The organism is Pseudogemmobacter hezensis, assembly GCF_013155295.1.
GTDB lineage: Bacteria > Pseudomonadota > Alphaproteobacteria > Rhodobacterales > Rhodobacteraceae > Pseudogemmobacter > Pseudogemmobacter hezensis.
The window spans coordinates 113809-225124 of record NZ_JABJXT010000006.1 but is presented as its reverse complement, the minus strand read 5'-3'; the positions used below and the strand labels follow the sequence as shown (position 1 = coordinate 225124).

General features: G+C 62.5%; 113 protein-coding genes, 3 tRNA genes and 3 pseudogenes (2 of these 119 running past the window's edge). 56 read left to right on the top strand and 63 right to left on the bottom strand.

Going from position 1 to position 111316, the window contains the following annotated elements; translation table 11 throughout:
- The 14 genes from HOY34_RS09150 to fabD form a co-directional block, all read right to left on the bottom strand.
- Positions 1–10 carry the start of a head-tail adaptor protein gene (locus tag HOY34_RS09150; protein ID WP_172362027.1) on the bottom strand. Its footprint begins 329 nt before the window's first position, so 10 of the gene's 339 nt are visible here — the first part of the coding sequence; the start codon lies at positions 8–10; the stop codon falls past the left edge of the window.
- Positions 7–618: a head-tail connector protein gene (locus HOY34_RS09145; protein WP_172362026.1), complete on the bottom strand. Its 612-nt coding sequence runs from the start codon at positions 616–618 to the stop codon at positions 7–9. The genes HOY34_RS09150 and HOY34_RS09145 overlap by 4 nt, the downstream gene beginning before the upstream one ends.
- A gap of 73 nt (positions 619–691) precedes the next feature.
- On the bottom strand, positions 692–1885 hold the full coding sequence (locus HOY34_RS09140; protein ID WP_172362024.1) for a phage major capsid protein: 1194 nt from the start codon (positions 1883–1885) through the stop codon (positions 692–694).
- Positions 1886–1924: 39 nt separating this feature from the next.
- Positions 1925–2485: an HK97 family phage prohead protease gene (locus tag HOY34_RS09135; protein ID WP_172362022.1), complete on the bottom strand. Its 561-nt coding sequence runs from the start codon at positions 2483–2485 to the stop codon at positions 1925–1927.
- 133 nt (positions 2486–2618) lie between these two features.
- Positions 2619–2864 (bottom strand): GTA head formation protein, RCAP_rcc01685 family, encoded by a 246-nt coding sequence (locus HOY34_RS09130; protein WP_172362020.1) that lies wholly within the window; start codon positions 2862–2864, stop codon positions 2619–2621.
- Positions 2861–4099 (bottom strand): phage portal protein, encoded by a 1239-nt coding sequence (locus tag HOY34_RS09125; protein ID WP_172362018.1) that lies wholly within the window; start codon positions 4097–4099, stop codon positions 2861–2863. The genes HOY34_RS09130 and HOY34_RS09125 overlap by 4 nt, the downstream gene beginning before the upstream one ends.
- 102 nt (positions 4100–4201) lie before the next feature.
- A complete protein-coding gene (locus HOY34_RS09120; protein ID WP_172362066.1) occupies positions 4202–5554 on the bottom strand; it encodes a DNA-packaging protein in 1353 nt (450 codons plus the stop codon).
- Positions 5505–5837, bottom strand: a complete 333-nt coding sequence (locus HOY34_RS09115; RefSeq protein WP_172362016.1) for a hypothetical protein — start codon at positions 5835–5837, stop codon at positions 5505–5507. The genes HOY34_RS09120 and HOY34_RS09115 overlap by 50 nt, the downstream gene beginning before the upstream one ends.
- A 415-nt stretch (positions 5838–6252) precedes the next feature.
- Positions 6253–7434 carry an endolytic transglycosylase MltG gene (gene mltG / locus HOY34_RS09110; protein WP_172362014.1) on the bottom strand — a complete coding sequence of 394 codons (1182 nt, stop codon included), beginning with the start codon at positions 7432–7434 and terminating at the stop codon, positions 6253–6255.
- Between the two features lie 3 nt (positions 7435–7437).
- Complete coding sequence (gene fabF / locus HOY34_RS09105; protein WP_172362013.1) at positions 7438–8697, bottom strand: beta-ketoacyl-ACP synthase II; 1260 nt, start codon at positions 8695–8697, stop codon at positions 7438–7440.
- A gap of 154 nt (positions 8698–8851) precedes the next feature.
- Complete coding sequence (locus HOY34_RS09100; RefSeq protein WP_172362012.1) at positions 8852–9631, bottom strand: hypothetical protein; 780 nt, start codon at positions 9629–9631, stop codon at positions 8852–8854.
- Between the two features lie 275 nt (positions 9632–9906).
- The gene (locus tag HOY34_RS09095; RefSeq protein ID WP_172362010.1) at positions 9907–10140 is read right to left on the bottom strand and encodes an acyl carrier protein; all 234 of its coding nucleotides are present in this window, start codon (positions 10138–10140) and stop codon (positions 9907–9909) included.
- 217 nt (positions 10141–10357) lie between these two features.
- A complete protein-coding gene (gene fabG / locus HOY34_RS09090) occupies positions 10358–11095 on the bottom strand; it encodes a 3-oxoacyl-[acyl-carrier-protein] reductase (RefSeq protein ID WP_172362008.1) in 738 nt (245 codons plus the stop codon).
- Between the two features lie 237 nt (positions 11096–11332).
- Positions 11333–12265 carry an ACP S-malonyltransferase gene (fabD, locus tag HOY34_RS09085; protein ID WP_172362006.1) on the bottom strand — a complete coding sequence of 311 codons (933 nt, stop codon included), beginning with the start codon at positions 12263–12265 and terminating at the stop codon, positions 11333–11335.
- Between the two features lie 241 nt (positions 12266–12506).
- On the opposite strand from fabD, the gene HOY34_RS09080 reads away from it, so the two are divergent.
- On the top strand, positions 12507–13757 hold the full coding sequence (locus HOY34_RS09080; RefSeq protein ID WP_172362004.1) for a cytochrome b/b6 domain-containing protein: 1251 nt from the start codon (positions 12507–12509) through the stop codon (positions 13755–13757).
- Between the two features lie 401 nt (positions 13758–14158).
- Here the strand turns inward: HOY34_RS09080 and HOY34_RS09075 are convergent, their stop codons facing one another.
- Complete coding sequence (locus HOY34_RS09075) at positions 14159–14740, bottom strand: YceI family protein (RefSeq protein ID WP_172362002.1); 582 nt, start codon at positions 14738–14740, stop codon at positions 14159–14161.
- A 361-nt stretch (positions 14741–15101) separates the two neighbouring features.
- Between HOY34_RS09075 and rpsF the strand changes: the two genes are divergently transcribed.
- The 4 genes from rpsF to HOY34_RS09055 all read left to right on the top strand — a co-directional run bounded on the left by rpsF (position 15102) and on the right by HOY34_RS09055 (position 17224).
- Complete coding sequence (rpsF, locus tag HOY34_RS09070) at positions 15102–15512, top strand: 30S ribosomal protein S6 (RefSeq protein WP_172362000.1); 411 nt, start codon at positions 15102–15104, stop codon at positions 15510–15512.
- Positions 15513–15540: 28 nt separating this feature from the next.
- A complete protein-coding gene (gene rpsR / locus HOY34_RS09065; protein WP_011747229.1) occupies positions 15541–15768 on the top strand; it encodes a 30S ribosomal protein S18 in 228 nt (75 codons plus the stop codon).
- Positions 15769–15781: 13 nt separating this feature from the next.
- Entirely contained in the window at positions 15782–16354 is a 573-nt protein-coding gene (gene rplI / locus HOY34_RS09060) for a 50S ribosomal protein L9 (RefSeq protein ID WP_172361998.1), read from the top strand.
- 183 nt (positions 16355–16537) lie between these two features.
- Complete coding sequence (locus HOY34_RS09055) at positions 16538–17224, top strand: ZinT family metal-binding protein (protein WP_172361996.1); 687 nt, start codon at positions 16538–16540, stop codon at positions 17222–17224.
- A gap of 114 nt (positions 17225–17338) precedes the next feature.
- On the opposite strand, the gene glnA is transcribed toward HOY34_RS09055, so the two are convergent.
- Both glnA and HOY34_RS09045 read right to left on the bottom strand, forming a co-directional pair.
- Positions 17339–18748 carry a type I glutamate--ammonia ligase gene (gene glnA, locus HOY34_RS09050; protein ID WP_172361995.1) on the bottom strand — a complete coding sequence of 470 codons (1410 nt, stop codon included), beginning with the start codon at positions 18746–18748 and terminating at the stop codon, positions 17339–17341.
- 117 nt (positions 18749–18865) lie between these two features.
- On the bottom strand, positions 18866–19204 hold the full coding sequence (locus HOY34_RS09045) for a P-II family nitrogen regulator (RefSeq protein ID WP_172361993.1): 339 nt from the start codon (positions 19202–19204) through the stop codon (positions 18866–18868).
- 177 nt (positions 19205–19381) lie between these two features.
- Between HOY34_RS09045 and HOY34_RS09040 the strand changes: the two genes are divergently transcribed.
- The gene (locus tag HOY34_RS09040) at positions 19382–21097 is read left to right on the top strand and encodes an NAD(P)H-hydrate dehydratase (RefSeq protein ID WP_172361992.1); all 1716 of its coding nucleotides are present in this window, start codon (positions 19382–19384) and stop codon (positions 21095–21097) included.
- A gap of 109 nt (positions 21098–21206) precedes the next feature.
- Here HOY34_RS09040 and HOY34_RS09035 read toward each other — a convergent pair whose 3' ends face one another.
- Positions 21207–21692 (bottom strand): Hint domain-containing protein, encoded by a 486-nt coding sequence (locus HOY34_RS09035; protein WP_172361990.1) that lies wholly within the window; start codon positions 21690–21692, stop codon positions 21207–21209.
- Positions 21693–21976: 284 nt separating this feature from the next.
- On the opposite strand from HOY34_RS09035, the gene HOY34_RS09030 reads away from it, so the two are divergent.
- The 3 genes from HOY34_RS09030 (at position 21977) to HOY34_RS09020 (ending at position 24357) form a co-directional block, all read left to right on the top strand.
- Positions 21977–22061: transfer RNA gene (locus tag HOY34_RS09030), tRNA-Leu, on the top strand.
- 25 nt (positions 22062–22086) lie between these two features.
- Complete coding sequence (tig, locus tag HOY34_RS09025) at positions 22087–23421, top strand: trigger factor (RefSeq protein WP_172361989.1); 1335 nt, start codon at positions 22087–22089, stop codon at positions 23419–23421.
- Between the two features lie 129 nt (positions 23422–23550).
- A complete protein-coding gene (locus HOY34_RS09020) occupies positions 23551–24357 on the top strand; it encodes a heme-dependent oxidative N-demethylase family protein (protein ID WP_172361987.1) in 807 nt (268 codons plus the stop codon).
- A gap of 121 nt (positions 24358–24478) precedes the next feature.
- On the opposite strand, the gene HOY34_RS09015 is transcribed toward HOY34_RS09020, so the two are convergent.
- The 3 genes from HOY34_RS09015 to HOY34_RS09005 all read right to left on the bottom strand — a co-directional run bounded on the left by HOY34_RS09015 (position 24479) and on the right by HOY34_RS09005 (position 26913).
- Positions 24479–25258 (bottom strand): hypothetical protein, encoded by a 780-nt coding sequence (locus tag HOY34_RS09015; protein WP_172361985.1) that lies wholly within the window; start codon positions 25256–25258, stop codon positions 24479–24481.
- A 365-nt stretch (positions 25259–25623) separates the two neighbouring features.
- Positions 25624–26385 (bottom strand): hypothetical protein, encoded by a 762-nt coding sequence (locus HOY34_RS09010; protein WP_172361983.1) that lies wholly within the window; start codon positions 26383–26385, stop codon positions 25624–25626.
- Positions 26386–26547: 162 nt separating this feature from the next.
- Positions 26548–26913: a hypothetical protein gene (locus HOY34_RS09005; protein ID WP_172361981.1), complete on the bottom strand. Its 366-nt coding sequence runs from the start codon at positions 26911–26913 to the stop codon at positions 26548–26550.
- A gap of 73 nt (positions 26914–26986) precedes the next feature.
- Between HOY34_RS09005 and purB the strand changes: the two genes are divergently transcribed.
- From purB to HOY34_RS08985, 4 genes are all read left to right on the top strand, one after another.
- The gene (gene purB, locus HOY34_RS09000) at positions 26987–28291 is read left to right on the top strand and encodes an adenylosuccinate lyase (protein ID WP_172361979.1); all 1305 of its coding nucleotides are present in this window, start codon (positions 26987–26989) and stop codon (positions 28289–28291) included.
- A 107-nt stretch (positions 28292–28398) separates the two neighbouring features.
- On the top strand, positions 28399–28590 hold the full coding sequence (locus HOY34_RS08995) for a hypothetical protein (RefSeq protein ID WP_172361978.1): 192 nt from the start codon (positions 28399–28401) through the stop codon (positions 28588–28590).
- A gap of 138 nt (positions 28591–28728) precedes the next feature.
- Positions 28729–29829 (top strand): flagellar motor switch protein FliG, encoded by a 1101-nt coding sequence (locus HOY34_RS08990; RefSeq protein ID WP_172361976.1) that lies wholly within the window; start codon positions 28729–28731, stop codon positions 29827–29829.
- Positions 29830–30314: 485 nt separating this feature from the next.
- The gene (locus HOY34_RS08985) at positions 30315–31232 is read left to right on the top strand and encodes a DMT family transporter (RefSeq protein WP_301538893.1); all 918 of its coding nucleotides are present in this window, start codon (positions 30315–30317) and stop codon (positions 31230–31232) included.
- A 39-nt stretch (positions 31233–31271) separates the two neighbouring features.
- On the opposite strand, the gene HOY34_RS08980 is transcribed toward HOY34_RS08985, so the two are convergent.
- On the bottom strand, positions 31272–32102 hold the full coding sequence (locus HOY34_RS08980) for a DUF1223 domain-containing protein (protein ID WP_253944336.1): 831 nt from the start codon (positions 32100–32102) through the stop codon (positions 31272–31274).
- 337 nt (positions 32103–32439) lie between these two features.
- On the opposite strand from HOY34_RS08980, the gene acnA reads away from it, so the two are divergent.
- A complete protein-coding gene (gene acnA, locus HOY34_RS08975) occupies positions 32440–35193 on the top strand; it encodes an aconitate hydratase AcnA (RefSeq protein ID WP_172361973.1) in 2754 nt (917 codons plus the stop codon).
- 531 nt (positions 35194–35724) lie between these two features.
- On the opposite strand, the gene HOY34_RS08970 is transcribed toward acnA, so the two are convergent.
- The 10 genes from HOY34_RS08970 to yajC form a co-directional block, all read right to left on the bottom strand.
- Positions 35725–36222: a hypothetical protein gene (locus tag HOY34_RS08970; protein ID WP_172361971.1), complete on the bottom strand. Its 498-nt coding sequence runs from the start codon at positions 36220–36222 to the stop codon at positions 35725–35727.
- Entirely contained in the window at positions 36219–36761 is a 543-nt protein-coding gene (locus HOY34_RS08965) for a DsbE family thiol:disulfide interchange protein (RefSeq protein WP_172361969.1), read from the bottom strand. The genes HOY34_RS08970 and HOY34_RS08965 overlap by 4 nt, the downstream gene beginning before the upstream one ends.
- On the bottom strand, positions 36758–36940 hold the full coding sequence (gene ccmD, locus HOY34_RS08960; RefSeq protein WP_172361967.1) for a heme exporter protein CcmD: 183 nt from the start codon (positions 36938–36940) through the stop codon (positions 36758–36760). The genes HOY34_RS08965 and ccmD overlap by 4 nt, the downstream gene beginning before the upstream one ends.
- The gene (locus tag HOY34_RS08955; RefSeq protein ID WP_172361965.1) at positions 36937–37668 is read right to left on the bottom strand and encodes a heme ABC transporter permease; all 732 of its coding nucleotides are present in this window, start codon (positions 37666–37668) and stop codon (positions 36937–36939) included. Before HOY34_RS08955 ends, ccmD begins: the two co-directional genes overlap by 4 nt.
- 62 nt (positions 37669–37730) lie before the next feature.
- The gene (ccmB, locus tag HOY34_RS08950) at positions 37731–38387 is read right to left on the bottom strand and encodes a heme exporter protein CcmB (RefSeq protein WP_172361963.1); all 657 of its coding nucleotides are present in this window, start codon (positions 38385–38387) and stop codon (positions 37731–37733) included.
- On the bottom strand, positions 38384–39040 hold the full coding sequence (ccmA, locus tag HOY34_RS08945; protein WP_172361961.1) for a heme ABC exporter ATP-binding protein CcmA: 657 nt from the start codon (positions 39038–39040) through the stop codon (positions 38384–38386). Before ccmA ends, ccmB begins: the two co-directional genes overlap by 4 nt.
- 82 nt (positions 39041–39122) lie before the next feature.
- Complete coding sequence (locus HOY34_RS08940) at positions 39123–39479, bottom strand: Mth938-like domain-containing protein (RefSeq protein ID WP_172361959.1); 357 nt, start codon at positions 39477–39479, stop codon at positions 39123–39125.
- Positions 39480–39488: 9 nt separating this feature from the next.
- The gene (secF, locus tag HOY34_RS08935; RefSeq protein ID WP_172361958.1) at positions 39489–40463 is read right to left on the bottom strand and encodes a protein translocase subunit SecF; all 975 of its coding nucleotides are present in this window, start codon (positions 40461–40463) and stop codon (positions 39489–39491) included.
- 15 nt (positions 40464–40478) lie between these two features.
- Positions 40479–42146 carry a protein translocase subunit SecD gene (gene secD, locus HOY34_RS08930; protein ID WP_172361956.1) on the bottom strand — a complete coding sequence of 556 codons (1668 nt, stop codon included), beginning with the start codon at positions 42144–42146 and terminating at the stop codon, positions 40479–40481.
- Between the two features lie 88 nt (positions 42147–42234).
- Positions 42235–42567: a preprotein translocase subunit YajC gene (yajC, locus tag HOY34_RS08925; RefSeq protein WP_172361954.1), complete on the bottom strand. Its 333-nt coding sequence runs from the start codon at positions 42565–42567 to the stop codon at positions 42235–42237.
- Between the two features lie 289 nt (positions 42568–42856).
- Between yajC and serS the strand changes: the two genes are divergently transcribed.
- Positions 42857–44149, top strand: a complete 1293-nt coding sequence (serS, locus tag HOY34_RS08920; protein WP_172361952.1) for a serine--tRNA ligase — start codon at positions 42857–42859, stop codon at positions 44147–44149.
- Positions 44150–44262: 113 nt separating this feature from the next.
- On the opposite strand, the gene HOY34_RS08915 is transcribed toward serS, so the two are convergent.
- The 11 genes from HOY34_RS08915 to HOY34_RS08865 all read right to left on the bottom strand — a co-directional run bounded on the left by HOY34_RS08915 (position 44263) and on the right by HOY34_RS08865 (position 57534).
- The gene (locus HOY34_RS08915; RefSeq protein WP_172361950.1) at positions 44263–46758 is read right to left on the bottom strand and encodes a glycosyltransferase family 2 protein; all 2496 of its coding nucleotides are present in this window, start codon (positions 46756–46758) and stop codon (positions 44263–44265) included.
- Between the two features lie 183 nt (positions 46759–46941).
- Positions 46942–48420, bottom strand: a complete 1479-nt coding sequence (der, locus tag HOY34_RS08910; RefSeq protein ID WP_172361948.1) for a ribosome biogenesis GTPase Der — start codon at positions 48418–48420, stop codon at positions 46942–46944.
- Positions 48421–48463: 43 nt separating this feature from the next.
- Positions 48464–49798: an outer membrane protein assembly factor BamB family protein gene (locus HOY34_RS08905; RefSeq protein ID WP_366926937.1), complete on the bottom strand. Its 1335-nt coding sequence runs from the start codon at positions 49796–49798 to the stop codon at positions 48464–48466.
- A 111-nt stretch (positions 49799–49909) separates the two neighbouring features.
- Positions 49910–50611, bottom strand: a complete 702-nt coding sequence (locus tag HOY34_RS08900) for a hypothetical protein (protein WP_172361944.1) — start codon at positions 50609–50611, stop codon at positions 49910–49912.
- 215 nt (positions 50612–50826) lie between these two features.
- On the bottom strand, positions 50827–51552 hold the full coding sequence (locus HOY34_RS08895; RefSeq protein WP_253944334.1) for a DUF481 domain-containing protein: 726 nt from the start codon (positions 51550–51552) through the stop codon (positions 50827–50829).
- Positions 51553–51912: 360 nt separating this feature from the next.
- Entirely contained in the window at positions 51913–52812 is a 900-nt protein-coding gene (locus HOY34_RS08890; protein WP_172361941.1) for a LysR family transcriptional regulator, read from the bottom strand.
- Positions 52813–53041: 229 nt separating this feature from the next.
- On the bottom strand, positions 53042–53353 hold the full coding sequence (locus HOY34_RS08885; protein WP_172361939.1) for a hypothetical protein: 312 nt from the start codon (positions 53351–53353) through the stop codon (positions 53042–53044).
- 192 nt (positions 53354–53545) lie between these two features.
- Complete coding sequence (locus tag HOY34_RS08880) at positions 53546–54268, bottom strand: proteasome-type protease (RefSeq protein ID WP_172361938.1); 723 nt, start codon at positions 54266–54268, stop codon at positions 53546–53548.
- Between the two features lie 33 nt (positions 54269–54301).
- Entirely contained in the window at positions 54302–55162 is an 861-nt protein-coding gene (locus tag HOY34_RS08875) for a transglutaminase family protein (RefSeq protein WP_172361937.1), read from the bottom strand.
- Positions 55162–56112 (bottom strand): alpha-E domain-containing protein, encoded by a 951-nt coding sequence (locus HOY34_RS08870; RefSeq protein ID WP_172361935.1) that lies wholly within the window; start codon positions 56110–56112, stop codon positions 55162–55164. Before HOY34_RS08870 ends, HOY34_RS08875 begins: the two co-directional genes overlap by 1 nt.
- A gap of 6 nt (positions 56113–56118) precedes the next feature.
- Positions 56119–57534, bottom strand: a complete 1416-nt coding sequence (locus HOY34_RS08865) for a circularly permuted type 2 ATP-grasp protein (protein WP_172361933.1) — start codon at positions 57532–57534, stop codon at positions 56119–56121.
- A 453-nt stretch (positions 57535–57987) separates the two neighbouring features.
- Between HOY34_RS08865 and HOY34_RS08860 the strand changes: the two genes are divergently transcribed.
- Together HOY34_RS08860 and HOY34_RS08855 are read left to right on the top strand one after the other, a co-directional pair.
- Positions 57988–59826, top strand: coding sequence for a M3 family oligoendopeptidase (locus HOY34_RS08860; protein WP_172361931.1), 1839 nt, complete (start codon positions 57988–57990; stop codon positions 59824–59826).
- Between the two features lie 121 nt (positions 59827–59947).
- Complete coding sequence (locus HOY34_RS08855; RefSeq protein WP_172361929.1) at positions 59948–60382, top strand: hypothetical protein; 435 nt, start codon at positions 59948–59950, stop codon at positions 60380–60382.
- Between the two features lie 47 nt (positions 60383–60429).
- Here HOY34_RS08855 and pssA read toward each other — a convergent pair whose 3' ends face one another.
- Positions 60430–61263 carry a CDP-diacylglycerol--serine O-phosphatidyltransferase gene (pssA, locus tag HOY34_RS08850; RefSeq protein ID WP_172361928.1) on the bottom strand — a complete coding sequence of 278 codons (834 nt, stop codon included), beginning with the start codon at positions 61261–61263 and terminating at the stop codon, positions 60430–60432.
- On the bottom strand, positions 61264–61956 hold the full coding sequence (locus HOY34_RS08845) for a phosphatidylserine decarboxylase (protein ID WP_436645180.1): 693 nt from the start codon (positions 61954–61956) through the stop codon (positions 61264–61266).
- A gap of 42 nt (positions 61957–61998) precedes the next feature.
- Between HOY34_RS08845 and HOY34_RS22590 the strand changes: the two are divergent.
- Positions 61999–62064: pseudogene (locus tag HOY34_RS22590) on the top strand (hypothetical protein); the annotation flags it as partial.
- 85 nt (positions 62065–62149) lie between these two features.
- On the opposite strand, the gene HOY34_RS08835 reads toward HOY34_RS22590, so the two are convergent.
- Positions 62150–62926, bottom strand: coding sequence for a DUF2189 domain-containing protein (locus HOY34_RS08835; protein ID WP_253944342.1), 777 nt, complete (start codon positions 62924–62926; stop codon positions 62150–62152).
- 520 nt (positions 62927–63446) lie between these two features.
- On the opposite strand from HOY34_RS08835, the gene HOY34_RS08830 reads away from it, so the two are divergent.
- Positions 63447–63983: a hypothetical protein gene (locus tag HOY34_RS08830; protein ID WP_172361921.1), complete on the top strand. Its 537-nt coding sequence runs from the start codon at positions 63447–63449 to the stop codon at positions 63981–63983.
- A 184-nt stretch (positions 63984–64167) separates the two neighbouring features.
- Here HOY34_RS08830 and HOY34_RS22410 read toward each other — a convergent pair whose 3' ends face one another.
- Complete coding sequence (locus HOY34_RS22410; protein WP_366926940.1) at positions 64168–64398, bottom strand: DUF4166 domain-containing protein; 231 nt, start codon at positions 64396–64398, stop codon at positions 64168–64170.
- A complete protein-coding gene (locus tag HOY34_RS22060) occupies positions 64295–64522 on the bottom strand; it encodes a hypothetical protein (protein WP_253944332.1) in 228 nt (75 codons plus the stop codon). The genes HOY34_RS22410 and HOY34_RS22060 overlap by 104 nt, the downstream gene beginning before the upstream one ends.
- 275 nt (positions 64523–64797) lie before the next feature.
- On the opposite strand from HOY34_RS22060, the gene HOY34_RS08820 reads away from it, so the two are divergent.
- Positions 64798–64881: transfer RNA gene (locus HOY34_RS08820), tRNA-Leu, on the top strand.
- A gap of 126 nt (positions 64882–65007) precedes the next feature.
- On the opposite strand, the gene HOY34_RS08815 is transcribed toward HOY34_RS08820, so the two are convergent.
- Together HOY34_RS08815 and putA are read right to left on the bottom strand one after the other, a co-directional pair.
- Positions 65008–65742, bottom strand: coding sequence for a rhomboid family intramembrane serine protease (locus tag HOY34_RS08815; RefSeq protein ID WP_172361918.1), 735 nt, complete (start codon positions 65740–65742; stop codon positions 65008–65010).
- Between the two features lie 46 nt (positions 65743–65788).
- On the bottom strand, positions 65789–69232 hold the full coding sequence (gene putA / locus HOY34_RS08810) for a bifunctional proline dehydrogenase/L-glutamate gamma-semialdehyde dehydrogenase PutA (protein ID WP_172361917.1): 3444 nt from the start codon (positions 69230–69232) through the stop codon (positions 65789–65791).
- Between the two features lie 103 nt (positions 69233–69335).
- Here putA and HOY34_RS08805 point away from each other — a divergent pair, with 103 nt between their 5' ends.
- Positions 69336–69797, top strand: a complete 462-nt coding sequence (locus HOY34_RS08805; RefSeq protein WP_172361915.1) for an Lrp/AsnC family transcriptional regulator — start codon at positions 69336–69338, stop codon at positions 69795–69797.
- Between the two features lie 41 nt (positions 69798–69838).
- Here HOY34_RS08805 and HOY34_RS08800 read toward each other — a convergent pair whose 3' ends face one another.
- The 3 genes from HOY34_RS08800 to HOY34_RS22405 form a co-directional block, all read right to left on the bottom strand.
- On the bottom strand, positions 69839–71521 hold the full coding sequence (locus tag HOY34_RS08800) for a divergent polysaccharide deacetylase family protein (protein ID WP_172361914.1): 1683 nt from the start codon (positions 71519–71521) through the stop codon (positions 69839–69841).
- Between the two features lie 767 nt (positions 71522–72288).
- A complete protein-coding gene (locus HOY34_RS08795; RefSeq protein WP_253944331.1) occupies positions 72289–73041 on the bottom strand; it encodes a YoaK family protein in 753 nt (250 codons plus the stop codon).
- 314 nt (positions 73042–73355) lie between these two features.
- Entirely contained in the window at positions 73356–73568 is a 213-nt protein-coding gene (locus HOY34_RS22405; RefSeq protein WP_366926939.1) for an SPFH domain-containing protein, read from the bottom strand.
- Between HOY34_RS22405 and HOY34_RS22400 the strand changes: the two genes are divergently transcribed.
- The 5 genes from HOY34_RS22400 (at position 73509) to HOY34_RS08770 (ending at position 76087) form a co-directional block, all read left to right on the top strand.
- Complete coding sequence (locus HOY34_RS22400) at positions 73509–73724, top strand: hypothetical protein (protein ID WP_366926941.1); 216 nt, start codon at positions 73509–73511, stop codon at positions 73722–73724. The two genes, HOY34_RS22405 and HOY34_RS22400, sit on opposite strands and share 60 nt — an antisense overlap.
- Before the next feature lie 482 nt (positions 73725–74206).
- On the top strand, positions 74207–74578 hold the full coding sequence (locus tag HOY34_RS08785; protein ID WP_172361912.1) for a hypothetical protein: 372 nt from the start codon (positions 74207–74209) through the stop codon (positions 74576–74578).
- Between the two features lie 245 nt (positions 74579–74823).
- On the top strand, positions 74824–75102 hold the full coding sequence (locus tag HOY34_RS08780) for a hypothetical protein (RefSeq protein WP_172361910.1): 279 nt from the start codon (positions 74824–74826) through the stop codon (positions 75100–75102).
- The gene (locus HOY34_RS08775) at positions 75102–75299 is read left to right on the top strand and encodes a MerR family transcriptional regulator (RefSeq protein WP_216654692.1); all 198 of its coding nucleotides are present in this window, start codon (positions 75102–75104) and stop codon (positions 75297–75299) included. The genes HOY34_RS08780 and HOY34_RS08775 overlap by 1 nt, the downstream gene beginning before the upstream one ends.
- A gap of 497 nt (positions 75300–75796) precedes the next feature.
- On the top strand, positions 75797–76087 hold the full coding sequence (locus HOY34_RS08770) for a GNAT family N-acetyltransferase (protein ID WP_172361906.1): 291 nt from the start codon (positions 75797–75799) through the stop codon (positions 76085–76087).
- A 154-nt stretch (positions 76088–76241) separates the two neighbouring features.
- Here HOY34_RS08770 and HOY34_RS08765 read toward each other — a convergent pair whose 3' ends face one another.
- Positions 76242–77123, bottom strand: coding sequence for a lytic transglycosylase domain-containing protein (locus tag HOY34_RS08765; protein ID WP_172362061.1), 882 nt, complete (start codon positions 77121–77123; stop codon positions 76242–76244).
- Positions 77124–77491: 368 nt separating this feature from the next.
- Between HOY34_RS08765 and HOY34_RS08760 the strand changes: the two genes are divergently transcribed.
- The 13 genes from HOY34_RS08760 (at position 77492) to HOY34_RS08700 (ending at position 89913) form a co-directional block, all read left to right on the top strand.
- Positions 77492–77689 carry a Flp family type IVb pilin gene (locus HOY34_RS08760; RefSeq protein WP_172361904.1) on the top strand — a complete coding sequence of 66 codons (198 nt, stop codon included), beginning with the start codon at positions 77492–77494 and terminating at the stop codon, positions 77687–77689.
- 340 nt (positions 77690–78029) lie between these two features.
- The gene (locus HOY34_RS08755) at positions 78030–78242 is read left to right on the top strand and encodes a pilus assembly protein (RefSeq protein ID WP_172361666.1); all 213 of its coding nucleotides are present in this window, start codon (positions 78030–78032) and stop codon (positions 78240–78242) included.
- A 93-nt stretch (positions 78243–78335) separates the two neighbouring features.
- Positions 78336–79175, top strand: coding sequence for a Flp pilus assembly protein CpaB (gene cpaB, locus HOY34_RS08750; protein ID WP_172361902.1), 840 nt, complete (start codon positions 78336–78338; stop codon positions 79173–79175).
- Between the two features lie 225 nt (positions 79176–79400).
- Positions 79401–80777, top strand: coding sequence for a type II and III secretion system protein family protein (locus HOY34_RS08745; protein WP_172361900.1), 1377 nt, complete (start codon positions 79401–79403; stop codon positions 80775–80777).
- A 4-nt stretch (positions 80778–80781) separates the two neighbouring features.
- Entirely contained in the window at positions 80782–81438 is a 657-nt protein-coding gene (locus HOY34_RS08740; protein WP_253944330.1) for an OmpA family protein, read from the top strand.
- A 247-nt stretch (positions 81439–81685) separates the two neighbouring features.
- The gene (locus HOY34_RS08735; RefSeq protein ID WP_172361898.1) at positions 81686–82990 is read left to right on the top strand and encodes a CpaE/TadZ family protein; all 1305 of its coding nucleotides are present in this window, start codon (positions 81686–81688) and stop codon (positions 82988–82990) included.
- 24 nt (positions 82991–83014) lie between these two features.
- Positions 83015–84466: a TadA family conjugal transfer-associated ATPase gene (locus HOY34_RS08730; protein ID WP_172361896.1), complete on the top strand. Its 1452-nt coding sequence runs from the start codon at positions 83015–83017 to the stop codon at positions 84464–84466.
- Between the two features lie 9 nt (positions 84467–84475).
- Positions 84476–85444, top strand: coding sequence for a type II secretion system F family protein (locus HOY34_RS08725; protein ID WP_172361895.1), 969 nt, complete (start codon positions 84476–84478; stop codon positions 85442–85444).
- Between the two features lie 9 nt (positions 85445–85453).
- A complete protein-coding gene (locus HOY34_RS08720; RefSeq protein WP_172361893.1) occupies positions 85454–86434 on the top strand; it encodes a type II secretion system F family protein in 981 nt (326 codons plus the stop codon).
- A gap of 43 nt (positions 86435–86477) precedes the next feature.
- Positions 86478–86999, top strand: coding sequence for a tetratricopeptide repeat protein (locus HOY34_RS08715; RefSeq protein WP_172362058.1), 522 nt, complete (start codon positions 86478–86480; stop codon positions 86997–86999).
- Positions 87000–87089: 90 nt separating this feature from the next.
- Entirely contained in the window at positions 87090–87947 is an 858-nt protein-coding gene (locus HOY34_RS08710) for a tetratricopeptide repeat protein (RefSeq protein ID WP_172361892.1), read from the top strand.
- Position 87948: 1 nt separating this feature from the next.
- A complete protein-coding gene (locus HOY34_RS08705) occupies positions 87949–88449 on the top strand; it encodes a prepilin peptidase (RefSeq protein ID WP_253944328.1) in 501 nt (166 codons plus the stop codon).
- A 138-nt stretch (positions 88450–88587) separates the two neighbouring features.
- A complete protein-coding gene (locus HOY34_RS08700) occupies positions 88588–89913 on the top strand; it encodes a DUF8689 domain-containing protein (RefSeq protein WP_172361890.1) in 1326 nt (441 codons plus the stop codon).
- Positions 89914–90058: 145 nt separating this feature from the next.
- Here the strand turns inward: HOY34_RS08700 and HOY34_RS08695 are convergent, their stop codons facing one another.
- Genes HOY34_RS08695 through mgtE form a run of 3 tightly spaced genes read right to left on the bottom strand, consistent with a single transcriptional unit; the run spans position 90059 to position 92612 of the window.
- Complete coding sequence (locus tag HOY34_RS08695; protein WP_172361888.1) at positions 90059–90703, bottom strand: hypothetical protein; 645 nt, start codon at positions 90701–90703, stop codon at positions 90059–90061.
- Complete coding sequence (locus HOY34_RS08690) at positions 90700–91245, bottom strand: 5-formyltetrahydrofolate cyclo-ligase (RefSeq protein ID WP_172361886.1); 546 nt, start codon at positions 91243–91245, stop codon at positions 90700–90702. The genes HOY34_RS08695 and HOY34_RS08690 overlap by 4 nt, the downstream gene beginning before the upstream one ends.
- The gene (mgtE, locus tag HOY34_RS08685; protein ID WP_172361884.1) at positions 91242–92612 is read right to left on the bottom strand and encodes a magnesium transporter; all 1371 of its coding nucleotides are present in this window, start codon (positions 92610–92612) and stop codon (positions 91242–91244) included. The genes HOY34_RS08690 and mgtE overlap by 4 nt, the downstream gene beginning before the upstream one ends.
- Before the next feature lie 540 nt (positions 92613–93152).
- Here mgtE and HOY34_RS08680 point away from each other — a divergent pair.
- The 6 genes and pseudogenes from HOY34_RS08680 to HOY34_RS08660 all read left to right on the top strand — a co-directional run bounded on the left by HOY34_RS08680 (position 93153) and on the right by HOY34_RS08660 (position 95052).
- Positions 93153–93228 (top strand) — tRNA-Val (locus HOY34_RS08680).
- 93 nt (positions 93229–93321) lie between these two features.
- Positions 93322–93501 (top strand): annotated as a pseudogene (locus HOY34_RS22395) (DUF6538 domain-containing protein); the annotation flags it as partial.
- 127 nt (positions 93502–93628) lie between these two features.
- Positions 93629–93943, top strand: a complete 315-nt coding sequence (locus HOY34_RS08675) for a hypothetical protein (protein WP_172361883.1) — start codon at positions 93629–93631, stop codon at positions 93941–93943.
- A complete protein-coding gene (locus tag HOY34_RS08670; RefSeq protein ID WP_172361881.1) occupies positions 93940–94311 on the top strand; it encodes a hypothetical protein in 372 nt (123 codons plus the stop codon). The genes HOY34_RS08675 and HOY34_RS08670 overlap by 4 nt, the downstream gene beginning before the upstream one ends.
- A complete protein-coding gene (locus HOY34_RS08665) occupies positions 94280–94708 on the top strand; it encodes a hypothetical protein (RefSeq protein WP_172361879.1) in 429 nt (142 codons plus the stop codon). The genes HOY34_RS08670 and HOY34_RS08665 overlap by 32 nt, the downstream gene beginning before the upstream one ends.
- Positions 94708–95052, top strand: coding sequence for an HNH endonuclease signature motif containing protein (locus HOY34_RS08660; protein WP_172361877.1), 345 nt, complete (start codon positions 94708–94710; stop codon positions 95050–95052). The genes HOY34_RS08665 and HOY34_RS08660 overlap by 1 nt, the downstream gene beginning before the upstream one ends.
- A gap of 231 nt (positions 95053–95283) precedes the next feature.
- On the opposite strand, the gene HOY34_RS08655 is transcribed toward HOY34_RS08660, so the two are convergent.
- The 4 genes and pseudogenes from HOY34_RS08655 to HOY34_RS08645 all read right to left on the bottom strand — a co-directional run bounded on the left by HOY34_RS08655 (position 95284) and on the right by HOY34_RS08645 (position 99019).
- Positions 95284–95460: a hypothetical protein gene (locus tag HOY34_RS08655; RefSeq protein WP_172361876.1), complete on the bottom strand. Its 177-nt coding sequence runs from the start codon at positions 95458–95460 to the stop codon at positions 95284–95286.
- Positions 95461–95532: 72 nt separating this feature from the next.
- Positions 95533–95628, bottom strand: a pseudogene (locus HOY34_RS22055) (IS5/IS1182 family transposase); the annotation flags it as partial.
- A gap of 275 nt (positions 95629–95903) precedes the next feature.
- Entirely contained in the window at positions 95904–97835 is a 1932-nt protein-coding gene (locus HOY34_RS08650; protein ID WP_172361874.1) for an OmpA family protein, read from the bottom strand.
- A gap of 260 nt (positions 97836–98095) precedes the next feature.
- On the bottom strand, positions 98096–99019 hold the full coding sequence (locus HOY34_RS08645) for a LysR substrate-binding domain-containing protein (RefSeq protein ID WP_436645152.1): 924 nt from the start codon (positions 99017–99019) through the stop codon (positions 98096–98098).
- Positions 99020–99112: 93 nt separating this feature from the next.
- Here HOY34_RS08645 and HOY34_RS08640 point away from each other — a divergent pair, with 93 nt between their 5' ends.
- Positions 99113–100333 carry an acyl-CoA dehydrogenase gene (locus HOY34_RS08640; RefSeq protein WP_172361870.1) on the top strand — a complete coding sequence of 407 codons (1221 nt, stop codon included), beginning with the start codon at positions 99113–99115 and terminating at the stop codon, positions 100331–100333.
- A 667-nt stretch (positions 100334–101000) separates the two neighbouring features.
- Positions 101001–102041 (top strand): hypothetical protein, encoded by a 1041-nt coding sequence (locus tag HOY34_RS08635; protein WP_172361868.1) that lies wholly within the window; start codon positions 101001–101003, stop codon positions 102039–102041.
- A gap of 204 nt (positions 102042–102245) precedes the next feature.
- On the opposite strand, the gene HOY34_RS08630 is transcribed toward HOY34_RS08635, so the two are convergent.
- Positions 102246–102647, bottom strand: coding sequence for a lysozyme inhibitor LprI family protein (locus HOY34_RS08630; protein WP_172361866.1), 402 nt, complete (start codon positions 102645–102647; stop codon positions 102246–102248).
- 196 nt (positions 102648–102843) lie between these two features.
- Between HOY34_RS08630 and pyrC the strand changes: the two genes are divergently transcribed.
- From pyrC to HOY34_RS08585, 9 genes are all read left to right on the top strand, one after another.
- Complete coding sequence (gene pyrC / locus HOY34_RS08625; RefSeq protein WP_172361864.1) at positions 102844–103887, top strand: dihydroorotase; 1044 nt, start codon at positions 102844–102846, stop codon at positions 103885–103887.
- 34 nt (positions 103888–103921) lie between these two features.
- On the top strand, positions 103922–104599 hold the full coding sequence (locus HOY34_RS08620) for an orotate phosphoribosyltransferase (protein ID WP_172361862.1): 678 nt from the start codon (positions 103922–103924) through the stop codon (positions 104597–104599).
- 272 nt (positions 104600–104871) lie between these two features.
- Entirely contained in the window at positions 104872–106377 is a 1506-nt protein-coding gene (locus HOY34_RS08615) for a replicative DNA helicase (RefSeq protein ID WP_172361860.1), read from the top strand.
- 174 nt (positions 106378–106551) lie between these two features.
- The gene (alr, locus tag HOY34_RS08610) at positions 106552–107601 is read left to right on the top strand and encodes an alanine racemase (protein ID WP_172361859.1); all 1050 of its coding nucleotides are present in this window, start codon (positions 106552–106554) and stop codon (positions 107599–107601) included.
- Positions 107598–108386 (top strand): MlaE family ABC transporter permease, encoded by a 789-nt coding sequence (locus HOY34_RS08605; protein WP_366926936.1) that lies wholly within the window; start codon positions 107598–107600, stop codon positions 108384–108386. The genes alr and HOY34_RS08605 overlap by 4 nt, the downstream gene beginning before the upstream one ends.
- Positions 108383–109129: an ABC transporter ATP-binding protein gene (locus HOY34_RS08600; RefSeq protein ID WP_172361857.1), complete on the top strand. Its 747-nt coding sequence runs from the start codon at positions 108383–108385 to the stop codon at positions 109127–109129. Before HOY34_RS08605 ends, HOY34_RS08600 begins: the two co-directional genes overlap by 4 nt.
- 15 nt (positions 109130–109144) lie before the next feature.
- Complete coding sequence (locus tag HOY34_RS08595; RefSeq protein WP_172361855.1) at positions 109145–109519, top strand: hypothetical protein; 375 nt, start codon at positions 109145–109147, stop codon at positions 109517–109519.
- A 72-nt stretch (positions 109520–109591) separates the two neighbouring features.
- The gene (locus HOY34_RS08590) at positions 109592–110080 is read left to right on the top strand and encodes a paraquat-inducible protein A (protein WP_172361853.1); all 489 of its coding nucleotides are present in this window, start codon (positions 109592–109594) and stop codon (positions 110078–110080) included.
- Positions 110046–111050 (top strand): LLM class flavin-dependent oxidoreductase, encoded by a 1005-nt coding sequence (locus tag HOY34_RS08585; RefSeq protein ID WP_172361851.1) that lies wholly within the window; start codon positions 110046–110048, stop codon positions 111048–111050. Before HOY34_RS08590 ends, HOY34_RS08585 begins: the two co-directional genes overlap by 35 nt.
- A gap of 172 nt (positions 111051–111222) precedes the next feature.
- On the opposite strand, the gene HOY34_RS08580 is transcribed toward HOY34_RS08585, so the two are convergent.
- Positions 111223–111316: the 3' end of a ribonuclease J gene (locus HOY34_RS08580; RefSeq protein WP_172361849.1), read on the bottom strand. It continues 1583 nt past the right edge of the window; the window shows 94 of its 1677 coding nt (coding positions 1584–1677); its start codon lies off the right edge, out of view; its stop codon occupies positions 111223–111225.

The following is a 111316-nucleotide window of genomic DNA, read 5'->3' as shown; positions in this document are numbered from 1 at the left end:
GTGCTTTCATCGCCGCCCGCCCCCCAGCACGCGGATCAGACGCCAGCGCCCGATCAGCCCCTCGACCGCCGCAGGCAGACCCGCGCCCTGCGCCCCAGCCTGGCCTGCGCCCTCATGGCGAAACTCATAATAGGCGGCGGCAAGCAGCATTACCGCCTGCTGCAGATCGGCAGGCACCGCAGCCCAGTCCGGGCCAAAGCCCGCCTCGAATGCCACCCGCACAAGGCCGCCCTGCGGTGGGCAGGGCATAGCCGCGCCGGTGCCCGCGATACGCGGCCGATGCTGGTCCTGGATCAGCCGGTAAAGCGCCGGGCTCAGCACCTGCGCCGCGCCCAGGGCCGTGACCAGCTCGATGCTGACCAGCGCCGAGACCGGAGCCAGGGGCAAAGCCTGCGCCTCGGCATCGCGCCAGCCTTCCATCTCCAGCAGAAAGCGGCGCCGGATCAGGGCCTTGGCGATCCGCCCCTCAATCGCGGCGATTGCCGCGCGCAGATAGCCCTCCAGCAGCCTGTCCTGCCTGTCGGCCAGTGCAAAACCACTGCCAAGGCGCAGATGCTGCCTCAAAGCCTCCAGCGGCAAGGCGGCCACCGGCACCGCCGTCTCTTCCGTCAGTCTCATCTCGCCCGCCCCCATCATAGCCCTATCGAAAAGCGGGGGCCGAACCGCATAGGCCCGGCCCCGACCAGCCCCGTCAGGTGGCTGCGACGCGCAAGAGCTTGATTGCGGCAAAGTCGCTGATGTCGCCGCCGACGCGCTTGGTGGCATAGAAAAGGACATGCGGCTTGGCCGAGAAGGGGTCGCGCAGGATGCGCAGATCAGGGCGCTCGGCGATGGTATAGCCCGCGTTGAAATCGCCAAAGGCAATCGGGAAGGTGCCCGCGCCGACATCGGGCATATCCTCACAGATCAGCACGGCGTAGCCCATCAGACGCGCAGGCTCGCCCGCCGCCAGACCGTCCGACCACAGGAAGCGCCCATCGGCATCCTTCATCTTGCGCACCGCACCTGCGGTTTTCGAGTTCATCAGGAAGGTGCCATTGGCGCGGTAATCCGCCCCCAGCGCATAGACCAGATTGATGATGCAATCGGCGGGGTTGGTGGTGGCGAAATCGGCCGCAGCACCCGTGGGCACATAGCCCAGATTGCCCCAGGTCCAGGAGGCATTGGCGACCTTGGTCGGCAGCAGGATGCCGCGCGGCTTGTCGACCCCATCGCCGTTTATAAAGGCCGAGGCCTCGGCGCGGATGAAGCGCGTGGCGATCTTGCCCGCAAGCCAGCTTTCAACATCAAAGGCGCTGTCATCCAGCAGCCGCTGGCTGGCTTTTGGCATGGCCGACAGCTCATGCAGGCGGATCTGGATCCGCTCCAGCGCGGGCGTCGCGGTCTCGGCAATCGTCGCGGCTTCGGTCGCCCAGCCCGAGCCGATCTCAGAGCGGTCGATCAGCACATCAAAAGACGTCGCCTCGACCTGCACCACATTCGCAACCGCCCGCAAGGAAGAGGTCGAAACCAGCATCGAGCGGATCTGATCTGCAGTCTGCGGCGAGACCAGATAGCCACCATCTGCGGCCACCGCCGTCGACATCGCTTTCCCCTCAGGGATCAGCCCGCGATAACCCTCATCATCGCCCGAGCGCAGATAGGCGTTGAAGGCCTTTTGATGGGGCGCATTTTCCTCGACCGAGGTGGAAAGTGCCGGGCGGCCCCAGGTCATGGTTTTCTTCTGAAGCATGGTCACTCGCTCTTCCTGATGTTGCAAAGATTGTTTCACGTCCGCCTGGAAGGAACTGAATTCCTTCAGGAAACCGGCCATGGCGGTTTTCACCTCCGCAGCCGGGCTCAGGCCCGGGGAATGCACCCCGGCCCGGATTTCTCTCTCGGTCATCCCTTGATCCTCTTGATCTGGTGGAAAGTTTCGAGGGCCTCAGCCCTGGCCTGCGCGATGGGCCACAAGTCCCGCACGGGCCTCGTTGAAAAGCTGGGCCAGCCCTTCCAGCTCGACAGAAAGCGCCTCAGGACAGGTCTCTGATTTGGCGGTTATCCGCGCCTCACTCAGCATCGGAAAAGTCACCAGCGAGACCTCCCACAGCTCCAGCTCCAGCAGCCTGCGCCCCTTTCCCTCACGCTCGGATCGCAGCGTCCGATAGCCAATGGAAAGCCCGTCAAGCGCCCCGGCCTCCAGAAGCGCAGCCGCCTCGCGCCCCTTTTCCACGTCGCTCAGCAGCCGCCCTTTGACCCAAAGCCCGGTCTTGTCCTCGCGCACCTCATCCCAGATGCCGATGGGCTGGGTCGGGTCATGCTGCCACAGCATCCGCACCCTGCGCCCCTTTGCCGCCAGCGCCGCCAGTGATTTCGCATAGGCACCGGGCACCACCACATCCCCCCCCTGATCGTGCAGCCCGAAAAGCGAGGCATAGCCCGAAATCTCACGCCCCTCGGTCAGGGTCAGCCCAGCCTCGGGCTGGCAGAATTTATGTTCCAGCATCGCGCACCTCTTTTGCGTGAAACCATCCCTGCGGGCCTGTCCCACAGGATCATTTCCCAGTCCCACAGGGTCATTTCCCAGTCCCACCGGGTCATTTCCCAGTCCCACCGGGTCATTGCCCTCTCCCACCGGGTCACTTCATGGCGGCGCGGATCACTGCCTCGGCCCCCTGGGCCAGAAGGAAGCCCGCGACCCCGTAAACCCCCAGCCAGATCCGCCGCTCCAGGCGTTCCAGCGCCGCGTCGATCTGGCTCAGGCGGAATTCCAGGCCCGACCAGCGTTCCTCCATCACCCGCTCATTGGCCTCGATCCGGGCATGGGCAGCGTCGAAACTGTCATAGAGAAACCGCGATCCTGGCCCTTCCTTGCGTGTGCTCATGCGCCACCCTCATTATCGGGCATGGCATCACCCGGTTCCGGCAGACGCGGCAGGCCCAGCAGCGCGCGCTTCTCGCCATCACTCAGGAACGAGGCCGCCCCCACCCGCGCCCATTGCTGATCGCGCTCCATCGCCAGCGCCGGAATCTGGTCGAGATCGGGGCGCAGCTGAGCCGCCTCGCCGCCAAATCCCTCCAGCCAATGCGACAGCGCCGCCAGCACCCGGCTGGCCAGGGGCAGAACCGTCAGGCGGTAAAAGGCCCGGTTCGCCTCCTGGTAATTGGCATAGGTGGCGTCGCCGGGGATCCCCATCAGCATAGGCGGCACGCCAAAAGCCACCGCGATCTCTCGCGCGGCCGCCAGCTTTGTCTCATGGAACTCCATATCTGATGGCGAGAATCCCATCGGCTTCCAGTCGAGCCCGCCCTCCAGCAGCATCGGCCGCCCGGCATTTCTGGCCCCCTGGTGATGCGCCTCCATCTCGGAAACCAGGCGGTCATACTGATCCGGCGTCAGAACCGATTGCCCATCCGCCCCCTTGTAGGTGATCGCACCCGAGGGCCGTGCCGCATTGTCCAAAAGCGCCCGCGACCAGTTTGACGCCGCGTTATGGACATCAATCGCCACCGCCGCCGCCTGCATGGGCGAAAGGCCGAAATGGTCATCCTGGGGGTGAAAGCTGCGGATATGGCAGATCGGGCTAAGCCCATCCGAAACCTGAAAGCGGTGCACCCGCCCCGAGACCGTGTAATCATAGGCGGCAGGCCAGCCATCAGCCCCCGGCAGCATCGACATCCGATCCGGGCGCAGCGCATGCAATTCAGCCGGAAGCCCCGTCGCGTCATCCCCGACAACCGCCTCGATATAGGCATTGCCGCTTAGCAGCAGGTGGCCATAGATCGCCTCCAGCAACTCTGCCCGCCCCTGCGCCCCATTGGGACGGGCCAGCAGCGCAAGTACCGGATGCGCCTCATAACGGCGCTCGCAGTCCTGGCAGATTACCGGCAGCGCCGCCGCCGCCTCGGCGATCAGCCGCACCGCGCGAAAGCCCACCGGATTGCCCTGAAAGCCCGCCCGCGTCAGCGAGGCCGCATCCCGTGCCCCGCCAGCCACCCGCCCCGGGCCGCCACCGGACAGGCCCTGGGGAAGACCGCGCGCGATCACCCGCCCCGTCGCACTCGCTTTCACGGCGGGCACCGGCGGCACCCGCGATTTGCCTTTCAGGAAATCGAACACAAAGCCGCTCCTCTCTTCGCCATGCGAGATCCGCCCCGCAAAAGGCCAACCCGCTCATTTCAGTTCCGTAAAATCACCAAAGGGCCGGGCCTCGGCCCTCCGTCAGATCGAGCGCACCCCCGGCTGCCCGATCCGCGAGGACGGCGCGATCATCAGCTCGGTCAGCGCCCAGACCAGCGCATCCAGACGGTCCGGGCTGCCCTGCCCCTGCCAGCCGGTGCGCGTCATCTGCACCATCTGCGCCTCCAGATCCCCCAGGCCCCGGCGATGTGCGATCCGCCCCTGTTCATAGAGCGCCGCAATCGGTTCGGCCCGCAGCATCTTGCCGCGCGTCGCCCGCACCTCACGCACCGGAACCAGCGGATCGACCTGGCGCACCACGCCCGCGACCAGATCGCCGCCCTGGTTCACCTCGACCACCAACCGCTCGGCGCTGAACTCTTCCATCGCCGCCACCGCCGCCCGCGCCCAGCCATCGGGGCTGGCCCCTCTCACCGTACGATCGGCCAGCACCACCGCCCGCCAGTCACCCGGCGCCCCGCTGGTATCCGCGCCCACCACCACGATCCCGCATTCGTCCGAGGTCTTGGTCGCCGTCACCGGCGGGTCAACCGCAACGACAACCCGCAGCGGTCTGACCGCCGCCCGCACCTCGGCCTCCTGGGCGCCCGCAATCATCGCCTGGTTCCAAAGCGCGCCCTCGGCCTCTTCGACCAGCAGCCCCTCCAGCTCCTGACGGCCTTGCGTGGTGCCGCCATAACGCGCCCGCACCTCGTCGAGATAGCTTTGCGCCAGCCAGACCCGGTTCGCCTCGGTCGGCGCATGGGTCACCACGGTCGAGGGATTGCCAAGGATCGCCTTCAGACAGGCCACATTGCGGGGCGTCGTCGTCACCACCTGCTGCGGATTGTCCCCCAGCCGCAGGCCAAATTGCAGCTGATCCCAGGTCTCGGCCGCTTTGGGCCATTTCGCCAGCTCATCCGCCCAGGCCGCATCGAATTGCGGGCCGCGCAGCCGCTCGGGGTCATGAGCGGAATAAAGCTGCGCCACCGCGCCATTCGCCCATTCCAGCCGGTTGCGGGACGCGATCCATTTCGGCCGCCGATCCGGGGGCGAGCAGGCAAGGATGCCGCTTTCGCCCAACACCATCACCTCACGCGCCTGTTCAAGCGTCTCTGCCACCAGCGCCACGCGCCGCGCCTTACCCGGGGCCTCAGCCGTGTCGCCCTCGACCATCATGCGCACCCATTCCGCGCCCGCCCGGGTCTTGCCCGCGCCGCGCCCGCCCATGATCACCCAGGATTTCCACGCCCCTTCGGGTGGCAGCTGATGCGGCAGCGCCCAGAACTCAAAAATCCACGGCAGCGCCTTCAGGGCATTGTCACTTAAGCCCCCCAGAAATTCATCAATCTCCTCTGGCAGCGCGGAGGCGAGCCAGTCGGCGCCCGATCTCATCTCGCGCGAGCCCGAGGTCGAGTGCGCCATCCCCGGCACCTGCCCCGGCAAGCTCTTTGCGGAGTTTGTCGACATTCCTTCTCTCCTCCAGCAGCGCCTTTGACAGATCAGCCAGATCCCTGACCGCCCGCCTGCCCTCTTTTGCCATTTCAAACCGGCCCTGGCGGATCCCCGCGAAAGCCTCGTTCAGCTCTTCGACCGCGATGCGATACAGCTCTTCCGTCAGGTTCAGCGCCCCGGCCGCCTGGGTAAGGTCAACCGGATCGCTTTCCCCTTCCGTCATTCGGATTGTCATAAGTGCCCACCTGCCCTCATGCTCTGCCAGCCTGCCCCGCCAGCCTGCCCCATCAGCAATCCTCTCTGGCCCCGCTTCAGCCCGCAGGCACAAAAAGGGCCCGGCATAAAAAAGCGGCCCCGGGGTCACCCCCTGGCCGCCTTCACACCTCTTTCAGCATGTCACAATCTCTAGATCAGACCGCTCGCAGAGTCAAGGTGAAATCACAGCAAAATCAAAGACTTATGCGATCTCAACATTAACGTATCATTAACCACTTCGCACCCGCCAGGGCCGGGCACATAACGCATCTCAGCCATTCCCCCTCAGAAACAACGGCTTAGAAAGCAACAGCCCCGCTGCCAGATCTCTGGCAACGGGGCTGCTGTAACATCCGCCAAATCGTTTCTCCGCACGCAGGCGGTCAGTCAGCGCTCTGGACGCCGCCCTCTCCGGCCTGGCCCTGCTGCGCCTCGATCTGGCGCCAGCGGGCGACATTCTCGTTATGCTCGGCCAGCGTCACCGCGAAAGCATGCCCGCCCGTGCCGTCAGCCACAAAGAACACATAGTCCGAGGTCTCGGGATGCAGCGCCGCCTCGATAGAGGCGCGGCCCGGGTTGGCAATCGGCGTCGGCGGCAGCCCGTCGATCACATAGGTGTTGTAAGGGGTGGCCCGGCGCAGCTCGCTTTGGCGCAGACCGCGCCCCAGCACGCCTTCGCCATTGGTGATGCCATAGATCACCGTCGGGTCGGTCTGCAGCCGCATCCCCTGTTCCAGGCGGTTGACGAAGACGCTGGCGACAAGGCCGCGCTCGGCCGCAACCGCCGTTTCCTTCTCGATGATCGAGGCCATGACCATCGCCTCTTCGGGGTTTGCATAGGGCAGCCCCTCATCGCGGCCCGGCCAAAGCTCGGCCATGATCCGCTCTTGCGAGGCGGTCATCTGCGCGATCAGCGCCGCGCGGTCGCCGCCTTTGGTCACGTCATAGCTTTGCGGCGCAAGCGAGCCCTCGGGCGGCACGCCAGCAATATCGCCGCTCATGAAATCAACCTTGCGCAGCGCATCTGCCACCGCCCAGGAGGTTGCGCCTTCAACCAGCGTCACCGTGAAACGCATATCCGGCTGCGCCTCGGCCTCCAGATATTCCGCCGGCCGCTCATCGGCATCAGGCGCAAAGCGCGCCACTTCGACAAAGCGGTTGGTGGCCGGGTCCAGCTCGCGCAGCACCACATTCGAGCTGGCAACACCGATCACCAGCTGGATTTCCTGGCCGCAGGTCGAGGCCCCGCCCTGCGTCAGCGCCCCCAGCACATCTACCATCGAGCTGCCCGGCGGGATCAGATAGGATCCAAACTTCAGATCCTTGGAACGGCCCGAATAATCAGCACCGATCCGAAAGATCCGCGCATCAGAGACCACGCCCCGCGCCTCAAGGTTGCGGCTGACCGAGGGCAGGCCCGCGCCGCGCTCGACCTGAATGCAAGCCGCTTCGGTCAGCGGGCCGGGGCTGATGAACTCATTGCGCCCCCAGGCGATCAGCCCCGCCCCAACCACCAGCAGCACGATGAACAGGGTCAGCGCATTCGAGGCGATGCTTTTCCACATCGATCAGCGCACCTTGCCCAGAACCAGGCTGGCATTGGTGCCACCAAAGCCAAAGCTGTTTGACAGCGCGATGTCGATCTTGCGCTCGACCTTCTTATTCGCCGCCAGGTTCAGCTTCGGCGTCACCGCCGGATTGTCGAGGTTGATCGTCGGCGGCGCGACCTGATCGCGGATCGCCAGGATGCAGAAAATCGCCTCTACCGCGCCAGCAGCCCCCAGAAGGTGCCCGATTGACGATTTGGTCGAGGACATGACCGCATTCGCCGCCGCATCGCCCATCAGACGCTCGACCGCGCCCAGCTCGATCGTGTCGGCCATGGTCGAGGTGCCATGTGCGTTGATGTAATCCACCTGATCCGGCGTCACCCCCGCCCGCGCCAGCGCCGCCTTCATCGAGCGGAAACCGCCATCGCCATCCTCAGAGGGCGCGGTGATGTGATAGGCGTCGCCCGAAAGCCCATAGCCCAGCACCTCGGCATAGATCTTCGCGCCGCGGGCTTTGGCGTGCTCATATTCTTCCAGCACCACGATGCCCGCACCCTCGCCCATGACGAAACCGTCACGATCCGCGTCATAGGGACGGCTGGCCTTCGCCGGATCATCGGCGCGTTTGGTCGACAGCGCCTTGCAGGCGTTGAAACCAGCAATGCCGATTTCCGAGATCGGGCTTTCCGCACCACCCGCCACCATCACATCGGCATCGCCCAGCATGATCAGCCGCGCCGCATCGCCAATCGCATGCGCCCCGGTCGAGCAGGCGGTCACCACCGCATGGTTCGGCCCCTTAAAGCCAAAGCGGATCGAAACCTGGCCCGAGACCAGATTGATCAGCGAGCCGGGGATGAAGAAGGGAGAAACCCGCTTTGGCCCCTTTTCTTTGATCAGCACCGCCGTCTCGGCAATGGTCGAAAGCCCGCCGATGCCAGAGCCGATCATGACGCCGGTGCGCTCTTTTTCGTCCTCGGTTGCAGGCTCCCAGCCCGAATCCTTCACCGCCTGAACCGCCGCCGCCATCCCGTAAAGGATAAAGTCATCGACCTTGCGCTGCTCTTTCGGCTCCATCCAGTCATCGGGGTTGAAGGTGCCATTGCTGCCGTCACCGCGCGGGATCTCGCAGGCATATTGGGTCACCACATTCGAGGCATCGAATTTCGTGATCGGCCCGGCGCCGGACTGCCCCTCCAGCAGGCGACTCCAGGTTTCTTCCACCCCAGAGGCCAGCGGCGTGACCATTCCCAGACCCGTTACGACGACACGGCGCATGTTTACACTCCCGACAAAGGCGATCATTTCAATTCGGGTGATACACGCGCACCCGTCGCGCCGCAACATTGCGCGAAATTGCGGGCAGGCCCCCGCCGCATGCCGCCGCAGTTCAAAAGGTCTGCAGCTCAAAAGATCAGGCAAGATCAAAAGATCAGGGCGCAATCGCCCCACGCCATCCCATAGGCACCGCAACCAGCAAAGAGGCGGCCAGCCCCTCTTCCGCGTCACCACAATCCATCCGCAGCATGGCCGAGGGCTCGCCCCCCGTCATCCCGCCCGCAATTCCCCCAAAGATCAGCACATCGGCAATCGTGCAACTCTCAGGGCCGAAGGCCTGGTCGCGCAGCAGATCACCGGCGCGAAGCGGCCCCATACGCGGCATATCGCCCAGCCTGTCGGCAACCGCATCGAGCCGCGCCCCAGCGCCTGTCAAAAGCACCGCGCCCTCACCGCTCCAGGCAGCATTGCTTCCGCTCTCTGCGCTGATTCTGATCGCCCCAGCAGCAAGGCTTCCCGAAAGCCCGGCCGCCTCAATGTCCTGGAACCCGCCTGGCCGAAAGGGCGAGCCCCCCGCCGCCGCCAGCACATCCCATGGGTTCACCGCATCATCTGGCGTCTCATCATGACTGGCCCAGGACAGAACACCGGGCGCATTCCCGGCCTGATCGGTATCTTCATGCCGATAGATCTGACAGACGGGTTGCAGACTCTCGGCCCCGCTGGCCCGGTCAACCGTCACGAGAAAAGCATAGCGCCGCTCGGCAGTATAAAGGCCGAGATTGTCGCGCAGACTGCGCAGCAGGACGATGCTGTCCTGGCTAAAGCCGAACACCTCATCGCTGACGTCGATCACATCGGGGGGCGTCGCCCCGGCCCGACCAGCCAGCCCCAAAGCCAGCGATAGCATTATCGCGCCTGCCAGACATCTCATGAAGCGGTCGCTTCCGACGTTTCTGCCAGACGATTCTGTCGCGAATCCCTGTACGGGAAAGGCCTCGCATATCGCCCGGCCCGCGTCAGTTGCCCCCCCTGCGCATTTGTCCCGATTCCCGGGTCAGGTATTCCCTGCCCCGATCCGCGGCCCTCAGACCAGGCCACCGCAGACCAGGCCACCGCAGGCCCAGGCCCGGCGCAGGCCGCGCCAAAACAAAAAAGGCTCTCCGAAACCGGAGAGCCCTCTTTCATCCCGCAATGGGAAGAAAACGATCAGGAAGCCTTGGTGATGAAACCAACAGCGTCGCCAAAGGTCTGGATGGTTTCTGCAGCGTCATCCGGGATTTCAATGCCGAATTCTTCTTCAAAAGCCATGACCAGCTCGACCGTGTCCAGCGAGTCTGCACCCAGATCGTCGATGAACGAGGCGGTCTCGGTGACCTTGTCCTCTTCAACGCCGAGATGCTCGACAACGATCTTCTTCACGCGATCTGCGATGTCGCTCATGTTACGTCCTCTACTCCGTTCGCGGGGTCATGCCCCCGGGCCTTGGTTCTCGGGCCTGGTTATCCGCCCCGGGGAAACCCCCAGTCACGGCAGTACCGGGGAAAGCCCCGGGATTCTGGCGCGGGCTATAGCACAGCCGCGCCCCATGGCAAATGCTTTCCGCCCCGAAGGTCAAGTCCCGTCGGGACAGAACGCAGCCCGGGGCGGGCACAAATGCCTAGATCATTGCCATTCCGCCATTCACATGCAGCGTGGCGCCGGTCACATAGCCTGCCTCATCCGAGGCCAGATAGACCACGGCCGCCGCAATCTCCTGCGGGCGGCCCATACGGCCTGCGGGCACGGCCGAGAGAATCCCCCCCTTTTGCGCCTCATTCAGCTTGTCGGTCATCGCCGTCTCGATAAAGCCCGGCGCGACGGCATTCACGGTGATGCCACGGCTTGCCACCTCGGCGGCCAGCGCCTTCGACATGCCGACCATCCCCGCCTTTGAGGCGCAGTAATTCGCCTGGCCCGGATTTCCGGTGGTGCCCACGACCGAGGAAATATTGATGATCCGGCCCTGACGCGCCTTCATCATGCCGCGGATCGCAGCGCGGCACAGGCGGAAACTGGCAGTCAGATTGACATCCAGAACCGAGGCCCAGTCCTCATCCGACATCCGCATCGCCAGCCCGTCACGGGTGATCCCGGCGTTGTTTACAAGGATCTCAACCGAGCCCATCGCCTCAACCGCACGTTTCACCAGCCCCTCAACTTCTTCAGGCACCGAGAGGTTGCACTCCAGCACATGCGCCCGCTCGCCCAGCTCAGCCGCCAGCGCCTCAAGGGGCTGAACCCGCGTGCCCGAAAGCCCAACTACCGCACCCGCCTTGTGCAAAGCCCGGGCAATATCCGCCCCGATGCCGCCCGAAGCGCCCGTCACCAGCGCCGTCTTACCCGTCAGATCAAACATAAGCATTCTCCCAAAGCCCACAGGCCTTTTTTTCATCTGTCCCGAAATATCCCGGGGGTCCGGGGGCTGGCCCCCGGAGGGGCAGCCCAAAGCCCGCAGGCCTTAATCATCTGTCCCTGAACATCCCCCCGAAACATCCTCGGGGGGCAGCCATTGATTTCGCCACTGCTTCCCAAAACCAAAGCCAAAGCCAAAGCCAAAGGTCGCGGGGAACGCGCCCCGTCCCCGTGGCCCCAGTCAGCCCTTCAGCGCTGCCACATCGGCAGGCGTGCCAATCGCCCTGACCGTGGCCTCTTTCTGGATCCGCCGAATCATACCCGACAGCGCCTTGCCCGCGCCGATCTCCCAATATTCGGTGACCCCGGCCCGCTCCATCCACAGAACCGATTCCCGCCAGCGGACAGAGCCCGTCACCTGCGCCACCAGAAGATCGGCGATTTTTGAGGCCTCGGTCACCGCTTCGGCCCGCACATTGGCGATCAGCGGCACGATGGGGTCATGGATCACCACGCCCGCCAGCGCCTCGGCCATCCGCGCCGCAGCAGGCTGCATCAATGCGCAGTGGAACGGCGCGCTGACCGGCAGCATCAGAGCCCGTTTCGCGCCACGCGCCTTTGCGATCTCAACCGCCCGTTCGACGGCAGCCTTATGGCCAGAGACCACGACCTGCGCCGGATCATTGTCATTGGCGGCCTGACAGACCTCACCCTCGGCAGCCTCGGCAGCGACGGCGGCTGCGGTCTCGAAATCCAGCCCCAACAGCGCAGCCATTGCGCCCACGCCCACCGGAACCGCCTCTTGCATGGCAACACCCCGGATGCGCAGCAGCCGCGCCGTATCGGAAAGGCTAAGGCTGCCCGCCGCGCAAAGCGCCGAATATTCGCCAAGGCTGTGACCCGCCACGAAATCGGCGGTGCCTTTCAGCGGAAAGCCCTCGGCCTCCAGCACCCGCAGCGCCGCGATCGAGGTCGCCATCAGCGCCGGTTGCGCGTTCTGGGTCAGCGTCAGCTCGGCGATATCGCCCTCACGGATCAGCACCGAGAGCTTTTCGCCAAGCGCCTCATCCACCTCATCGAATACGGCTTTCGCGACGGGCCAGGCCTCGGCCAGCTCCATCCCCATGCCGATGGTCTGGGCGCCCTGGCCCGGGAAAACGAATGCGCGGCTCATTGCTGGCTCCTGTTATATCTCATCCCCTGCAATACCCAAAGCGCCGCTCTGCCGCAATATTTTGCAAAAATTCCCCCGGTTTCCGTCAGCTTCCCCGCCTGTTTCCGTCTGCGTCCCCGCCAGGCCGCACATCTGCGTGACCCATCCGCGCGTCATGCACAGCCTCTGTGCCCTCAGCCATGATTACCCCCGGGGCCCCGGCCTGCTATCCTTGCGCCAAACCAATTCCCGGAGTTCGAAAATGCAAGCCCGCAACACGGTTGCCAGCTATGGTCGGGTCAGCCGCAGCTTTCACTGGCTGACTGCTGCCCTGATCATCACCACCTTCCCCCTTGGCCTGATCGCCGAGAACCTGCCCTATGCCACCTCGGAAGAGCTGGCGCTGAAGGCACAGATCTTCTCGATCCACAAAACCCTTGGCGTCGTCGTGTTCTTCGTCGCGCTCGCCCGCATCCTCTGGGCCTTTACCGAGACCCGCCCCGCCCCCGTCCACCCTGGCCGCAAGCTCGAGACCTTCGCCGCCGAGACCGTGCACTGGGCGCTTTATCTCTCGCTGGTGCTGGTGCCGCTGTCGGGCTGGATCCATCACGCAGCCGTTGACGGCTTCGCGCCGATCCTGTGGCCCTTTGGCCAGAACCTGCCCTTCATCCCCAAATCCGAGACCCTCGGCCATGTCGCAGGCGTGATGCATGGCATTTTCGTCTGGATCCTGGCGGCGGCGCTGGCGCTGCATGTGGTGGGGGCGCTGAAGCATGTGGCGATTGACCGCGATGTGACCCTGGCCCGGATGACGCGCGGCACGCCCTCGCAGGCGGGGGGCCATGCCCATAAATCCGCAGCCCCCCCGATTGCCGCGCTGATCCTCTGGGCCGCAGCCGGGCTTGGCGCCTGGGTGATCGCCCAACCCGAGGCGCAGCCCCAAACCCAGGCCCAGCCCCAATCACAGCAAGCTGCCACGACGGAAACCGCCGCTCAGGGTGGCAACGATCAGCCCGCACCCGCAACGGCTGGCAACTGGCAGGTCGAATCGGGCAGCCTTGCCATCTCGGTGCGCCAGATGGGCAGCGCGGTCAGCGGCAGCTTTGCCACCTGGTCGGCCGATATCACCTTTGATGAGACCCCGGTCGACGGCAAAAATGGCACCGTCGAGGTGAAGATCGACACCGCCAGCATTAGCCTTGGCTCGGTCTCAGACCAGGCGAAGGGCGCCGATTTCTTCGACATCGCCAATCACCCCGGTGCCGTTTTCAGCGCCACGATCCGCCCCGAGGGCGAGGCCTTTATCGCCGAGGGCACGCTGGACCTGCGCGGCCAGACAAAGCCCGTCAGCCTGCCCTTCACGCTTGAAATCAACGGCGACACGGCCGTGATGAAGGGCGAGACCACACTCGACCGCCGCGACTTTGGCATCGGCGCAAACTACGGCGACGAATCCTCAGTCGGCTTCCCGGTGGTGGTCAGCGTCGATCTGACCGCCAAACGCCTGAACTGAGGCCAGCCTCACCCCCAAAAGGCTCACCCCAAAAGGCATGGACACGCGCATCCCACCCGGATGCGCGTTTTCTTTTGCGCCCATCCTGTCAATCTGCGCGGGCAACCGACGCAGCCCCCACGCAGCCCTCCGATGCAACCCTCTGACGCAGACACCCGACGTGGGCACCCGACGTGGGCACCCGACGCGGGCAATCCGCCCGCTCTGCGCTCTGCGGCCAAAGGATCACAGAGCGGGGATCTGCGTCCCCAGGATCTGCTCCCTGGGGATCTGCGCGCCGGGGGATCTGCGCGCCGGGGCAACTCAGCCCGCCCACCTTCCGCGCCCTGCCCCCCGGGCAAAGAAAAAGGCCGCCCGGACTGGATCCGGGCGGCCTTCGTTATCTGCTGATCTGCTGACGATCAGTCAGCTTTGCCAGCTTCGATATTGATCGTGACCGGAACTTCGTCGCTGACATAGGGGGCGAACTGGCCTAGGTTGAACTCGGTGCGAACCAGCGTAGTGGTCGCGGTGAACCCCAGCCAGGGCTTGTTTTCCATCGGGTGGTCGCCCGCCTGGTTCAGCGTGGTGTCCAGCACGACCGATTTCGTCACACCGTTCAGCGTCAGATCGCCGGTGATTTTCGCGGTTTTCTCGCCGGTCACCTCAATCGAGGTCGATTTGAAGGTCACGTCCTTGTTCACTTCGGCGTTGAAGAAATCGCCGGTCATGAAGTGGTCATAGCGCGCCTGGAAGCCGGTGATCAGGGTCGAAACCGGGAAGGACACTTCAACCGAGGATTCAGCCGGGTTCTCAGCGTCGAAATTCACCACACCCTCAAAGCCCGAGAACATGCCGTAATTGGTCGAGAAACCAAGGTGGTTATAGCTGAAAAGAATCTGGCTGTGGCCCGGATCGACGTTGTATTTCACGGCCTCGGCGAAAGCGGGGGCAGAGAATGCGGCCAGAGCTGCAGCGAGAGCGAAAGAAAGCGGACGGTTCATACCTGTCTCCTTGCGGGAATAACGATGATGCGAAACTGCAGGTCATGCTGCAAATGCACAATCCGGCAGGATCGAACATCACCCCTGCACAGATGAACAGTCACAAAGCCGCCAGCCCGCTGTGAGCGGCACCATCCCGCCTGCCCCCGTCCCGCCTGCCCCCATCCGGCACAGATCACCTGCCACTGACCTGCAGCTGATCTGCGGCCAAATTGCCGCCATAGCGCTTGCATCAGGGGGCTTTCCCTGTATAAGGCCCCATCCTTTCCGAATACCCATGAACCGGCGATGCCTCTCGTGGACGGGCCCGGAAAGGTCTTATGCCCGTCCTGTGAAGCCGCCCTGACAGCAAGGAAGTCTCATGCCGCTTTACGAGCATGTCTTCATCGCGCGCCAGGATCTTTCCAACGCGCAGGCCGAAGGCCTCATCGAACATTTCTCCACGGTCCTCGCAGACAACGGCGGCAAAGTCGTCGAGCACGAGTACTGGGGCGTCAAAACGATGGCCTATAAGATCAACAAGAACCGCAAGGGCCATTTCACCCTGCTGAAGTCGGATGCTCCGGCTGCTGCAGTGCAGGAAATGGAACGCCTGATGCGTTTGCATGACGACGTGATGCGCGTCCTGACCATCAAGGTCGAGAAGCACACCGAGGGCCCTTCGGTCCAGATGCAAAAGCGTGACGAGCGTGAAGGCCGTGGCGACCGCGATGGCGGCGACCGTGGTGACCGCGGTGACCGTGGCGGCTTCGACCGTCGCGAGCGTCGTTGATCAACGCCTGAAGAAAGGTCCATAAACCATGGCGAACAAACCGTTTTTCCGCCGCCGCAAGGTTTGCCCCTTCTCGGGCGACAATGCACCGGCGATCGACTACAAAGACACCCGCCTTCTGCAGCGCTACATCTCTGAGCGCGGCAAGATCGTTCCCTCGCGCATCACCGCCGTCTCGGCGAAGAAGCAGCGTGAACTGGCACGGGCCATCAAGCGCGCACGTTTCCTCGCGCTTCTGCCCTATGCTGTGAAATAAGGAGCACGGACCTATGCAAGTGATCCTTCTCCAGCGCGTGGCGAAACTTGGCCAAATGGGCGAAGTCGTCAACGTAAAGCCCGGCTACGCCCGCAACTACCTCTTGCCGCAAGGCAAGGCGCTGCGCGCGAACGAGGCGAACATCAAGGGTTTCGAGGCCCGCAAGGCGCAGCTCGAAGCAGACAACCTTGAGACCAAAAAAGAAGCCGAAGCCGTTGCAGCCAAGCTGGACGGTCAGGTCTTCATCGTGATCCGTTCGGCTTCCGATTCGGGCGCGCTTTACGGTTCGGTCTCGCCGCGTGACGTGGCAGATGTCGCAACCGCCGAAGGCTTCACCATTTCGCGTACGCAAGTCGTCCAGAACAAGCCGATCAAAGATCTGGGTATCCACCCGGTCAATGTCGTGCTGCACCCGGAAGTGACTGTCGTGGTTTCGGTGAACGTGGCCCGCTCGGTTGAGGAAGCCGAACTCCAGGCTTCGGGCAAATCGGTTCAGGAACTCGCTGCCGAGGCAGAAGCCCAGGCCGAATTCGAGATCTCGGAACTGTTCGACGAAATGGGCGCAGCTGCGTCCGACGACGAATAAGCCTGTCGAAAAACCAGTTGAAAAGGCCGCGCCCCCGGGTGCGGCCTTTTTCATTGCGCCCTTCTCAGCCCCCCAGTCTCAGCCCCCCAGCCTGGTGCTTCGCCCCCTCTTGCCCCGGGATATGACCCGGCCTATGGAGTTTACGTTACAGTATAACGTAACGAATCATCAAAGGATGCCGATATGACCCTGTCGCTGCGCCATGTGCTGCTTCCCGCCGCCCTCGCCCTGACCGCCTCTGCCTCACTTGCCCTTGCGCAAAACAGCAAGGACGATCATGGCCATTCGCATGATCATGCCCATGATCATTCTCACAGCCATGACGGGGAAACCATGAGCCGCATTTCCGAAGGTTACTTTGAGGACAGTCAGGTCGCCGAGCGCCCCCTTTCCGATTGGGAGGGAGAATGGCAATCCGTCTACCCGCTGCTGCAATCGGGCGCCCTGGACCCGGTCATGGCGCATAAGGCCGAACATGGCGAGAAATCACCCGCCGAATACAAAGCCTATTACGATATCGGCTATGCCACCCAGACCGACAGCATCACCATCAAAGGCGATCAGGTCAGCTTTGTCAGCGCAGGCAAGACCGCCACCGGCACCTATGCCAGCGATGGCTATGAGATCCTGACCTATGCCAAAGGCAATCGCGGCGTGCGCTTCATCTTCAAAAAGACCGCAGGCGATGCTGCTGCCCCCGCCTTTATGCAGTTCAGCGACCATATCATCGCCCCGCAAAAGGCCGACCACTACCACCTCTACTGGGGCGACGACCGCGCGGCCCTGCTGCAAGAGGTGACCAACTGGCCGACCTATTACCCCGCCTCGCTGTCTGAGGCGCAGATCGTCTCTGAGATGCTGGCACACTGAAATACTGGCACAGTAAAGATGTCAGCACAGTGCAGCATGATACGGTGCAGGCTGATACGGTGAAACGAAAAAGGGCGGCCCAGAGGCCGCCCTTTCCCATTTCACCCCTGCCGATCAGCAGGAGTAATACATCGCATATTCAACCGGGTGCGGCGTGTGCTCGTAGGCATACACTTCTTCCCACTTCAGACCGATATAGGCCTGCAGCTGCTCTTTGGTGAACACGTCGCCAGCAAGCAGGAAGTCCATGTCTTTTTCCAGCTCTTCCAGCGCTTCGCGCAGGCTGCCGCAAACGGTCGGGATTGCTGCCAGTTCTTCCGGCGGCAGATCGTAGAGGTCTTTGTCCGAAGCCGGGCCCGGGTCGATCTTGTTCTTGATCCCGTCGAGACCCGCCATCATCAGCGCCGCGAAGGCCAGATAGGGGTTCGCAGCCGGATCGGGGAAACGAGCCTCAACGCGCTTTGCCTTCGGCGATTCGGTCCACGGAATACGCACGCAGCCCGAGCGGTTGCGAGCCGAGAATGCCCGCAGAACCGGGGCTTCAAAGCCCGGGATCAGACGCTTGTAGCTGTTGGTCGAAGGGTTGGTCAGCGCGTTCAGCGCCTTCGCGTGCTTCAGGATGCCGCCGATGAAATACAGCGCTTCCTGCGACAGGTCGGCATATTTGTCGCCTGCGAACAGCGGCTTGCCGTTCTTCCAGATCGACATATTCACGTGCATCCCGCTGCCGTTGTCGCCCTTCATGGGCTTGGGCATGAAGGTCACGGTCTTGCCATAAGCATGGGCCACATTGTGGATGACATACTTATATTTCTGAATGTTGTCAGCCTGTTCGACCAGACCACCGAAGATCATCCCCAGCTCGTGCTGGCAGGTGGCGACCTCGTGGTGATGCTTGTCGACCTTCATGCCCATACGCTTCATGGTCGAGAGCATCTCGCCGCGCAGATCCTGGGCCTCGTCAATCGGGTTCACCGGGAAGTAGCCGCCCTTGTGGCCAGCGCGGTGCGCCAGGTTGCCGCCCTCGATTTCCGCATCGGTGTTCCAGGCAGCCGCCTCGGCGTCGATCTGGAACGAAACCTTCTGCGGCGTGACCGAATAGCGCACGTCGTCGAAGATGAAGAATTCAGCTTCGGGGCCGAAATAGGCGGTGTCACCAATGCCGCTTGCCTTCAGATAGGCTTCGGCTTTCTTGGCGATCTGACGCGGGCAGCGGTCATAGGCCTCATTGGTGTCGGGCTCGACCACGTCGCAATGCACGGCGAGGGTTTTCTCGGCGTAGAACGGATCCAGATAGACCGAGGTCGCATCCGGGATCAGTTTCATGTCGGACTGGTCGATCGACTTCCAGCCGGCAATCGACGAGCCGTCGAACATGAAGCCTTCTTCAAAGAAGTCTTCGTCGATCAGATCGACAACCAGCGTGACGTGCTGGAGCTTGCCTTTCGGATCGGTGAAACGGACGTCGACATATTCGACTTCCTCGTCCTTGATCAGTTTGAGAGCCTTCGCAACCGCGCTCATCTGACTGCCTTTCGTTCAGGGTTAACACTACCCGGGCAAACGCCGAAACGCCCTGCCCGCATTCGAAATTCTGTAAGTCCGGATCTTGCCGCCAGGTCACCCGTTCAGGCGGCCCGCTCAGACCGCGTCATCGCCGGTTTCGCCGGTGCGGATGCGGATCGCCTGCTCGACGGGCGAGACAAAGATCTTGCCGTCGCCGATCTTGTCGGTGCGCGCCGCCGAGACGATGGCCTCAACCGCAGCCTCGACCATATCATCGGCCAGAACGACCTCGATCTTCACCTTGGGCAGGAAGTCGACAACATATTCCGCGCCGCGATACAGCTCGGTATGGCCTTTCTGACGACCGAAGCCCTTGACCTCGGTGACCGAGAGCCCCTGGATGCCCGCCTCTTGCAGCGCTTCCTTGACCTCGTCCAGCTTGAAGGGCTTGATGATCGCCTCAACCTTCTTCATGCGCCGACTCCTCCGTTCTTGTCACAAACCATCGACCACTTTCGCGCCAACCCGGCAATCGCATGCACCGGGACAAGGGCAGAGTCAGGCGAAAATTAAGTCATTGCGAGTGTTTTTTAGTCAAAGCGGCGAAAAATTAAGCAGTAAATAAACCGCGAGACCGGAAGGTTCCAAAAAATGAGCATAATTCTCACCGCGGCGCAGATGCGGGCGGTCGAACAGGCGGCGATTGAAAGCGGTGCCACCAGCGGCCTGCAACTGATGGAGCGGGCGGGCCAGGCGGCGGTTGAGGCGATTCTTACAAAACTGGCGGCGCGTGGCGGCGGCACCCCGCCCCTGCCCGGTCATGCCCTCGTCTCCCGTGCCCCCGTCTCCCGTGCCCTCATCTTTTGCGGGCCAGGGAACAATGGCGGCGATGGCTTTGTGATTGCGCGGCTGCTGCATGATCTGGGCTGGCAGATCGACCTGCATTTCCAGGGCGAGGCCCAGCGGCTGCCGCCCGATGCCCGCGCCAATCATGACCGCTGGCTGGACCTTGGCCCGGTCCTGCCGTTCGGGGGATTCGACCCATGGGCGCAAAATTATGACCTGGTGATCGACGCGCTGCTGGGAATCGGCCTGTCGCGGCCGGTGACAGGTCCAATGGCTGCGGTTTTGGACCAGATCAGCGCGACGGTTTCGATAAATCGCGGCCTTTCGGTCGCCATCGACCTGCCCTCTGGCCTATGCGCCGACAGCGGCAGGCTGATGAGCCAGGCGCCAGAGGTGGATCTGACCGTCACCTTCGGCTTCTTCAAATCAGGTCACTTTCTGGCCGATGGGCCAGAAAGATGCGGTCAGCTTATCTGCTGCGATATCGGGCTGTCGCGCGAGTTGCCCTTCGATCTGTTCCGCCGACAGGAGCAGGGGGCGCGAGGCATGCGCCCGCACTATAGCGCCCTTGTTCAGCTGGCCGATGGCCGTACGCTTCAGCCGGGGTTCTCGGCCCGTAAAAGCATCCTTGATAAGGGCTGGGGCTCATATGGCGAGCATAAGTTCGGCCATGGTCACGCGCTGATTCTGGGTGGCCCGGCGGGGCGCAGCGGGGCGGCCAGGCTGTCGGCGCGCGCCGCCTTGCGGATCGGGGCCGGGCTGGTCACGCTTGGCTGCCCGGAAAATGCGCTGGCCGAGAATGCCGCCCGCCTTGACGCAATCATGCTGCGCGAAATCACAGATGACACTGCCCTTAGCGCCATGCTGCAAGACGCGCGGATCAATGCGCTGTGCCTAGGCCCTGCCCTTGGCACCGGGGCGCGAGAGGCGGGGCTGCTGCGCTCCGCCCTGGCCGCAAAACGCCCGACGGTGCTGGATGCCGACGCACTCAGCCTGCTTGCGCAACAGCCCGAGCTGTTCGCCGCTTTGCACAATCAATGCGTGCTGACCCCGCATGGCGGCGAGTTTGCCCGCCTTTTCCCCGATATCGCCGCCCGCCTTACCGCGCCCCCGGCCCAGGGCCCGGCCTTCTCACGCATTGATGCCGCAAAAGAGGCCGCCAGCCGCGCGGGCTGCACTGTCGTGCTGAAGGGCATGGATACGGTCATTGCAGCGCCAGACGGCAAAGCCAGCATCAACGCGGCCGCCTATGGGCGCGAGGCCCCATGGCTTGCCACGGCAGGCTCTGGCGACGTGCTGGCCGGGATCATAACGGGGCTGCTGGCGCGGGGCGTCTCAACATCCGAATCTGCGGTCTGCGGCTCCTGGCTGCATGTCGAGGCCGCCCGCGCCTTTGGCCCCGGGCTGATCGCCGAGGATCTGCCAGAGGCCCTGCCCGCCGTCCTGCGCCAGATAAACCGCTGGCATGAGGTGACGCCCGATTTCGGCCCGCCCCCAGCGGGATTGTTTGCCGACAAATGAACAAAGCGCAGCAGCCCCGGGGGCACCGCGCTTTCCAGTCAGACCCGCACAGGCGGGCCGCATTGGTTGATTTATAGGATCAGCCAGATTCTCAGGCGGAAACGATTTCTCAGGCAGAAACTTTTGCAGTTTCGCAGGCCAGTTCCAGCCCGCCGGCATAGATCACTTCGTCCTGATCGAATTGCAGGGTGAAGAGGCGGATTTCCGAAACAGCCTCGGGGCGGACATAATCGCCGTCGCAAAGACGACGCGCCTCAACCATGGCAACATCCTTGCCATAGAGGGCTTTTGCCCGCCAGTCGCGCAGCAGGATCTTCTGGCCGGGGGCGATAAAGCAGTCGGCCTCGGGGCGGTCATGACCCAGAGCCGAAGCGCTGACGCGGATCATTTCAGCATTGCGCAGAACGGAAACCTCTACCGATTTCAGAACCTTAGCGCCCGAGCGGGTGATGACGCGATCCCCGGCTGACAGGAACTGAACCGGCAGCTCGCCCTCAAGCGTCAGAACCGTGGTCCCGCTGGTAATGCCTGCCTCAGCAGAGACTTCGGCAGCCAGAGTGTCGGTTTCGACGCTGAGGAGGCTTTCGATGATCATGGTCCCGAGTCCCTGCTTAACTTGTATCCTGCGACCATGTTTCACACCGGACTGTGGCAGGAATGGGACGGGCCTGCGCTTATTTCCAGGCTTTTGCGCCTCATCCCGGCCCTGATGTGCCCGGGATGGGCACAGGATGTGGCAGCAATGTGGCAATGATTTTCCTCTCGCATCCATTCAAGGCCTTTGCTAGAAGGGCGCGGATTTTCCGGGTTTTTCACGGGGGCATGCCTGACCACAAGGCGGGCATGCCCCCGTTTCTTATCCCGGAGGAACAGGAACGTGCGGGTGTGGCGGAATTGGCAGACGCACCGGATTTAGGTTCCGGCGCCTTACGGCGTGGGGGTTCAAGTCCCTCCACCCGCACCATTTGAGGATTGGGAAGGTTAGAGACATGCAGGTCACCGAGACCCTGAAAGACGGCCTGAAGCGCGGCTATACCATCACGGTGACCGCAGCTGAGCTGGACGCCAAAGTCCAGGAAAAGCTTCTGGAGGCACAGCCCCAGGTCGAGATCAAAGGCTTCCGCAAGGGCAAGGTGCCGCTGGCGATCCTGAAAAAGCAATTTGGCGACAAGATGCTTGGCGATGCCATGCAAGACGCCGTTGACGGCGCGATGAAAGACCACTTCGAGGCCACCGGCGACCGTCCGGCGCTGCAGCCCGATGTGAAAATGGTCGAAGGCGAAAGCTGGTCGCCCGAGAAGGACGTCGTGGTTGAGGTTTCCTATGAAATCCTCCCCGAGATCCCGGAACTCGACACCTCGAAAGTGACGCTGGAAAAGCTGGTCGTGAAAGCGGCCGAAGCTGATGTCGAAGAGGCGCTGAAAAACCTCGCAGACAATGCCAAGGATTTTGAGGCCCGCAAGAAGGGCTCGAAAGCCAAAGACGGCGACCAGGTCGTGATCGACTTTGAAGGCTTCGTCGATGGCGAGGCATTTGAAGGCGGCAAAGGCGAGGGCTATCCGCTGGTTCTGGGCTCGAACAGCTTCATCCCCGGTTTCGAGGAACAGCTGGTTGGCGCCAAAGCAGGCGACGATGTCGAAGTCAAAGTGACCTTCCCGGCCGAATATGGTGCAGCGCATCTGGCGGGCAAGGAAGCCCTGTTCAAATGCACCGTCCATGAAGTCAAAGCGCCGAAAGCCGCCGAGATCGACGACGAGCTGGCCAAGAAATTCGGTGCCGAAGATCTGGCCGCGCTGAAAACCCAGATCGGTGAGCGCCTTGAATCGGAATACAAAGGCGCCTCGCGTGCCGTTCTGAAGCGTGCGCTGCTGGATCAGCTGGACGGTCTGGTCTCGTTCGAGCTGCCCTCGAAACTGGTCGAGGCAGAAGCCAGCCAGATCGCGCATCAGCTGTGGCATGAAGAGCACCCCGAAGAGCACGGCCACAACCACGGCAATATCGAAGCCACCGACGAGCATAAGAAGCTCGCCGAGCGTCGCGTGCGTCTGGGCCTCTTGCTGGCTGAAATCGGCCGCAAAGCCGAGGTCACCGTCACTGACGCCGAAATGACCCAGGCCGTGATCCAGACCGCCCGCCAATATCCGGGCCAGGAGCGCGCTTACTTCGAGTTCGTGCAGAAAAACCCGCAAATCCAGCAGCAGCTGCGCGCGCCGATCTTTGAAGACAAGGTCGTCGATCACATCGTGGGTCTTGCCAAGGTAAGCGAGAAAGAAGTCTCGAAAGACGATCTGCAAAAGGCCGTCGAGGCGCTTGACGAGCTTTGATCCCTGACCGGATCTGATCGCGGGGGATTTTCCCGGCGATACGGAATGAGGAAGGCCGCATCCCTGATGCGGCCTTTTTCAATGCGGCGGGGCTTTCGCCGCCCTGCGGCCCCGGCTAGATTTGCCGCCATGACAGCCGATCACGCCATCTCGCAAAACCGCCTTCCCCTGCTGCCCTGGATGGATCCGCGCAGCGCCCGCCTGCCCGGGATCCAGCCGCTGACCGATGACAGCTGGATCAGCCGCGATGAGGCCTTTGTCGGGCAGATGGCGCGGCGCGATGCGCTGATCCTGAACCAGCCCGACCGCGTTCACGCGCTGCTTCCCCGGGCGCAGGCCGCCGCGGATGAGCTCTATGAGGTGATTCTGGCGCGTCTGGCCCGCGATCCGGGCTATAGTTTCGCGGATGGGCTGATCACCCGCCCGGATGGGGTGCAGGTGCGGCCGGATCCGGCGCAGCCACTGCTGACACTGGGCCGCCTTGTGCAAGAGGATCTGTGCATCCTTGAAGTGCCCGACAGCGACCAGACCGAAGCGGGCAGCCATGTGCTGACCGGGGCGATGCTGTGTTTTCCGGCCAGCTGGATGCTGTCGCAAAAGATAGGCCGCTCGCTTTTGCGCATCCATGTGCCGGTAGAGCCCTATGATGAGCGCCTGGCCCGCGGTGTGCAGCGGCTTTTTGATGCGATCCGCCCGGAACAGCCGCTGTGGCGGATGAATTTCCTGACCTATGACGATGCCGAGCTGCATCAGCCCCGCCCCGAGGGCGAGCCACGCCCCCGCCCCGTTCATCATCTTTTCATAAGGTGCGAAAAGCAGTGCCTGATCCGCCTGCCCGTCAGCCGCGCGGTGGTTTTCAGCATCCACACCTGGCAGGTGCGCTCTGATACGGTCACGGCAGAGGAACATGCGACCCTGCTGGCAGCCGTGCATTAGCAGGCCGCCAGCAGGACCAAACGGATGGGCGGGCTTTTTTTCAAAGCTGGCCAATCCCTCCGCTCAAGGGATCAGCTGCGGCCCATCCGCTATTCGAATTCGGCGCTATTCGGATTCGGCGCTATTCAGAATTCGGGTTGCGGCGCAGATCCTCGCCCTTCAGATGGGCAATCCCGGCGCGAACCGCGCCATAGGGGATGGCAAATACGATCATCCAATAGCCGATAACCCTGGCCGCCCCCTCATGCAGCGCCTCTTTGAAGCGCCCGGCCAGGGAAGGATTGTCCGCCTGCCCCGGCGAAGCGCTCTCTGCCCCATGTGATGCAGTCCTGCCGTGATTGGCAGGCCCGTGATCGGCAACCCCGTGCTCTGCGGACCCGTGCAGGGGTTCCACCTCAGCGGGGGATGCGGTCATCAGCGCACGGATCGAGGCCAACTCATCTGCCCCGGCCCTGTCTTGCGGCGCCTGTGGTGGCGCGGCGGCCCGCGATACGGTGTCGCCTTGCGGTGCCAACTGATCAGCGGTTCGGAACAGATCCCGATAGGCGGTTTCGATCCGACTTCCGACCTCTTCAGGGGCATAGGCGTTAAGGTTGGGTTGCGCGACCTCGGCCGCGCGTTTCAGAATACCCGCGCCGCCAAATACCGCGCGGCCCGTGCTTTCGGCCGAGGGAAGATAGCGTCCGGTGCGGCCAAGCCTGTCCTCGGGGATCCGCAGACGCCCCTGGCTCAGCTCACCGCCGACGCTTTCTGCCGATTTGCCACAACGCGAGAGTATGCCAGCCACCGTTTCGCGCCCGATTTTCAGCGCAGTCCGGGCAAAGGCACGCGGATCGAAAGGAGGTGTCTGACTGCCCCTGGCCCAGATGGCCGGGCGGGACTCGTTACGCTCGCCGTTCATTTACAATACCCGTCACTATAGTTCCGTTACGTCACAACCTCTGGCCCAGGCGCCAGACGTCCAACCGTCCCCTGGCAGAGGCCTGGAAAATATGGCGTCTGACCTTACTCTTTGGCAGCCTGCTCTTTGGACGCCTGACCCTTGCCGATCTGGCATCTTCAAGGGCTGCGCAGACAAGCAGGGCCATCTTTGCGCCATGGTTTCCTCTGATGCGGGCAAAAATATGCGCAGCGAATGGCGCAATTGCGTCAAAAATATGTCACAATTTCTGATCACTCAACAAAGACCGACCAGGGGCATCGCCCTCTCTGTAGACGGATCAATCACCGTGCAAACGGGATCAGCCTACCCTCGCGTTCCGCGCATTAAACAGAGATTTTGCCACCCAGGATTGCAATGGCCAATGCGCGCATTGCCCCCTCGCCGGTGATTCCCATGCTTGCCTGCAAGGCGTCGAAACCAACCCGGGCCGCATAAAACACCTCTGCCCGCTCCTGGGCGCGGGGCGCGGACAGGCCAGCCGAAACCAAAAGCCCGCGCAGCTGCGCCACCCGGTGGCATTCGACACGTGCCAGGGCCCTGGCCACCAGCGCATCAGCCTGCGCCCAAACCCGGATCGCCCGTTCGACAACAACCGAACCGGGTTGATCCTCCCCCCCGGCAGGCAGCGGCTGCGGGGCGGCCGTCTCTGCCGCCAGGCCGAGAAAACAGGAAAGCACCGTCTGCCCGGGATGCGGACCGACCTCGGCCTGCAAGCCGGTGCTTTCCCATAGCGCGATCATTTCTGCGCGGAAATCCGCAACCTCACCGAAAAGACCCAGGAACCCCGCACGCGAGCCGCCCGCGCAGTCACACAGCGTCGCCAGCGTCAGCGCCTGATGCCCGTCTGAGGCCAAAAGCGAAAAGCCGCGCATCAGCCAATCCGCGCGGCCAAGCCGCTCTGGCCGTTGAAAACCGGGCACCCGCCAGGGGCGCGGCAAGACCCCCGTCTGCGCCGCCATACCTGGCGTGGCGCCGCCCCCCATATCATCATGCAGCACAGCATCCGGGGCCGCGGCCCAGTTGCGCCCCTTTGGCGGGCGGACATGGCCGTCAATTCGATCTGCAGCCCGCAGCATCAGTTTCATCAGCGCCCCTTTCAGACCCCGGAGATTCTCTCTGCAGCCTGGCTGATGAAGGTTAAAAAAACGCTGCCCCCGCTCTCGGGGGCCAGATTTTACAAAAAACCCGGTAAACTGTGCCGCCTAAAGGCAGGGGCCGGAAAGCCCCCCCCGACGGCCTAAGAGATCTCAGAGGTCGTTATACCGGGCGATCCGTGCAGGGCCGCCCGCAACCGGGGTAAAGCGCAGGTCGATCCCGTTGATCTCGACCTGGTAACAGACCGCCTCGGCATCGGGCCAGATCAGGCACAGGGCCTCATCTCCCTGGCTCCAGCGGCCCCAGAAATCGCCCGAGATCACCCGCCCATCGGCAAAAAATCCCCAGCTGCTGCCATCTTCAAAGCGCATTTCACGCGAGACCAGCGCCCCGGCCAGCGCATCATCGGGTATCCCGACCCAGTCACCCGCCAGGGCCGCCCCCCCGGTAAGCCCGGAAAAGCCGCCAGCCAGCATCATCACGGCCGTCACGACCTTGCGGATTGTTTGCATCATCATTGCCCGATTGCTTGCACCTGCCCCGACCGCTCTTTAAGGGAAGCCCATCCCCGCCGCCATTCAGAGGTTCGTGATGATCCCGCGCTATTCCCGCCCCGAGATGGTTTCGATCTGGTCGCCCGAGACCAAATTCCGCATCTGGTATGAAATCGAAGCCCATGCCTGCGACGCCCAGGCCAATCTTGGCGTGATCCCGAAAGAGAATGCCCAGGCCGTCTGGAAGGCCAAAGACGTGGCCTTTGACGTGGCCCGTATCGACGAAATCGAGGCCGTCACCAAACATGACGTGATCGCCTTCCTGACCCATCTGGCCGAGATCATCGGCAATGATGAGGCGCGGTTTGTCCATCAGGGCATGACCTCATCCGACGTGCTGGACACCACGCTGAACATCCAGCTGGTCCGCGCCTCGGATATCCTGATCGCGGGCGTGGAACGTGTGCTGGCAGCGCTGAAAACCCGCGCCTATGAACACAAAGACACCGTCCGCATCGGCCGCAGCCACGGCATCCACGCCGAGCCCACCACCATGGGCCTGACCTTCGCGCGTTTCTACGCCGAGATGGACCGCAACCTGAAGCGCCTGAAAGCCGCCAAAGATGAGATCCGCACTGGCGCGATCTCTGGCGCGGTTGGCACCTTCGCCAATATCGACCCGGCCGTTGAAGAGTATGTCTGCGCGAAACTGGGCCTTGAGCCAGAGCCGATCTCGACGCAAGTGATCCCGCGCGACCGTCACGCGATGTTCTTTGCCGTGCTGGGCGTGATCGCCAGCTCGATCGAGAACATCGCCATTGAGATCCGCCACATGCAGCGCACCGAGGTGCTCGAGGCGGAAGAATTCTTCTCGCCCGGCCAAAAGGGCAGCAGCGCTATGCCGCATAAGCGCAACCCGGTTCTGACCGAGAACCTCACAGGCCTTGCGCGGCTGGTGCGCATGTCTGTGATCCCGGCGCTGGAGAATGTGGCCCTCTGGCATGAGCGCGACATCTCGCATTCCTCGGTCGAGCGTGCGATTGGCCCCGATACCACCGTGACGCTGGATTTCGCGCTGAACCGCCTGGCGGGCGTGATCGAGAAGCTGGTGATCTACCCGGAAAACATGCTGAAAAACATGAACAAGTTCAAAGGGCTTGTCATGTCGCAGCGGGTTCTGCTGGCGCTGACCCAGGCCGGCGTGTCGCGCGAGGACAGCTATCGCCTCGTCCAGCGCAACGCGATGAAGGTCTGGGAAAATGGCGCCGATTTCAAAACCGAGCTGCTGGCCGACCCCGAAGTGACCAAAGCCCTGTCGCCTGCTGAAATCGAAGAGAAATTCGACCTCGGCTATCACACCAAACATGTCGATACGATCTTTGCACGGGTGTTCGGCGCCTGAGCCGCCACCACAGCAATTCCCTACCTGAAACACCGGGGATTTTACGCCCCGGTGTTTTGATTCGTGCTAGGCTGACCGCTGTGTTCCCCCTGCCTGAGTGTCGTCTGATGTCCAGAACCCTGCCCCACCCCACCATTCTGTCGCCACGCACAGCGCTGCTGGCCGCCGCTTTCACCCTGTTGCCGCTTGCAGCCCAGGCCCAAAGCTGCAGCCTCCCCGAGGCCAGCTCTGCCGCCGATTGCGGCGAGGGCATGGTCTGGAGCGAAGAATCAGGCCTTTGCCTGCCGCTGATGAGCTGACCCTGCCCGATCTGCGCGGGATTTCGTCACAGAATACATGCGGGCGGCGAATTTTTCCGGCGCGACCGGGCTGATCGAAACCACTGGTTAATCAGGCCATGCCAAAGTCACCGCAAAGAGACGACTGCGGAGACAGCAATGACTCAAGGACTTCCGCTGGCACGGATAAACCCCGCGCAACGGTCGATGACACCGGGATTGGCCTTTGGCAATTATGGGGCGGGCAGCACGCGCCGGATGCTGAATGCACGGGAAAAGGCAGCGGTGGTCGTGCGTTACCTGCTGGCGCAGGGGGCAGAGCTGCCGATTGCGCAGCTGCCAGACCATCTGCAGACGGCGCTGGCCGAACAGATGGGCCAGATGCGGCTGGTGGACCGTGAAACCCTGGATCAGGTGGTCTCTGAATTCATGTCCGAGTTGGATTCTGTCGGCCTCGCCTTTCCCGGCGGGCTTGAGGGCGCGCTGAACGCGATGGATGGCCATATCTCGCAAACCACCGCCAGCCGCTTGCGGCGCAAGGTCGGCGTTGGCTCGCGCGGGGATCCCTGGGATCGCCTGGCCTCGCTGTCGCCAGAACGGCTGGTGCCGCTTCTGGAGAATGAGGCGGCCGAGGTCGCGGCGGTGATCCTCTCAAAAATGCCGGTGCAAAAAGCGGCCGAATTTCTGGGCAAGCTGCCGGGCGAGCGGGCGCGACGAATCGCTTTTGCGGTGTCCCAAACCGCGAATACCGATCCCGAAACGGTGCGCCGTATCGGCATCGCCGTGCTCGGCCAGATTGATGCGCAACCGCTGAAGGCCTTTGATCGCGGCCCGGTCGAGCGGGTGGGCGCCATCCTGAACATCGCCCCCGCCCAGGTGCGCGAGGATGTGCTGAAGGGTCTGGAAGATGAGGATGCGGGCTTCGCCGAAGAGGTGCGGCGGTCCATCTTCACCTTCGCGCATTTCCCGGCGCGGGTCTCTGGCCGTGACATTCCGAAAGTGGCGCGCCTTATTGATCAGGCCACGCTGGTGACGGCCGTTGCCTATAGCAGGGGCAAGCCCGCGCTTGAGGCGGCGAGTGAATTCATTCTCGCCTGTATCTCGCAACGGATGGCGCAGAACATCCGCGAAGAGGTCGAGCAAGCCGCAAAGGTCAAAGACCGCGATGGCGAGGCGGCGATGGCCGAGATTGTCGGCGCCGCCCGCACGCTCGAATCACAAGGAGAGCTGGTTATGATGATGCCCGAAGATACCGAATAGCCCCCCGCGCCCTTCCTCGCCCGCCCGCATCTGCCCGGCCGCCAGCCAGCCCGTTGCCGCATCTCGTACAACAGTTCGCGCCCATGGCCCCACAAGCAGACCGTAGCAGGCCATCCCGCCGTCTGTTCACGGTTTGCAGATCGGCTTGCGGCATACCCCGAAAGCTGCCGCGGTCGGTCTGCCTCTGCCAGATTTATCCGCCAGAGCCCCTTTCAGAGCCGCCCCTCTCAGATGCTTCAGCCAGATCTGCAGTACTTTTACGGCCTGACCTTGTACAGCCTGGACCTGAGCACCAGACACTTCAATTGCCGGGCACTTCAATTGCCAGGCACCTCAATTGCCAGGCACGCCATACGCCGGGCCAGGCACCGGGCCAGCGGTTATCCCTGTGATCCGCATGGCAGGCCCAGACTGCAATCCATCCGGGACTGGCCACAGGCAGCTTTCTTTTTCCCCCTCAGCTGCAACAGTCCGGGGCCTGCCTCTTGTGTCTTCCTCTACGCCTCACTAGCCTTGCCGACATCATGCAAAACGCACAAAACCCGGCACGGGGCATCCTTTTGATGATCCTCGCAATCTCGGCATTCACCCTGCTCGATGCGAGCGCGAAAGGGTTGATCCAGCGCTATTCCGCGCCTCAGGTGGTCTGGGTGCGTTTCCTGGGCCAGTTGCTGATCGTCGCCCTTATTCTGAGGGCCCGGACGCCAGCGATGATGCGTACCCAATACCCGCGTTTGCATCTGATGCGGGCCTTCTTCCAGGTCACGACTGCGGCGCTGTTCTTCTCTTCGCTGAACCATATCGGCCTTGCCGAGGCGACCGCCCTCACCGATACCAGCCCGGTTCTGGTCACCCTTGGGGCCGCGCTTTTCCTGGGCGAGCGGCTGGGGCCAAGACGGCTGATCGGGATCGGCGTCGCGCTGACGGGGGCGGTGATCATCCTGCGCCCCGGAGCCGGGGTTTTCACCTGGTGGGCGCTGCTGCCACTGGCCGCCGCCGTCTCTTTTGCTGCCAATTCAATCCTGACCCGCCGCATCGGCCAATATGAGCCGGTCTGGACGGCAATGCTCTGGGGCGGCCTTTTTGGCACCGTCGCTTTTGGCCTTGCCCTGCCCGCCGTGTGGAAACCGATTGAAATGGCGGATCTGCCGCTTTTCGTCTTTGTTGGCATGATCGGCACCCTGGGCCAGGTGCTGATGATCCGCTCGCTTTCAATCGCCGAGGCAGGTCTGGTCGCGCCTTTCAGCTATATCGGCGTCGTGCTGGCAACGCTGTGGGGGGCGTTGTTTTTCAACGAATATCCTGATTTCTGGACGGTGGTCGGCACAATCGTCATCGTCTGCGCGGGGCTTTACGTCTGGCACCGTGAGACACGTCACCGCGCCGGCAGCGCTGCGCCATAAACCATAAGCTGAAAACCTCAGTCAGCTAAGCTGAAAACCTCAGTCAGCGCTGACCGCAGCCAGGATCTGGCCCGGACCGCCCGATCCTGCGTCAACATCCTGAACAATCGCCACGGCGGGGGCCGCATCGCCTGCCGGGACGGTCAGCTCCAGCGGCGCGGTGCCGCTCCAGTCGCCAAGCGTCTGCCAGCTGGTGACAATATTGCGATAGGTCACCGTCTTGCCGGCATTCTCGCCACGCTCGATGCTGACCGTGGCCTGGGGCATATAGCGCACCAGCTCCAGCCGGACCGGCGCTGAAAGGGGCGGATCGGCCTCTGCCCGTATCACCAGATCACCGCCGATGCGGCTGACCGAAAGCTGCACCGGGCTGGGTGCGCCCTGTTTTGCCGTCAGGGCTGCAAGCGTTTTCTCAGGGTCGAACCCCTCGATCCGCTCAACGCCATCAATGATGAATTGCGGCGTATAAATCGTGCGCGAGCCAATGGCGCGGGCATAGCTTTTCTGCCGTTCGGTAAAGTCGGAATTGCCGAAGCTGTCCTCCCAGCCGATGTAATCCCAGTAGTCGACATGCAGCGACAGCGCGATAACGCGGCTGTCTTCAGCGAGGGTGGCGAAAAAACCATCTGCGGGCGGGCAGGACACGCAGCCCTGCGAGGTGAACAGTTCGACCAGAATTTTGCTTTTGTTGTCAGAAAGATCCGCGCTGAGATCAGCCCCTTTCGGCTGGGGCGCAGCGGCCTGCTCGGCCGCAGCCGGGCCGGACAGCGATGCGACAAATGCGCAGGCAAGGGTTGCGGCCATGGCTGTTGCACGCGCAGAGTTGCAAAGCACAAAGCGGCCACGGGCGGCACTGAACATAATTCGCATGTTTGTCTTTCCCGCCTGTCGCAACCAGCAAGGGCCAGACCGCCTCCAGCAGGCCCGATCCCCTCAGCCCCCTGTATAGAAAAGACGAGGCCCTGCTGCCAATCAAGGTTTTGCGATTTTTTGCAATCTGGGCCACCGTTTCTGCGACCGCTATGCTATGAAGCACTATGGGTTCGGGCGTTTTGTTGCCAGTTCGGTTTGTGGGACACATATGCGTTTCAATGAATATGGATCTTTGTCCCTGGCCTCACTCTGGCCGCGCCCGATTTTTCCGGGTGCAGCCAAAGCCACCCATCGCAGCCAACACCGGCCACGCCTGATTTAAAGGAGCCAGCATATGACCGTAACCGTCGGACATGACAGCCAGAAAACCCGCAAAACGCTAAGCGCGGGCGGCACCAGTGTCAGCTATTACTCGATCCCGGCTGCCGAGGCGGCGGGCCTGGGTGAGTTCTCGCGCCTGCCTGCCTCGCTGAAGGTGGTGCTGGAAAACATGCTGCGGTTTGAGGATGGCAAGACCGTCACCACCGACGATATCCGCGCCTTCTCCGACTGGGGCAAGCAGGGCGGCAAGAACCCGATTGAGATCGCCTATCGCCCGGCCCGCGTCTTGATGCAGGATTTCACCGGGGTTCCGGCGGTGGTTGATCTGGCGGCGATGCGCGACGGGATCCTGGGCCTTGGAGGCGACGCGCAAAAAATCAACCCGCTGAACCCGGTGGATCTGGTGATCGACCACTCGGTGATGATCGACGAATTTGGCAATCCGCGCGCCTTCCAGATGAACGTCGATCTGGAATATGAGCGCAATCTGGAACGCTATACCTTCCTGAAATGGGGGCAAAAGGCCTTCAACAATTTCCGCGTTGTGCCGCCCGGCACCGGGATCTGCCACCAGGTGAATCTGGAATATCTGGCCCAGACCGTCTGGACCGATACCGATCAGAACGGCGATCTGGTCGCCTATCCCGACACGCTGGTTGGCACTGACAGCCATACGACCATGGTGAACGGCCTGGCCGTTCTGGGCTGGGGCGTCGGCGGCATCGAGGCCGAGGCCGCGATGCTGGGCCAGCCCGTTTCCATGCTGATCCCCGAGGTTGTGGGGTTTAAGCTGACCGGGAAAATGGTCGAGGGCACCACCGCAACCGATCTGGTGCTTAAGGTCGTGGCGATGCTGCGCAAACATGGCGTGGTGAACAAATTCGTCGAATTCTGGGGCGAAGGCCTCGATCATCTGCCACTGGCCGACCGCGCCACCATCGCCAATATGGCCCCCGAATATGGCGCGACCTGCGGCTTCTTCCCGATTGATGATGAGACCCTGCGCTATCTGCGCAATACCGGCCGCGATGAGGGGCGTATCGCCCTGGTCGAGGCCTATGCCAAAGAAAACGGCATGTGGCGCGGTACCGATTACGCGCCGATCTACACCAGCACGCTGGAGCTGGACATGGGCACCATCGTGCCCGCGATCTCTGGCCCCAAGCGCCCGCAGGATTACCTGCCGCTGACCGACAGCGCCCGCACCTTCTATAAGGTGGTCGCCGATTACCGTGGCATTGATGTCAGCCCCGATGCGCTGGATATGGGCGATGAGGGCGGCGCGATCACCGCGCCGCCGAAAGACGTGCGCAAAGTGGTCGCGGTTGAGGGCAAGGATTACACGATCACCGATGGCTCGGTGGTGATTGCGGCGATCACGTCCTGCACCAATACCTCGAACCCCTATGTGATGATGGGGGCGGGTCTGGTGGCGCGCAAAGCCCGCGCTTTGGGCCTGACGCGCAAGCCCTGGGTGAAGACCTCGCTGGCGCCCGGATCGCAGGTGGTGGGCGAATATCTTGCCGCCTCGGGGCTGCAAGAGGATCTCGACGCGCTTGGCTTCAACCTGGTCGGCTATGGCTGCACCACCTGCATCGGCAATTCGGGGCCGCTGGGGGATCCCGCGATCTCAAAGGCGATCAACGACAATGACATCGTCGCAACTGCCGTTCTGTCGGGGAACCGCAATTTTGAGGGCCGGATCTCGCCGGATGTGCGCGCGAACTTCCTCGCCTCGCCGCCTCTGGTGGTGGCCTATGCGATTGCGGGCGATCTGAACGTGAACCTGACCCGCGACCCGATCGGCCAGACGCCTGACGGGCGCAATGTCTTCCTGAAAGACATCTGGCCGACCAGCCAGGAAGTGGCCGAAATGGTTGACCGCGTGGTCACCCGGCAGATGTTCCAGGAAAAATACGCCGATGTTTTCAAAGGCGATGAGAAATGGCAGGCCGTTGAGGTCACCGGGGCCGAGACCTATGACTGGCCGCCCGCCTCGACCTATATCCAGAACCCGCCCTACTTCCAGGGGATGGGGCGCGAGAAAGGCGCTATCTCGGATATCGCGGGGGCGCGGGTGCTGGCGATCCTGGGCGATATGATCACCACCGACCATATCTCGCCCGCAGGCTCGTTCAAGCCGACCACTCCGGCGGGCAAATACCTGCTGGAGCGCCAGGTGGCGGTGAAGGATTTCAATTCCTACGGCTCGCGCCGGGGCAATCATGAGGTGATGATGCGCGGCACCTTCGCCAATATCCGCATCAAAAACGAGATGCTCGATGGGGTTGAGGGCGGCTATACCCTGGGGCCTGACGGGGCGCAGACCTCGATCTTTGACGCTTCGATGGCCTGGCAGGCCCAGGGCAAACCGCTGGTGATCTTTGGCGGCGTTGAATATGGCGCGGGCTCTTCGCGCGACTGGGCGGCAAAGGGCACGGCGCTGTTGGGCGTGAAGGCGGTAGTTGCGGAAAGCTTCGAGCGTATCCACCGCTCGAACCTTGTGGGCATGGGGGTGATCCCGTTCGAGTTCACCGCAGGCGACAACCGCAAGTCCCTGAATCTGAAGGGAGATGAGGAAATCTCGATCCAGGGTCTGGCGGGCGATCTGAAACCGCTTTCGCTGGTGCCGATGACCATCCGCTATGGCGATGGCAGCGAAAAAACGGTGCAGATCAAGTGCCGGATCGATACCGCCATCGAGATCGAATATGTCGAGAACGGCGGCGTGCTGCATTACGTGCTGAGAAACCTGGCGAAATCCTGAGCCTGGCATAAAGGATGAGGGGCCGGATTTCCCGGCCCTTCGTTCCCATTAAGTTCCTTTTCATCCGAATCACGCAATCTGGGCAGGTCCAGCCAGAAAGGCTATGCCAGATGCGACAACAGACCCGCGCTGCCATGCGCGAATTGGGAATTCCCGCCCGGGCGCTTTTCCCGCCCCTGCCGCCGGCTGCAGAAATATGCGCGGCTCCCCCCGCGCCTGCCCGCCGGGGCGTAAGAATCGCAGTACCGGCCCTGGGGCGCAGACTTTGGCCAGCCTCTGTGCAACAGCTGAGATCGCTCATTCGGTCAGGCCAGTCACGCATTCAAAGCACCCGCCCCGCTTTGGGCCAGCGCTTTGCGCTTCCGGCTTTGCCCCTAAGTGAATTGCTGATGCCAGTTGGTCTGATGGCCCTGGCTTTGTTTCGCTAGGCCAGATCAAACACCTCAGTTCAAAACAGCGGTTCACCAAAGGGGGGCAAAGCCCCCTCGCCTTTGGCAGGCCTTACAGCGCCGCAGGATCTGCTGACGCCTGTTACAGATGGGGCTGTCCTGCCGCGCTCATGCAGGCTTCCATTCGTTCATCTGTGATCGGCCAGAGGGTGAAGGTGCCCCTCTTTTGAGAGCGGCAGTTAAAGATCGGATAATTGCCATGATCCGAGAAATACTGGCACCAGAGATTTCCCGCACCTTCGGTGCCATCTGCCGCATCATCGGCAGCGTAAAGGATATTTGGCACCTCATTATGACCAAAGGCGCGCAGTTCCAGGGGCCAGTCTGTTGCCTTCTCGGCCGTCTCAGTCGCCTCCCCCCCAGGCTCTGCGGCGCAGGGGTAAAGCATAAGACCCCAACCCTCAGAGGCAGGCACGATCCGCACCAAATCATCAATCAGGCCGGGGCTCTCTGCAGCATCTTTGCCGACGCGCTCATAAACCCCGGTAAAGAAAGAGGTTTCCGGGAGACGGTCATCCGCCATCCCGATCCCTGAGCCCAGGCCAAGCAAGCTGAAAACGGCCAGAGAAACCGCCTTCACTTCTCGTCCCCCTGTTGCAGCGCCGCCGCCAGCGCCGGAACAAAGCGGGCCTCATAATCTGTGCCAACCAGCGGCCCGGTGAATTTGAACAGAACCTTGCCGTCACCGTCGATGATAAAGGTCTCGGGCGGGGCCGAGACCCCCCACTCCACCCGGTTGCGCCCATTGGGATCTGTCGCAATCGCAAAGAAGGGGTTGCCGTCGCGCTGCAGATAGCCCGCCGCATCGGCCTCTTTATCCATGATATTGACGCCCGCGACCCGGATGCCTTTGGCGTCCATTTCCTTCAGAACCGGGTGCTCAGCGCGACACGGCGGACACCAGGAGGCCCAGAAATTCACCACCGTCACCTCACCCTTGCGCAGATCCGCGGCTGTCAGCAGCGGCGTGCCGGGCAAGGCGGTTTCGGGCAAAACCGGCGCATCGCGGCCAATAAAGGTCGAGGGCAATTCCCCCTGCCCCTCGCGGCCCATACCCATGTAAAAGGCGGCCACGACACCGGCGAAAAGAACCGGCGGTACTGCGATCAGCCAGTTCATTCTGCCTGCTCCGGTTTGCGGGGCCGCTCTGCGGCGGCCCTCGCCTCGGCAAGGGCAAGGGCTTTGCGCATCCGCGCCCCTTGCCAAAGCGTGACGGCCAGCAATCCGGCCAGCAAAACCAGCGCCGCGCCCCAGGCCCCCAGGACCGCAACAGTGTATTTCCCCAGATCAGGCATCATGCCATCCGCTCCCTTGCCTGCAATACCGAAAGACGTCTGGCCCGGATCAGCATCCGCGTCCTGAGCAGAACGATCATGATGAAAAACAACACAAATCCCAGGATGCAGATCACCAGTGGCACGTAATAGGCGACATCCAGCGGATCCTTTTCGCCGACTTTCAGAATGGTCGAATCCTGATGCAGCCCCTGGTTCCAGAACTTGACCGCATAGCGCGACAGCAGCGCAAAGACCGAGCCGACCACACAAAGCACCGCCGTCAGATCGGCTGCGGTGTCAGGATCCTCGATCGCCGACCAAAGCGCGATATAGCCCAGGTAAAACAGGCAAAGGATCAGGAATGAGGTCAGGCGCGGGTCCCATTCCCACCAGGTGTTCCACATCGGCTGCCCCCAGAAGGCCCCGGTCACCAGCGCGATCAGCGTAAACACCAGCCCCGCAGGTGCCGCCGCCCGCGCAGCCAGCGCCGAGACATGGTGCCGGCGCACCACCCAGATCAGCGAGGTGATCAGCATCATGATCCAGGCATTGATCGCCATCATCGCAGCAGGCACATGGATGAACAGGATCTTAACTGTCGCGCCCTGTTTGTAGTCATCCGGGGTAAAGAAAAAGCCCCAGCCAAGGCCCAGGATCAGCGACACCGCAGTCAGCCCGACCAGCCAGGGCAAGACCCTGGCTGACAGCTGCATGAAATTCCTTGGATTGGCAAATTCCCAAAACGACATGGCGATCCAGATGCTTCCTTACGGTGGCGGGTATAGCTTGCCCGGCTGCAAAATAAACTGATTTACCGCAAATTCACGCGGATTGCCGCTGCTGCGGCAAATGGCAACAGCGCCAATGATCCTGCGGTAATCGCTGCCAGCGCGGCCAGTGGCGTCGTAAGGGCCATACCGGACGCGCCGCGCCGCACGACCTCGGCACCAAAGATCAGCGTGGGCAGATAGAGCGGCAGAACCAGAAGCGAAAGCAAAAGCCCCCCGCGGCGGATGCCGACGGTCAGCGCCGCGCCAAAGGCACCGATCACCGATAGCGCCGGGGTGCCGATTGCCAGTGACAGCATCAGCCAGGGCCAGGCCACAGGCGGCAGGCTAAGCAGGATCGCCAGCAGAGGCGAGACAAGCGTCAGCGCCAGCCCGGTCACCAGCCAATGCGCGACCGCTTTCAGTGCGACGACCCCCTCCATTGGCAGCGGGGCTGTGGCAAGCAGATCAAGGCTGCCATCCTCGTAATCAAGCGCAAAGATCCGGTCGAGGCTGAGCAGACAGGCCAGCAAGGCCCCAACCCAAAGAACGCCAGGTGCGATTGTGGCGAGAACGCCGCTTTCCGGCCCGACCCCAAGCGGCACCAGCACCGCGACCAGCAGGAAGAAGGCAAGCCCAAGGCCAAAGCCGCCGCCCGCCCGAAACGAAAGCAGAAGGTCGCGCTTCAACAGGGCAATCATCGCGATGCTCCATCGCTGAAAGCATCGCCGAAGGCATCGTCAAACCCAGGCGTTGCCATTTGGTGTGGCGCGGTCCGATAGGGCGTCAGATCAAGAATGGCGGCCTCGGGCAGGCCAAGGTCGATATGGGTTGCAATCAGGGCCGCGCCGCCGGCGCCAAGATGATCGCGCAACACATCGGCAAAAAGCGCTACGGACTCCTGGTCGAGAGACACGGTCGGCTCATCCAGCAGCCAGACGGGGCGGCCCGTGACCAGCATCCGCGCAAGACCAAGGCGGCGCTTTTGCCCCGCTGACAGCCGGGCCGCAGGGCGATCCGCCAGAGAGGTCAGGTTCATGCGCTGCATCGCCTCTGCAGTGGCCGCCTTTCCGGTTCCAAAAATAGCAGACCAGAATGAGAGATTGGCTGAAACACTCAGCGCCAGCTTTACCCCGTCGGCGTGGCTGGCATAGGCAATGCTCTCGGACGCGGCCTCGATCTGACCGGCCGCAGCAGGCTGCAGGCCTGCGATTGTCCGCAAGAGCGTCGTTTTGCCAATGCCATTGGCACCGCGCAAAACCAGTGTGCGGCCAGGCGCCAGCGCGAAGCTAACCTTGCTTAGCGCGATAAGGCCGCCGCGCGAAACTGCCAGATCCCGGACCGTTAGTAACATTGTTCCTCCGTCACGGATCCTGTGGGCCGCGCCAATTCCTTCGAAGGAATTGGTCCGGAATTTTCAAAAATTCCGGGCTGCCTCAGCCCAGAGGCAGCAAGGCTGCCGAAATTCTGCGGCCCTCTGAGAGCAGCACGTTATATGTGCGGCAAGCTGCTGGCGAGGACATGGGCTCGACCCCGATCCCCACCTCGTCAAGACGCTGGCGCAGGCTGGCAGGCGGCCAGGAGATCTCTTTGCCCATGCCCATCAGCAAAACATCAATGCGGCCAGCAAGGGAAAGCAAGGTATCCAGATCGTCAACGCCCCCCCAGCCCCCCGCATCCCAGGGGGTGATCAGGGACGCACCGCGCAGCAGATGGCCGCCGACCCGGAAAAAGCCGGGGCCATAGCTCTCTATCGGCATGGCCTCGGCATAGGTGATTTCCGTCAGACGCATCGGCAAGCCTCAGGCGTCGACATCGGCGAATTCACCGCCTTTTTTCGCCACTTTCGGCTTATCACCACGATCAACGCCCAGATAAAGCACGATATTTTTCGCCATATACAGCGTCGACCAGGTGCCAAGAACCACGCCCAGCGTCATTGCAAAGACAAAGCCCCGGATCACATCGCCGCCCCAGATCAGCAAAACGATCAACACCAAAAGCGTCGAGGTCGCCGTCATCACCGTGCGCGACAGCGTCTCATTGGTGGTCAGGTTCATCATCTCGCGCAGTGGCATCGTCTTGTATTTGGCAAGGTTTTCCCGCAGCCGGTCAAAGATCACCACCGTGTCATTCACCGAATAGCCAAGGATTGTCAGCAGCGCCGCGACGATGGACAGGTCAAAGCGGATCTGGAACAGCGCGAACACACCAACCGTCACGATCACGTCGTGCAAAAGCGCCGCGACCAGCCCGACCGCCATCTGCCACTCGAACCGCATCCAGATATAGACGAGAATCGCGCCCGAGCCCGCCAGAACCGCCAGAACTGCCTTCCAGATCAGCTCGCCCGAGACTTTGGGCCCGACCGATTCGACAGAGGGGAAGGTGATCGCCGGATCGACGGCTTTCAGCGCATCCTCAACCTCCTGGATCACCTCAGGCGTGACCGCCTCTTCGCCTTCGCGGGCACCGATACGGATCTGCGCCACATGCTGATCGGCACGGAAGCCCGGGTCATTGACCTCGGAGATCGAGACATCGCCCAGCTGCAGCGCAGCCAGCGCCTCACGATAGGCGGCGATTCCCACCTTCTGGTTGGATTCCGTGCGGATTGTCGTGCCGCCTTTGAAATCGACGCCAAAGTTCAGCCCCATCACCGCGACCAGCACGAATGAGGCGATGATCATCCCGATGGAGATCGAGAAGGTGATCCACTGGTATTTGAAAAAGTCGAAATTTGTCCGGTCGGGAACGAGTTTAAGACGCCATGCCATGACTGTTATCTCCCCTTAAACCACGATCTGCTTCGGACGGCGGGTGTTGATGTAAAGCTCGACCACCAGGCGTGTCACGTAAACGGCGGTGAACATCGAGGTGATCACCCCCAGCGTGAAGGTCACGGCAAAGCCGCGCACCGGGCCAGAGCCGATCCAGAACATGATGAAGCCGGTCATCAATGCGGTCACATTGGCGTCCATGATTGCGGAAAACGCTCGCTCGAACCCGGCCTGGCAGGCGCGTTGCGGGCTTTGGCCCTCGCGCAGCTCGTCGCGGATGCGCTCAAAGATCAGCACGTTCTGGTCGATCGCCATCCCCATGGTCAGCACGATCCCCGCGATACCGGGCAGCGTCAGCGTCGCCCCGATCGCAGAAAGCAGCGCCACCAGAATGATCACGTTCAGCACCAGCGCCACATTGGCGAACCAGCCAAACATCCCATATGAGGCGACCATATAGATCAGCACCGCCGCAAGACCGATCATCGCTGCGGTCTTGCCCGCCTCAATGGAATCGGCGCCCAGTTCCGGCCCGATGGTGCGTTCTTCAAGGAAGTCCATCTTCGCAGGCAAAGCCCCTGCCCGCAGCAGGATCGCCTGTTCGGTGGTCTCTTCCACCGTGAAGCGGCCAGTGATGATGCCCGAGCCGCCTGGGATATGCACATTGATCATCGGGGCCGAAATTACCTGGCCATCAAGCACGATGGCAAAGAGCTTGCCGATATTGTTCGCGGTGTAATCGCCGAACTTCCGCCCGCCCGAGGCGTCAAAGCGGAAGCTGACGGCCGGGCGCTGATTTTGGTCAAAGCTGGGCTGGCTGTCGATAAGATTGTCGCCAGAGACCACCGGGGTCTCTTCCACGATATAGTAAAGCCCCGGCTGATCCTTCGACGGCAGCAAAAGATTGCGCGGCCCGGGATTTGCGCCCGGATCGGTGGTGGTGCTGATCACCGCGTTGAAGGTCAGCTTCGCTGTGGTGCCGATCAGCCCTTTCAACTCGGCAGCCGAGCCGATTCCGGGAACCTGGATCAGGATCCGGTCTTTGCCCTGGCGCAGGATCGTAGGCTCACGCGTGCCCGCCTGGTCAACCCGGTTGCGGATGATCTCAAGGCTTTGCAGCATCGTGCGATCATCGGTTGCGGTCTTTTCCGCCTCGGTCAGCTGGATGACGATATCCGCGCCCTGCGAGGTGATCGTGATGTCAGAGGCCTGCATCCCGGTCAGCGTCATCACCGGGCTTGCCAGCTTTTGCACAGCCGCCAGCGCTGCCGCCATATTCTCGGGGCGTGAGATGGTGATGCGCACCGTATCATCGGGCGAAGGCGCACGGCGCACCGCACCAACCTGATCGCGCACCTCGCGCAGCGCATCACGCGCCTCGGGCCAGAGCCCATCCATCCGCGCCTTATAGACATCCTCAACCTGGACCTGGGCCAGAAGATGCGCCCCGCCCCGCAGATCCAGACCCAGCGGCATCAGCGCCGAAGGCATCCAGTTCGGCCAGAGCGCCAGATCGGCGGCCTCTTCCACAGTGGCCACGCCATCGGCTTTGGCAATCGCGGCGGCGGCGTCATTGTGACGCTCGACCCGGTCATAAAGCGCGTTTGGCAGCGCGGCGATTATCCCCCAGCAACATACCAGCAGGATAAGAACTCGTTTCCAGGTCTCGGTCGGCGTCATGTCAGCCTCAGAAGTCACAACAGGAAAGCCGGCCCCTGTAGCGGGCCGGCAGAATGAGGGCCGGCCCCAGGGGCCGGACGCCCCTTATTCAGGCCGAGGCAGCAGCCTCGGTGCGGTTCAGAACCTGGGTGATGGTGTGTTTGACAACCTTCACCTTCACGCCCTCGGCGATCTCGACCTCAACCATGCCGTCCTCCTGGACCTTCACCACTTTGGCGACGATCCCGCCCTGGGTGACGACCTGGTCACCACGACGCAGGGCCTCGACCATGGCGCGGTGCACTTTCATCTTTTTCTGCTGCGGGCGGATCATCAGGAAATACATGATCCCGAAGATCAGGATCAGCGGCACGAATGAAGCCAGGGCAGAGCCTGTTCCGGTTGCAGAGGCGGTCTGGGCGAATGCGGGGGTCACGAACATGAGGGCGAAATCTCCGGCGTTTGGCGTGTGGGTCTGTGAAAACCGTGTGAGTCTTTAGAAAACGGTGCCCGTCGGCGGCCCGCCTTCGTGATTATCGGCCCATCTAAGCGCTTTTTGTCCCCTGCGCCAGAGGAACTGCACGATCTGACAGGGCCGTAAGCATCACAGGGCGCTTACCGGCGGCCTGCAGACAATCCAGAGCACCGCAATGCAGCCTGCCTCTTTTCCCGGGCCCAACCATCTGGCATAAGCCCTCACGCAATTCCTGCAAGCCAGCGAGGCCAGTTCCATGCATGATATCCGCATGATCCGCGAAAATCCCGCCGCTTTCGATGCGGCCCTGTCCCGTCGCGGTCTGGCTGCGCTGTCGCCTGCGCTGCTGGCGCTGGATGAGGCGCGCCGGACGAAGATCCTCGCCGCCGAGACCGCCCAGGCTGAGCAGAACCGCGCCAGCAAAGAGGTGGGTGCTGCCAAAGCCAAAGGCGATGAGGCCGAATTTGAGCGCCTTCGCGCGCTTGTGGCCGAGAAGAAGGCCGAGATCGCCCGTCTGACCGCCGAGGCCGATGCCGAGGACCGCAGCCTGCGCGAGCAGCTGGCGACCATCCCGAACCTGCCGCTGGACGAGGTGCCCGAAGGGGCCGATGAGGATGACAATGTCGAGATCCGCCGCTGGGGCACGCCCGCTGCATTCGACTTCACCCCGGTCGAACACTTTGAAATCGCAGGCGTAAAGCCCGGCATGGATTTCGCCACGGCGGCGAAACTGTCCGGGGCGCGGTTCGTGGTGCTGAAGGGCGCGGTGATCCGGCTGCACCGGGCGCTGGCGCAGTTCATGATCGACACCCATGTCGAGGACCATGGCCTGACCGAGGTCTGGACTCCGGTTCTGGTCAAATCCGAGGCGATGTTTGGCACCAACCAGCTGCCGAAATTCGCCGAGGACAGCTATGAAACCACCAATGGCTGGTGGCTGATCCCGACATCCGAGGTCACGCTGACCAATTCCGCCGCTGGCGAGATCCTTGACGCGGCTTCGCTGCCCGTCCGGATGACCGCGCATACCCAATGCTTCCGTTCCGAGGCCGGGTCTGCGGGCAAGGACACCACCGGCATGCTGCGCCAGCACCAGTTCGAAAAGGTCGAGATGGTGACGCTTTGCACGCCCGAGACCGCTTTGGCCGAGCATGAGCGCATGACCACCCAGGCCGAGGCGATCCTGCAAAAGCTGGGCCTGCCCTATCGCACGGTGGTGCTTTGCACCGGGGATATGGGGTTCGGGGCGCAAAAGACCCATGACATCGAGGTCTGGCTGCCGGGGCAGAACCGCTACCGCGAGATCTCGTCGATCTCGACCTGCGGCCAGTTCCAGGCGCGGCGGATGAATGCGCGTTTCCGCCCCGCCGAGGGCGGCAAGCCCGAGTTCATCGCCACCCTGAACGGCTCTGGCCTTGCGGTCGGGCGCTGCCTGATTGCGGTGCTGGAAAACGGCCAGCAAGCGGATGGATCGGTCGAAATCCCCGAGGTCCTTCATCGCTATATGGGGGGCAAAACCCGGATCGGCGCTGACGGCGTGCTAAGCTGATCAGGCCGCCCCCGGTCAAACAATCCGCGTCGAACCATCCGCCATGAAAAACGCCGCCCCCCTGGAGCGGCGTTTCTTTTTGGGTGCAATGAGTTAAGGCACCGAAGCCTGGATCAAAGCGGCCAGAACCGACGGCGGTAATATTCGGCCATCCCCCGCAACCGCGCCTGCAGTCGCGGCCAGCGGGCGGTTGCCATATAGGCCCGCTCCAGCCGGTTGTGCAGCCGCATCCGAATCCGCCAGACCAGCCCGGAACGCCTGACAGTCGGCTGAGCATTAGGTTCTTTGACGGTCTGCAGCGACCAAAGCCGCATGCTCTCTGATGAGACAGGCTGGAATTCAGGGCGGGCGGTCATCTCGCGCAGCTGGGCAATCGCGGTGGCCGGATCCTCAAACAGATTGACGCGGCGGGTCAGGGACTGGGTCTCAAAGTCCAGCACCCGCAGATTATGCGAGAAGCGATCCAGCACCGCATCATCCGGCTTTGCCCCCATCGCACGCACCAGCGCCTCTGCGGTGCTGGTGGCGGTATCGCCTTTGGGCGCGCCTGCGTGGTGGTCGAGGAAGGCCGGGGCCGCCGCCAAAGCCGCCTGCTGCCAGTTCGGCAAATCCGCCAGCGCCGCCGACAGTGCCTCGGGGGTAAGGGCGACCGGATAGGCCCCCATTGGGTCAGAGCTGAACTTGTCCACCTCTTCGCCATGCGGGTTGAAATAGATCACCGGCACATTGATCGCCAGCGCTTCAAGGATCCCCGAGGCAAAGCGTTGCACCGAGAGGCTGCAGTCCTGGATCGCGGTGTAGAAATCCTGATCGGTGACAAATTCCGGGAAAAGCGTTCCGCGATCCTCGGGGTGGCGGCTGATCACCGGCACCATGCCTGCGGCCTGAACAGCCTCAACCACCTGACGCAGCCAGAGGTCGCGCTTTTCGACCAGCACATTATGCGAAAAATTCGAATTGATCAGAACCTTTGCGCCAGGCCCTGCGGGCGGGCGGCTCGGGCGGGGCTGGCTGCGCAGATGCTCGATCCGGGGAATGCCAACCACTTCAAGATGTTGCGCGCCGTCTTGCGGGAAATAGCGGCGGTCAAAGGCACCGGGCAGCAAGACGGTCTGCGCCGTGCGATAGGCGTGACGCGGGCGGCCCGTATCCTTGTCGAGATAGTCCTGGATGCCCTCGACAATGGCGGCGGTGGCAATCCCGGCCTCCTGAGCTGCCACCAGGATTGGGCGGGTGACATAGTCCCAGTCGTTGAAGGCGACCACAAGGCGCGGCGCATAGCGGCCAAGCGCCACCTCGCCATAGCGGATCAGCGGCAGGCCCAGATCCTCGGCCACCTGCCGCACGCCGCCCTCACGCCAGGTGGCGGCAAGATCGACCACGGCAAAGCTGATCCCCAGCCGCTGCAGCGCAGGCGCAAACAGGCCGATCGTCCAGGCGTGATAATCCTTATGCGGCAGGAAGAGGATATCGGCCTCAGCCTGGCGAGCAGGATGCCAGAGCCGATCCTGATCCGCCTCTCCGTAAGGGCCGAATGCGGTCGCGTCAGTGCTTTCATAAACGCTGGCGGGCGGCGGGGCCTCGGCCAGCATCTGCAAAAGCTGGTCGAGCTGTGGCTCCATCTCTTCGGGAACCGGGCCTGACAGCTGACGGCGGATGCCCTCTTCTACCTGTCTGCGAACCGGCTTCGCGGGGGCCACCACATGGCCAAGGTCTGGCAGCTGCGCGGTGATCCTTGCGGCAATCTCTGCCAGCGGCGGCGCATCGGGTGCGGCCATCGACATGCCGGAAAACTGCAAAATACGGCCCGCCTTGCCCGCCTGATGCGCGTAATCGCCAAAGGGCCGGATCAGCCGATACGGCGAGCGCCCCAGGGCGTCCGCATCCAGGCTTTGCAGCGCACTGTCATAAAGCGCCAGCGAGTTGGTCAGATGCCGCACAGGCGCCTTGCGCACCGCGCTGCCCCGGCGATTGCGATAGGTAACCGCGACATGGGGGGCCGGCATGAACCAATAGCCCGCCCGCAGGATCCGCGCCCAGAGGTCATAATCCTCGGCCTGATCCATCGCCTCGTTGAAACCACCGCATTCATAAAGCACATCGGTGCGGATCAGCGGCTGATTGGCGTTGAAGGGGCAAGCCCCGCCCGTCGTCGCAAAACCCAGCGGTGACAGCACCATCGGGCGGCTGGGCGGCGGCGATTTCGCCTCTTCGGGGATGCTCTGGCTGGCGCAATAGCTGCCCGCAACCCGGCCCGCGCCCTCTGGATCGGCACGAAGCGCCTGCTGATAGGCCCGCAGCCGCAGCACCAGACTGTCATGCATCATCAAATCATCGGCATCCAGAAAACAGACCAGCGGGCTGTTCGAGGCCCTCAGTCCGGTGTTTCTGGCCGCCGAGACCCCTGCCCGCGCCCGCTGCATGACCACCCGGATCCGGCGATCTTTGGCCCGCCAGTTTTTGGCGATCTCAAAGGTGTTGTCGTCGGAAAAATCGTCAACGACGATACATTCGAAATCCCGGAAATTCTGTTTGCTGATCGAGGCCAGCGTCGCATCCAGATAGGCGCCTGCGTTATAGGCCGGGACGATGACAGTGACGACGGGCATGCTGTAATCCTGTTGGCTTGGCCCTCACTGCACGAGAGGCATATCGCTTTCGGCCCCGGATCGGTCTGGGTCGGTCAGGCTCTGTCCAGGGGCCCTGGGCCGTGATCTGTGCGGGGATCTGCCGCAAAGGGCGCGGCAGACCAGCCCATAGAAATGCGCCCCGAAACCGAGCGCCTGCAACCGTTACTTCTTGACCTGTTTCCCCTGGTGCTTGCGCAGCCGCGAGGGGGTGTGGAACTTCTTTTCCCGGAACGGGTTCTGATCGCCCTGGCCGCGCAGGAACAACCGGATCGGCGTGCCAGGCATGTCAAAGTGATCGCGCAAGCCATTGACCAGATAGCGTTTATAGCTTTCGGGCAGCTCATCAGGGCGCGAGCATTTGATAACGAAACCCGGCGGCCGGGTCTTGGCCTGGGTGATATAGCGCATCTTGATGCGGTGCCCGCCCGGCGCGGGCGGCGGATGCGCCTCGGTCATGGCCGAAAGCCAGGAGTTCAGCCGTGCCGTCGCCACCCGGCGGTTCCAGACCGCATGGGCGCGCAGGATCGCGTCATGCAGACGGTCCATGCCGCGCCCGGTCTTGCCGGAAATGGTGACCAGCGGCGCACCGCGCAGCTGCGGCAGCAGCCGCTCGAACATCTCTTTCAGCTCGGCCAGCTTGTCCTGGCGGTCGGTTTCCAGATCCCATTTGTTGATCGCCACCACGACCGCCCTGCCCTCGGTCTCGGCGAAATCGGCGATCCGCAGATCCTGGGTCTCAAAGGGGATCTCATTGTCCAGAAGGACCACGACGACCTCGGCAAAGCGCACGGCCCGCAGTCCATCCGAGACGGAAAGCTTCTCCAGCTTTTCCGTCACCCGCGCCTTTTTGCGCATGCCCGCCGTATCCCAGATACGGATCGGGGTGCCCTGCCACTCGGTCCTGATCGAGATCGCATCGCGGGTGATCCCGGCCTCTGGCCCGGTCAGCATCCGGTCCTCGCCAAGGATCTTGTTCACCAGTGTCGATTTGCCCGCATTCGGGCGGCCGATCACCGCGATCTGCAAAGGTTTGGTGACCGAGGGACGCCAGCTTTCATCGGCATCCTCATCATCACTGTCGAACTCGCTGTCCTCGGGCAGGTCGAGATCGGTTTCGGGCGTGATCTCGGCCTCGCGCGCGGCGAATTCTTCCTCAAAGGGGCGCAGGATGTGGTACAGATCATCCATCCCCTCGCCATGTTCGGCAGACATCCGCACGGGTTCACCAAGGCCAAGGCTATAGGCCTCAAGCGCGCCGGCATCGCCTGCCTTGCCCTCGGCCTTGTTCACGCCAAGGATCACGCGGGCGTTCTTCTTGCGCAGGATCTCGGCGAAGGTTTCATCCGTGGCCGTCACCCCTGCCCGCCCGTCGATCACGAAAAGGCAGACATCTGCCATCTCGACCGCGCGTTCGGTCAGGCGGCGCATGCGGCCCTGCAGGCTGTCATCGGTAACCTCTTCCAGCCCCGCCGTGTCGATCACGGTAAAGCGCAGGTCGAAAAGTTTCGCATCCCCCTCGCGCAGGTCGCGGGTGACGCCGGGCTGGTCATCGACCAGCGCCAGCTTGCGGCCCACAAGCCGGTTGAACAGCGTGGACTTGCCGACATTGGGGCGGCCGACAATGGCGAGTGTGAAGCTCATGGCGCAGATCTCCTGAAGCTCGCCCAGTTACACGGGAAAGACCTCAGCGGAAAGCCAGAAGTTGCCCGTCATTCGAGACGACGTAAAGCGTGCCCCCCGCGACTGCAGGCTGGGTCGCCGCTCCGCCGGGAATTTCAACAGTGGCAACCAGGCTGCCATCAACGGGCGAGAAGCCGCGCAGCACCCCGTCAGACGAGGCAACCCAAAGCCGCCCGCCTGCCAGAACCGGGCCGTAATGGGCGGTGATCGCCTTGCGCTTTTTCACCTTTTCGGCGGTGAAATAGGGCAGCTCGACCGCCCAGATCACCTCGCCGGTGCTGGCATTCAGACGCGCCAGACGCGCCTCATCCGACACAAGGAAAACCGAGCCGCCCGCAACTGCCAGCGGGCCCAGAGCGCCCTCTTCCGCGTCCCAGATCCGCTCGCCCGAGGTGGCGTCCATGGCGACGGTGCGCCCGACCGCGGTGCCGGTGTAAAGCGTGCCGCCCACAAGCGCCGCATCGCCCGTCACATCCTGCGCCTCGCCATAGGCGATGCCGGGGCGCCGCCCTGCGACCGATTTCTGCCACATCTTATTGCCGCCGCCGATCTTCATGACCGCGATCAGATCCGCAGCCCCCGAGGGGAAGATCACCGCCCGGTCTGCAACCGTGGGCGCCGCAGACCCCAGATAGCCCGCAGGCCCTGGCGTGCCGACAACCTGCCATTGCACCTTGCCGTCATTCGCGCCAATCGCCCAGGCCGAGCCATCACGCCCGGTGACATAGACCACCCCATCCGCAACCGCAGGTGCCCCCTGGATCGGGCTGTCAACGCGCTGACGCCACAGCATCCGGCCCGAGGCCGCATCCATCGCAACCACTTCGCCATAAGCGGTCGAGGCGTAAAGCCGGCCGCCATCTGCGGCCAGACCACCACCCGAGACCCGGCCGCCGCGATCCGTCGCCGGCGTCAGATCGGTCTGCCACAAAAGCTGCCCGCCGGTCGAAACCCCGGCCACGACCATTGCCGCATCCAGCGTAAACACCCGTCCGCCCGCGACAACCGGGGCGGCGGCGATACGGAAGCGGCGCGAAGAGCCCTCGCCGATGGTGGTGGCAAAGGCCAGCTGCGGGGTGGCGCGAAGCGCTGCATGGGGCGCATCATGGCGCACATTGCCACCGCGCTGCGCCCATTCGGCGTTGTTTTGCTGCGCGGGCAGGCTGATCGGTGCAGAGCGCGCCACCGGGCCCGCCTCACGCGAGGCCGAGCCCTCAAGCACGTCACGCACATCGATCCGCTCGCCCGGCAGGATCAGCTCTTTATTGCCACAGGCGGCCAGCAGGGCCAGCCCCGCAACCGCGCCCATCAGCCCGCCGATCCGCTGTTTCTTGCCCACGCCGTGCCCCTTCATATCCGTCCTCTGGCATCTCTGCCCACTCATTGAGCCCGTATCACACATACGCGCCGCGCAAATTCCCGGGCGGTCACGCCCGAGGGCCTGCGGTCGTTACTCTTGTTCCGCATCCGGCCCGGGCGCTGGTGCAGCGGGGGCAATATCGGTGATGATTTCAGCGGGCTTGCCGCCAAGCGCGACCACGATCTGGCCCGAACGCGCCCTGAGCGGGCCACTGGCATCCTGCTCGGTCGCAAGCTGGTTCAGGGCGGCAATCGCCTCGGGAATCTTGCCCTCTTCGATCAGCAGATAGGCCAGCTGCTCGGCTGCAAGCGCCCGGTAGGGGCGGCCTGCGACCGCAATCCCCCCAAGGGCGCTGCGCCGCTCTGCCAGTGGGGTGTCCGGCCCGGCCACAATCGCCCGGCGCAGGATCGCCAGATCGCGCCAGACGGGCGCAAGCGCGGTATCGGCAATCACCTGATCCAGCGCCGCCAGCGTCGCTACGCGGTCCTCGGCCGGGTCAGAGGCGGCGATCAACTCGCGGATCACCAGCTGCTGGCCCTGCGCCGGAACGGCGGCCAGCGCCTCACGCCGGGCCTCGGGCGAGCCGGTATCCATCGCCTCGATCAGCGCATCGCCGAAGTTCTGGGCGATTCCCGCATCCCGCGATTTGGCATATTGCGTCCAGGCCGTGCCCGCGACGATGCCGACGATCAGCACGCCACCCAGCCAGCCCCAACGGCGAAAAGCTTTGGTAAACCGCTCACGGCGGAGTTCTTCGGTGACTTCATCAATGAAGCTGGAGGAGTCGCTCAAGGTCCTGGGCCTTCCTGCCGTCAATACTGTCTTGCCCCGTCTTACAGGGATTCCGTCAATCTTGCCAAGTCCTGCCCTGCGCAGGGCGGCAAGCCTCGGCCAGGGCCTGCCCCGCCGCGAAAGCACAAAGGCCGGCCGGATATAAAAATTCCGGGGGCGCAGACGCGCCCCCGGAGTTTTCAATTCCCCTTGAAGTCAATCAGGCTAAGTCAGCCTCAGAAGCCAAAGACGATCGAGACGCCCAGCTTGTTGTCGGTGCGGATCGCACGGCTCTCGTTATACTCGGTCAGATAGCTGACGCGGGTCGACATTGCGTCAGAGATCTTGAAGTTCACACCAAAGTCGTTGTTGGCCCGCAGAGCAGTGTCCGATTTCAGAACGTCGGTGTCATTGGTCAGGAAGACATTGTCGTTGATCTTGTAGAAGAGGCGCGACGAAACGATCCCTGTTTCTTCGGTCACCGAGCTGTCATCGCCATACTGCAGATAGCTGATACCGATACCAGCCTGGACACGCCATGCCACGTCATCGGTGTTCACCACACGGTAGCCCGGACCAAAGCCAAGGAAAGCGTCGCGCTTCACGTTGTCGCGCAGCGTGTTGCCAGCGGCGATCTGATCAGCGCTCAGTTCATCAGCCTTGCCGTCCGACTGAACGCGGCCCAGGATGAAGCCATAGACCTTGTCGTTGAAGTAGTAGTTCGCGTCATAGATGGCGAACACGTCCTTCTTGGTCGAACGGTTGTTCGATTCTGCATAGTCAAGCACAGCGCCGATGGTCTGAACGAACGGGCCGGCAGCGTGACGGATGCGCAGGCCGATAGCCAGTTCCTGCGATTCATTGTTGCCGGTTTTACCCGAGAAGCCCAGCGAGGCCGAGCCCGAGAGGCCCTGGCGCTGATCGGGCGAACCGAAGCGGAACTCATCGCGAGCACGATTCATGTCACGGTTCGCGTCATACTGGAGATCCTCAATGCGATCTTCAACGGCTCTGATACCGGTAATTTCAGTTTGCGCGAAGAGCGGCGCAGCCAGCGACAGCGACAGAGCCGAAGCGGTAGCGAAGAGAGCAACCTTTTTCATCTTTACACCTTTCACAGTGACCCGCCGGGGCCGGAACATCCGGTCGGCTTGTGTGATACTGATCTGAGGCATTGCGGCCAGAAACGAAACATTTACGAAACTTGAGGCTGCCCCCGGAATTACTCACGGAACCAGATCTTGTGTCGTGAAAACCTGCCAATACCGGGGAAGCGACTCGAAATTATCCGTATGATTCCAACCAGATATGCTGAACGGCGTTCATGAACATTGTTCCTGGCCGTGCATTGCCAGGGCCTCGGAGGTGTCCGACAGCACCTGTTCCACCGCCAGGGCAAGTGTCTCCTGCGCAACAGTCCGCAACTCTGTTTGGATATCTTCGCGCCAGATCACCCAGGCTGGCAGGGTGAAAACCGGGGCACCGGCCACAAGATATAGCCGTTTCGCCTCAATCTCTCCCTTTGCATAGCGGGCGGGCAGATAGCCGGCACAGGGACGGGCAGCAATAAACGGCGCCGCCAATGCCCCCAAAGACAGCACAAGCAGCGCCTGATGCAGACCGGGCAAAGCCTCCTGGTGCTGGCGCATGAAGTCCTGGCCCCAATCGACCAAAACGTAACGCCCCGCCATATCTGCGAGATCAGCGCCCTCCCATGAGGCGACCATGACCAGCTGATCATCGAACAAAGGCGCATTGACCAGGCCGCTGCGGGTGGCGGGCGCATAGCTCAGCCCGATTTGCGCCTGGCCTGCGACCAGCATCATCGCCAGCGCCTCGCTGCGGGCCGCCTCTGCGCGCAAATGCAAATGCGGCAGACGCTGACGCAGATTGTCGATCCAGCTATAGCCAAAACCCGACCAAAGCGTCGGCGGTGCCACCAGCGCCAGCGAGGCCGCCCCGTCTTCGGCAAGCGCCACGCGCTGACGCGCCTCTTCCCAGTTGCGCATGATGGTATTGGCAAAGGTGCGAAACTCGCGCCCGGCCACGGTCAGCGCCACCCCATCCTTTGAGCGCAGAAAAAGCGGGCGGCCAAGCTGTTCCTCAAGCCGCTGGATCCGTAGTGAAACCGCGGATTGTGTCACAAAAAGCCGGTCTGAGGCCGCCGCGAATGAGCCGCTTTCGGCGACCTCGACAAAGCTTCTGATCAGCGCCAGTTCCATAACGACCACCTTTTATTCACTGTAATGCAAATGCTTACCCGCCTGCCCCCGCCGATACGAGGCCAGAGGCCCATTCCGGGGGCCGCAAATGCGAAAACCCGCCGCTTTCCTTCACGGAGGCGGCGGGTCAGGAAATATATCGGACTGAACGCGTGAAGACCTGTTCCGCAAAAGCCGGTCGGGGCCAGAACCAAATCTTAGCGATACCAAACCTCAGCGACACCAAACCTCAGCGACGGGTCTGACGCTTGCGGCTTTCGGCATGGACGCGGATCGGGACCAGCTGCTGGCGCAGACCACCGCGCGGCCCGCCCTGATCTTCGGCCATCATCATGATGCGAATGGCGAACTGGACGCCTGAAAAGAGAATGCCAAAGAACACCACCAGCATCGCAACCGCGACGGCGCCCATGGCCCCAGCCCCGATGATCAGCCCGCCCACCGAGGCGACATTGCTCATCAGCAAAAGCGCGACAAAGCCTGCCGAAAGCGCGAAGCCAATCGCCACGGATTGGATGTAGAGTTTCACAAGCTTTGGCATGAGTCGTCTCTCCTGTCCTGTGAGGAAAAGCTAGGCACGCGCCGCGCGGATGTGAAGCCCCTGTGACAAAGCAAATGAGATAATCAGCGCATTTTACATATTTTGACGGTGGAAATGCCCTTTCCGCCTGAAATGCAGGTTAAAACAGGCGCTTCCGCGCCTGTAACCGGGCCTCGGCCCCCTGGAGCGCGCTCAGATCTCGATACGGGTAAAGCCGTCGCGCAGCGCGTTGGACCAGGCCTCGCTCATGGCGCGGAACCCTTCATCCCCGGCCTCGATGCGCCTTGTGCTGGTGACGCGCAGCGCGTCTTTCTCGATCACCACCAGATCCAGCGGCATGCCCACCGAAAGGTTCGAGCGCAGGGTCGAATCCATTGAAACCAGCACCGCCCGCTTGCCCTCGGCAATGGTGGTTTCGGGGCGCACGACGCGGTCGAGAATCGGCTTGCCGTATTTATGCTCGCCGATCTGCAGGAAGGGGGTGTCGTCGGTGGCCTCGATATAATTGCCTTCGGGATAGATCAGGAACATGCGCATGCCGCCGCCCTTCCTCTGCCCCGCCACGATCATCGAGGCCGAGGCCCCCTGCGCCATCGACAGTTTCTCGCCGATCTCGCGGCGCACGGCGGCCAGGGTGTTTCCGACCAGATCCGCCACTTTCAGCATGGTCGGCGCCAGCATGATCGAGGTTTCCGGCGTGGCGTTTTCCTCATCCATCGCCTCATGCAGGCGGGCGATGGTGGTCTGGGTGACCGAAAGCGAGCCCGCGGTCATGATGGTGATCACCCGCTCACCCGGTTTTTCAAAGGTGAACATCTTGCGGTAGGTCGAGATATTGTCGAGCCCCGCATTGGTGCGGGTATCAGACAGACATACCATGCCCTGATTAAGCAACAGGCCGACGCAATAGGTCATTTCTCACCGGAAAAAGTCTTCACCACCGGGACATTACTGATCCGCCGAAAGGACCGCAACCGATACATCCATAAACTCGTCTCCGGCAGTGCCGCCGCGTGCCACGCCCCGGATCGGGGCTGCGTCACGCGCATCAAAGCCCGAGGCCAGCCGGATATAACGCGCATCCGGGCAGCATTCATTGGCCGGATCAAAGCCGATCCAGCCCAGGCCATCGACGAAAATCTCGGCCCAGGCATGGGCGGCCTCGGCTGCAGAATCGGGTGCGGCTCCGCTGGAATCGGCGAAAAGATAGCCCGAGACATAACGGGCCGGCAGGCCGCGCAACCGTGCCAGCGCGATCAGCGCATGGGCGTGGTCCTGGCAGACCCCCTCGCCCAGGGCCAGCGCCTCAGAGGCCGAGGTATGGGCATGCGTCACCCCCGGCTGATAGCGGATCGCCCCCGAGACCGCCGCCGACAGACCATGCGCCAGCGAAAGCTGCCCGCCCGCATCAGAGACCGTCTCGGCCAGCGCCTCAAGCGCCGCCGAGCCCGCCGTCATCGCGGTTTCGCGCTTATAGGCGCAGGGGTTGATCACCTCGCGGTGGCCCTTCAGCATGCCGGCAAGATCAGCGGTCTCGACCTCACCCTGCACGCGAACCGTGACCCGGGTTGCGGGCCCCGCGATACGCCAGCCCTGGATGCGGTCACCCGCCCCATCGGTAAACTCGGCCCCCAAAAGGCCAGGCGTTTCGCCCCCCTCTTCTCCGGTCTGCCCGGCGGTCACGCTGACCTGCCAGGAGATCACCTTTTGCCCCTGAAAGACCGAGGGCGTCAGGCGATGGCTTTGCACCAGGCCGCGAACCGGGCGCTCGTAATCATAGCGGGTGATGTGATCAACGATCAGACGCATCAGCTGACCTCTCCGCCAAGATAGACCTCATGGATGACCGAGCCGAGACCCGCAACCGAGCCGATAAAGCGCGACAGATATTCATGCAGCCCCTCATCGAAGATGCGCTCGACGGTCTCGGTCTCCAGTTCAGTCATCATCTCGCGCACCAGCGTTTGCGCGGCATTTTCCTTGCCATAGGTCTTGGCCAGCCGCGCCAGATGGTTTTCAGCCCCGGCGATGCAGGTGATCAGCGCACGCGGGCTTTGCCGGTTCAGGATCAGGAAATCGGCGATCTTTCCGGCGGTGATCTCGCCACCATATGCCCAGTGGAAAGCGCGCTGCGCCCCCATGGCCCGCAAAAGCGTTGACCACTGGTAATTGTCGAGGCCAGAGCCCACGAAATCCAGACGCGGCAGCAGCACGTAATATTTCACGTCCAAAAGCCGGGCGGTATTGTCGGCACGCTCCAGATAATAGCCCAGGTTCAGGAAGTTATAGCCATCGTCGCGCAAAAGCGTGGCGTCAATCGCACCGCGAACCAGCGCCGATTGCCGCGTCACCCATTCGGTCAGCGTCGACTGATCCAGGCTGGATCTCTCTTGCCGCTCCAGCTGGCGCAGCTCCTGAAAGGCGCCGTTCAGCGCGTCCCAGACCTGAGCGGTCATCGCGGTGCGCACGATCCGCGCATTCTCCCGCGCCGAGGTCAGGCAACTGGCCACAGATGAGGGGTTGTCGCGGTCGAAAAACAGCCAGCTTTCCAGGTTGCGCTGCACCGGGTCGCCATATTTGGCGGTAAAGCCCTCGGCCATGCCGCTGGCCTGCAAAAGACTGTCCCATTCGCTGCGATAACCATGTTCCGAGGGGATCAGCGAGATCCGGCTGCCCACATCCAGCAGCCGTGCGACGGTATCGGCACGCTCCATATAGCGGGCGATCCAGTAAAGATTATTGGCGGTTCTTGAAAGCATATCCGGTTACTCCGCCAAAACCCAGGTGTCCTTGACGCCCCCGCCCTGCGACGAGTTCACGACAAGACTGCCCTCACGCAAAGCGACCCGCGTCAGACCGCCTTTGACCAGCTCGATCCGCTCGCCCACCAGACAATAGGGGCGCAGATCGACATGGCGCGGCGCGACGCCCTCATCCACGAAGGTCGGCACGGTCGAAAGCGCCAGCGTCGGCTGCGCGATGTAATTCGAGGGGTTCGCCACCAGCTGGGCGCGGAAGGCCTCGATCTCGGCCTTGCTGGCCTTGGGGCCAACCAGCATGCCATAGCCGCCCGAGCCATGCACCTCTTTGACGACCAGCTCACCCAGGTTGTCGAGCACATATTTCAGATCGTCACGCTCGGCGCATTTCCAGGTGGGCACGTTTTTCAGGATCGGCTCTTCACCCAGATAGAAACGTATCATTTCAGGCACATAGGTGTAGATTGCCTTGTCATCGGCAACGCCCGCGCCCGGCGCGGAACAGATCGAAACGCCGCCAGAGCGGTAGACATCCATCAGCCCCGGCACGCCCAGCATGGAATCCGGCCGGAAGCACAAAGGATCCAGGAAGGCGTCATCAATCCGGCGGTAGATCACATCGACGCGCTTCGGGCCCTCGGTCGTGCGGGCATAGACGAATTCGCCATCGACAAAGAGGTCCTGGCCCTCGACCAGCTCGACCCCCATCAGATCGGCCAGGAACGAGTGTTCATAATAGGCCGAGTTGAAATGACCCGGCGTCAGGATCACAACCTTCGGCTCGCCTTTGCATTTCACGGGCGCGACAGAGGCCAGCGTGCGGCGCAGAATTTCCGCATAGGAATCAATCGGCTGGATGCGGTTCTCGCGGAAAAGACCGGGGAACATCCGCATCATGATCTCGCGGTTTTCCAGCATATAGGAGACGCCCGAAGGCGTGCGGCAATTGTCCTCCAGCACGAAGAAATCCTCCGGCCCGGTGCGCACCAGATCAATGCCGACGATATGGGAATAGACGCCTTTGGGCGGCACGAACCCGACGACCGCCTTCTCATAGGCCTCATTCTGATAGACCAGATTGGCGGGGATGCGGCCCGCACGAATGATCTCGCCGCGTCCGTAGACATCGACCAGAAACATATTCAGCGCCTTGGCGCGTTGTTTGACGCCGCGATCCAGCCGCGCCCATTCGGCGGCCGAGAAGACGCGCGGGAACATATCGAAAGGGATCAGCCGATCCGGATCGCCGCCCTCACCATAAACCGCGAAGGTGATGCCGATGCGGCGAAACAGTGCCTCGGCCTCGGCCTGTTTCAGGCTTCGTAACTCTTTGGGCATGGTTGCCAGCCATTCTTCGAGCCTTGCATAGGGGATGCGGGTGCCCCCACCCGATCCGTTCATCTCGTCGAAGAATACGCCCATATCTGGCTCCACTCGCTTAATGGCACTTTCAGTCAATCGCGCAGATGCGGCAGCGTAAAGACCTCATCCGGCTATCCACTGGTTGCGTCATGTGCACCTGCACATTTTTTAAGCAACACCAGAGCAAACGCCAAATGCAGGCTGCGGTTCCACGGTCAATCCCCCTTCTGCCCCCCCTCCTGACGGGGGCAGACATGCAGAACTGTTGCCGCGAAGATCAGGAATAACCAGAGCAAAATTCCGATCACCGGCCAAAAGCCGCGATCAAAGCGCCGGGGCCAGGCCAAAGCCCGGGGCCAGGCGGAAAAGCGGTGCTCTATGGTCAGATCGGGGCTGTAAAGATCACGCTATCTCCAGCCCCAGGGATTGCGCCAACCCTTGCAGCCCGCCCCCCCTCACGCCTAGATGGTGGGTAAGGCCCTTACTCAGGGGCAAAACAGCACAGGTAGTCCGATGATCCGCAGCCCTTTCACCTTCAGCCCCCCCCTTCCGGTTTTCGATGCAAATGCGTCTGGAAAGGGCTTTGGCGATCTGCCGGAATGGGATCTGCGCGATCTCTACCCCGCCCCCGACGCCCCGGAATTCACCCGCGATACAGAGTGGCTGTCAAAGGCCTGCGCCGATTTTGCCGCGAAATATGAAGGCAAGCTGGCCACGCTGGATGCGGCGGGCCTTCTGAAATGCGTGCAGGATTATGAGGCGATCGACGTGACCGCCGGGCGGCTGATGTCCTATGCGGGGCTGCGCTATTACCAGAACACCATGGACTCGGAGCGCGCCAAATTCATGGCCGACGCCCAGGATGCGGTGACGGTCGCGACCACATCGCTGGTCTTTTTCAGCCTTGAGTTCAATCGCCTCGATGACGCGCATCTGACCGCACTGCTGAATGCCAATGAGGATCTCGCCCGCTATAAGCCGGTCTTTGACCGTATGCGCGCCATGCGCCCGCATCAGCTGTCGGATGAGATGGAGAAATTCCTGCATGATCAGTCTGTTGTCGGCGCATCTGCCTGGAACAAACTGTTTGATGAGACCACCGCAGGCCTGATGTTCACCGTGGCAGGCGAAGAGGAAGAGCTGAACCTTGAGGCGACGCTGAACCTTCTGACCGACCCGAACCGCGCCCGGCGCGAAGCTGCGGCCCATGCCCTGGCCGAGGTCTTTGACAAAAACGTCAAGCTTTTCGCGCGGATCACCAATACGCTGGCGAAGGAAAAGGAAATCGAGGATCGCTGGCGCAAGATGCCGACGCCCCAGTCCGGGCGGCACCTCTCGAACCATGTCGAGCCAGAGGTGGTCGAGGCGCTTCGTAACGCCGTCGTCGCCGCCTATCCGAAGCTGTCGCATCGCTATTACGCGCTGAAGGCGAAATGGCTGGGTCTGGATCGGCTGCAGGTCTGGGACCGCAACGCCCCCCTGCCCGCCGAGGATCCCAAACTGATCGACTGGGCCACCGCCGAGCGTCAGGTGACCGAGGCCTACGCTGCCTTTGACCCGCGCATGGCCGAACTGGCGCAGCCCTTCTTCAAAAAGGGCTGGATTGATGCGGGGGTGAAGCCGGGCAAGGCGCCGGGCGCCTTCGCGCATCCGACGGTCACCACCGTCCACCCCTATGTGATGCTGAACTACCTGGGCAAACCGCGCGACGTGATGACGCTGGCGCATGAGCTGGGCCATGGCGTCCACCAGGTGCTGGCGGCGGGCCAGGGCGAGCTTTTGTCCTCAACCCCGCTGACGCTGGCGGAAACCGCATCCGTCTTTGGCGAGATGCTGACCTTCCGCAAGCTGCTGGATGAGGCCAAAACCCCGGCCGAGCGCAAGGTGCTGCTGGCGGGCAAGGTCGAGGATATGATCAACACGGTCGTCCGCCAGATCGCGTTTTACGATTTCGAGTGCAAGCTGCACGCCGCCCGCGCCGGGGGCGAGCTGACGCCCGACGACATCAACGCGCTGTGGATGTCTGTGCAGGCCGAAAGCCTTGGCCCGGTCTTTGACTTCATGGATGGCTATCAGACCTTCTGGGCCTATATCCCGCATTTCATCCACTCGCCCTTCTATGTCTACGCCTATGCCTTTGGCGACGGATTGGTGAACGCGCTTTATGCCGCCTATGCCGATGGGCTGCCGGGCTTCCAGGACAAGTATTTCGAGATGCTGAAAGCGGGCGGATCGAAGCACCACAAAGAGCTGCTGGCCCCCTTTGGCCTTGACGCCTCGGACCCGAAATTCTGGGACAAGGGCCTGTCGATGATCGCAGGCTTCATCGACGAGCTGGAAGCGATGGAGTGATTAAAAGCCCCCGGATCGCGTGATCCGGGGGCTTTTCCATGCTTTGGCCCGGCAAATCTTAACGATTTACGGACGACCATCCAGCCGCTACGCTTCCTGGCGGGGCGTCAGGAGATTTATCATGAGAATGAGTGATGTCAGGTCGGTCGCGCACAGTGTTGCGGACTCTATCGTAGGCGGGATGAGCTTTCTCACAACATTTTACGATTTGAACGTCTATAAAGATGCCGCGCAATCCCAGGACGGCGTGCTGACCATCGACTTTTTGAACGGCAAGGTGGTTCAGGGCACCCCTTCCGCTTATTTGTCATCAGCAATGCCGCATATTATCGAGGCGTTTGACCGTCTGAGCCGGGCAAAAGGGTTCGGAAGGAGCGATTGGCGGACTGTGATGGCCGAGTTCCATGCAGACCCGGTTATGCCAGGATTTACGCTGATCATCGAGGACAGCTCGGGCAAAGTTGCGAAAACCGACTATGAAGGGGTTCCCGCGCGCCGCGCGCTTGAGATTGATCCCCTTGGCAGGGTCAGGCGCAAGGCAACCTACCACAGCTGACCGCGCGGCGAGCGCCTGTTTTCTGCCCGAAAACGGGCGCTCTCGCTTTAGGTTTCGTTGCGCCGAAGATGCCGGATTGCGTGCCACATCAGCCCGCTGCCATAGCCCAGCGAGAACAAGAGCAGCGTCACCCAGGGGTAGGTGATCACCAGTGCCACCGCCGCCACCGCGCCCACCAGCGCATAGGGCGCCGCGCTGGCCGGGATCCGCACCCGCTTCAGACTGGGGGTCGGCACGCGTGAGATCATCAGCGCCCCGACCGCGACCATCCAGAAGGTCACCACCGCCTCTGGCAGGCGGAAGCCGGTCACATGCGCCAGATAGATCGGCGTCAGCACCAGCATCGCGCCCGCCGGTGAAGGCACGCCGATAAAGCCGGTTTTCTCTTTCGGGCTTGCTTCCCGATTGCCGACATTGAACCGCGCCAGCCGCAGCATGCAGCATACCGCATAGACCAGCACCGCGATCCAGCCCATCGAGGCCTCAGCCCTGAGCCCCCAGAAATACAGCACCAGCGCCGGGACCACGCCGAAATTCACGAAATCGCAAAGACTGTCCAGTTCGGCCCCGATCGCGCTTTCTGATCGCAGCATTCGCGCCAGACGCCCGTCAAGCCCGTCCAGAAACGCCGCCAGCGCAATCAACAGCACCGCGATATTCACATTGCCCGCAAAGGCAAAGCGGATCGCGGTCAGCCCGGCACAAAGCGCCAGGATCGAGACCAGATTGGGCAAAAGCCGCAAAACCAGAAGGCCGCGCTCGGGCGTGTCAGGATCAGGCGTGTCAGGATCCGGTATCGGGCGCGTGACCTGCGCTGCGCCCTCAGCTGTGTTCGCTGCATCCGGACCGGCCGGAACGGGGCTCTGGTCGGGCAGGCTCATTCACTCGATCCTGGCGTGGCGCGCTGGCGCATCCGTTCCGATCAGCGCAAGAACCGTCTCACCTGCAACTGCGGTCTGGCCAACGGCAACCTGCGGCTCGACGCCCGGCGGCAGATAGACATCCAGCCGCGAGCCGAAACGGATCAGGCCGAACCGCTCGCCCGTGCGCAGCATGTCGCCCGGCTTCGTCCAGCAAACGATACGGCGCGCCACGAGGCCTGCAATCTGCACAACCGCGATATGGCGGCCATCTTCCAGCTGGATCGCCAGCGAGTTGCGCTCGTTATCGTCCGAGGCCTTGTCCATCGAGGCGTTCAGGAATTTTCCCGGCCGATAGGCCAGCGCCGTCACCTTACCCGAGATCGGCGTGCGGTTCACATGGCAGTTGAACACCGACATGAAAACCGAGACCCGGGTCAGCGCCTCATTGCCCAGACCCAGCTCGACCGGGGGGACGGCAGGGGTGATCATCGAGACGATGCCGTCAGCCGGGCTGACCAGCAGCCCCTTGTTTTCCGGCACCGCGCGTTTGGGGTCGCGGAAGAAGTAATAGCACCAGATCGTCAGGGCAAGACCCAGCCAGCCCAGCGGTTCCCAGATGAAAAAGAGAACCAGGGTGATCAGCGCAAAAATCGCGACAAAGGGGATCCCCTCACGATGCATCGGCTTTACGAAGGTGTCGATCATTCGCATGGGCATTTACCTCTCTGACAGCTTTCGCCTGTTGTAACCGCTCTGTCAGGCAGCGGCAATCTGTCCGCGACCGATCTGGGCCAAACCGATCTGGGCCAAACCGATCTGGGCCAAACCGATCTGGGTCAAACCGATCTGGGTCAAGCCGATCTGGGCCAGAGGGAAATCAAAGGCGTCAGAGAGGCGCACCCCCTTACGCCGATTGGGTCTGGTGGCTGGCATCAGGCGGGGCATCAGGCCAGGCAACCGCGCGACGATAGAGATGCCAGCTGGCATGCCCCAGCACCGGCAGCACCACAAACAGGCCCAGAAAACCCGGCAGCATCGCCAGAAACAGCAGCGCCGCAATAAACGCACCCCATGCCAGCATCAGCAGCATATTTTCGCGCACCAGCGAAAGGCTGGTCAGCATCGCCGTCACATAATCAATGTCACGTTCCAGCAGCATCGGCAGGCTGACCACCGTCAGTGAAAACAAAAGCGCCGCAATCAGCGCCCCGCTGAGCGTGCCGAACACCAACAGCCCAAGCCCCGCAGGCGTCATGAAAACGGCCAGCGATTGTGAGACATTGGTCATCGTCACATTGCCCATGAACAGCGCAAAAGTCATATGCGCAAAGAAGTTCCAAAACAGGAAATAGAACACAATCAGCGCCGCCATTGACGGAATTTGCCCGTCCTTTTGCGCAAAGATCGCCCCCAGAACTGTAGCCCGGTCAAGCGGCGCGCCCCGCTCAAGTCGGCGGCTGACCTCATACAGGCCGCAGGCAATAAAGGGCCCAAGAATTGGAAATCCTGCCGCGGCAGGCAACGTCCACCAAAGCTGCCCCTGCGCGGTCAGAGCCCAGAAAACCAGCCAGCCGCCCAGAACATAGATCAGCGCGAAGAAGATCCCCCAGATCGGAGCCGCACAAAAATCGCGCCAGCCCATCGCCAATGCAAAGCGAAAATCACCTGCATCAAGCCGCATGATTTCCGGCTTTGCACCGGCCAGCCGACCAGAGACCACCCCCGTCTGAGCCCCACGGCGGCCCCCGGAACCGGGGCGCGTGTCGCAGTCATTGTCTGGCTTACGATCGGGGAAGGCTGTCATTGTCTGCTCTGGGTCTGCTCTGGCATGGTCCTGCGCCAAAGCTAAGGCCATGAAATAATTTCACAAAGATGTAATTCCCGCATCAGTTTCAGTGACAGGTGCCGCAGCACCTGTGCCTTCGGTTTATGGCGGTAAATGTTTAAGACAATGCTTCATTTTCTGCGTTTTTCCGTAATTGTTCCGCTACGGAGCACAATAATTCCACAAATTTGATCCCCCGATGCCCGCCCCAGAGCATAGGTTTGCCGTCATTTTGCGATGATATGACCGGGGCGGGCGATAATGTCTGCCCTCTGGATCATCCGCAGCAGGCGTTATGAAATTATTACGAATTTTGTGATTTCAAACGAGAAGATGACGGCTTTTCCCGAACGTAAATGATATGTGGATGTGACAAATGTTTAATTTCAAAGCTCTTCTTCTTGCTGCGCCACTGGCATTGCTGGCTGCTCCTGCCATCGCCCAAGACGGCACAGCCGGACGCACCTCGCTTTATTTCGGCCTTGGCGGTGCCAAATCCGCCAGTGAGTTCAGAGATGACAGCACCCCCCTTTCGATCGGGATCATGCATCAGCTGGCGGGCCGCAAACTGGTTCTCGGCGCAGATATCGGGCGCGAGGGAACTTTGCTCGATTCGACCTGGGGCCGCGATCAAGCGGTGAAACAGGCGACCTCCTACAATCTGCTGATCGGCGCGAATGTCATTGAAAACAGCCGTTTCCGGACCGATGCCGCATTGCTGGTCGGCGTTCGTGAAGACACCAGCGATTGTGCCGCATCTTATCTCGGCTACCAATGCTGGGCCAATACCGAGCCGGATACCGAATATAAAGGCAATTTCGGCGCGGTGGTGAATGTGTCATTCAACAAAATGTCGCTGGGCGTCCGTGCAACCGGGGAAAGCACCCAGGTCATCGCGGGCTTCCGGTTCTGATCTGCCCCCACAGGCCAGGCGCATAGCCCTGCATCCGAGCAATCGGGTGCAGGATACGGCCCGTTTGCGGGAAAATACCGGCTGCGACCCGGCCCTGCCAGCCTCTTTTAGCCCTGCCAGAGCAAGCGCTGCGGCCTCCGCAGCCGGTCAATCACAAGTCGCTCAACCTCTGTCAGTGACAGGTCTACCCGTCAAACCCGGGGATCATGCGCGCAAACGTCCTGCCGCAGCCCGCCTTATAATGCACGATCCACCCAATCACAGGCACGGCGATTTCCACATCGATTTGAAAACGGCCGTCAGTCTCGTGCTTATACGACCCGACTCCTGGCAGCAGGGCTTTGGACAGCGACAGCCCCCAAAGTGACCAGCGGCGCGGTATCAGCTGCAGCCGCGCCCCCCCTCCACCCGGCATAAAAGGCCTGGGCGGCGCGGGGGGCACGGCGGCAGATCAGCAACTCAAGCCCGGCCATATCCTGCATGAGACGGGCCAGCCTGCCGCCAAAGAGGCCATAGTCGCCCAGCAAAAGGATCTTCATCGCCTGCTGCGCCGCCTTGCGATGCAATAATGTGCAGACCGCCACCCGCCCTGGTGGCCAGAGGACAGACCGTCAGGATGGAATGACGCTTGACTGACTGCGCGGAACCGAAGCATATACGGCACATCGCGGTGCCTGCCGCATGGGTCTTTTTCCGGTCGCCTGCTGATAGCGGGGTTCTGGCTGGGCGTGACCAGAGTGCTGACAGGCGGATGCGACACAGCTCTGCGATCTGGCCAAATACGCCAGGTCCTGCCAGGCAGATGCTGGATGATGCGGGTGTGGCGGAATGGTAGACGCGACAGACTCAAACTCTGTTTCCGCAAGGAGTGTCGGTTCGAGTCCGACCACCCGTACCACCTTCCCCTATCAGTCATGATCCGTCAGCCTGGGTGCAATCCGCAGAACCCTGACAGCCTGGGCACCTGACAAGACACCTGCCGCCATCGCTTCTGTCCGGCCATAGCGCAAATCTGGCGGCCCGGTCAGCGCCTGCCCACCCTGGGGATTCGGCTTTGCGACAGGCTATATTCTGCGCCGGGATGCGGGGGGTGGCCGGCGTTTTCCTGCCAGAACCGCCGCCCGCCACGCCGCAGCCATAGCGGCAAGGTCAAAATCAGCCCCGCGACAAAGCCGCCGGCATGGGCCAGATAGGCGACGCCGTCGCCCGGAACAGCCACGCCCGAAAAGATCTGAATCGCAAACCACAGCCCCAGCACAAGCCAGGCCGGCAGCGTGAACACCCGAAAGAAGATCACCACGATCAGCAGCACATCCACCTGCGCGCGCGGATAAAGCAGCAGATATCCCCCCATCACCCCGGCAATCGCACCAGAGGCCCCGACCATCGGCACCGCAGAACCGGGATCGGGCAAGGCCTGGCCAATCGCCGCCGCAGCCCCTGCCAGAAGATAGAACAGCAAAAAGCCCGCATGCCCCATCTCGCTTTCCAGGTTGTCGCCAAAGATCCACAGGAACAGCATATTCCCGGCAAGATGCATCCAGCCCGCATGGATGAACATATGGCTGATCCAGGTCGCAGCGCTGTCAAACGCCCACATATCGGCCGGAATTACGCCCCAGGTGTAATAGAACCGCGCCAGCCAAAGCTCTGACGCGGCTGGATAATAGGCCAGAAACGTCACCACATTCACCGCAATCAGCGCGAAGGTGACAAAGGGGACGCGCCCCGAGGGATTGTGGTCACGAATTGGAAACATGCGCGACCCTGGCCCGGGTCGCGCCTTTGGTCAATAGCCCCTGCCCTCAGGCATCCGCAACCTCGGCCAGCAGCCTGGCATTGCCGCCAGAGGCCGTGGTGTCGATGCAGACATGGCGCTCATGCATGATATGCGCCTGGTCGGGGCTGCCGGTGATCAGCGGCAGGATCGGCCCCTTGCGGCTGGCCAAAGCGCGGGTCAGGGCACGGGCGCCGGGCTCGTCGCCCCAGTAAAGCACACCGCCAAAGCCCTGCAGCCGCACCAGCGCCTCGGGGGTAAGGCCATCGGCCTCAACCGCCGCACCGCCAAGCGCGCGCACCGCATTGACCTGGGCCGCCAGCGCCGCAGCCCCCGGGCCGAGGCACAAAAGCGGCTCGCGTGGGAACTGGCCCAGGCGGTTCGATTCGCCGGTGGGGCCTGGCAGCTCGCGCGGCTCGGGCGCGGCGGGCAGCGTGGCAGAGGCCAGGGCCGCCGCCACCGCCGCCTCATCCGCGATGGCGTTGCCGGGCTGGCCTGAGACCTGGGCCGCCTGCCGGGTGAAGCGCGGCAGATACTGCGGCCCGCCCGCTTTTGGCCCGGTGCCCGAAAGCCCCTCGCCGCCGAAGGGCTGGCTGCCGACCACCGCGCCGATCTGATTGCGGTTCACATAGATATTGCCCGCATGAACACGCTCGACAAAGTGCTGCACGCGGTCATCGATCCGGGTGTGCAGGCCGAAGGTCAGCCCATAGCCGGTTTGGTTTATCTGATTGATAACGATGTCAATCTCGCCGGATTTAAATGTCACCACATGCAGGACGGGGCCGAAAATCTCACGCTCCATCGCGGCGATACCGTCAACGCGGATCACGGCGGGGGGCGCGAAAGTGCCGATCTCGGGCACCGCCCGCTCTTTCAGCAGCCGCCCCTCGGTGCGGGCTTTCGCAATATGCGCGTTGATGGTGGCCAGGGCCTCGGCGTCGATCACCGGGCCAACATCGGTGCGCAGCAATGCCGGATCGCCGATCGCCAGCTCATCCATCGCGCCTTCCAGCATCTCGATGATGCCGGGCGCGATATCCTCCTGCACGTAAAGGCAGCGCAGGGCCGAGCAGCGCTGCCCCGCCGACTGGAAGGACGAGGCGACGATATCGCGCACCGCCTGTTCGGGCAGCGCGGTCGAATCGACAACCATCGCGTTCATGCCGCCCGTCTCGGCGATCAGCGGCGCGCCGGGGGCCAGGTTTTCCGCCATAGCGCGGCGGATGATCAGCGCAACCTCGGTCGAGCCGGTGAAGGCCACCCCATCGACACGCGGGTCTGAGGTCAGAGCCGCCCCGATATCGCCCTCGCCCGGCAAAAGCTGCAGCGCCGTCAGCGGCACCCCCGCCTGGTGCATCAGAGCGACCGCAAGATCGGCGATCATCGGCGTCTGCTCGGCCGGTTTGGCCAGCACGGCATTGCCAGCCGCCAGCGCGGCCGCAATCTGGCCAGAGAAGATCGCCAGCGGGAAATTCCACGGGCTGATACAGGTAAAGCGGCCACGGGCGGGCGCGGTCAGCCCCTCGGCCTCATTGGCGTAATAGCGCAGGAAATCAACAGCTTCGCGCAGCTCGGCGACGGCGTCGGGCAGGTTCTTCCCGGCCTCACGGATCAGGATCGCAAAGATCTGGCCGAAATTCGCCTCATAGGCGTCGGCGACGCGGCGCAGGGTCGCAGCCCGGATGCTGGCGCTCGCCGCCCATGGCGTGGCCAGGCTGAGCGCGGTGTCGACATCTGCGGCGCTGGCGGTCGTCACCTGACCGACGCTTTCGCCGGTTGCCGGATTGATCACATCCTGGCGCGGACCGCCCGTAAACGGCCCGGCAAGGCTGGGCGTGACGCTGAAACGCTGCGTCATAAAGGGCGCCATGGCGGCATTGATCCGATCGAGATCCGCATGCGAGGTCAGGTCGAAACCCGCCGAATTGACACGACCCGGGAAGATCTGCGGCCCCGGCGGCACCGAGGGATTTTCCAGCGGCGAGACTCGCTCCATATAGGTCAGCGGGCAGGACGCGACCTCTTCAGGCGAGACCTCTTCATTGACGATCTGGTTCACGAAGGACGAATTCGCGCCGTTTTCCAGCAAGCGGCGCACCAGATAGGCCAGCAGATCCCGATGCGCCCCGACAGGCGCATAGATCCGGCAGCGGGTGTTTTTATCTGTATGAACAATGTCATGCAGACGCTCGCCCATGCCATGCAGGCGCTGGAACTCATATTGATCGGGGCGAATGCCAGCCTGTTCGGCCATATCCAGCACCGCCGCCACCGTATGCGCATTATGGCCCGCGAACTGCGGGTAAATGCGGTCGGTCATCGCCAGCAGCTTTTGCGCATTGGCGATATAAGAGACATCGGTTGCCTGTTTGCGGGTGAAAACCGGGAAGCTTTCAAGCCCCAGCACCTGGGCGCGCTTGATCTCATAATCCCAATAGGCCCCCTTCACGAGGCGCACCATGATCCGGCGGTTCAGCCGGGTCGCCAGGTCATAAAGCACATCCAGCGCCGCCCCGCAGCGCCGCCCGTAGGCCTGGACCACCACACCGAAACCATCCCAGCCCGCCAGCGAGGGATCTTCCAGCGTGGCCGCAATCACCTTCAGCGACAGATCCAGCCGATCCGCCTCTTCCGCATCAACATTCAGGCCGATCCCGGCCGCCTTTGCCAGCCCCGACAGTGCCCGCAGCCGGGGCACCAGTTCCTCCATCACGCGCGCTTCATGGGCCACTTCATAGCGCGGATGTATGGCGGAAAGCTTAACGGAAACGCCGGGATTGGTGCCGACATCGCGCGATTTCGCGGCTTTGGCGATCGCGGTGATCGCGCGGGTATAGGCCAGGTGATAGCTGCGGGCGTCGGCCTCAGTGCGGGCCCCCTCGCCCAGCATATCATAGGAATAGGTATAGCCTTTGGCCTCAAGCTCTTCGGCGCGTTTCATCGCCTTTTCAATGGTTTCACCCAGAACGAACTGGCGGCCCATCTCTTTCATCGCCCGCGTCGTCGCGCTTCGGATCACCGGCTCGCCCAGCCGCCGGATCGCACCGCGCAGGCTGCCTGCAATACCGGGCCCGCGCTCGTCCAGCACCTTGCCCGTCAGCATCAGGGCCCAGGTCGAGGCGTTCACCAGGCTTGAGGCCGAGTGCCCCAGATGTTTGCCCCAGTCAGAGGGGGCGATCTTATCCTCGATCAGCGCATCCATCGTCGGCGCATCCGGCACCCGCAAAAGCGCCTCGGCCAGACACATCAGCGCGATGCCCTCATCGGTCGACAGACCGTATTCGGCGAGGAAAACCTCCATCAGGCCGGGCTTTGCGCCCGAGCGGATGCGCCGCACCAGATCGGCCCCGGCGGCGGCGATCCGGTCGCGGGCGGTCTGATCCAACCCGCTTTGGGCGATCAGCGCCCTGACCAACTCACCCTCAGGTGCAAGCGAAGCATCACGGACCAGATCAGACGGATTTTTCATGCAGACCTCCTGCGTTTTGGCTATAATACACCCAAAGCCGGGGCCATTCTTCCCGATCTTTTGAAATTATACAGCCAATATGACCATAAATCAGAGATAATTCATGCCACAATCATTGCCGGACCTGGACCGTTTCGATCATGCGATTCTGCGGATCCTGGCCACCGAGGGCCGCATTGCCGCGGTCGAGCTGGCCCGCTGTGTCGGCCTGTCAAAAAGTCCCGTCCAGGCGCGGATGAAGCGGCTGGAAGAGGCGGGGGTGATCGCGGGCTATCGCGCGATCCTTGATCCGGTGAAAATGGGGCTGTCGCATGTGGCCTTTGTCGAGGTGCGGCTGGATGACACCCGCGAGGCGGCGCTGCAGGCCTTCAACCGCGCCGTGCTGACCGTGCCCGAGGTCGAGCAATGCCATATGATCGCCAGCCGTTTCGACTATCTGCTGAAGGTGCGCACCACCGATATTTCCGACTATCGCCGCGTGCTGGCCGAGCGCATCTCTGCCCTGCCCCATGTGGCGCAGACCTCGACCTATGTCGCGATGGAGGCGGTGAAAGAGGCGCTTTAGCGCCCCTTTCCTGCCCCTTGGGTTCTCTTCTGGCTTCTGGCTCAGTCGATGCTCAGCATCGCTGAAACCGGGGCCAGCGCCACGCTGTCGGCGCGCCCCTCAACCGCCCATTCCAGCAAGGCGGCCACGGTATCGCCATGGGCCGCATGGCCAACCACCAGCACGCCGCCTTCCTGGACGGCCTTGAAGGCGGCGCGGTCAAGATAACGGCGGATCGCAGGCGCAGACTCGCCCTCGGCATCAAGCAGCCGGAACACCACCGCCGAAGGCACATCGCCACGTTTGGCCAGCTGGTCAGCCGCATTCAGCCCCACATTCCAGGTGATCAGGCCGCGCCCCTGGGCGTTGATTTCCGGCACGACCAGGCCCGAAAGCTGCCGGTCGGCCTGGAAGGTGCGGGCCGGAACATCCATGGCCGCCACCGCCTCTGGCAGGGCATGCGCCATCGCGTCAAAGCTGACGGCAATATCGCTGGCCGAGGCCCCTTTGGGCAAGGATCCCGCCAGCATCACCACCTCTTGCCCGGCGGCACGATAGATTTCCGAGATCGCGCCGGCATTGGCCAGCTGCGGATCAATCGCAAAGCTGACGGCAAAGGGCAGATCCGCCAGCGCCTGGCGATCCAGCGTGGCCGAGCCATCATCAATCAGGATCACGCTGAATTTCGGCCGCTCTGCAGGGTTGTCAAAAGCGCGGGCAAAGGCATGGCGCGGCTCTGCGCTTGTGGCAGACTCCTCTGCTGTCGCAACCTCCGCCGGGGCATCACCGATACGCGGCAGGCGGTTGGTCTCTACCCCATTGGCAGCAGAGGAGGCTGCCCCCGGCTGGGATGCCTCGCTGTCGAGCGTGATCATCCGCGCCTTGCCCGGATCGGCAGGCTGCGGTGTATCTTCGGCAGGAGCGGCTGCCGCCCCCTCTTCCACTTCGGCCTCTGCTTGGGCCTCTGCTTCGACCTCAGGGGCGACGGGCGCGTCAGCGCTATCCAGAGCAATGGCCTCATCGGGCAAATCGGAGGCTGTTGCATCCGTCTCTGGCGCAGGCTGCGTCGGCGCAGCCTCTGCCACGGGTGCAGCCTCGGGATCTGCGACGGGTACTGCGGCGGGTTCTGCTGCAGGCTCAGCCTCTGCAGTCTCTGGCGGTCCAGGCTCTGGCGGTGCAGGCTCTGCATCCTGCGCGGCACTGTCGGGTGCTGCGACATCTGCAACCGCAGACCGATCCGCCTCAGCCCTATCCGCCTCAGTCCCAGCGGGCGGGGTCTCGGGCGTCGCCTGCGCCAGCAATGTTTCTTCCTGATCCTGCTGCGCAACCCTGGCCCCTTCGGGGGTGTCGGCCAGGGGCTGAGGCTGCCCCTCTGGCTGACGCTGCGCCATCGCATTCGGCGGCAGCTGGTCAAGGATGACGAACTCATCGCCCGCCGACAGGATCGGCGCGTTTTCCGCAGGCTGGGCCTCTTCCAGCAGCGCATCAGCCGCCATCTGTGCCAGCAAAAGCTCTTCTTCTTCGGTCAGTGGCGGCGGCTCTGGCAGAAGGGTCACCAGCGCATCCTGTGCGCCCCCATTGCCAGGACCCTGCTCTGCCTCGGCCTGGGTCTCTGCAGAGGCCTCTGCCGGCGGCGTGATCGCGGCATCCGCCACTGATCCAGCGTCAGGGTCCAGATCCGGGGCCAGATCATGGTCCAGTTCCGGCAGGGCCTCTGGTGCCGCCATGCCCTGATTTGCCGCCATACCCTGCGGATCGGGCAAAGCATCTGGCGCAATATCGGGAGCCGCAGTCGCAGCCGGGGGAACAAGCCCGCCCTCCGAGGCGGCGACAGAGGGGGCAGCGGGCGCCTCAGGCTGCGCCCCGTTATTGGCCGAAAGAGCATCTGAGTTTGCGCCGGCGGCCGGAATATCATCAACGGGCCCAGAATTGACCGGACTGTTATTGGCCGGACTGTTATTGGCCGAACCGTTATTGGCAGGCGCAGGCAGGGCCGCAGCCTGATCCTCGCGGATCGACGCAGCTGTCCGTTGCTGGGGAAACGGGCCGGAAAACGAAACAGAGAGCAGCGCGAGGACTCCGGTCCCGACAAGACCGCCCAATCCCGCACCCAGAAGGAACCTGCCGACCAATTGTTTCTCCATGCCGCTCAATGCAATGTTACCCTCAACACCGGCAGGACAAGCCCCCCGCCAACACATACCAGCACCGCCCGCCCTGCCCCGATCAGGCGGGGCACATGCGGCAGATGCGTCCTTATAGCCCGCGACTTCCCGCGATTCACCCTCTTTTCCACGCCCGCCGCGCAATAGCGCCAGGATGGTCGGAAAAATGCCGGTAAGACGTGCCCAATCGACAACAACATGGGGTGCTATCGGGCTGGCAGCCTGGCGATCAGGGGCCGAAGAACGGTCGGGCGGGGCATGTCAATGTGTCAAACCCTCACCCGCGCCTTTGGCGGCGCGGTCATAAGCGGCCAGCTCCTGGCTTTGATCATTGTCCTTTGCGACGATCATTGGCCTTTGCGACGGGCCAACCAGGCTTCTGGCCCCGCCACCATCAGCAAAACTGCAGCGCCCACGATAAAGACCCAGTGGCCGGCAATGCTATAGACGAGAGCGCCCAGCACCCCGCCGGCTGCGAAACAGGTCAGCGTCAGTGCGTGAAGCTTAAGCTTCGGGACAGCTTCGCTTTTCGCAGCCTTATCCCCCAGCAGCGTTGCCAGCCCTATGCCAAGATCTGTCGCCATGCCCGAGACATGGGTCGTCCTGACACGCGCCTGAGAAATCATCGTTGTCACGGCGTTTTGCAGCCCCATGACAAAGCAAAGCGTGATGATCAGCATCTCATGCCCAGTGATGCGGCTGTCGAACAGATCGCTCATACCCAAGGCAAAGAGAAGCGCGGCTTCGAAAAGGATCGCGAGCGAGTAGACGGACCTTATCCCATACCGCTCCCCGGCCTGGATCCCGAAAGCAGCGAACGCGGCGCCGGCGACAAACGCGACGAAAAGCCCCAGAAATGACAAGGCCATCACCAGGTTGCCAGCGGCGAGTTCATCCGCCAGCGCGGAGACATTACCCGTCATATTTGCAGAAAACGCTCCGGCGATCAGGAAGCCAACCGCATTGATAGCCCCCGCAACGAAGGACATGATCCCGGCGAGGGCGAGATCTATTTTCCCTGTCCGTGCATTTCCGACCCGGATCAACATCCACCAGAACCCTGTGACCTCTATATCGCCCGGACGATAGCCCTGTGACATTGCTTCGGGAAGTCCCACCGTCCCCGATTACCGCCATTCGCGCCCATGACTGGACCGGCCCATTACGGCTGGAGGCCCTGGCGGCTGAAGGCTTTCGCCCATCGGGGATGTTCCGGCTGGCAGGGTGACCGCGTGAAAGCCCAAGGCAGATGAAAGGTAAAACGCCCGGCAGCGGGGATGCTTCGGGCGTTCTCTCGCAGGCGCACAACCCACTTTCGCAGACTATTAAAATGTTCCGCCGAACCGGTTAGCCTCTTTGCGAATCGCGAATCCTCTCCAGTGCCAGAACGGCATTACGCCCGTTCACCATCAGCTTATTCGCGGTATACCTCTTCGACGCGGTCCGCGGGGATCTGGCAGGTGATGTGCAGGGGCCTCAATGGTGACGATCTGCTGGTCTGTCGTATAGGCCTCACGGCTTTCGTAGCTGGTGACCTGATTGCGCAGCGGCACCGTAGCGGCACCGTATGGACCGAGGTGATGATCGGCATCTTGAAATGAATGCCAGGATCCGCTGTGCCCTGCACGGTCCCGAAAGACACGATCACGCCGCGCTCGCCCTCATCGACGGTATAGAAGCTGCCGAAAAGGCTGATGATTGCGACGATTGCGGCACTGACCACGCCGCCGATGGTGAATTCCGTTTTTCCTACGGTGATTTCCTTTCCTGGTGGGTTTCGTGAATGATCGGGCGATCTGGACCGCTCCGACGATGATGGTGATTGCGACGACAGCGCCGCCGATGATTGCGAGTGGTGTCATTCCTTCCCTCGTTCCGTTTTTTCCTGCGGCATAGGCAAAGATGCCTGGAAACCGATCCGTGTTTTCTGCGTTTCCCCGGTGTGCGAGTGACGGGGGCGGTTTTTGTGAGTGCCCGGCGCGATGGTCAAAGCCCTCATGACCAGGCGTCGATGTGATTGTTTACGAGTGTCAGCCAGACGCGCCGCTGTTTCATCGTCAGCAGGCGCGTTTGTGCGTTGGGTCATGGCCTGCCCTTGCCCTGGGGCTGGCCTGGATCTCCGCCCCAACTGACCACATGAAATCCGGCTCTTCCCCGCGCATCTGGCGCATCGTGACCCAGAGCCAGACCAGCAGATCCTCAATCGGGTTCAGCAGATCGGATCAGGAAACCCAAAGCCCCTGATCGGGCTCAATGAAGCCTGGGATGTTGAGCGACCACCTCCAGTTCGGAGCAAGGATGAAGGCCCTTCCCCATAAGGCAGCCATTCGCAACACCTTCCTTGGCCAAGCCCATATCGCGGGCACCGGCCCGGAAGGCAAAACCTGCCGCGAATGCGCCTTCTGGGAAATCGGGAAGGTGAAAGACCGCATCGCAACGCCCCCCCGGGGCACTATGCGCAGAGCAACAAGGCCGCCGCAGGGGCGGCTCAAGAAGGGCGGATGCCACAAGCTCAAGCACCGGAAAGCAAACCGGCGCTTCACCTGCAACGCACTCGCCTGCTGCTTGTTCGGGCAGCGCGACGAGCCGCCACCCGCAATCAAGCACACCCCGGAGGCCCCCAATGACCGCGCGTGATGGAGGGGCGGCCCCCGCCCGAAATAATCAACGCTCAGGGAACCAATCACACAACCTCACGTTGCTGATGAGATTTATGGAGAGTGACCGTGTTTCCCACAGCCTTTTTCCTTTGGTACCGCGGCCTCATCTCGCGCGACCAGGTGACAGCCACTATGGCGACAGACATTGTCGTGCTGCTTTTGCTCATCAGCATCGCCTGAAACCAGCGGCAGTTACGCCCTCCGCACGTACGGAGGCCGCCCATGATCACTGACACCGATACGCTGGTGGCGAGGTTCGTGACGCAGCCGCCTTGCCAGGCGCATAGCCTTGAGGCAGCCGACCGCATCAGGGCGCTGGAGCTTCTGCTTGCCCGCAACCTCGTGATGGATCGCGGCAGCGCGGAAGAAGGCGCGAACGCCCGTGGCGGAATTGGCCGGGTCATCGAACTGGTCGAGGAACATCGCGAGGTAAACCCGCTGCCCGTCTTGGCCTGGCGCCGTTTCCGCCCCGCCGCCGCGCAAGAGAAAGGGGGCGGATGATGGACATTCAGCCACTGCTTATCCGTGAAAAGGTTGCCGCGGCAATCATGGGTATCAGCCGCCCGACATTTCGCAAATGGATTGCGGCGGGCCGCCTGAATGAGGGCGTCATGATCGACGGTTCTCGGCTCTGGAAATGCGCCGACCTGAAAAATTCGCCGACTCTGTGGCGGGCTAACTGGTGGACCAGAGATTGAAATCGCCAATAACTCAATAAAATCAATGGTAGTTGGTGCGGACGACGGGGATCGAACCCGTAATTCCTTTCGGAAGGCAGATTTTCATCCCACTTCGACTTTCGCCGCCGCCCCGCACATGCCGGGCGTTCGTGGTCTGGACTGTCCCTTTGCCATGGCCGCGAAACACCGATCCGGCCTTCGTGGCTACAGGCACCGCCCGTCCAGTCTCTACACCTTCCCTGGCCTGGATCCTGCGATCACCGACCGGGGCTTGGCTCGGGATTGGCATCGAAGCGCCCGTTCAGGCCCTCCCTTAGCTTTCCCCGAATTTGAGCGGTTCTGCACCGCAGGTTTCCCCACGGGCACTCCAAATCGTCAAAGTCTGCTGCGTTTACCAGTTTCGCCACGTCCGCACACAGCACTGACATACATGGCTGAACGCGATTCGACAGCCCCACATTGACAGTGGCATCCGGCATCCCTTTATCTGTCACACCCGTTCAGGAGAGCGTCAGATGGCCGATTTCGAAATCCACCATGAAACCAGCAATGATCAGGGCCGCTTTGTGATCTGCAAAGATGGTGACGAGGCCGAGCTGACCTTCACCCGGCGCAGCCCCGGTGTCGTATCAGCCGACCATACCGGCGTCCCCGACAGTTTCCACGGAACAGGTGCCGGCAAGGCCCTGGTCGAAGCGCTGGTTAAAGATGCCCGCGAAAACGGCTATCGCATCGTGCCGCTTTGCACCTTTGTCGATGCCATGCGCCGCCGCCATCCCGAATGGGCCGACCAGTTCACCAGCTGACAGGCGTCTGACAGGCAGCGCTGCCCCGGACAAATCCCTCCCCCTGCTAAGGGCGAAAGGTTTCGCAAGGGGGCCTTCGCATCTGCGCCGGGACAGACAGACCCCACTTTCAAGGCCTCTTTCAAGGCTCTTGCCGGGCCTCTCTTTCACTGCCTCAGCCCCCGGTCGAAGCCATAATCCTGAAAACGCAGGGATCAGTCACCAGCTCGGGCGGGGTCATGCACAGCCCCTGCGCCACCTGCCAGGCCGCAAGCACCTTGGGCACATAGTCCCTGGTCTCGGCATAGGGCGGCACGCCGCCGTTTTTCTTCACCGCCCCCTCACCGGCATTATAGGCCGCCAGCGCCATCAGCGGATCATTGTCAAATTCATCGAGCAGCCAGTCCAGATAGGCGACGCCGCCTTTGATGTTTTGCGCGGGGTCGGTGGAATCGGTCACGCCAAAGCGCTCAGCCGTTGCGGGGATCAGCTGCATCAGCCCCACCGCCCCCGCCGAAGAAACCGCCTCTTTGCGCCCGGCGCTCTCGATCCCGATCACCGCCAGCACCAGCGCAGGCGACACATCGGTCCCAACAGTTGCTGTCAGAATATCGCGGCCATAGATCTCTGCCATGGTCTGCATCGACTGCATCCTGGGCGCCGCAACCGAGGCCCCGCCAGGCCCCTGGGTCAGTGCCGCCATCGCTTTCGGAAACTGCCCTGCCGAGCTGGCCCGATCCGGCGCCACCATCTCCCAATACCAGGCATAGTTCGATTTTGGCCCCGCCCCCGGCACCGCCCCGTCGGCACCTTCAGCCGTTCCGGCGGGGGATTGCGGCTGATCCTCATCACGTCTGAGCGCGGGATCCTTCCAGGCCGTCGCAGCCAGGCGGCGTGCCTGCTCGGCGGGATCGATCTGCACCGTGATTCTTTTGCCCGGCGCGGAATCGCCAACTTTGACCCGACGAAAGGTGAAATCCTCCAGCTCGGCCTGACCAGGGGTTGGAATCGCCACAGCCGCCAGCGCCACCAGCAGTGGGCCTGATAATCCGCGCATCATTTCGGGTGCCTGCTCTTCTTGTTTTTTTAAGGAATCGCAGAGTTCAGGCCATCAGCAAAGCAGAATCGCCCTTCAAAAGTGGCGAAACTGCCCCAATTGATCGAAATGCAACGCAATTTTCGCACAGCCGTTCGGGGTGTTCGAAAATTTACAAAAAATTATTCCTTCAAAATCAGAGCAATACCGCAAGATAACGGCCCGCTGGTCCGACGCTGCGAAAATGCCTCAACCTGTTCCAAAAGTCGCCACGATTGAGGGTCTATATGTGCTCATCCCGAACGGAAGATCGGAACGGAACAGAGGCCGGCCGAACGCCACCGTGGCGGATGTTAAAGAAACTGAGCACCTTTGAAAGGGACAGAACCATGAACGCTATGAATTTCATCAAAGACGAAGACGGCGCAGTCACCGTTGACTGGGTTGTGCTGACCGCTGCTGTTGTTGGCCTGGGCCTGCTGGTTATGCAAGCTGTTCGCCCGGCAATCGGCACCCTCTCGAACGACATCTCCGCCGAAGTTGGCGAGGCTGGCAACTGGATGAAGAGGCAGCGTCCGTCCAGCTGATCTGCCGGACTCGCCTGACCGGGCCTGACCCGGGGCAAGCTGAGCCGCAAATCATATAACAGAATGGCTGCCCCCTCTCGGGATGCAGCCATTTTGCATTTATAACGCCGGATCCTGCCCCACGTTTAACCGCCATCTCAGCCTGATCGAAGCCTCCCTTCGGCTGCCCGTTCAGCCGGATCAGGACCGCAGAAATCAGCCGCCCAAAGGCTGCCGCAAGGCGCCGTCCGGGCGGAAAAGGCAATCCTTTCTCCCTCATTTTGCCGCATTCTGCCGCCAGTATCGCTCAGGTATCCGGAACGGCGATTCCAGTCGGACGGCAAACTCCAAGGAGACAGAGTTGCAAAATTCGCTTTCAGCTTTCTTCCGGCAGGAAGATGGGGCCGTCACGGTTGACTGGGTCGTGCTGACCGCAGGCGTAGTCGCTCTGAACATGGTCTTGCTTTTTCAGCCCGCCCGGGATGCGGTGATGGGGGTGGTCGAGGAGATTGGCCTCACCATGGGCATCGTATCTGAGCAAATGCAATCGGCCAGCATCGATGGAACGCCCTGACCGACAGGACATGGCGGCCCGCGCAGCCATCCGGTCCCGGGCGCCGCACAACGCGGCATGCGCCCAGGGTGTGAATGTTTATAAGAGGTAAGTATGCGAGCAATTTTCGGTATTGTCCTGATCATCGGCGTCGCCCTTGCGGGCTTTGCCGTCTATATGGCTCAGGGCTACATTCAGTCTAACGAGGTGCGGATGAATGCCGCGCTTGAGCGCGAGCGTCAGACCGGCGAGCTGGTCCAGGTCTTTTCGGTCATAGAGCCAGTCAAATATGGCGGGCCGATCGAGATGGAGAATGTGCAGCAGGTCTGGGTGCAAAAGCAATTCATGCCCGCCAATGCCTATACAGACGGCTATGTGCTTTTCCCGGAAAACGCCACACGGCCACGTTTCTCTATGCGCCCGCTTGAGGCCAATGAGATCCTGCTCTCCAGCCGCCTGACCGAGCCCGGCGAAGTCGCCGGTATCGCAGGCAAGCTGGGGCCCGGCATGAGCGCCTTCCAGATCCGCGTCAGTTCCAACTCGGGTGTTGCAGGCTTTATCATGCCAGGGGATTACATTGATATCTACTGGACCGGCTCCAGCGACACGGGCGACATTACCAAACGTATCGAGGCTGGCATGCAGGTGATCGCGGTCGACCAGACCTCTGATCAGAGCACAGTCCGCACCAGCGAGGCCAGCACAGTCACCGTCGCTGCAAGCAGCGAGCAGGTCGGCCGCCTTACTCTTGCGCAATCCACAGGCCGCCTTTCGATGGCCGGGGTCAGCGGTCCTGGCGAAGGCACTGCCGATACGATTGAGGTCGACAGCTACAATCTGCTTGGCACCGAGCGGGCGCAGGCTGAAGTGGTGGAAGAGGAAAAAATCTGCACCACCAAGACCCGCAAAGGCGGCGAATTGGTCGAAACGCAGATCCCCTGCCCGACCAACTGAGGCCATTACAGCGCGAAAGCCTGACCTGAACGGGCTTTCGCACCACCGCATCTGGGGTGTCCCGGGCGGCAAAGACCTGGAATTGCCTGTCTGTTGCAGGTTATCCACATAAGAAAACCCGTCCAAGAGTTTGATTATTGCAAAAAAATCCATCTTCCGGCACTTTGGGAAGATGTAAGGGCACTAAGACCCACATAACGAGGCGTGATCGAAAGGGCAGATCACATGAGCATTAAGACCAAAGTTGCGGCCGGCTTTGTCGGCCTTGCAGTCGCGGTGTCGGTAGTTCCGGTTTCCGCTGAAGTGTTGCGCGTCATGTCTGGACAGGCATCAGGCGCTTTAAATGTACCGATGAACCGCGCGGTCGTTGTTGAAAGTGATGTTCCCTTCTCGGAGCTCTCGATTGCCAACCCCGGGATTGCCGATATTTCGACACTCTCGGACCGCTCGATTTACGTTCTTGGCAAGGCACCGGGGCGCACCACGCTGACCCTTCTGTCGCCCGAGGGCAAGCTGATCTCGAACGTCGATGTGCATGTCACCCCCGACATCGCCGAGTTCAAAGAACGGCTGCGGCAGATCCTGCCGAATGAAAAAATCGAAGTGCGCACTGCCAATGACGGTATCGTGCTGTCGGGCACCATCAGCTCTAGCGCAAAGCTTGACCGGGCGCTGGATCTTGCCAACCGCTATGCACCTGACCGCATCTCGAACCTGATGGTTGTCGGTGGCACCCAGCAGGTGATGCTGAAAGTGCGCTTCGCTGAGATGAACCGCTCTGTGTCGAAGGGCCTGTCCTCACAGGTCCGGGGCAGCAACAACCGGACTGGCAATGGCTGGAACGTGGTTGGTGGCAGCGGCAGCAGCCTTGCCGGTGCAGCCGGCGGCCTGGGCCTGGGCTTTGTCTCGAATGCGCTTCAGTTCAATGTTGCGCTGGAAGCCCTTGAGAATAAGGGCCTTGTCCGCACGCTGGCAGAGCCCAACCTGACGGCCCTTTCCGGGCAGGAAGCCAAATTCCTGGCCGGTGGCGAATATCCGATCCCCGTCGCCCAATCTGAAAGTTCCGGTGGCAGCTCAAGGATCACGGTTGAATATAAGCCCTTCGGCGTAGAGCTGAACTTCACCCCCTATGTGGTGGATGGCGATATCATCAACCTGCAGATCAATGCGGCTGTCAGCTCGATCGACTCGTCCATTACCTATTCCAATGGCGGCATTACGCTTGAGGGCTTCAAGCGCCGCGAGACCTCGACCACCGTCGAGATGCGCGACGGTGAAAGCTTTGCAATCGCGGGCCTCTTGCAGGATGACTTCCGCAACTCGGCCGATCAGGTTCCGTGGCTTGGCGATGTGCCGGTTCTGGGCGCCCTGTTCCGTTCGTCGGAATATGCGCGTGAACAGACCGAGCTGGTGATCATCGTCACCCCGCATCTGGTCAGCCCGGTGCGTGGCGAGGCGCTGGCCCTGCCGACCGACCGTGTCCGCATCCCGACCGAAAACGAGCTGTTCCTCTTTGGTGACGTGGGTCACAAGGCCAAAGGCGCGGCTGGTGAGGTTGCCCGGCAGGACTTCTCGTCCTCCTATGGCTATGTGATGGAGTGAGACGATGCTGAGCAAGATGACCTCTAAAATCGCGGCTTCGCTTTGCATCCTGTCGCTTGCTGGCTGTGGTGCCACCGGCAACAGCGAGATGGGTGCCCAGCTTGAAGGCGGTGCCTTTGGCAATGCAACGATGAACAATTCGCTGATCCAGTCGGGTCAGATGGATTACACCATCGCCCTGGCACAGCGTTTTGCGGCCGAAGTGCCTGATACTGTGAACTTTGCCTTCAACTCGTCGCAGCTGACGCCCGAGGCGATGGCTATCCTCGACAAGCAGGCGAATTTCATCCGTCAGTTCCCCGAAGTGCGCTTTAAGGTCTTTGGCCATACCGATCTGGTCGGTGGTCAGGGCTTCAACAAAACGCTGGGCAAAAAACGGGCGGATGCGGTTGTGGCCTATCTGGTGCAGCGCGGCGTTCAGAAATCGCGCCTGCAGGCGGTGGTCAGCTATGGCAAAACACGCCCGCTGATCCAGACCAACGCCCCGGAAGAGCGCAACCGCCGCACCGTCACCGAGGTCTCGGGCTTTGTCTCGAACAACCCGATGGTGCTGAACGGCAAATATGCCGAAGTGGTCTGGCGCAGCTACGCCGTCGATTCCCCCGCGCGCACTCAGGGCGGCTCGGCTGGTCCCAGCACTTCGGTTGCCGGTGGCGGCTGATCTGCCAATATCTGCAAAGACATTGCGAAGACCGGGCATCTGCCCGGTCTTTTGCTTTCCGGGACAGGCAATTACCAAAGATTGACGCTAATTCGGCCCCAATCTCGCCCAAGTCCACGTTCAGATTGCTGCGATGAGAACGGTATGCGGGCCAAATTCCGCACAATGATTCCCGGGTTTTCTGTTGGTGCCATATCCATGGCGCCAGCCCCCCCGGGATCACAGGACAGAAAAAACGTGAGGCGAGATGACGAGCGTGGCAACCATACAGCCAGATCCTGCACCGATTGCAGCCTGCACAATTTCGCGCGACGTGCAGAACTTCGAGATGCTCATCGACGAGATGGAGCGCGAAATGGGCGAGGCCTGGGGCGACTTGGGCTTTGAGGATGCACTTGTTTTCCTGCAGCAGCCAGAGGCCAGCGAGCTGGAGTTCATCGCCGTCGCGCTGGATGCAGAGGATGAAGATGATCTGACACTGATCGCCAGTGTCATCCGCGCCGCCAGGACAGCAAACACCCATGTGATCCTCGTGGCCAATCAGCTCAGCCCGGCCGGGCTGCATCAGCTGATGCGCCTTGGCGCGGATGATTTCGTCCCCTACCCGCTGCCCGAAGGGGCGCTGCATGATGCGATCTCAAAGATCCGCGCGGCGGCGCAGGCCTCGGCACAGGCCGCACAGGCCCGGGCCGCGGCGCCCATGCCGCAGACCGGCTCGTCACTGGTGCTGGTCGATGATGGCAACTCGACCGCTTTGCGTGCCACTGGCAACCGCAACGGGCTGGTGCTGCCGATCCATGGCATGGCCGGTGGCAGCGGGGCCTCGACCTTCGCCGCCAACCTGGCATGGGAGCTGGCCAATTCCGACAAGCTCAGCCCGCCGCGGGTCTGCCTGCTGGATCTCGATTTCCAATATGGCTCGATTGCGACCTATCTCGATCTGCCGCGCAAAGACACCATCTTCGAGGTGCTGACCGACCCGACCAATGTCGACAGCGATGCGCTGATCCGCTCGATGCAGACCTATAATGACAGGCTGTCGGTTTTCACCGCCCCGGCCGAGATGCTGCCGCTGGACATCATTTCCGGCGAGGATCTTGGCCGCCTGATCGATATGGCGGCGGCGAATTTCGACTTTGTGCTGATCGATATGCCAAAGACGGTTGTGACCTGGACCGAGGCCGTGCTGTCGCGCGCCCATGTCTATTTCGCGCTGATGGATCTGGATCTGCGTTCGGCGCAAAACGTGCTGCGCTTTGTGCGCGCCCTGAAGGCCGAGGCGCTGCCGCATGAAAAGCTGCGCTATGTGCTGAACAAAGCGCCGAAATTCACCGATCTTTCCGCCAAGTCGCGGGTCAAGAGAATGGCAGAAAGCCTGGAAATCCAGATCGAGGTGCAGCTGCCCGATGGCGGCGGCCAGGTCACCCAATCCAATGATCACGGCCTGCCGCTGGCCGAAAGCGCCGCCAAAAATCCGCTGCGCAAAGAGCTGCAGAAGCTGGCGAAATCCCTGTTCGAGCTGAGCAAGGTCAGCGCAAGCGCCCGGTCGTAACCATTATTTCAAAGGCAAGCAGTCATGTTCAGCCGTTTTCGCAAAGACGCCCCGCCCTCGGGGGGCCCCGCCGCCACGCCTGCCGCCAAATCGGCCGCCCCCGCTGCAGCCGCCCCGGCGGCAACGGTCAAGATCACCCGCCCCGGCTCGATGATGGGGGGCTCGCGCTCACCCGCAGAGGCGATCCAGGTCGACAAAGAGGCCAAGCGGCGCAACCGGATGATGGAACTCAAGCTTGAGATCCACAAGCGGCTGCTGGAAAACCTGAACCTGGCGGCGCTGGAACATGCCTCAGAGCAAAGCCTGAAATCAGAGATCTCGACCCAGACCTCTGAGGCGCTGGACGAGCTGTCGGTGGCGCTGAACAGCAGCGACCGCGCGACGCTGGTACAAGAGCTTTATGACGAGGTCATGGGCCTTGGCCCGCTGGAGCCTTTGCTGAAAGACGAGACCGTCAACGATATTCTGGTCAATGGCCCGTTCCGGGTCTTTGTCGAACGTGGCGGCAAGCTGGAGCTGTCAGACGTCACCTTCCGCGATGAGCGCCATCTGATGCGCATCATCGACAAGATCGTCTCGGCCGTGGGCCGGCGCGTCGACGAATCGAACCCCTATTGCGACGCGCGTCTGCTGGATGGCTCGCGTTTCAACTGTATGGTGCCGCCGGTTGCCGTTGATGGCTCGCTGGTTTCCATCCGGAAATTCAAGAAAGAAAAGCTGAAGATTGAGGACCTTGTCCGCTTTGGCGCTTTCACCGAGGAAATGGCCGCCTATCTGCAGGCCGCCGTCTCGACCCGTCTGAACGTGATCGTCTCTGGCGGTACGGGTTCGGGGAAAACCACCACGCTGAACGCGCTGTCCTCCTTCATCGACAATGCCGAGCGCGTGCTGACCATCGAAGACACCGCCGAACTTCAGCTGCAACAGCTGCATGTGGGCCGGATGGAAAGCCGCCCGGCGAACGTCGAGGGCAAGGGTGCGGTGACGCAGCGCGACTGTCTCAGGAACGCGCTGCGGATGCGTCCTGACCGGATCATCGTGGGGGAAACCCGCGGCGAAGAGGTTATCGACATGCTGCAGGCGATGAACACGGGTCACGATGGCTCGATGACCACGATCCACGCCAACAACCCGCGCGACGGCATTTCGCGTCTGGAAAATATGGTCGCCATGGCCGGGATCGAGATGCCGCTGAAGGCGGTGCGCAGCCAGATCGCCTCGGCTGTGAACCTGATCGTCCAGGCCTCGCGTCTGCAGGACGGCTCGCGCCGCATGACCTCGATCACCGAGATCACCGGCATGGAAGGCGAAGTCATCTCGATGCAGGAAATCTTCCGCTTTGAACGCCTGGGCGTCGAGCCCAATGGCAAGATCATCGGGCGCTTCAACGCCACCGGCATCCGCTCGGCCCATTCCGAGCGCTTCCGCACCTGGGGCTTTGATCTGCCCGCCTCGATCTACGAACCTATTGTCTAAGGCACGCCAATGACACTTTCGATCGCACCGCTTATCTATATTGTCATCTTCGTTGCCGTCATTGTGCTGGTCGAGGGCGTCTACCTCACGGTCTTTGGCAAATCGATCAGCCTGAACAACCGCATCTCGCGGCGTCTGACGCTGCTTGAGAAGAATTCGAACCGCGAACAGGTGCTGGCCCAACTCCGCAAGGAGATGAACCAGCATATGAATGCAAGGAACATTCCGCTTTACTCGATCCTGGCGAAAAAGGCGCAGCGGGCGAATATCGCTTTCTCGCCCATTCAGCTGATCGGGATCATGGGCGCGGTGTCGGTCTTTGCCTTCCTGCTGCTGACCGTCGGAACCGGCGCCGCCTTTGGCGTGCGGGTGCTGGTTGCCATCGGCATGGGCGTGGGCGGCGTCTATGTCTGGGTCAATGGCAAGGCCAAAAAGCGTATGAGCCTGATGGAAGAGCAGCTTCCCGATGCGATTGACCTGATGGTGCGCTCGCTCAGGGTGGGCAACCCCTTCCCCACCGCCGTCAGCATCGTCTCGAAAGAGATCCCCGATCCGCTTGGCACCGAATTTGGCGTGATCTCTGATGAGACGGCCTATGGCGCCAATATGCCCGACAGCCTGAAGGCCTTTGCCGAGCGGATGGACAGCCAGGATCTGCGCTTCCTTGCGGTGGCAGTGACCATCCAGGCGCAATCGGGCGGCAACCTTGCCGAGATCCTCGACGGCCTGTCGAAAGTGGTGCGGGCCCGGTTCAAACTGTTCCGCAAGGTTCGTGCCATCACCGCCGAGGCGAAATGGTCCGGCATGTTCCTCTCGGCCTTCCCGATCCTCGCGCTGGTCATGATCAACATGATCAAGCCCGACTATTACGACGGCGTCAAAGAGACCCCGGTCTTTGTTCCGGCCGCCCTGGTGGTCTGTGCCTTCCTCGTCATCAACGTGATCTTCATGAAGATCATGGTCAATATCAAAGTCTGAGGCGCGACCATGCTCCAATCCATCAATGACACGCTGACAGGTATCCTGGGGCCGCTGGGGCCGCTGATCCTGATCGCCGGAATTGGTATCGTGCTGGTTCTGGTCGCCCTGCCGACCATGATGAAGAAACAGCGCGACCGCTTTGCCGAGCTGGGCAGCCAGAACGCGCGTGCGGTGGGCGGCAAAAATGCCGGTTCCGGCAAGCTGCGCCGCACCAGCGCGGGCGACCGCCTTGAAAAATACGCCCATCTGCTGGAGCCGCAAAAGGCCGAAGAGATGTCGGCGCTGCGGCTGACGCTGATGCGGGCCGGCTATCCTGACAAAGGGGCCGTGCGGATTTTCCACGCCGCCAAAATGGTTCTGGGTGTTACCGGGATTGTGCTGGGGCTGGTCTATGTGATGTCGACGGCCACCGAAGAGACCTCGACACAGTCGATGCTGATCTATGCCGCGATCCCCGCGATTGCCGGTTACTACCTGCCGCAATACTGGGTCAATAAGCGGGTGGAGAAGCGCAAGAATGAGATCATTCAGGGCTTTCCCGATGCGCTGGACATGATGCTGGTCTGCGTCGAGGCGGGCCAGGCGCTGGATCAGTCGATCATCCGCGTCGGCAAGGAAAGCCGGGCTGGCTATCCGGCGCTGGCCGATGAATTCGACCTGGTCGCCCAGGAGGTAAAGGCCGGGAAAGAGCGCACCCAGGTGCTGCGCGACATGTCAGACCGCGTCGGCATCCCGGATGTTTCCTCTTTCGTGACGACGCTGATCCAGTCGGCCACCTTTGGTACCCCCGTTTCCGAGGCGCTGCGGGTCTATTCCGCCGATATGCGTGACAAACGGATCATGCGCGCCGAAGAAAAGGCAAATATGCTGCCGACAAAGCTGACGCTTGGAACTATGATGTTCACAGTTCCGCCTCTGCTGATTATCCTGATCGGACCTTCGGTCTGGGGTATCGTGACCATGCTGGGGGAAATGGGCGGTCAATGAGGGTAATGTGAAAGTATCAGCCAGTTTTTTGCTGATCGTTTTGATGCTGGCCGCCTGTGGAGACATGGGCGGCTTTGGCACATCTGGCAAGGACGGGATCCGCGTCGATCCAAAGGGCAAGGCGGTTGACGGCTTGCTGGTCGGGCACCGCCTGCTTGAGGCGGGCGAGGCAGAGCTGGCCCTGAAGGCCTATTACCGCGCCGCCGCCGAAGATGGGGTCTCGGTCGATACGCTTTCGGCCATCGGCTCGGCCAATCTGGCGCTTGGGCGGCTGGGACAGGCCGAACAGGTGCTGCGCCGCGCGCTTGAGGCCGATGAAACCTTCGTGCCCGCGCTGAACAATCTGGGCGTCGTGCTGATGGAGCGCGGCAAGACCGGCGAGGCGCGGCTGGTGTTCCAGCAGGCCTATGCGCTTGACAGTGGCCAATCGGACTCGATCCGCGACAATCTGAAACTGGCTATCGCGCGAACCGAGGCAACGGTGTATGATAGCAGCGAGGAAAAAGGCGAATTCCAGCTGGTCCGCCGCGAGAAGGGGCAATTCGTGCTTCTGACGCAGCTTTAAGACACGGGTTCAGGACACGGGTCAAAAGACACGGATCAAAAGACTGGGATCGCCTGCTTTTGGGCAGTAAAAGATAAAGGACGCAGAGAAATGCGCCACCTGGTTTTAGCGACACTGTGCCTTGGCGGCACGGTCATTCTTGCTGGCTGTGCAGGCAACAAAGATGCCGAGGTCCAGCGCGCCATCAATGACATAACGGCGGTCGATCAGAACAACCTCAATGAGGTGATGCTGACGGCGGGCGACCCCAATGAATCGGTCGCCTATTTCCGCAGCGAGCTGGACAAGAAGCCCGACAATCTGGATCTGATGCGCGGTCTTGGCAAATCGCTGACACGCGCGGGAAAATCGACCGAGGCCACCCAGGTCTGGGAAAAGGTTATCGCCTCTGCAGGCAGCGGCCCCGAAGACCGGGTGATGCTGGCCGATGCCCAGATCCGCGCCAATGACTGGCCCCGCGCCAAGGCGACGCTGGCCAGCGTGCCGCCGACCCATGAAACCTATGACCGCTACCGCCTTGAAGCGATGGTCGCCGACAGCGAAAAGAACTGGAAAAAGGCCGACAGCTTTTATGAGATCGCGGCAGGCCTGACCACCCGCCCCTCTGGCATTTACAACAACTGGGGATTTTCCAAACTGACGCGCAAGGATTACCCTGGCGCCGAGCGGCTGTTCCAGCAGGCGCTGACCTATGACCCCTCGCTTTTCACCTCGAAAAACAACCTGGTCATGGCCCGGGCCGCGCAGCGCAAATATGACCTTCCGGTCGTCGATATGACCCAGCCCGAGCGCGCCGAGCTGCTTTACACCATGGCGCTGGCCGCGATCAAACAGGGCGATGTCACCACCGGAAAAGGGCTGCTGCAGCAGGCCATTGACACCCACCCGCAATATTTCGAAGCCGCAGCCCGCAGCCTTGCGGCGCTCGACGCCAATGTGAAGCAATAGCATGTATCTGAACCCAACCGTCACACAGGCCCTGTGGCTTTTGCCCTTTTGCCTGCCAATCGCCATCTGGGTCGCCTGGACCGACCTGAAATTCATGAAGATCCGCAATGACGCCTGCCTGGCGATGATTGCGGTCTGGGTCTTTCTTGGCTGGCCTGCGGTCGGCATGACCCTTTGGCTCTGGGGCTTTGCGATCATGGCGATCGTGCTGGTCTTGGGCTTTTTCGGCAATGCGATCGGGCTGTTCGGCGCGGGGGATGCGAAATTCGCGGCCGCCATGTCGGGCGTCTTTGTTGGCGGCGATCCGGTCCGTATTGCGGTGCTTTACGCGGTCTGCTCGATTCTGGCGCTGGTCTTGCAGCGCATCGCCCGCAAGATCCCCTTCGTTTTGCGGATCGCGCCCGATTGGGTCAGCTGGAGCTCGGGAAAATTCCCGATGGGGCTGGCGCTGGCGATGATGCTGATTGTTTATCTTCTCGCCGCCTTCCTGCCCAAAGGCTGACATTATTTCCTGCAAACTCCTGCACAAGCGGGCCGTCACCCACCGTGACGGCCCTTTTGTTTTCCGCCCTGTCGCGCCTTGCGACGGGGACGGCAGAGTTCAAATGCGCGATGGGGCGCGACGCGGGGGCCTGTGGTCATGAATGTTCAGCTGACAAATACCGGAACAGTGGGCGTGCAATCCCCGCCTTCGCCGAAATCGCTGGCCGATACGGGCATCGGCGTGGTGATGCTGCGCGATATCCTGCTGAAAACGATGTTCCGCACCAATCTGGATCTGTGCTCGAAAATCGCCCAGGCCATCGCGCTGCCGGTGCCGCTGACGCAAGAGCTGATCGACCTCGCCCGCAGCCAGCGCCTGCTGGAGGCGACCGGCACCATGCATGCGGGATCCGGCAATGAGATGGGCTTTCAGCTGACCGATGCCGGCAAGGCCCGGGCGCTGGATGCGCTGGCGCAATCGGAATATTATGGCGCGGTCCCGGTGCCGCTGGATCAATACAGCGAACAGATCAAGCGCCAGTCGATCCGCAACATCAGCCTCAACCGCGAGCAGCTGATGCATGGGATGGGCGGGCTGATCCTGCCCCCCGATCTGATCGGCAACCTTGGCCCTGCGGTGACCTCGGGGCGCTCTATCCTGATGTATGGCCCGCCCGGCAACGGCAAGTCCTCTATCTCGCACGGGATCCGCAAGGCGATTGGCGATAAGGTCTATGTGCCGCGTGCCATTGAATATTCCGGCCAGGTGATCTCGGTCTATGACCCGATCGTCCATGCCGCAGCAGAGGCGGCGGTGGATGATCCGAATTCCCTGCGCCGCACCTCGAACCGCTTTGACAACCGCTATGTCTATTGTGAGCGCCCCTCGGTGATCACCGGGGGTGAGCTGTCGCTTGACATGCTTGATCTGGCCTATAACCCGGTTGCGCGCACCTATCAGGCCCCTTTGCAGCTGAAGGCGACCGGCGGCATCTTCATCATCGACGACCTTGGTCGCCAGGCCGAGCCGCCGCAAAAGATCGTCAACCGCTGGATCGTGCCGCTGGAAGAAAGCCGCGATATTCTGGCGCTGCAGTCGGGTGAGAAATTCACCGTGCCCTTTGACACGCTGGTGATTTTCTCGACCAACTTCCACCCCAACCAGATCTTCGACGGCGCGGCTTTGCGGCGGATCTTCTTCAAGATCCTGATCGACGGCCCCAGCCAGGAGATGTTCCTGAAGATCTTCGCCATGGTCGCCCGCAAAAAGAAAATGCCGCTGGACGAGCGGGCACTGATGCATCTGCTGAAGGTCAAATATCCGACCATCGACATGAATTTCGCCAATTACCAGCCGACCTTCCTGATCGACCAGATGATCTCGATCTGCCAGTTTGAGGGCATCCCGAACCAGATGACGCCAGAGCTGATCGACCGCGCCTGGGGCAATATGTTCGTGGCAGAATCCGAGTTCTCGCACTAAGCGCCGTCGTGCCTGCGCGTGCCTGCGTTTGTGCCCCTGGCGGGGCGCAACACAGAATGGCTGCATAAGCCAGGGGGATAGGCGCAGGAAACACGCCTCTTCCCTTTGATGTTATGGGCAGGGATTGCCGGCCAAGCGATCCCGCTCAGGGGGCTTCGCCCTGTTCCAGCGCTTTCAGCCGAAACAGCGATGAGCTTCCGTCGGCCGGATCAATCGCCTCGGTGGAAAAGGCAATGAAAGCCGAGGGCGCGAATACCATCGTCCCATCCGAGATTGTCTTGCCATCCGCCGCAGTCACCACCTTGCGAAGCCGCCAGGCCTTATAGATGCAATCCTCCCAGACCACATCCTCCTGGCCAAGGATTTCAACGGCGAGAGAGACCTTCCCGGATGCGCCCTTGCCACGCTTCATCATTGCATTGCGGCTAAGACTGCCACCGGCATCCCGGATCGCTGCGAGGTCGGGAAGATCGCCATCCCAGTCATAAGTCACTGTAAACCCTGGCGTCTTTATATCAATCGGCCAAAGCCCGGATGCCATACGTGACACCACCTCGCCCGATTGATAGGTCAGCACCTCATCCTCGACCGCGATATAGTCAAGCGTGCTGCCGCCTTCATAGATCGCGCGCTTCGGCAGGTCAGTGGTGGTGAAACAGCCTGCAAATCCAGGGGCGGCTGCCAGCGCCGTCGCGGCAAGGCCGACCGCGCCCATCCAGCCCGGACAGTTCCAGAGCGAACGGCACCAGACCGGACGGCGCCAGATCAGGCCCAGGGGGCTGCTGATCAACCGAAGACCCTCACACCGCTTTCGGTCACCATCACATCCAGCCGCTGATCGGTGTCCTCGATCGGCACCTCGGCCACTTCCTGGGCATCGAAGGCAAAGCCAACTGCCAGTGTCGGGCGGCGGGCACGCAGCATCTCAAGCGTCCGGTCATAGAACCCGCCGCCATAGCCCAGACGGCAGCCACGCGCGTCAAAGGCCAGCATCGGCACGATCAGGATCTCTGGCTCCAGCCAGGCGCCCTCGGCCGGGATCAGGGCTTTGAACGCGCCTTCGATCAGGGGGGCGCCGGGGCTCCATTCCCGAAACTGCAGCGGCTGATCGCGCCCGGGGATCACCGGCAGGCCGACCGGACCCTGATGGGCGGCCATGGCGGGCAAAGGGTCGATCTCGGTGCGAAAGGGCATATAGCCTGACAGCACCTTGCCACGATGCGCGGCCAGGAAATCCGCCAGCAGCTCTGCCGCCTGCCCCTGCCCCCGCGCGAAAGCCTCTGCTCTTGCCGCCGCTGCCGCCGCCCGCGCGGAGGATTTCACGTCCTTCATAGCAAAACCACCGTTGCCAGCCCCAGGAAGGCGAAAAAGCCGATCACATCGGTCATCGTCATTACGAATGTGCCAGAGGCCAGCGCCGGATCAAAGCCCAGTCTCTCCAGCCCCAGCGGCACCAGGATCCCCGCCAGCGCCGCCACCAGCAGGTTGATCACCATCGCCAGCGCCAGCACCACCCCCAGCATCGGCATCCCGAGGATCAGCCAGCCCCCCAGCCCCATCAGAGCCGCAAAGACCGAGCCATTGATCAGCCCCGCCAGCGCCTCGCGCCGCACCACCCGCATCGCATTCGACACCGTCAGATCCCGCGTCGCCAGTGCGCGCACCGCAATCGTCAGCGCCTGCGTCCCCGCGATCCCCCCCATCGAGGCAATGATCGGCATCAGTGCCGCCAGGATCACGATCTGGCCGATCGTATGTTCGAACTGGCCGATCACCAGCGCCGAGATATTGGCGGTGATCAGGTTGATGAACAGCCAGGGGATGCGGCTTTTCACCGTTACCAGCACCCCATCCTGGATCGAGGCATCATCCGACACCCGCGCCAGACGCAGCATGTCCTCTTCATGTTCCTCATCCAGCACATTCATCGCGTCATCGATGGTGATCACGCCGACCAGCCGGCCATCCTCATCGACCACCGGGCAGGAAATCAGGTGATACTGGTTGAAGTAATAGGCGACATCGGCCTCTTCATCCCTGGCTTTGACGGTGCGAAAACTGTCCTCGATCAGATCCCACAGCAGCACCTCACGCGGGGCCGACAGGATGCGCCCCAGCGTGACATAGCCCGTCGGGCGCATCCTCGGATCGACCAGGATCACGTGGTAGAACTGATCGGGCAGCCAGTCGGCACCGCGCAGGAAGTCGCTGGCCTCGCCCACCGTCCAGTGGCTGGGGGCGATCACCACCTCGCGCTGCATCAGACGCCCGGCAGAGCCCTCGGGATAAGACATCGCCTGCTCGACCGCGATCCGGTCGGCATCCTCCAGCGCTTCGAGAATCTTCTCCTGGGCGGGCTGGTCGAGATCCTCAAGGATATCAACCACATCATCGGTATCAAGCTCGCGCATCGCCTCGGCGACGACATTGTCGGGCAGAGACTCGATCACCTCTTCGCGGATCGCCTCGTCGATCTCAGAGAGCACGTCGCCATCAATGCCGCCGTGCCACAGCGCCAGCAGCCCGCTGCGCTCTGCCGGAGAGATCTGTTCCAGAATATCGGCGATATCCGCCGGGTGCAGCGGATCCAGAAGCGCATCCAGACGCGCAGCATCCGCGCCCTCTACCGCCTCCAGCACATCGGTCACCAGCCCGGCGATCACGGCCTCTTCGTCGCGTTCCTGAACCGATTCCCTCATAGACACTCCTGCACCGAACGCGCTGGTTTTACCGGAAGGCCTTTGCGGGAAACAGGGGGCAAAAGGTGCTCAGGCGGCGGATTTCCCTTCATTGATGACGGGTTATTGTAACATATGCCCACATCCTGGCCCGACAGACCGGGCAAATGGCAGATCGTTTCCGGGATGGGCCAGACATCACCGCAGATCCACCGGGACAGAAACAGCCGCGGCACCCCGTCGTGCCCGTGCATCTTGCTGATCAGACAGCCCATTATCAGTGCTGGCGCGGGGCTGCGCTGCAGCGGCATCATAGCATTTCATTGGGGCAAACAACCGCATTCCACCAGCCGGAACCGACTGTTTTTCAGAAGGAACTCCAATCCTCCTGTGATGCCCCGAACGGGATCACATTCAATGGATAGCAACCTTAGAAATGGCAGTCGAAGAACATGCGAGGCCAATGTCAGCTGCGGCTGTAAAACAGTGTCCACAAACTTCAGAGAATGCGTCACCGGCCCTTGCCTCGGGCGGCATGGCTTGCTAGGGCTGTCTGAGGGCGGGCGGTTAGCTCAGTTGGTAGAGCGCTTCGTTTACACCGAAGATGTCGGGGGTTCGAGTCCCTCACCGCCCACCATCCCAAGCCATTAATCGCAAAGAAAACCCTTTTATTGCTGGGTTTTGCCCCATTACGTGACCCCAAAACCGACCCCAAAACGGATGCGGGATCATGTCTGGCAAGTCGAAGTATCTCTACTTCAAGCGTAAGCGCTACTGCGCAAGAATCGTGGTGCCGCAGCCGCTGCAAGCGATCATCGGAAAGAAAGAGCTGACGAAGGCTCTTGGAGCCGATCAGCGCGAAGCTGAGAGGCGTCTTCCCCGCGCGGTCGCTGCCATGCTCGACGAGATCGAGCGCGCCGAGCGCCAGCTTTACGGCGACAAGCCGAGCGATGTCGGGCCTCGCTCTCCGATCACGACCGCCGACTTCGGTCGCGCTGTCTGGCAACGATACACGGCTGCGATCGAAGCCGACGAGGTTGCACGAGCCAGCCTATCCGACCGACGAAGAGAACGAGGCGGAAAGGGCGAAGCTGATCGCCATGGTGCAATCTGGTGCGGTCGATACGTCAGCCCCCCTGACTATCCTCGACGCCTCGGTCGATTTCCTCGTGAAAAAGGATGCTGCGACAATCGACCATGAGGCGCGAGCTGCACGTCTCGCAGCCCTGAAACGCTATCTGATAGCCAGCGAAACGCACCAGGCGCAGCACGACATCGACGCCTGTCTCGACCGGCTGCACCTGAGCGCAGAGCGCGGATCTGCTGAGCGCACTGTCCTGCAAAGCAGATGATGCGCGCCGAGATCGAGGCGCGGGAACGCACGATCGAGCGCGACAGCGGCAATTATCGCTGCCAGCCGACCGATCCGATCGTCAGACAGCCAGCTCCAGAACATGCCGCTGATCCGGTCAACCTGACAAAACTGTCAGACGACTATATACGGGCGAGGATACAAGCTGGATTTATGAAGGACGCTGGCAAGCGTCAAAAGCAGGTGGTCGCCAACCTCCGCGCCTTCCTCAGGCACAATGACGCCCGCAAGGTCACGAAGAAAGACCTCCTCGCTTGGCGCGACAGCCTCTTGCCCAGCCTGTCCGCAAAGACGGTCAATGACGCTTATCGCTCGAATGTCCGGTCCCTTTTTCAAATGGGCGCATGACGAAGAGAGACTGGCCGAAAACATCGCTGAGACAGTGCGCCAGGCCGCGCCAAAGCGGATCAGGAACCGCGAGCGAGGCTATACCGCCGAGGAAGCCGTGGTCGTTCTAAAGGCGTGTCGCGGCTATGAACCAAAAGCCGACGAGTTCGGTCGCGTCCATGAGCCCCCTGAATCTGTCGCAGCGAAACGATGGGCACCTGTCGAGACCTGGGCCTCGACGCCCGCCGAGATCAATCTCGCTGTGCTCGGTCATGTCAAAAAGCTGACTGCTATGAGCGGCAATCCCGAGCCGAAGCGCTCCGGGCCGACGAAGGAACAACGCCAGGCAAATGTCGCCGCTGGCCTCGATCCTGACTTCGATCGTGACGGTCTCGCACGGCTCCGGTCGATGCGGTAATGCCGCGCCCGCCCCATATCTGCACCTGTGGCCGCGTTGTGCCTCATGGTGCGCGCTGTAGCTGCCAGATCGCCAGCACCCGCGCCAGGAACCGCCGCCATGACGCGACGAGACCTTCAGTTCGCGCGCGCGATTATACGTCAGAATGGCCGAAAATGCGCGCCGAGTTCCTCGCAGCCCACCCGATCTGTGCGTGCTGTGGTGCGCCCGCGAGCGTGGTCGATCATATCAGGACGCATCGAGGCGACCTTGCGCTCTTCTGGGATCGCTTCAACTGGCAACCGCTTTGCCAGTCTTGCCACAACCGGCACAAACAGCGTGAGAAGCGCGCTGCAAGTGTTTGAGCGCGAAGCAGGATCGATCCGTGCCGTAACCTCTGGCAGAAAGTCCCCTCCGGGCCGTCGATGAGGCTCTTTTAGGTCCGGGTAGCGATGGAAGCCGCGCCCCTGTGCAGCGCACCATGCGGTGCAAGGAAGCACGGCGCTATCTGACGACACCCAGCGACGACCTCACAACCGTCGGCACCCTCGCTGGCCTCGATCCTGACGCTGTGATCGACCGGATGATAGAGCACCTTAAAACGGCACCCTCAGAATAAACCCCGACACATCATCATCGCCATTCACCCAGACAAGCCCGGCAACCGGCGCCAATGGCAGCACCACCGGCCCGACAGGATCGGTCACGGTCAGTTCCCAAACCTCAGCCCCGAGAACCAGGCCGGCCATGTTGCCGACCATCTCATTCGCCACCGCGATATCATGGCCCAGCAGCGGGTCCTGTCTTCACCGTGGATCCTGCATTGCGCCCTGGCCTCGGGCAGCGCCAGCCTTCGGCGCGACCCACATCATGTCCTTGTCCAGCCAGGTCAGCAGTGGCCCGCGCTGCCGCAGAGCGTCATTGCAGGGCTTCCAGTTCATTGTGCCTTAGCGTGAGGGCGCAGGCTTGCCCATACAAGAAACTTAAGCCCATGGGTTCCAGGTGTGAATCCGACGCCCCGCGGACTTTTACAACAACGCCGGGTGGCGGGCCTCTTTGAAACCAATGGCGCTCTCCTGCCCGGCCTCAGCTGCTTGCGTTCCCCGGCACCGCCGGGATCGAACAGCTGGCATAAGCCAGGCGAAGCAAGGCGGACGTCCGGCCTGGGGCCCGACGTCCGCGACAAGGCTTCCACGTCCCTCGCCGTCCCCCAGCCTCAGCCTGCGGTGCGCAGCAGAGGCGTGATCAGCCGCACCAGAACCCGGCGGTTGGCGCGCTCGGCGGCCTCGGTCGGGATCTTCAGCTCTGCCTCGCCGTAGCCCTGCACCACCAGGTTTTCCGGCGGGATGCCGAAATACTCGGTCAGCGCCAGCGCAAGGCTTTCCGCCCGCCGATCCGACAGCAGAAGGTTCGAGCTGGCCGAGCCGACCGCATCCGTATGCCCCTCGATCAGGAACACATGGCGCGGGTTAGAGGCCAGCAGGGTCTGCATCAGCCGCCCCAGATCCGCCAGCTTGCGGGCCTCGGTCGCGTTGATCACCGAAGAGCCGGTGTCAAAGGTGATGCTGTCCACCTCGACCGTGGCGGCCAGCGCGCGCACCTGCGGGATCTCACGGATCTGGCGCAGGCTGAAGCGGCGGCCGATCTGCTCGGCCTCAAGCGCGGCCATTTCGGCCTTCAGCGCCGCATTCTGATCGGCGGTCGAGATCACCACCCGGTCAGGGCGCGGCTTTGGCAGCTGGGTCACGATGATCGGCTGTTCGGGTGCCAGATCGTCAATCAGCAGCACCTCCTGGCCATATTGGTCATAGGCCGCGCGGCGCAGAACCCGCCCCGAGGCGTCGCGGATCGTCACCACCTCTGTGCCATCGGCACGGCGCACCGCCGTGCGGGTCGAGCCATCGGCGAAGTTCTCGGTCTGGGTCTGGACGCCGGGGCGACGCAATACCGCGTCATCATCCTTATAGACCACATAAGAGCCATCGGCGTTTTCAACCACCACCCGGTCGCCCGAATTGGTCACCACCTTGCGCTGATCGGCCTTGCCGCTGTTGATCACGGTGCCGACCGCCAGCGCCCCCAGCGCCAGAAGGCCGACCTTTTCCAGATCCGAGAGGCCGGATTTCTTGTCCTTGCCGACCATGACCGGCGCTGCCGAGAACTCATCCGCCGAGGTGCGGGCATTTTCTTCGGTAATCAGTGCCTCGGTGACCGAGACCGGGGCAAGCAGGGCCTCGGGTGTAACTTCAGGCTGTGAGGCCGCCGCGCTGCCATCTGCCGAGGCCGCATCTTCCGGCGTTTGCGTGCGCCCCAGCAGGCTGGCGGCGGCTGCAACCGGGGCGGCGCCCAGCACCGCCTCAGCCGCATTATCCGCTGTCTCTGGCACGGCCAGGATATCGGCCAGGCTATCAACTGCGCCCACCTCTGGGACCGGCGCATCTATCGCATTCTCAATCTCTTCGGCGGTCGGCTCGGCGGGTGCAGGCTGTTCAGCTACAGCCTCTGCCTCTGCCTGAGCCTCCGCCGCAGCCTGTGCCTCTGTCGCCGCCTGGGCCTCTGCCGCCGCCTGGGCCTCTGCCGCAGCCTGTGCCTCTGTCGCAGCCTGTGCCTCTGTCGCAGCCTGAGCCTCTGCCGCTGCCTGGGCTTCTGCCGCCGCCTGAGCCTCTGCCGCAGCCTGAGCTTCTGCCGCAGCCTGGGCTTCTGCCGCTGCCTGCGCCTCTGCCGCAGCCTGGGCCTCTGCCGCTGCCTGAGCCTCTGCCGCAGCCTGGGCCTCTGCCGCAGCCTGAGCCGCTGCCGCTGCCTGAGCTTCTGCCGCTGCCTGGGCTTCTGCCGCCGCCTGAGCCTCTGCCGCAGCCTGCGCCTCTGCCGCCGCCTGAGCCTCTGTCGCTGCCTGGGCTTCTGCCGCAGCCTGAGCCTCAGCTGCGGCCTGGGCCTCTGCCGCTGCCTGAGCCTCTGCGGCCGCCTGAGCCTCTGCCGCAGCCTGGGCTTCTGCCTCAGCTGCGGCTTGGGCTTCCGCCTCGGTCTCAGTCTCGGTCTGGGCCTCGATCACTGCGGGATCCGCGCTCTGATCCTGTGCCAGCGCTGGCAAAGTGTGGAACGAGCTCAGCGCCACTGAAAGTGCGGTCGTGGATATGAGTATCTTGCGCATCTGGCTTCCTCTTATGCCACGAGGGTTCGGGACCCATCCCTGAACCACCCCATCGGGGAATCGCGGGGGAATCGCGGCTTTGTCTGCTCAAACCTGCACACGAAGCGTGCTGCTATGCGATAACAATGCCAAAGGCGAAGCGGGGTTCCGTCTGACAGATGATAACAGGCTCTTTGGCAAAGCAGATTTCCTCTGCTTTGATCCGTTTTCTTCTGTCGCGCCCGTTACCTGCCCCCCGACCAAAGGCCCGGCGCAGATGCTCAACCGCCCGGCTGTTGCGCCCCCGGCACGCCGCCCTGCCGGATCAGCCAGCGGCGGAAGGAGGCCAGCGGCGCACGCTCGGCCCGGCCCGCTGGCTGCACCAGGTAATAGGCCCCCGCCGCCGCGACCGGGTCGCCGTAAACCGGCACCAGCCGCCCCGCCGCCAGATCCGCCTGGGCAAGGAAGGTCGGCAACAAAGCCACCCCCATCCCATGCACCGCCGCCTGGGCCATGGTGGCGAACTGGTCAAACAGCATCGCAGGCGGGCGCTGGCCAGGCAGACCGTGATGCGCGAACCAGCGCCCCCAGTCGCCCATCCGGCCCTCCAGCTGCAGCAAAGGCAGCGCCAGCAGGTCTGACGCCTCGCCGGGTGTCTTCCCCCCCAGCGCCGCACCAATCAATGCGGGCGAGGCCAGTGGCAGGACCTCTTCCTCCATCAGCCGCAGATAGCTGACGCCCGGCCAATCCTCGCGACCGTAATGAATGGCCGCGTCAAAGCTGGTGCCGTCAAATTCAAAGGGGCGCAGCCTGGTTGAAAGATTGATCGTCACCTCGGGATGCTGCGCCGCAAAGCCCGCCAGACGCGGCGCCAGCCAGTGCATGCCGAAGGCCGGCAGGATCGCCAGATGCAGCGTGCCGCCCGATGGATTGGCGCGCAGCGTCAGCGAGGCATCTGAGAGGATCTTCATCGCGCGGCGCACCTCGGCCACATAGTCCCGCGCCGCAGGCGTCAGGATCAGGCGCTGACGCTCGCGGGTGACCAACTGCACCCCCAGCTGCCCCTCCAGCATCTGGATCTGGCGCGAGACCGCCCCTTGCGTCAGTGACAGTTCAGTGGCCGCGGCCGAGGCGGTGCCCAGCCGCTCCAGCGCCTCAAGCGCGGTAAGCGAGGCGACCGAGGGCAGATAGCGGCGCGGCAGCATATGAGTTTTCCTCATGAACCAGTGACGTAGTTTCGATACCCCTTTCCCCCTGTTCCATGCAATATGGCGCAAAGTCATCCAGAGGACAGACCGATGTCAGACCGCCCGAAACTGAAAGCCAAAGACGCCCCCGATCTGTCACGCTTCGACTGGGAGGATGCCTTCCGCCTGGACGATCAGCTGTCCGAGGAAGAGCGCGCCATCCGTGACGCCGCCCGCGCCTATGCGCAGGAAAAGCTGCAACCCCGCGTGATCGAGGCCTTCCGCAATGAGGAAACCGATCCGTCGATCTTCCGCGAAATGGGCGAGATGGGCCTGCTGGGCGTGACGGTCCCCGAGGAATATGGCGGCCTGGGCGCGTCCTATGTCTCTTACGGGCTGATCGCGCGTGAAGTTGAACGCGTCGATTCCGGCTATCGCAGCATGATGTCGGTGCAGTCTTCCCTCGTGATGTATCCGATCTATGCCTATGGCTCGGAAGAGCAGCGCAAGAAATACCTGCCGAAACTGGCCTCGGGCGAGTGGATCGGTTGCTTTGGCCTGACCGAGCCGGATGCGGGCTCTGACCCCGCCGGCATGAAAACCACCGCGAAGAAAACCGCCAATGGCTATGTGCTGCATGGGTCCAAGATGTGGATCTCGAACGCGCCCATCGCCGATGTCTTCATCGTCTGGGCGAAGTCTGAGGCCCATGGCGGCAAGATCCGCGGCTTCGTTCTGGACAAGGGCACCAAGGGCCTGTCTGCCCCGAAAGTCGGCGGCAAGATCAGCCTGCGCGCCTCGATCACCGGCGAGATCGTGATGGATCAGGTCGAGGTCGGCGAGGATGCTCTGCTTCCCCATGTCGAGGGGCTGAAGGGCCCGTTCGGCTGTCTTAACCGCGCACGCTATGGCATTTCCTGGGGCGTGCTGGGCGCAGCCGAGTTCTGCCTGCATGCCTCGCGCCAATATGGCCTTGACCGCAAGCAGTTCCAGAAGCCCATCGCCCAGACCCAGCTTTACCAGCTGAAACTGGCGAATATGCTGACCGAGATCAGCCTTGGCCTGCAGGCCTCGCTGCGGGTCGGGCGTCTGATGGACGAGGCCAATGCCGCGCCCGAGATGATCTCGCTGATCAAGCGCAACAACTGCGGCAAAGCGCTGGAGGCGGCCCGCTGGGCGCGTGACATGCATGGCGGCAACGGGATTTCTGAGGAATTCCAGGTCATCCGTCACATGGTCAACCTGGAAACCGTGAATACCTATGAGGGCACGCATGACATCCACGCGCTGATCCTTGGCCGTGCGATCACCGGGCTGCAGGCGTTCTTCTGAGCCAGTCGCAACACCTGCCTTGCCCCGCAGCCGCAGTTGGCCCGGGGCAATCGGGGGCGTCCCCGGGCGGCCAGACCAAGGGCCCAGGCTGAGGGGCCACAGAGTTACAGTGGGTATTTCATCATCAACGGGGCGGGCCGACTGGTCGCGCCCCGTTCTGACCCCGCGCCCCAACCTGCACCCGGCCTGCCCCCAACAAGCCGCCCCCAACAGCTTTCCCACGGCCCGCTCTGCGTGCCCCGCATCTGCCGACCGCGCCCCAGCCGACCGCGCCCCAGCCGGGAAACGCATCGGCAGAATTGCCATTTCGGAAACAAAATTTTTCTGAACATTACCCGCCTGCGGGGCCGCCACAGGCTTGTCTGCAGGGGAAAGGCATCCGATATCTCTCTCTGGCCTGACATCCCTGCGGTCTCACGCCTTTGTAACCGGATGGGCCCCGTTTCCTTTTGCGGAATGACTGCTCCACGGTTAGCCTGATGTTAACCGGTTTGCAGCAAGAGTGACCGGGCTTTCTGTTCTGGCCATCGGTTTTGGCCGCATTTCCCACTCTGGCGCAGCGCGCCCCCAGGCCCGTCAGCTATCGCTTGCTTACCGGGTCCGGAACGTAAGTTTTGGTATCGTAAATGTTCAGGCCGTAGCCCAACAGCAAGACACAGGAAGAAAAATGTCCAGCCCTACTGCCCCCTGTCCCGCGCCATCCGACGCCCTCGCGTCGCGTCCCGGGGCAGAATGGCTTGCCGCGATGGAGGGGATCGCCGAAGACGACGGCTATCTCGACCCGCTGGGCGACAAACACTGGGCTTTTTTCGCCGAAACCGGCAGCACCCTTCTGGTAACCTTCGAACAGGCCGAGCAGATCCGCGCCCGCCCTGACACCCTGCCCGAGGGGATGGAGATTGCGCGGAAAAATGGCTGGTCGCTTCTGTGCCTGATCGCCGAGGGCGAGACATTCTGGCGTGCGCCAGAGGTCTGGGGCTATTTCGACCGCCTGGTCGACGATGCGTTTTTCGATGATTTCGACCAGGTGCTGTTTTATGGGACCGGCCCCTCTGGCTATGCGGCGGGCTGCTATGTGGTCACCGCCCCCGGGGCGCGGGCGCTGCTGTTGTCGCCACGCGCGACGATGGATCCGTCCCTGACCGGCTGGGATCATCGCAACCCCGCCACCCGCAGGCTGGATTTCACCTCACGCTATGGCTATGCGCCCGATATGACCGAGGGCGCGTCGCAGGTCTGGCTGATCCACGATCCAACGGTTGCCGCAGACAATGCCCATGCCGCATTGTTCCGCCGCCCATGGGTCAGCATCTTCGCCACCCGCTTTGCCGGCGAACATCCCGAGCGTATTCTTGGCAGCGCTGGCATCCTGGAAAAGGTGATCGGCCATGCGATGGCAGGCACGCTGACCTCGCAGGTTTTTGCAGATCTCTGGCGGGCGCGGCGCGGATCAGCAGCCTATCTGAAGCGACTGATGGCAACAGCAGTGGCCAATGGGCGCAGCCGCTTTGAAGAGGTGATCTGCAGGGCTGGCGCAACCCGGCTGAGCGCCCGGCGTTTCGTACGCCGCCTGGCCGAGATTGAGGCCCGCCAGAAGGCCGCCCGCAATGCCGGACGCCCGCCTGCCCCGCGCCCTGCCCAGCAGCAGGCTGGACAACAACAGGCTGGGCAACAACAGGCATCCCCAGCCCGGGCCCAGGGCCTTTAACAGGATCCCGCGCGCGCAGAACCGCCCAAAACCGCTCAGGCCAAAACCGCCCAGACCGGCACTGCCCAGACCGGCACCGCCTATGCCGGCCGGTCCCGCAGATCAGCGGCCCTGGCCGATGTCTGCCCGGTTTGATGCCTGCCCGCTTCACAGGGGTCTGATCTTTTGTGTCCCCGGAGGTGCTGCGACAATGGCAACCGCGGTTCAGTAATCCCTCATAATCTCAAGGAATGCCTCTAGATCTGCGATCCGCTGCAGGGTCATTTGCAACATGCAGCCATATACCAGCAAGGGCTCGCCAGAGCCGCCCCGCATCGGCCAGCCCTCAACCCGGCAAGCAGCGTCGCGGTAGATCAGAAACGCCTCTTGCGCCTTTTCAAGCTGCACAGTCCCGTCACGCAAGCCGGGCGACATATCGGCCTCGGCCACCTGCAGCAAAGCTGCCACCTCACCCTGCAGCGCCTCAAGGCGGGTATCAGCCTCATTCAGAGCGGCATCCGCACAGCTGAGCATATCCGCCGTCGAAAGCGCGGCCTCGCAATCCACCTGCTCTGCGGCGGCGGGCAGCGCCCAAAGGGCAAGGGCAAAAGCGACAGACAAACGCATGATGATCTCCGATCCTGTGTAACCGGGGGGATGGGTTGAAATGGCCTGCAATCTCTGACTGCGATCTGCCCCCTCGCCGGGCATCCGGCCTATAGGCGAAAACGGGCATTGCTGCCAGCCTTGATCCCGCTCCTGGCCCGGAAGAGGGCCGCAGATCCTCTGGCAATTTGCGCGGCTTTCCGTTAGCCCCTGCGCTATGATTCAGCACCTCGACATCCCGCGCCCCGATGACTGGCACCTGCATCTGCGTGACGGCGCGATGCTGCAAGGCATCCTGCCCGAAACCGCCCGCGATTTTGCCCGGGCCATCATCATGCCCAATCTGGTGCCGCCGGTGGTGACCGCCGAACAGGCCGCCGCCTACCGCGACCGGATCCTGGCCGCCCTGCCCGAGGGCGCGGATTTCCAGCCGCTGATGACGCTTTACCTGACCGAGGACACCGATCCCGCCGATGTCGCGGCGGCGGCCGCCTCGGGGCTGGTCAAGGCGGTGAAACTTTACCCCGCCGGGGCCACCACCAATTCCCATTCCGGGGTGCGCAACTTCGACCGCGTCATGCCGGTGCTTGAGAAGATGGCCGAGATCGGCCTGCCGCTTTGCACCCATGGCGAGGTGACCACCGCCGAGGTCGACATTTTCGACCGTGAGGCGGTGTTTATCGACACCATCCTCGATCCGCTGCGCCGTCGCCTGCCCGGGTTGCGCGTGGTGATGGAGCATATCACCACCGAAGAGGGCGTCGCCTATGCCGCCGAAGGTGGCGATAATCTGGGCGCGACGATCACCACCCATCACCTGATCATCAACCGCAACCATATCCTGGTCGGCGGGATCAAACCGCATTACTACTGCCTGCCGGTGGCGAAACGCGAAAAGCACCGCCTGGCGCTGCGCCGCGCCGCCACCTCGGGCAATCCGCGGTATTTCCTTGGCACCGATTCCGCGCCCCATATCGACGCGCTGAAGGAGCATGCCTGCGGCTGCGCGGGCTGTTTCACCGCCACCAATACCATGCCGCTGCTGGCGCATATCTTCGAGGAAGAGGGCGCGCTGGATCGGCTGTCGGCCTTCGCCTCGGAAAATGGGCCCGCCTTCTACCGCCTGCCCGTCAATCAGGCCCGGATGCAGCTTGTCAGACAGGATGCGCCGACCACCTTCCCCGAAAAGATCGAAACCGGCGCAGGCCCGGTGACCGTGTTCAATCCGGGCTTCCCCATCCATTGGTCGGTCAAGCGCTGAGCAGCCCGCCACCCCCCTTCCAAGGAGCGCAGAAATGATCCCCGCCGCCTTTCCGACGAAAGAAGAAATCGCCCGTCTGACCGCCCGCGCCTTCCTTGAGATCGGCGCCGTGCATTTCAACGCGCGCGAGCCCTTTACCCTTGCCTCTGGCCTGCCCTCGCCGACCTATATCGACTGCCGCAAGCTGATCTCTTATCCGCGCATCCGCTCGATGCTGATGGATTTCATGGCGGTGACGGTGATGCGTGAAGCGGGCTTCGAGGCCTTCGACAATATCGCCGGTGGCGAGACGGCGGGCATCCCCTTCGCAGCCCTGGTGGCCGAGCGGCTGGCGCTGCCGATGACCTATGTGCGCAAAAAGCCCAAAGGTTACGGCCGCAATGCCCGCATCGAGGGCACCATGACCGAGGGCCAGCGCGTGCTGCTGGTCGAGGATCTGACCACCGACGGCGGCTCGAAACTGAGCTTCGTCGATGCGATCCGCGAGACCGGGGCCACCTGCAACCACACCACCGTGATCTTCTACTACGGCATCTTCAAAGAGACCGAGGCGCGGCTGGCCGAACATGGCGTCAGCCTCTCCTACCTTTGCACCTGGTGGGACATGCTGGCCGAGGCCCGCGCCCAGGGCAGCTTTGACGCCGAGACGCTGGCCGGGGTTGAGGAATTCCTCAACGATCCGCGTGGCTGGCAGGCCGCCCGCGCAAAGTAAGGCGTAAATCCGCCAATCGGTCAGGCAGGAACGGGAAAGTTTCCGTTTTCTTCCCCGCCCCCTGGCCAGTCCTTGCGAATTCGAATCGCAACAGCTGACATTTATCCCGCATAAAGCCACAGCATATGGTATGCTGTGGCTTATCCACGCCTGGACCTGCGCCGGGGCAACGGGTGGCATGGTGAACAGGGCGAGTTGTCCACAGATCTGTCAGGTGATTGCGTCACAGGCCCCTGACAGGCTAAAGATGATCCCTTGATGGGCAGGTGAATATGAACGAAGTCGCTAAAATCCGCAGCGATCTGCCGGCGCCGACCGTGGCCGAGGCATTGCCGCAAAATATCGAGGCCGAACAGCAGCTGCTGGGCGCCATTCTGGTCAATAACGACATCTATGACCGCATCGCCAGCGTGGTCAAAACCGAGCATTTCTTTGACCCGGTGCACCGGCGCATTTTCGACATCGCCGCCTCGCGCATCCAAAGGAACGCGCTCGCCTCTCCGGTCACGCTGAAAGCCTTCCTCGAAGAGGATGAGGGGCTGAAGGAACTGGGCGGCGCGGCCTATCTGGTGCGGCTTGCGGGCGCGGCGATCTCGGCTTTCGCGGCGCGCGATTACGCGCAGATGATCTATGACCTGGCGGTCCGGCGCGAGCTGATCCAGCTGGGCAAAGATATCGCCGACCGCGCGGGCAAGGTCGATATCGATTCAGAGCCCCGCGCCCAGATCACCGAGGCCGAGCAGCGCCTTTACAAGCTGGGCGAACAGGGCGTGGCCGAGCGCGGCTTCCAAAGCTTCCTCAAGGCCGCAACCGATGCCGTCAATGTGGCAAACGCCGCCTATCAGCGCGGCGGCGGTCTGGCGGGGATTTCGACCGGGCTGATTGACCTCGACAAGAAGATGGGCGGCTTGCATGAAAGCGATCTGATCATCCTGGCCGGGCGTCCCTCAATGGGGAAGACCTCGCTGGCGACGAACATCGCCTTCAACGTCGCCAAAGCCTATAAGCGCGGCCGCAAGCCCGACGGGCATGAAGGCGCGGTCGAGGGCGGTGTGGTCGGCTTCTTCTCGCTCGAGATGTCCGCCGAACAGCTGGCGGCGAGGATCCTGTCTGAGGCCTCCGAAGTGCCGTCCGAGCAGATCCGGCGCGGCGATATGACCGAGCATGAGTTCCGCCGCTTCGTCGATGCCGCGAAATCGCTGGAAAGCTGCCCGCTTTACATCGACGACACGCCTGCGCTGCCGATCAGCCAGGTCGCGGCGCGGGCGCGGCGGCTGAAGCGGACGCATGGGCTGGATGTGCTGATGATCGACTACCTGCAGCTTCTGAAGGGCTCATCGAAAAGCTCTGAGGCGAACCGGGTGCAGGAGGTGTCAGAGATCACGCAAGGCCTGAAAGCAATCGCCAAAGAACTGAACGTGCCGGTGATCGCGCTGTCGCAGCTGTCGCGCCAGGTGGAAAGCCGCGAGGACAAACGCCCGCAGCTCTCAGACCTGCGCGAATCCGGTTCGATCGAACAGGACGCCGATGTGGTGATGTTCGTCTACCGTGAGGAATACTACAAAGAGCGCGAAAAGCCTGGCGATCACGAGCTGGAAAAAATGGCCGCCTGGCAGCAGATCATGGAGCAATGCCATGGCAAGGCAGAGGTGATCCTCGGCAAGCAGCGCCATGGTCCAATCGGCTCGGTCGAGCTGTCATTCGAGGGCCGCTTCACCCGCTTTGGCAACCTCGCGCGGCCCTGGGATGGCGGCGCAGGCCCCGATGGCGGCTTTTGATGGTTGCCGCAGCAAGGGGGCTCTGCCCCCTTACCCCCGGGATATTTAAGGACAGATGAAAGACCTTATCATTTCATCTGTCTCTAAATATCCCCGCCGGAGGCTTCCGAACTGACCATTCGCGCGGCGCTTTTCCCTTGACCCCAGATTTCCAGATGCCAGGAAGACGCTATCATGGCTACAGCGACCCTTACCATTGATCTTGACGCCATCGCCGCCAACTGGCGAGCGCTGGATCGCCTGTCAGCACCCGAGGTGCAGACAGCCGCAGTTGTTAAAGCCGACGCCTATGGGCTTGGGGCTGGCAAGGTGGCAAGGGCTCTGGCTTGGGCCGGGGCGCGGCGTTTCTTTGTGGCTGCGGCTGAAGAAGGGGCCGTGGTGCGCCAGGCGCTTGGACCGGGGCCGCAGATCAACATTCTGTCGGGCCATATGGCGGGCGATACCGAGATGCTGAATGATCTCGAACTGACGCCGATGCTGAACAGCCTTGAGCAGATCACCCGCCATCTTGAGGCGCTTCCGGGCCATCCTTTCGGGGTGCAGCTGGATACCGGCATGAACCGGCTTGGCGTTGAACCCGTCGAATGGGAGGCGGTGGCGCCCATTCTGATCGAAGCCGGGCCCGTCATGCTGATGAGCCATCTGGCCTGCGCCGATGAGCCGGATCACCCGATGAACCAGGCACAGCTGGAGGCGTTTCACGCCATGACCGATGGCACCGGCATCCCGCGCAGCTTTGCCGCGACAGGCGGCATTTTGCTGGGACCGAAATATCATTTCGACCTTACCCGCGCCGGGATCGGTCTTTACGGCGGCCGCCCCTTTGAGCTGTCCGAGCGTGTCGTCACCCTGTCTTTGCCCGTGATCCAGACCCGCGACGTGGTGCCGGGCGAGGTGGTCGGCTATTCCGCCACCTGGGAGCCAGAGCAGCCCTCGGTCATTGCGACCGTGGCGGCGGGCTATGCCGATGGCCTGCCCCGCACGCTGTCGAACAATGCCGTTTTGTGGGATGGCGACACGCCCTGCCCGCTGATCGGCCGGGTCTCGATGGATCTGATCACCGTCGACATCACCCATCTGCGCGAGATCCCCAAAACCCTGGATATTCTGGGCCCGCAGCAATCTGTTGATGATCTGGCCGATGCGGCCGGAACCATCGGCTATGAAATCCTGACCGGCCTTGGCAAACGCTATGCCCGCCGCTACCTGGAGACCCGCGCGTGACCAATGCCCTGAGCGGATTTCTGGCGGGCCTCGGGCGTCCGGTGCTGGAGTTTCTGGCGCTGATCGGGCGGATCACCCTTTTTGCGGCCCAGGCGGTCGGCCATATCTTCCGCCCGCCCTTTTACTGGCGCGAGTTCGGCCAGGCTGTCATGCAGATCGGCTGGTTTTCCCTGCCCGTGGTCGGCATGACCGCGATTTTCACCGGCGGCGCACTGGCCTTGCAGATCTATGCCGGCGGCAACCGCTTTGGCGCCGAGGCCGTGGTGCCGCAGATCGTCGCCATCGGCATGGCGCGTGAACTGGGGCCGGTCCTGGGCGGGCTGATGGTAGCGGCGCGGGTCGCATCTTCGATCGCCGCCGAGATCGGCACGATGAAGGTGACAGAGCAGATCGACGCGCTGACCACCCTTTCGACCAATCCGATGAAATACCTGGTCGCGCCCCGGATCCTGGCGGCCACGCTGACCCTGCCCGTGCTGGTCGCTGTCGGCGATTCCATCGGCATCATGGGCGGCTGGCTGGTGGGGGTGACGCGGCTGGATTTCAACTCGGCCACTTACCTCAAAAACACCGTTGATTTCCTGCAGGTCTGGGATGTCGGCTCGGGTCTGGTGAAAGGTGCGGCCTTCGGCTTTATCGTGGCGCTGATGGGTTGCTGGCATGGTATGAACTCGGGGCGCGGGGCGCAGGGCGTGGGGGCTGCCACCAAGGCTGCCGTGGTTGCGGCCAGCGTTCTGATTTTGGCTGCCAATTACCTGCTGACAGAGGTCTTCTTCTCGGCATGATCGAACTCAGGAATGTGCATAAGGCCTTTGGGCCGAATAAGGTGCTGAACGGCGTCGATCTGACCATCGCCCGCGGCGAAAGCATGGTGATCATCGGTGGCTCGGGCACCGGGAAATCGGTGATGCTGAAATCGGTGCTGGGGCTGGTTACGCCGGACAGCGGCTCGATCACGCTTGACGGCCAGGATGTCACCACCCATGAGCGCGACGCCTTTCTGGCCCGCTTTGGCATGCTGTTCCAGGGCGCGGCGCTTTTCGACTCGATGAGCGTTTGGGAAAATGTCGCCTTCCGCCTGCTGCGCGGCCGCCTGAAGCGCCCCAAAGCCGAGGCACGTGAGATCGCCATTGAAAAGCTGCGCCGGGTTGGCCTTGGCCCCCAGGTCGCCGATCTCTTCCCGGCCGAGCTGTCGGGCGGCATGCAAAAGCGCGTGGGCCTTGCCCGCGCCATCGCCGCCGAGCCGGAAATCATCTTCTTTGACGAGCCAACCACCGGGCTTGATCCGATCATGTCGGGCGTCATCAATGAGCTGATCCGCGAGATCGTGACCGAGATGGGCGCGACCGCAATGACGATCACCCATGACATGACCTCGGTGCGGTCCATCGCCGACAAGGTGGCGATGCTGCATGGCGGCGTGGTGCGCTGGACCGGAAGCGTCGCCGAAATGGACGCAACATCAGACCCTTACGTGCAGCAATTCATCCATGGTCGCGCCGATGGCCCGATTCCCTCTGTGCGCTGAACCAGGGGGAATGTGATGGAGAATGAGTTTCTGCGCCGCCTGCTGACGCCCTCGCCAATCATGCACTGGCTGCTGATCCTTTTCCCGGTGGTGGTGGCGATTGCCGGGCTGACGGGGGTGCGGCGCCGTCACGGGGGCGCGGTTCGGCTGACGATCCTGGCGGTTATCGCTGTCATCTGGATGACGATGCCAGTGCACTTTGCAGATCCGGTGATGCAATCGATTTCGGTCATCGCCTCGGTCACGCTGTGGTTTTCGGTGCTGGTGGCCTGGGCGCGCCATGTCTGGAACCGCTGGCCCAGCCCGGTCTGGGCGCATGCCTGGGTTGTCTCGCATCTGGTTACCATACTGATCGCCTCTGTGGTGGCGCTGGTCCGCGCGCTTGGCTAAAGCCCCTGCCCTGCAGTTCAGGGGCGCATAGGACAGCTTGACCCGGGCGCAAAGCGGTGCAATCTGCCCGGCATGCGCTGGCTCAATCTTACCCTTCTGATCCTTTTCCCCGTCGCCTGGTTTGCGCCTTTGATGCGGGCGGCGCTGCTGCCGATCTTCGGCATGGATGAGATCTCGGTGATCTCCGGGCTGCAGTCCCTATGGGGCGCGGATGCGGGGCTTGCGCTGCTGGTCACCTTCCTGGCGATCTTCGCGCCCTATGCCAAAACCATTGGCCTTGCGCTGGTGCAGTTTGGCCTGCTGTCGCGCGCCACCCTGCCGGCGCTGCAGATCCTTGGCAAACTCGCCATGGCCGATGTCTTCCTGATCGCCATCTATATCGTGATCGCCAAAGGGGCCGGCTGGGTCACCATAGAAACCGCCTGGGGCCTCTGGCTTTTCACCGCCTGCGTGCTTACCTCTGTGCTGATCGCCTGGGCTGCCGCCCGCGATTTCGCTCACGGAAATCATGTGGAAAGCGCCGCCCATGCAGACAAATCCGATCCCGCTCTCTCTTCTTGACCTCGTCCGCGTGCGCGAAGGCTTTGACGCGGCCGACGCGCTGCACGAGGCCCAGGGCATCGCCACCCATGCCGACCGTCTTGGCTTCAACCGCTATTGGGTGGCCGAGCATCACAATATGGAAAGCATCGCCTCGGCGGCGACCTCGGTCGTGCTTGCCCATGCCGGGCAGCATACCAAGCGCATCCGTATTGGTTCCGGCGGGATCATGCTGCCCAACCACGCCCCCTATATCATCGCCGAGCAATTCGGCACCCTCGCCGCCCTCTATCCCGGCCGGGTCGATCTGGGCCTGGGCCGTGCGCCTGGCACCGATCAGGCAACGCTGCAGGCGATCCGCACGCCCCCCGCCGCGGCAGGCCGCTTCCCCCAGGAGGTGATCGAGCTGATGAACTGGTTCGCCCCCGCAGACGAGCCAGGCTATGTCCGCGCCTGGCCAGCCGCCGGGGCGGAAATGGCGTTCTGGATCCTGGGCTCCTCGGATTTCGGCGCGATGCTGGCGGCGCAACTGGGCCTGCCCTATGGCTTTGCCTCGCATTTCGCACCCGATTACCTGGATGATGCGCTGCATATCTACCGCTCGCGCTTCCAGCCCTCGTCGCAGCTGAAAGCGCCCCATGCGATGGTCGGCGTCAATGTGATCTGCGCCGAGACCCGGGCCGAGGCGCATCGCCTCTTCACCACCGCCCAAATGAGCTTTACCGGCATTTTCCGCGGTCATCGCGGCCTGTCGCAGCCGCCAATCGACGACATCAACACCTATTGGACCCCGCGCGAGCAGGCCCAGGTTCAGCGCATGCTGGGCTGCACCGTGGTCGGCACCCCGTCAGAGGTCAAGGCCGGGCTGCAGGCGCTGCAAACCCGCACCGGCGCCGATGAATTCATCATCGTCTCCGACATCTGGGATCCCGAGGCCCGCCGCCGTTCGCTTGCACTGACCGCAGAAGCCTGGGGCCTCACCCCCGCCTGACACCTCTCCAACAGTACGTCCAGGCGGGCCCGCACTGTCTGAGCAAAGCGAAAGACAGTGCCCCCCGCTCTGTGCAAAAGCCCCCGGGCCATCGGCTCGGGGGCTTTTGCACAGAGAATACCTGAAAAGACGAATACCTGGAAAGACGACCACCTGGAAAGACGGGCCGCGCTTATTCCGGCAACAGCCGCGAGACGACCACCGTCACCTCTGGCTTCTTGCCGATCTCTTCCACCGCGACCTGGCGGATGATGCGGCGCATGTCA

Coding starts and splice junctions, on each gene's coding strand:
- HOY34_RS09145 (WP_172362026.1), bottom strand. CDS start 618: ATGAGACTGACGGAAGAGACGGCGGTGCCGGTGGCCGCCTTGCCGCTG.
- HOY34_RS09140 (WP_172362024.1), bottom strand. CDS start 1,885: ATGACCGAGAGAGAAATCCGGGCCGGGGTGCATTCCCCGGGCCTGAGC.
- HOY34_RS09135 (WP_172362022.1), bottom strand. CDS start 2,485: ATGCTGGAACATAAATTCTGCCAGCCCGAGGCTGGGCTGACCCTGACC.
- HOY34_RS09130 (WP_172362020.1), bottom strand. CDS start 2,864: ATGAGCACACGCAAGGAAGGGCCAGGATCGCGGTTTCTCTATGACAGT.
- HOY34_RS09120 (WP_172362066.1), bottom strand. CDS start 5,554: ATGAGATCGGGCGCCGACTGGCTCGCCTCCGCGCTGCCAGAGGAGATT.
- HOY34_RS09115 (WP_172362016.1), bottom strand. CDS start 5,837: ATGACGGAAGGGGAAAGCGATCCGGTTGACCTTACCCAGGCGGCCGGG.
- mltG (WP_172362014.1), bottom strand. CDS start 7,434: ATGTGGAAAAGCATCGCCTCGAATGCGCTGACCCTGTTCATCGTGCTG.
- fabF (WP_172362013.1), bottom strand. CDS start 8,697: ATGCGCCGTGTCGTCGTAACGGGTCTGGGAATGGTCACGCCGCTGGCC.
- HOY34_RS09100 (WP_172362012.1), bottom strand. CDS start 9,631: ATGAGATGTCTGGCAGGCGCGATAATGCTATCGCTGGCTTTGGGGCTG.
- HOY34_RS09095 (WP_172362010.1), bottom strand. CDS start 10,140: ATGAGCGACATCGCAGATCGCGTGAAGAAGATCGTTGTCGAGCATCTC.
- fabG (WP_172362008.1), bottom strand. CDS start 11,095: ATGTTTGATCTGACGGGTAAGACGGCGCTGGTGACGGGCGCTTCGGGC.
- fabD (WP_172362006.1), bottom strand. CDS start 12,265: ATGAGCCGCGCATTCGTTTTCCCGGGCCAGGGCGCCCAGACCATCGGC.
- HOY34_RS09080 (WP_172362004.1), top strand. CDS start 12,507: ATGCAAGCCCGCAACACGGTTGCCAGCTATGGTCGGGTCAGCCGCAGC.
- HOY34_RS09075 (WP_172362002.1), bottom strand. CDS start 14,740: ATGAACCGTCCGCTTTCTTTCGCTCTCGCTGCAGCTCTGGCCGCATTC.
- rpsF (WP_172362000.1), top strand. CDS start 15,102: ATGCCGCTTTACGAGCATGTCTTCATCGCGCGCCAGGATCTTTCCAAC.
- rpsR (WP_011747229.1), top strand. CDS start 15,541: ATGGCGAACAAACCGTTTTTCCGCCGCCGCAAGGTTTGCCCCTTCTCG.
- rplI (WP_172361998.1), top strand. CDS start 15,782: ATGCAAGTGATCCTTCTCCAGCGCGTGGCGAAACTTGGCCAAATGGGC.
- HOY34_RS09055 (WP_172361996.1), top strand. CDS start 16,538: ATGACCCTGTCGCTGCGCCATGTGCTGCTTCCCGCCGCCCTCGCCCTG.
- glnA (WP_172361995.1), bottom strand. CDS start 18,748: ATGAGCGCGGTTGCGAAGGCTCTCAAACTGATCAAGGACGAGGAAGTC.
- HOY34_RS09045 (WP_172361993.1), bottom strand. CDS start 19,204: ATGAAGAAGGTTGAGGCGATCATCAAGCCCTTCAAGCTGGACGAGGTC.
- HOY34_RS09040 (WP_172361992.1), top strand. CDS start 19,382: ATGAGCATAATTCTCACCGCGGCGCAGATGCGGGCGGTCGAACAGGCG.
- HOY34_RS09035 (WP_172361990.1), bottom strand. CDS start 21,692: ATGATCATCGAAAGCCTCCTCAGCGTCGAAACCGACACTCTGGCTGCC.
- tig (WP_172361989.1), top strand. CDS start 22,087: ATGCAGGTCACCGAGACCCTGAAAGACGGCCTGAAGCGCGGCTATACC.
- HOY34_RS09020 (WP_172361987.1), top strand. CDS start 23,551: ATGACAGCCGATCACGCCATCTCGCAAAACCGCCTTCCCCTGCTGCCC.
- HOY34_RS09015 (WP_172361985.1), bottom strand. CDS start 25,258: ATGAACGGCGAGCGTAACGAGTCCCGCCCGGCCATCTGGGCCAGGGGC.
- HOY34_RS09010 (WP_172361983.1), bottom strand. CDS start 26,385: ATGAAACTGATGCTGCGGGCTGCAGATCGAATTGACGGCCATGTCCGC.
- HOY34_RS09005 (WP_172361981.1), bottom strand. CDS start 26,913: ATGATGATGCAAACAATCCGCAAGGTCGTGACGGCCGTGATGATGCTG.
- purB (WP_172361979.1), top strand. CDS start 26,987: ATGATCCCGCGCTATTCCCGCCCCGAGATGGTTTCGATCTGGTCGCCC.
- HOY34_RS08995 (WP_172361978.1), top strand. CDS start 28,399: ATGTCCAGAACCCTGCCCCACCCCACCATTCTGTCGCCACGCACAGCG.
- HOY34_RS08990 (WP_172361976.1), top strand. CDS start 28,729: ATGACTCAAGGACTTCCGCTGGCACGGATAAACCCCGCGCAACGGTCG.
- HOY34_RS08980 (WP_253944336.1), bottom strand. CDS start 32,102: ATGCGAATTATGTTCAGTGCCGCCCGTGGCCGCTTTGTGCTTTGCAAC.
- acnA (WP_172361973.1), top strand. CDS start 32,440: ATGACCGTAACCGTCGGACATGACAGCCAGAAAACCCGCAAAACGCTA.
- HOY34_RS08965 (WP_172361969.1), bottom strand. CDS start 36,761: ATGAACTGGCTGATCGCAGTACCGCCGGTTCTTTTCGCCGGTGTCGTG.
- ccmD (WP_172361967.1), bottom strand. CDS start 36,940: ATGATGCCTGATCTGGGGAAATACACTGTTGCGGTCCTGGGGGCCTGG.
- HOY34_RS08955 (WP_172361965.1), bottom strand. CDS start 37,668: ATGTCGTTTTGGGAATTTGCCAATCCAAGGAATTTCATGCAGCTGTCA.
- ccmB (WP_172361963.1), bottom strand. CDS start 38,387: ATGATTGCCCTGTTGAAGCGCGACCTTCTGCTTTCGTTTCGGGCGGGC.
- ccmA (WP_172361961.1), bottom strand. CDS start 39,040: ATGTTACTAACGGTCCGGGATCTGGCAGTTTCGCGCGGCGGCCTTATC.
- HOY34_RS08940 (WP_172361959.1), bottom strand. CDS start 39,479: ATGCGTCTGACGGAAATCACCTATGCCGAGGCCATGCCGATAGAGAGC.
- secF (WP_172361958.1), bottom strand. CDS start 40,463: ATGGCATGGCGTCTTAAACTCGTTCCCGACCGGACAAATTTCGACTTT.
- secD (WP_172361956.1), bottom strand. CDS start 42,146: ATGACGCCGACCGAGACCTGGAAACGAGTTCTTATCCTGCTGGTATGT.
- yajC (WP_172361954.1), bottom strand. CDS start 42,567: ATGTTCGTGACCCCCGCATTCGCCCAGACCGCCTCTGCAACCGGAACA.
- serS (WP_172361952.1), top strand. CDS start 42,857: ATGCATGATATCCGCATGATCCGCGAAAATCCCGCCGCTTTCGATGCG.
- HOY34_RS08915 (WP_172361950.1), bottom strand. CDS start 46,758: ATGCCCGTCGTCACTGTCATCGTCCCGGCCTATAACGCAGGCGCCTAT.
- der (WP_172361948.1), bottom strand. CDS start 48,420: ATGAGCTTCACACTCGCCATTGTCGGCCGCCCCAATGTCGGCAAGTCC.
- HOY34_RS08895 (WP_253944334.1), bottom strand. CDS start 51,552: ATGAATCGTGCTCGCGATGAGTTCCGCTTCGGTTCGCCCGATCAGCGC.
- HOY34_RS08890 (WP_172361941.1), bottom strand. CDS start 52,812: ATGGAACTGGCGCTGATCAGAAGCTTTGTCGAGGTCGCCGAAAGCGGC.
- HOY34_RS08885 (WP_172361939.1), bottom strand. CDS start 53,353: ATGCCAAAGCTTGTGAAACTCTACATCCAATCCGTGGCGATTGGCTTC.
- HOY34_RS08880 (WP_172361938.1), bottom strand. CDS start 54,268: ATGACCTATTGCGTCGGCCTGTTGCTTAATCAGGGCATGGTATGTCTG.
- HOY34_RS08875 (WP_172361937.1), bottom strand. CDS start 55,162: ATGCGTCTGATCGTTGATCACATCACCCGCTATGATTACGAGCGCCCG.
- HOY34_RS08870 (WP_172361935.1), bottom strand. CDS start 56,112: ATGCTTTCAAGAACCGCCAATAATCTTTACTGGATCGCCCGCTATATG.
- HOY34_RS08865 (WP_172361933.1), bottom strand. CDS start 57,534: ATGGGCGTATTCTTCGACGAGATGAACGGATCGGGTGGGGGCACCCGC.
- HOY34_RS08860 (WP_172361931.1), top strand. CDS start 57,988: ATGATCCGCAGCCCTTTCACCTTCAGCCCCCCCCTTCCGGTTTTCGAT.
- HOY34_RS08855 (WP_172361929.1), top strand. CDS start 59,948: ATGAGAATGAGTGATGTCAGGTCGGTCGCGCACAGTGTTGCGGACTCT.
- pssA (WP_172361928.1), bottom strand. CDS start 61,263: ATGAGCCTGCCCGACCAGAGCCCCGTTCCGGCCGGTCCGGATGCAGCG.
- HOY34_RS08845 (WP_436645180.1), bottom strand. CDS start 61,956: ATGCGAATGATCGACACCTTCGTAAAGCCGATGCATCGTGAGGGGATC.
- HOY34_RS08835 (WP_253944342.1), bottom strand. CDS start 62,926: ATGCGGCTTGATGCAGGTGATTTTCGCTTTGCATTGGCGATGGGCTGG.
- HOY34_RS08830 (WP_172361921.1), top strand. CDS start 63,447: ATGTTTAATTTCAAAGCTCTTCTTCTTGCTGCGCCACTGGCATTGCTG.
- HOY34_RS22410 (WP_366926940.1), bottom strand. CDS start 64,398: ATGCCGGGTGGAGGGGGGGCGCGGCTGCAGCTGATACCGCGCCGCTGG.
- HOY34_RS22060 (WP_253944332.1), bottom strand. CDS start 64,522: ATGAAGATCCTTTTGCTGGGCGACTATGGCCTCTTTGGCGGCAGGCTG.
- HOY34_RS08815 (WP_172361918.1), bottom strand. CDS start 65,742: ATGTTTCCAATTCGTGACCACAATCCCTCGGGGCGCGTCCCCTTTGTC.
- putA (WP_172361917.1), bottom strand. CDS start 69,232: ATGAAAAATCCGTCTGATCTGGTCCGTGATGCTTCGCTTGCACCTGAG.
- HOY34_RS08805 (WP_172361915.1), top strand. CDS start 69,336: ATGCCACAATCATTGCCGGACCTGGACCGTTTCGATCATGCGATTCTG.
- HOY34_RS08800 (WP_172361914.1), bottom strand. CDS start 71,521: ATGGCGGCAAATCAGGGCATGGCGGCACCAGAGGCCCTGCCGGAACTG.
- HOY34_RS08795 (WP_253944331.1), bottom strand. CDS start 73,041: ATGTCACAGGGCTATCGTCCGGGCGATATAGAGGTCACAGGGTTCTGG.
- HOY34_RS22400 (WP_366926941.1), top strand. CDS start 73,509: ATGGACCGAGGTGATGATCGGCATCTTGAAATGAATGCCAGGATCCGC.
- HOY34_RS08785 (WP_172361912.1), top strand. CDS start 74,207: ATGTTGAGCGACCACCTCCAGTTCGGAGCAAGGATGAAGGCCCTTCCC.
- HOY34_RS08780 (WP_172361910.1), top strand. CDS start 74,824: ATGATCACTGACACCGATACGCTGGTGGCGAGGTTCGTGACGCAGCCG.
- HOY34_RS08775 (WP_216654692.1), top strand. CDS start 75,102: ATGGACATTCAGCCACTGCTTATCCGTGAAAAGGTTGCCGCGGCAATC.
- HOY34_RS08770 (WP_172361906.1), top strand. CDS start 75,797: ATGGCCGATTTCGAAATCCACCATGAAACCAGCAATGATCAGGGCCGC.
- HOY34_RS08765 (WP_172362061.1), bottom strand. CDS start 77,123: ATGCGCGGATTATCAGGCCCACTGCTGGTGGCGCTGGCGGCTGTGGCG.
- HOY34_RS08760 (WP_172361904.1), top strand. CDS start 77,492: ATGAACGCTATGAATTTCATCAAAGACGAAGACGGCGCAGTCACCGTT.
- cpaB (WP_172361902.1), top strand. CDS start 78,336: ATGCGAGCAATTTTCGGTATTGTCCTGATCATCGGCGTCGCCCTTGCG.
- HOY34_RS08745 (WP_172361900.1), top strand. CDS start 79,401: ATGAGCATTAAGACCAAAGTTGCGGCCGGCTTTGTCGGCCTTGCAGTC.
- HOY34_RS08740 (WP_253944330.1), top strand. CDS start 80,782: ATGCTGAGCAAGATGACCTCTAAAATCGCGGCTTCGCTTTGCATCCTG.
- HOY34_RS08735 (WP_172361898.1), top strand. CDS start 81,686: ATGACGAGCGTGGCAACCATACAGCCAGATCCTGCACCGATTGCAGCC.
- HOY34_RS08730 (WP_172361896.1), top strand. CDS start 83,015: ATGTTCAGCCGTTTTCGCAAAGACGCCCCGCCCTCGGGGGGCCCCGCC.
- HOY34_RS08725 (WP_172361895.1), top strand. CDS start 84,476: ATGACACTTTCGATCGCACCGCTTATCTATATTGTCATCTTCGTTGCC.
- HOY34_RS08720 (WP_172361893.1), top strand. CDS start 85,454: ATGCTCCAATCCATCAATGACACGCTGACAGGTATCCTGGGGCCGCTG.
- HOY34_RS08715 (WP_172362058.1), top strand. CDS start 86,478: ATGCTGGCCGCCTGTGGAGACATGGGCGGCTTTGGCACATCTGGCAAG.
- HOY34_RS08710 (WP_172361892.1), top strand. CDS start 87,090: ATGCGCCACCTGGTTTTAGCGACACTGTGCCTTGGCGGCACGGTCATT.
- HOY34_RS08705 (WP_253944328.1), top strand. CDS start 87,949: ATGTATCTGAACCCAACCGTCACACAGGCCCTGTGGCTTTTGCCCTTT.
- HOY34_RS08700 (WP_172361890.1), top strand. CDS start 88,588: ATGAATGTTCAGCTGACAAATACCGGAACAGTGGGCGTGCAATCCCCG.
- HOY34_RS08690 (WP_172361886.1), bottom strand. CDS start 91,245: ATGAAGGACGTGAAATCCTCCGCGCGGGCGGCGGCAGCGGCGGCAAGA.
- mgtE (WP_172361884.1), bottom strand. CDS start 92,612: ATGAGGGAATCGGTTCAGGAACGCGACGAAGAGGCCGTGATCGCCGGG.
- HOY34_RS08670 (WP_172361881.1), top strand. CDS start 93,940: ATGATGCGCGCCGAGATCGAGGCGCGGGAACGCACGATCGAGCGCGAC.
- HOY34_RS08665 (WP_172361879.1), top strand. CDS start 94,280: ATGTCCGGTCCCTTTTTCAAATGGGCGCATGACGAAGAGAGACTGGCC.
- HOY34_RS08660 (WP_172361877.1), top strand. CDS start 94,708: ATGCCGCGCCCGCCCCATATCTGCACCTGTGGCCGCGTTGTGCCTCAT.
- HOY34_RS08650 (WP_172361874.1), bottom strand. CDS start 97,835: ATGCGCAAGATACTCATATCCACGACCGCACTTTCAGTGGCGCTGAGC.
- HOY34_RS08645 (WP_436645152.1), bottom strand. CDS start 99,019: ATGCTGCCGCGCCGCTATCTGCCCTCGGTCGCCTCGCTTACCGCGCTT.
- HOY34_RS08640 (WP_172361870.1), top strand. CDS start 99,113: ATGTCAGACCGCCCGAAACTGAAAGCCAAAGACGCCCCCGATCTGTCA.
- HOY34_RS08635 (WP_172361868.1), top strand. CDS start 101,001: ATGTCCAGCCCTACTGCCCCCTGTCCCGCGCCATCCGACGCCCTCGCG.
- HOY34_RS08630 (WP_172361866.1), bottom strand. CDS start 102,647: ATGCGTTTGTCTGTCGCTTTTGCCCTTGCCCTTTGGGCGCTGCCCGCC.
- pyrC (WP_172361864.1), top strand. CDS start 102,844: ATGATTCAGCACCTCGACATCCCGCGCCCCGATGACTGGCACCTGCAT.
- HOY34_RS08620 (WP_172361862.1), top strand. CDS start 103,922: ATGATCCCCGCCGCCTTTCCGACGAAAGAAGAAATCGCCCGTCTGACC.
- HOY34_RS08615 (WP_172361860.1), top strand. CDS start 104,872: ATGAACGAAGTCGCTAAAATCCGCAGCGATCTGCCGGCGCCGACCGTG.
- alr (WP_172361859.1), top strand. CDS start 106,552: ATGGCTACAGCGACCCTTACCATTGATCTTGACGCCATCGCCGCCAAC.
- HOY34_RS08600 (WP_172361857.1), top strand. CDS start 108,383: ATGATCGAACTCAGGAATGTGCATAAGGCCTTTGGGCCGAATAAGGTG.
- HOY34_RS08595 (WP_172361855.1), top strand. CDS start 109,145: ATGGAGAATGAGTTTCTGCGCCGCCTGCTGACGCCCTCGCCAATCATG.
- HOY34_RS08590 (WP_172361853.1), top strand. CDS start 109,592: ATGCGCTGGCTCAATCTTACCCTTCTGATCCTTTTCCCCGTCGCCTGG.
- HOY34_RS08585 (WP_172361851.1), top strand. CDS start 110,046: ATGCAGACAAATCCGATCCCGCTCTCTCTTCTTGACCTCGTCCGCGTG.